Source organism: Nostoc sp. 'Peltigera membranacea cyanobiont' 232 (assembly GCF_002245985.1).
In the GTDB taxonomy this organism is placed as follows: domain Bacteria; phylum Cyanobacteriota; class Cyanobacteriia; order Cyanobacteriales; family Nostocaceae; genus Nostoc.
In genome coordinates, this window is record NZ_NOLK01000001.1 from 57672 (window position 1) to 173014 (window position 115343).

Genomic DNA, 115343 nt, shown 5'->3' on the forward strand with positions numbered 1-115343 from the left:
CTCTATCCAGAGTTTGATGGTACTCTAGGTAAATGACAAATGACATGAGTAATGTTAGCGACCGCGCTGATTTTGATAGCCCTTGGAAAGAAATTATCGAAGCTTATTTTCCTCAAGCAATGCACTTCTTTTTTCCAGAAAGTGCTGCATTAATTGATTGGGAACGTCCTTATGAATTTCTAGATAAAGAATTTCAACAAATAACTCGTGAAGCAGAACAGGGTAAGCGATATGCCGATCAATTAGTCAAAGTTTGGCAAATCCAAGGAGAAGAACTTTGGTTATTAATCCATGTCTAAATTCAGGCACAAAAAGAAGATAACTTTCCTAAGCGGATGTTTACCTACAACTTTCGCATATTTGATCGCTTTGATAAACCAGCAATTAGCCTTGCAATTCTCTGCGATTCAAACCGCGAATGGCGGCCAAATAATTACAGTTACAATTATCCCAATACTCGCTTAACTTTTGAATTTGGCAGTATTAAACTTTTGGATTATGAAAATCGATTTCACGAGTTAGAAAATAGCAATAATCCATTTGCAACTGTCGTTATGGCGCATTTGAAAACGCAGCAGACGCGCTCATCACCCGAAGAACGCAAAATATGGAAATTTAGCTTAATTCGCAGGTTATATGATTTGGGCTTACAAGAACAGGATATTCGCAACCTGTATCGATTTATCGATTGGGTTATGATATTACCAAAGGCATTAGAAAATCAGTTTTGGGAAGAGTTTAAACAATTTGAGCAGGAACGAACTATGAGATATGTAACTACAGGTGAGCGCATCGGCTACGAGCGCGGAAAAAAAGAAGGTAAACAAGAAGGTGAACAACGGCTTATTTTAAGGTTACTACAAAGACGAGTGGGAGAATTATCACCAGAATTGCAAGAGCGTATCCAATCTCTTTCTTTAAATCAATTAGAAACCCTTGGCGAAGCTTTGTTAGATTTTACTGCTATGGAAGATTTACTTCACTGGTTGCAAATAAATTAATTAGCAATGAATCTTTTTACTTTACCCAATCAAAAATTGCGAGTGAGTAACAAAAAGGGCAGGTACAAAACCCGCCCTCAAAGTAATCAATATTTCAACTAAAGTAGCGATCGCAACTTAATTACCAATTTCTGGCGCACTCAAAGAAACCTTGAGTGTTTCGTCTTTTTGCTGTGCTAATGTTGGCACGGAATCACGCAATCTTGCTGTCAATTGTACAGTTGTCGCGTCATACATTTGAGTCAGCAATTTTGGATAGAAACCAATACCAATAATTGGAATTAACAAACAGGCAATGATAAATACTTCACGGGGTTCGGCATCTATCAAAGCTTGGTGAGAAACTAATTCCTTGTTCTCTTCTCCGTAGAAAATTTCGCGCAACATCGACAGCAGATAAATCGGAGTTAAAATTACTCCCACTGCCATCAAAAACACCACAATGACTTTGAAGGTAGAGCTATAAGCATCGCTAGTAGCAAAGCCGACAAATACCATTAATTCTGCCACGAAACCGCTCATCCCTGGCAATGCCAAAGAAGCCATCGAACAGGTGGTGAACATGGCGAAAATCTTCGGCATTCTCTTCGCAACACCGCCCATTTCATCCAACATCAGGGTGTGGGTGCGATCGTAAGTTGCGCCAACCAGGAAGAATAAACTCGCCCCAATTAACCCGTGAGAAACCATTTGCAATACTGCCCCACTCAATCCCAAATCGGTGAAGGAGGCAATACCAATCATCACAAAGCCCATGTGAGAAATTGAGGAGTAGGCAATTTTTCGCTTCAGGTTGCGCTGGGCAAAGGATGTCAAGGCAGCGTAGATGATATTAACTACCCCCAAAACCACTAACACTGGTGCAAAATAAGCGTGGGCATCGGGGAGCATTTGGGCATTCATCCGAACTAAGGCGTAACCGCCCATTTTCAAGAGAATACCTGCCAATAACATGTGGACGGGGGCTGTAGCTTCACCGTGGGCATCAGGTAGCCAGGTGTGCAAGGGAATAATCGGCAACTTGACGGCGTAGGCAATTAGGAAGCCCGCATAGAGGGCAAGTTGGAAATTCAGGGCAAAATCTTTTAAGGCGAGCGATCGCATATCAAACGTCACCGTATCGCCGTAAAATCCCATTGTCAGGGCAGACAGCAAAATAAACAGCGACCCGCCAGCAGTGTATAAAATGAATTTAGTCGCTGCATATTGCCGCCTTTTGCCTCCCCAAATCGACAGCAGAAAGTATATCGGTACTAGTTCCAGTTCCCACACCAGGAAAAATAACAGCATATCCTGGACAGCGAACACGGCAATTTGACCGCCATACATCGCCAAAATCAAGAAGAAAAATAGCTTGGGCTTGAAGGTGACAGGCCAAGCTGCTAAAATCGCCAGCGTGGTAATGAATCCAGTCAAAATAATTAGGGGCATGGATAAGCCATCTGCCCCTACTGACCAATTCAAACCCAATTGTGGTACCCAAGGGTAACTTTCCACCAACTGCAAATCTGGATTGGAGAAATCATACCCAGTATAAAAAGCATAAACAATTAGTGCAAAATCTATCAGCCCCACGATGAGGGAGTACCAGCGCACTGTTTTGCCTTCTTTGTCAGGGATGATGGGAAGAAGTAGCGACGCGGCTATCGGAAACAGAATAATCGTCGTCAGCCACGGAAAATTAGCTATATTCATCACAATTAGTCTGCTATCAAAATCATGTTTGGCAAAAAGTCACTAGTTATTAAGTAACAGCTTTTTGGGGATTTCGTCTTCCTCGTTAGGTTGATTTAATTAAATTGGCAATCCCCCGTTTCTTCTCTTGTCAGTCTCTTTTGACACTAGGGGGTGCAGTATGTGAGTTGCGATACTCCCAGTCAAGTCTAAAATTTAACCTAAATAAAGCCGATAAAATTATAGTTTAGTGGTGCGATGTCTACGACAAGCCGCTCCGCGTCTACGCGTAGCCCAACTATCGCTAAAAATACACGATTCTGTTTGGTGGTTGTTGAAAAAAGCAATTTGGTGCAAAAAAGCATCACAGGAGAAATAACCATAATGATAATCGCACAAATTGAAAGTCATTTTCCCGGCTTTAGAGCATTGGTACTACAGTAGGCGATTTGATTGAGTTTTTTTAGTAAAATAGACAGGGAAAGTTGATAAGGGAAATTCGATTATGTCATCTCCAGCGATCGCTACTGTAATTAAGATGATGGAATCTTTATCTGAAGATGAGCAAGAAAGAGTTGCAGAACATCTCCGAGAGTACCTGGAAGATTTGCAAGATGAATTGAAATGGAATAAATCATTTAAGAAAACTCAACAACAACTGATTGCATCTGCCCAATCTGCTAAAAGAGAGATTTCACAAAGCTTACCTTGAGCGATCGCGTAGTCAAACCCATCGCTAAAGCAGAAACGCCAATAAGAAAACTAAGCTGCATATCTAATAATCTCTAATTCTGCTCCATTATTAATAGCTGACTCTGCTTTTTCTAAAACCTGTTCGGTAACTGCATCACTTAAATAATATTCACCACAGTTATCACAAATTTCTGCCGGAACTTTTTTTAATACAATAATACATTCATCTCTTTCTAATGTCACAGTTACTAAACCAGGTTTAGTTTCTCCATGCTTACAAATTACGCATTTCATCATCTTTGTATCCTAGTTGTAAAACCATCTAACCAAATATTAGTATCAGGAATATAAGCTGTTACTACATATCCTGTATCTGTAGCTTCATCGTAGGAAAATACAACATGAATCGGCTTACCTTCTATAAAATTCAATATTTAGATAACTAGGGTAGGGTGTATCATCAGAATTTTCTTCTATCACTTCTCCATAAGAAATAGCAGTTTTTACTTCTTTTTGACTGATGCGACAATTAATTTAATGGTAGGAATTTTGCAACCTACAGTAAATGATTATGTTGGTGATCTGGCTTGCGGTTCAGCGCGGATGTTGACGCACGTTTTGGATTATGTGCGTTAGCCCTAGCCCCTGATTTTGTTCCTCGTAATAACTTGCGACATCAACCAGTCCTTGCTCTGCCAATGGATGAAATACAATTCTTGTCATTGTAAAGATGCACGAACTCGTTGAAACAATTCTTCAGCCGGAATACCAGTAATTTGATTGGTGTTAATATCTTCATCACGCTTCTGGGCTTCTTCAGCCCAACTAGCCGCAATTTCTTGATCTATTCCACTTTCTTGACCCAATCTTTCCAGTAATCTTGCTAATAAAATCACTTGAGAATCTTTTGGAAGTGCAAGAACTTCGGCTTCAAGCTGTTCAAGGGTCATAGTGAGTACCTTTTATTCTAAGCATTAGCCTGCTTCATCGTTAAGCATCTTAATAATATGTTTTGCAAGTTGCTCCTTAATTTCCCTATGTCTAGGAACAGCTTGAGATATTTTTGTTATTGGATTCTGATACCAATCATGTTTGCCACCATGACGAACGAAGATACAACCCATTTCTTCAAGTTTACTGATTAAGTCTCTTCGTTTCATGAAACTTCAAGTTCTGCAACTCTACGAATATTTTGGATAGTTCCACTTGTTAATTCATTGTAAATATCGAGTAGATTTTCTCTTAACTCCTCTTCAGTTTCACCTTGAGTCCAATAGTCGGGATATTCTTCGAGATAACCTAACCACATATCATCATCTTGCCAGTAAATGTATTTCTTCTTTATCATTCGCCTATTCGCTACTTTTAAAAAACTTAGGGGTGGACGATCGCCCACCCCGATTAAAATCAGGTAACACCAAAGACAATCACTAAGCCCAAAACTGCCCCAAACACAATCAAGGCATAGAATTGAGCGCGACCGTTTTCTAGGTACTTCAGACCTTCACCGCTAACAAGGGTGAAAAAGCCCGTGAGGTTAACAGCACCATCGACAACGCGGAAGTCAACTTCCATAACTTGTCTAGCTAGGCGACGCAAGCCGAGGACAAAAACCCGATGGTAAATGTCATCAAAGTACCACTTGTTGAGAGATAACTCGTAAAGTGGTTGGATTTTAGCAGCGATCGCACCTGGATCAATTTTCCGGCGCAAATACATCAGCGAAGCCAGGGTAATCGCAATCAAAGAAATTCCGACTGAAGCACCCGCCATGATGTAGAATTCCGTCGGATTGAACTCGGAAGCCTTTTCTATAACTTCGGAAAGGGTTTCGCTAGGAGGAAAGATAAACTCTTCAAAATAATTGGCGTAGGGAGTTCCCACCAAACCAATCAAAATCGAAGGCACAGCCAACAGTGCCAACGGTAGCGTCATTGTCCACGGCGATTCATGGGGGGAGTCGCTGTGATGCCCGTGGGAGTCATGGGAATCATGATGCTCGCTAGTTACAGCCAATTCTCCTTTCTTCATCGCCCCAGGCCCAAAATTCGGGGCTGGTTCTGCTGACTCTAATTCCAGGACAATTGTCGCCGCAGCACTCTTGAGTTTTTGCTTGATTTTTTCGTCAGTACCCCGGAATTTGCCTTCAAATGTCATGAAATACATTCTAAACATGTAGAAAGCAGTAATTCCGGCAGTTAGCCAGCCAATCATCCAAAGAAATGGGTTAGCCTCAAAAGCTTTCCCCAGAATTTCATCTTTTGACCAGAAGCCAGCAAAGGGCGGAATACCAGAAATTGCCAAGCAACCAATCAAGAAAGTAATTGAGGTGACGGGCATATACTTCCGCAGTCCGCCCATCAAGCGCATATCTTGAGCTAAGGCGGGGTCATGACCGACGACACCTTCCATACCGTGAATTACTGAACCAGAACCCAAGAACAGCATCGCCTTGAAATAGGCATGGGTCATGAGGTGGAATAGTCCAGCACTGTAGGAACCTATTCCCATCGCCATCACCATATAACCAAGTTGGGAAATGGTGGAATAAGCCAAGCCCTTTTTGATGTCGTTTTGGGTAATGGCAATGGTTGCCCCCAAAAACGCCGTAAACGCCCCAGTAAAGGCAATGACGTTCATTGCAACTGGAACGTGTTCAAATACTGGGTACATCCGGGCAATGAGGAAAACACCCGCCGCCACCATTGTTGCTGCGTGAATCAAGGCAGAAATGGGCGTGGGGCCTTCCATTGCATCTGGTAGCCAGACGTGGAGGGGGAATTGGGCTGATTTTGCCACTGGCCCTAAGAAAACTAAAATCGCCAACAGGACAGCGAGAAAATTGCTGATCGAACCTGATTGCACGAGTTCGGCGAGGCGATCGCCCATGATATTAAAATCAAAGCTTCCTGTCGCCCAGAATAGCCCCAAAATGCCTAGTAACAGACCAAAGTCACCTACGCGGTTAGTTACAAACGCTTTTTGAGCGGCATCGGCTGCTGACTTGCGATCGAACCAAAAGCCGACCAGCAAGTAGGAACACATTCCCACCAATTCCCAGAATATATAAACCTGTACTAGGTTGGGGCTGACCACCAGACCTAACATTGAGGAGCCAAACAAACTGAGATAGGCGTAAAACCTCACGTAACTGGGATCGTGAGCCATGTAGCCATCGGTGTAAACCATGACTAAGCAAGCTACCGTTGTGACAATCACCAGCATTAGGGCTGTCAGGTGGTCGATAGTGTAGCCCATGCTCAGGTGAAAATTACCTGCTGCTGCCCACTCAAAGGTGCGAAGATAAGGCGCGTGTCCTTGAATTTGACTCCAGAGCAAGGCAAACGACAGCACCATAGCTGCTGCCATCATAGAGATAATCACCACAGCGTTCAGCTGCCGGAGGCGGTTTGTCACCTGATTCAACGAGATTAACCCTAGACCGACCAGCATTGCCCCAAAAAGAGGAAACACCGGAATCAGCCAGGCATACTGATAGATTACTTCCATCACTGACGCCTACTTTTAGAATTCTTGATTTAGCGTGTCGAAACTGTTAATAATTGTGACACACACCCTTTAGGATAAAATAACCCACCCAAGACTGATTGGGTGGGGTATTAAGCATGGTTTTAGATTTGGTCATTTGTCATTGGTCATTTGTCATGGGAGCATCTCACCTTTGCAAATATACCAGGCGATTAGAAATCGCGGCTACACAAACGAAGTCCGCCTACGCGGACTCAAAGAATTTGAAACCCACGAAGGTGGGTTTTGTTTGTATAGCCGCGAATTTCATTCGCCAGGGCAGGCGTGTTTTTACACTCATTGAGATGCTCCCTTTGTCATTGGTCATTGGTCATTGGTCATTGGTCACTTGCGCCATGGCTCATTTCCTCTGCCCAATGCCCAATGTCCATCAGGCTGACCGACGTTCTAAGTCGGCTGTTTTTGGACTCTTGTAGATTTTCGGGTAACTGCTGTAGCTTACTTTGATGTCTTCTAAAGCTAGACGTAAATCTTCTCTGCCACGAAACCCTTCCAAGCGATGGCGAACAGTGCCATTTTCAATCAGTAGTAAAGTTGGCAGTGACTTTAGCCTATAAGTAGTAGACAATTTAAAATTTTGATCGGCGTTAACCCCAACTAATTTAATTTCGTCCCCACATTGGGCTTGAAATTGCAACAATAGCGGGTGGATAATCCGACACAACCCACACCAAGGTGCTTCAAAGTTAACTAAAACAGGAATAGGAGATTCTAAAACTTCTTGAGTAAATGTCTGCTCACTAACCGACAACACCATGACGCCTCTTGGATTATAAGGTTTTTATATCAAACTACCTATCAGTACTGAAGTGAAGGATTGGTAAGTCAGTAACTGCCGATAGATGCTTTCAGGAACCAAATCTCAGGACACAGAATAATTGAGTAAAAATTGAGCGCGTTGATGTGTCTCTGACAAAAAAGCCATCGGGACTCTCACGGTGGCTTTTTTGAATGTTAGACTCCTGATTGCTGTATCCGCCTGGGAATTTGACTGAGTCTGCCACTGACTCCCAAGGAAAGACAACGGGCCTTCAACTACCAATAAAAATCTCAAGCTAACTGAACGCACCCCCACTGATAGACGTTTGAACTTATCCTACATTGATTTGGGGCAATTGATAAGCTGAAATTTTAATCTATTTGGGATTTTCTGCTGACACTGGGGATCGCTTAAATTTCCCATTTTATTCTACCAGTTGCTTCCATCAGCAGAGGGTGTGACCACCAAAGCAAAGCGATAAAAATGGCAACTCCCAAATAGGAAGGGCGAATAAATTCCTGCCATAAGATAGATTGACGACCGTCAATAATTGCTTTAAACGGAATAATTGAAGTTCGTTGTTTGGCAATTTCAAAGGCTTCTCCATAGCGATCGCTCAAACGGCGATCCCCGTGCCAAACCCCGAACAAGTGATGCAACACCAATCCAATGGAAGTCACAAGGGTAAAGGTAGTACCCAACCAGAGAGTATGGGCAACACACCAGATTATTTGTCCCACCATCTGAGGATGACGAGTAATCCGAATAATTCCTGTTTCGTAGAGATGAACTTGGGGCTTTTGAATAGCAGCAATTTCTAGTAGATTGAAGGTAGCAGGATATAAAAACAAAAACGAGATCGCTGACAGCAGCCAAACAAATTCTCGCACTCCTGGCACTCCTTGTACCTGCCAAAGTTGCAAACCATCATAGCGGTGCCCAAAAAAGTAAATAATTAAGATCGCAGCCAACGGTAGGCTGACTAATGCAAAGAGAATGCGATAAAGCCTTGGGCCAATATATTTTTCGGACCTTGGACGCAAAGCAGCGCCTCCACTGTGAGCGATCGCAAAAACTATTTGTAACCCCAGTATGACAAAATGACTGGGTGTCAACCAAGAAATCAGCAGCATATAGACGGGTGAAGTAATTTAAAGAAAATTGAATTCAGTACAACCAATACCACAAAGTATTCCAAAGGAGACTTTAGTCAAGATGTTGTGCTACTGTCCTTTTCGAGTCAAGCCTTCAAGTTTAATATGCAACAAATCATGCATGGCTGATTGCTGCCAAACTTTATTTGTTGTGTGCATCCGCTCCTTTAAAAGTTTGTGGGTTGAGCCTTATGTCTGACCTTCCTTTCACTTTAGATCAGTTACGGATTTTAAAAGCGATCGCCCAAGAAGGAAGCTTCAAGCGGGCCGCCGATAGTCTTTACGTTTCCCAACCTGCCGTCAGCTTACAAGTCCAAAATCTCGAACGCCAGCTCGATGTCCCTTTATTCGACCGTGGAGGACGACGCGCTCAATTAACTGAAGCAGGGCATCTACTCCTAAATTACGGTGAAAAAATCCTTAGTCTGTGTCAGGAAACCTGCCGCGCCATTGAGGATTTACAAAATCTCCAAGGTGGTACGTTGATTGTCGGTGCTTCTCAAACCACCGGCACTTATCTGTTACCCAAAATGATCGGTATGTTCCGACAAAAATATCCAGATGTGGCTGTACAATTACACGTCCACTCTACCAGGCGAACTGCTTGGAGTGTCGCTAACGGACAAGTGGATCTGGCGATTATTGGCGGTGAAATTCCTGGCGAACTGTCAGAATCTTTAGAAGTTCTTTCTTACGCTGAAGACGAATTAGCGCTGATTTTACCTGTCTTTCATCCCTTTGCCAAACTTGAAACAATCCAAAAAGAAGACCTATATAAATTACAATTCATTGCCCTAGATTCCCAATCGACTATCCGCAAAGTAATTGACCAAGTGTTAGGACGTTGTGAAATTGATACCAGACGTTTTAAGGTTGAAATGGAACTAAATTCCATTGAAGCAATTAAGAATGCCGTGCAATCTGGTTTAGGGGCTGCTTTTGTTTCAACAAGTGCGATCGCTAAAGAGTTACAAATGGGTGTTCTCCACCGTACCCCTATTGAAGGTGTCGTTGTCAAACGGACACTGTGGCTGATTTTTAATCCCAATCGCTATAGATCCAAGGCCGCAGAAGCTTTTAGTAAAGAAATTTTGCCCCAGTTTGCTAACCCTGGATGGAGTCAAGATGTGTTAACATTTACACAAAAAAGCATAGCGGTCACTACATTGGATATAGCTATGCCCGCCTCCTCCGGCGAAGACTAAAACCTCGTCATTTGTCCTTTGTTTTTTTGTAAATGACTAATGACTAAATAGTTTGTAATCCTCTACGGTAAGGCTGCGCCTAGATAATTCATCATTCTGACCTGATAGCTGTTCGCGCAGCATACCGTAGGAAAGCTAGGGGTTGTATATAAAGGAAAATCATCAATTAATCTAGTTTATCTGTAGGCAAAATTAATTAATTACGAATGATGTAGCTTGTTTCTCGCCTTCTCTACGAGACGCTACGGAAATGGAGGGTATTATCAATTACGAATTATTTTGACTAATGACTAATCACGAAAATGGAAGTTTACTGTACTCGTCCACGTTGCCCACAGCCACGAAACTATTTTGTGGATTTAGATAATATTACGAACCTGAAAACGACGCAGCAAAAGTACTGTACTACCTGTGGGATGCCACTGCTGCTAGATGGTCGATATGTACCTACAAAGTTGCTGGGAAGGGGCGGGTTTGGAGCTGCGTTTTTGGCACGCGATCGGCGAATCCCTGGAATGCGTCAATGCGTCGTTAAGCAGTTTCAACCAGCAGGAAATTTAACCTTAGCTCAACTGCAACAAGCACAGATAATGTTTGAGAGAGAGGCAGATGTTTTAGCACAACTTGGTAACGATCACGAGCAAATCCCCGACTTGTTTGCCTTCTTTCCAGTGATAGTTAATAGTTCACAAGCAGGCCAAGAAGACCAATTTTTTTACTTAGTACAAGAATATATTGATGGGCAAAACTTAGAGGAAGAATTAGCTCAACAGGGTAAATTTTCTGAACAGCAAGTGTTAGAAGTACTGCAAGAAATCCTCAAGGTACTAAGCTTTGTCCACGATCGAAACATTATCCACAGAGATATTAAACCTTCTAACATTATGCGCCGTCGTGATGGTAAACTTTTCTTACTAGATTTTGGCGCAGTTAAGCAAGTGACAAACGTTGCATTAGGGGCTGCTTCTTCTACAGGAATTTATTCTATGGGATTTGCACCGCCTGAGCAGATGGCTGGGGGTCAAGTATTCCCATCTACGGATTTATATGCTTTAGCTGTAACTCTTATCACTTTGTTGACAAATCAGGAAGCTATTCAACTATTTGATGCTTACAGCAACCAGTGGAAATGGCATGAGCAAGTTAGCGTCAATCCTCACCTTGCTGGCATTTTAGATAAGATGCTGCTACCTGCTGCTAATCAGCGCTTCCAGTCGGCGCAGGAAGTTCTAAATGCACTTCATTCACAGCCTCTAGCTGCTACACAGCTTAATTCACCCTCTGTAACCCTCCCACCACAGCCATCTAAAGGTTCTAATCCCGTCGTCTCCAACCGTTCACCAACTCAACCAGCGTTTTCTACAGTGGAATTATTGGGTGGGGCAGCATTTAGTGGATTTCAGGGGTCATTGATAGCGATCGCCCTCTTCAGTCTAGTACAATCACCAATACCTACTTTTATTGTTGGATGTGTGATTTTGGGGATACTGATATTTGCCCAAACCAGGCGGTGGATTGAAAAGTTCGACTTATTAATTATTCCAACAATTACTTTTGCGCTTATTTTTTTTCTCCCCTTTTTACAAGGGGGGCTTGGCATTCAGGGAGTGATTATTTTATCAGTTACAGCAGCTTTAGTTGCCATTTCACTAACAGCCATATTTCGACTTATTTATAAACTATTATCTCTCATCCTTTAAAAAACTCCTGGTGCTAACAGCCACCTATGTCTCAAAAAAACGAAACACTTAGCCTTTTCTTAGCCGTTGTCATCACCATTGGTTTAATCTTTAGTGGTTTATGGTTTTTTATGGAACGGTGGGCGCAACTAAATGGGACTGTTGCTAAATCTTCGGGGACTGGTAACACAGATAACTCCGTAAACAAGTTTGCCAGTAAATGTAACGTGCCCAACCTCCCAGAAGGGACATTCAATTATGGTGGTAGTACAACCTGGGCACCCATCCGTAAAGATGTAGACTCTGTACTAGAAAGCCAGTGTCCCCGGTTTATTTTACGCTACACTCAGCCGCCATCAGGTAAAGCAGGATCTGGAACTGGCCTGCGGATGTTAATAGACAATCAACTAGCTTTTTCTCAATCTTCTCGTTCAGTAAAGGCTGAAGAAAATGCCGAGGCGAAACAAAAAGGATTTAGTTTAAAAGAAATTCCAGTGGCGATTGATGGAATTGCGATCGCAGTTAACCACGATCTCAACATCCCTGGTTTAACTGTGGCTCAACTCAAAGACATCTACACTGGTAAAATTACTAATTGGCAACAGGCGGGTGGCCCAAATTTACCAATTAAAGCTTACTCCCGTAGCAAAGAAGCCGGGGGTACAGTAGAATTCTTTGTCGAAAATGTTCTAAATAAAGAAAATTTTGGTAACAATGTAAGTTATGTTGACACGACAACTGAAGCAGTACGAAAAGTAGCTGCAAATCCTGGGGGAATTTACTATGCTTCTGCCCCAGAAGTGGTACCTCAATGTATTATTAAATCCCTACCACTGGGGCGCACAAGCAGTCAATTGGTGCCTCCTTACCAAGAACCGTTTGTACCTCCATCTCAATGTCCCAACAAACGTAATCAATTGAATAGTCAAGCGTTTCGTAGTGGAGACTATGCAATTACCCGCAACTTATTTGTAATTGTTAAACAGAATGGTCAAACAGATCAGCAAGTAGGCGTTGCTTATGCAAATTGGCTGCTGACACCTGAGAGTCAAGAATTAATCGAAAAGACTGGATTTGTCAGAATTAAATGAACTTAGCCAAATAATTAAATAACAAACATTTTTATTTTATTCAGATTTTTTCATGTCACAGAAGAATGAAACCAAAATTTTAGCCTTAGCTCTGTTGCTGACAGTTGGAATAGTTGGCGGTGGTGCGTGGTGGTTTACTAATGGCTTTGGGGTCAAAATTGGTAATACGATCGCTCCAGGTTCGGAACCAGCTAACAATCTATCTCTACAAGATCGGATTAGTTTTGGGGACAAAACTTTGACTCCAGGTGCTGTTTCTGCTGAAAAAAAAGAAGGAGTACAGGCGATCGCTGCTAAAAGTTACGATAAGGCGATCGCCAATTTCACAGCTGCCCTAAAACTCAACCCTAACGATCCAGAAACACTAATTTTTCTTAACAATGCCCGCATCAGATCCAAAAGCTATACCATCGTTGCTTCTGTACCTTTTGGCACTGACCCCAATATTTCTTTAGAAATTTTACGTGGTATAGCCCAAGCCCAAAATCAAGTTAATAGCTCTGGAGGAGTCAAGGGAGTGCCGTTGAGAGTAGGAATAGCTAACGACGACGACAAGCCAGAAATAGCCAAGCAAATCGCTTCCAGCCTAGTCACTAATTCAGAAGTATTAGGTGTAGTTGGGCCGAATACTAGCGATTCCACCTTAGCCGCAGGTACTATTTATAATTCTGGACAACTTGTAGCAATTTCCCCTACCAGCACATCTGTCAAAATTTCTAACTTTAGCCGCTACGTTTTTCGCACGGTTCCCAGTGATTTTATGGCTGCGAGAAGTTTAGCCAACTATATGGTGAGAACCTTGCAGAAAAAAAATGCTGTGGTTTTCTTTAATTCTCAAAGTAACTATAGCCAGTCTTTAAAGTCGGAGTTTGTTTCATCTGTTTCCTTAGAAGGTGGACAAGTATCCAGCGAATTTGACTTATCCAAGGCAGATTTTAGTGCGGCTAAAAGCGTAGAGCAGGCAACTAAGCAAGGTGCAGAAGTCTTGATGTTGGCCGCTAACACTGAAACCCTCGATAAAGCGCTACAAGTAGTTCAAATTAACCAGAAACGATTAACTCTACTGGCAGGAGATGATGTTTACACCGCCAAAACTTTAGAAATTGGCAGAGAGCAAGCTGTGGGAATGGTATTGGCAGTTTCCTGGCATATTGATGGCGATCGCAAATCAGATTTTCCCGAGAAATCTCGACAGTTATGGGGCGCTGATGTAAGTTGGCGAAGCGCCCTCAGCTATGATGCCACTGTAGCTTTAATTGCTGCATTAAAACTCGATCCCACGAGGTCTGGAGTCCAACAAGCACTAGCGTCTTCTGACTTTTCTGCCACCGGTGCTTCTGGTACAATTCGGTTTCTAGCATCAGGCGATCGCAATGCGCCAGTCCAACTTGTAAAAATTGTTCCTGGTTCTCGCTCTGGCACTGGTTATGACTTTGAACCAGTCCGATAATTAGCAATAAAAATTAAAAATTAACCAATAGTTAACCTAAAAAAGCTCTCAAGATGAGAAATTGAGCTTCATAGGGAAAAATCTTAGTGTCAACTAGCAATTTATGCACTTATAGAGAAGTAACAGATAATTTAAAGGAAATTTATTATACCTCAAACCCTAAATTAATCAGAAGTTAGGATTTTTCATAATTCGCGAACAAAACACCCGTCCTCCCAATACAATCTCAAGTAGCAAGCACCTATCAAGTCAAGTACTTATATTGAATGGACACGCGGGTAACTATGTCCCAAAAACAAAAAAATGAAATACCTATTCTTGTTTTATCCATCCTAATCACGGCCGGGCTAATAGCTGGCGGTTTTTGGTGGTTTAGTAGAAAGTCTGGTGTTGAGCTAAATACAATCAATTCTGGTAGCACCAAAACACCCCAGGCCAAATCAGAACAACCTAATGGCAATACTTTTACCTCAGTAAAAGATGTTCCTACAGGATTATTCAATTACGGAGGCAGTACATCTTGGGCACCGATTCGATTGGTAGTCGATCCAGCAATTCAAGCGGCGCGACCAGAATTACGACTGCGTTATGTAGAACCCAGCAATACATCTCCTGGTTCTGGCACTGGTATCCAGTCACTGATAGACGGTCAACTAGCTTTTGCCCAGTCCTCTCGACCAATTCTAGATCGGGAACTAAGCCGTGCCCAGCAGCGCGGATTCAGTTTGAAACAAATTCCTGTGGCTATTGATGGTTTAGCAGTCGCAGTTAATCCTAACCTCAACATCGTAGGACTGACGTTAGACCAATTAAAGTCAATTTACACAGGTAAAATCAATAATTGGAGCCAGGTGGGTGGCCCCAATATCCCGATTAAGCCCTATTCCCGTCGCATTGCTGATGGCGGTACTGTAGAACTTTTTGTCCAAGACATCTTGGGTGGTCAAGCCTTCGGCTCCAATGTGGAATTTATCTCCACAACCACCCAAGCCTTGCAAAAATTGGCTGCTAGTTCTGGTAGCATCTACTACGCTTCTGCCCCAGAGGTGATTCCTCAATGTTCAATCAAAGCCTTGCCGTTGGGGCGGACGCAAGGACAATATATTCCTCCATACCAAGAACCTTCTGTCCTCCCGTCGGAATGTCCTGGTAAACGGAACAAATTGAACATTGATGCTTTCCAATCAGGAAAATACCCGATTACCCGCAATCTGTTTGTGGTGGTCAAACAGAATAGTCAGACTGAGCAGCAAGCAGGTGTCGCTTATGCCAACTTACTGCTGACTGAGCAGGGACAGGAACTGATTAGTCAAGCTGGGTTTGTCAAAATTCGCTGACAAGAGCGATAGCAATTAGGCAGAGTGGCGGAAATCGCCGCTCTGAACTGTGCTTTAACCAGCTCTATTAATCGATTCTGCTGGCAAGCAAATTAGATTATCCCCTTGGGTGAGGATTAAGCCGCGTTGACGCAGCTTACCCATCAAGCGGGTGACGGTGACACGGGTCGAACCAATCGCGCTACCAATTTGGGCATGAGTAAGGGGAAAGGGCAGACAATAGCCGCGAATCACATCAGGATCGGTGTCGCTCATTGCTGGCTCTCCATATTCCTCAATTAACAATGTGAGAAATCCTAAGAGTCGGTCAATTGTGCGGCGTTGTCCCAAGGCACTCAGCCACAGCAGCTTACGCTGGTGCTGATACCTAAAGGCATCCATAACTTCACGACGGAAGTGAGGCCAATTGTCTAGATCGTGCCAGTACATCCACAGCACCGCAGTTTGGTCAACATGGGCGTAAGCCTGGAGTGTAAATGGCGACTGAGCAACAATTTCAAATGGCTGTCCCGCTCCTACAAAACCCAAGAACGCTTCTTCTGGGGTTCTGTTGATTCTTCGAGACGTTAGCTGACTAGCTGTCGCACTAACTTGGGCGGTTCCTACCATGCGGATCGCACCCCTTTGCACCAAATATAGCAATCCAGGCCGGGCTGGAATACGCTCATCTTTGCTAAAGGTACGGCATCGATAGTGTTCTTGAGCCCAGTCAAGAATTCGTTGCCAAGTTAAAAAAGGCCGTGATGCCTCAGAAAAGGAGGATGGAGATTGCATAGGTAACAAAGAGCGTTCGGCTGAAGACAAAGACGTGATCAAAAGGTGCAAGGAGTGTCTTTGTGTTGGCGAGGCTTAACGCCTAACAGCGCCAGCCAATCCAAAGAATAGAAAGCAAATTACTCTCTACTCTTTTGTTATACTTCCTACTGTACAATGATGGTAGTAAAGTTTACTTACTATTCATCGATTATTCATCAAATTTTATCCTTCTCTCATTTTTCTTCATCTAAATTAAATTTCTACCCCAAGATAGATGACAGAAAATTAATAAATATATCTTACACGATAATTTAAATAATATTACGTGCATTATAGATCACCAGTTATCAAATATACGTCAATAAAACAGCTATTATACAGTTATATAATAAATTTACTAAGCATTGATACTTACAAAGCAGAATTTATATGCATAAAAGATAAAAAAGATTATCTATATAAAGATAGAGATAAGAATAAAATTTTATATATCTCAAGTGTGGCTTTGCGACTGTCAAAATCTCAGAATTGGAAAACTATGGAGCTTGCCAGTGCGATCGCATCTGATTTCTTAAGGACTTGTGGTGACGTTTTTACCATCCAAATAGTTCCTCCTGGTTGGATACATTTTGAATTAACTCACTCTACCTTAGCGACTTGGTTACAAAGTCTTGCAGTCGGGAGTCCAGGAGAAGATGGGCGGCAAGGGAGCAGGGAGCAGGGAGCAAGGAGCAAGGAAGAAGAGTTTTCCCTTCTGCCCCCTGCACTCCGCACCTCTGCCTCTTTTCAATCCCCAATCCCCAATTCATTGTTTGCTGTTCAGCACGCCCATGCACGTTGCTGTTCGCTAGTGTTGCTGGCTCACCGAGAGGGATTGATAAAACTTAGAGAACCAGTTCCAAATACTAGTCCAGCTTTTTGGGATGTTATCTCTCCGAACCCTTTACCTTGGCTAAACTGCGATCAAACACTGCAATTAAATCATCCAGATGAGCGTCGTCTGATTGGCGAGTTAATACAAGTAGTAGACAACATAGAGTGCCCTGATATTAGTGGTTCTGTGAAGTGGGAAAAAGTTGCGCTGAATTTGAGCCAAGCTTTTGAAAATTTTTGGTGTAATTGCCGGGTTTGGGGTGAGGTAAAAATTACATCACCAGAACTAGCCCAAGCCAGACTCGGATTACTTATGGCTACTCAGTCAGTATTAAGACACATGCTAGAGGAAAAATTGGGTGTTTTTGCGTCCTTGGAGTTATAAATCGGTAATGTCGCTTAGGCAATAATAAAAACTTTTATAATAGCTATTGACTCAATGCATCACCTCAGCTACATTAGCAGGTGTGTGAGGAGCGAACCAGCTAGGACACCGAGACGAAACACGGCCAGTCGTTGGTGTCCTTTCTGATTTATATGCTTCAGGCTCGAAAGAGTATCCTCATTACAGCAAAAACTTTTCAATTGCTACTGCTGCTCCGTCTTCCTCTACGCTAGGAGCTACCCACTTAGCGATCGCTTGTACTCCTTCTGGTGCGTTGCCCATAGCTACACCAAGTCCAACAGACTCTAGCATTTCCACATCATTGAAGTTATCACCAATCGCCATAACATTGGCTATCTGTAATCCTAGCAATTCTTCGGCTAGGTAACGTACAGCAGTTCCTTTATTCACAGAGGCGTTAGTTGCTTCAAAAAAGGTAGCAACAGATGTCGTGAGATAAAGTTCAGCAGGTGTGTATTGACGACGCAAATTCCCCAATAACCGATCGATTAAATCTACGTCATCAGACAAAGCGAGAATTTTTGTTGGTTCATTTGTTAAGGTTTGGCGCAAATCACCAACGGGAATTGGAGTAATACCAGAACGTTCTGCATAAATTTGGGTTTCTCTAGTCAACTCACGGACGTATAGTTGATCGTTGATGTAAAAGTGGACAGATAGGAGCGATCGCAACTCAGGCTGTTCAAAATAGTCCAGTAGCTGGTGGGCGATTTCCCTAGAAACAGCCCAATGGCGATGAAGTTTTTGAGCGATCGGGTCTTGAATCCAGGCTCCCTGATAAGCCATTAATGGTAGTGTAGAGGCAATTTCTTGGTGAAAGCGCAAAGCTGAACGATACATTCTACCTGTAGCGATCGCCACTGGAATTCCTCGTGCTTGCGTTGCCACAATAGCTTGCTTTACACCTGCGCTGACGGTGTTAGAATGTCCTGCGATCGTGCCATCTATATCCAAAACTAGTAGTTTAATGTCTTTTGCAGCAGCCTGATGATTAGTAGATGCCAGATATGTGGCAGATGCTTTCTGCATAATTTCCTAGATTTTAAGTTCCAGTAAGAGGTTAACAGGCTCTAGCGACTAGTGGGGAGTAGTAGACAAAATTGGGTTCTCTAGTCAACCCAATATGCCTACCGTGAGGATGTTGAATCACACAATTTTAGCTATGGTATCTTTTGAATATTGTTCAAAATTCTGGCTAATAATCGCCATAAAAAATCCCGATTCTCGAAAAAATCGGGGTTTTTCATTTAAATTAGAGAGCCTGACTGTATAGATAGGATGGGAAAATCCACCTATTCAAAAAAGTCTATGAATTGGAAACCTTCAGCCAGCTTTTTTTCCGTTGTGACAACAAACAAAGCCCAGCAATTAAACCAACTCCAAGTGTGGCAGAGGGTTCAGGTACTGATTGGTAGTCATAAGTTACTTTGATACCTGCTTTAGCATAAGTATCAATATAGGATCTCATGTTGCCCGATCCTGTAACTGCTGAGGTGGCTAGAGCGGAGAACAGGAAGTCTACGTTGCCATTGCCAATAAAAGACTGCAAAAATTGGGTATTAGTGAAAGACTGGGTAGCAGATTGTGTGGCAGTTAAGTTAGAAACAGTCTTTCCAGATGTGCCACCATAATCAGTGGTGCCGTCATATTTAGCAACTTGGTAACTGTAAGAATATTGAGGATTGAGCGCCAATAGAGACTGATTATTTAATCCTAAGCTGAATTGACTAGCAAGATTTACTGTCACCGGAGTTGGCGCTTTACTCCTGTTTTCAAAACCTGCATTTCCAAGTATATTGCCAGTAAATTCTATCGTTACACCCTGGAGTGTGCCTAGAGATGAGTTAAATTGCTGGACGCTTAAAGGTGCATCAATGATATCTGTCAAGTCGTAATTACTAGAACTAGTGTAAGAGAGAGAAGCTGCATTAGCTACTCCAGATGTTGCAACAATCCCTGCCAAAGTTGTAGCAGCAGCGAGAGTGTTCAATAGTTTTGTTGTCATGATGGAAGATGCTTTTCTCAAACGAATCATTACAGGATTACTAAGTTATTTCTAACTCTGAAACTTTGCTTGTCGGATTGATAATTCCACGTAACTTTATGTGAAGTTTTTATGTTCAAGTCCCTTCGGAAAATATCCTTTTTGATTGGTATATATAAAGTTTTGTTAATGCGAAGAGGTTTTGATAGTGGTAGTATTATGTCGAAAGATTAAGCTAGTGTTTGTTAGTTCTTGAGAAGTAAGCTAGGCCAATCTAATTAAACATAAAACACTCAGGAGATAGATTCCCAAGTTTTGGTGAGAAATGGGCGATCTGGTTACTACATGGTTACTATGTTGATACCCACGTACTTAATTAAGGCGGTATTGCTGCCAAAAGTTTAGTTCTACTTGGCTTCCGTACTGAAGCTGCAAATGCGTAGACATCACTTCGTCTAAAATTATATGCAGGAGCAATTGGCACGCAAAAACTGCGCTATTGTTGCCAAAGCCAAGTTGAACTAGCATCTAAAATTGCTAACTATGTGACAAAGCTTCTGGCTAAAATAGGGCTATGTCTGAAACTTTCGCATCTGTAACTGCAACACGCCCCACGTTCATCCTCGTAGATGGACACTCCCTGGCTTATCGTTCATACTTTGCTTTCGCCAAAGGGCGAGATGGAGGACTGCGTACTAAAGCAGGGATTCCGACGAGTATATGTTTTGGTTTTGTGAAGTGCCTGCTTGAGGTAATGGCAACACAACAGCCCAAAGCAATGGCGATCGCTTTTGATTTGGGTGAGGCCACTTTTCGCCATGAAGCTGACGAGACTTATAAAGCCGATCGCAAAGAAACACCGGAAGACTTCATTCCCGATTTAGCAAACCTGCATGAGTTGCTGAATGGCTTCAATCTACCAATTTTCACTGCCCCTGGTTTCGAGGCGGATGACGTTTTGGGAACCTTAGCACAGCGAGTAACTGCTGCTGGGTATAAGGTGAAGATTCTCACAGGCGATCGCGATTTATTTCAACTGATCGACTCTGACAAAGAAATCACTGTTCTGAATTTTAGTCCAGATGCCATAAAACGCTCTACAAATAGCATTACGGAATTTGAAGCAGAACAAGTCAAAGAAAAGATGGGCGTTTTACCTTCACAAATTGTCGATTTCAAAGCTCTTTGTGGTGATAAATCAGATAATATTCCTGGAGTCAAGGGAATTGGGGAAAAGACAGCAGTGCAACTGCTAAATACTTATGGTTCCCTTGATCATATTTATGCTGCGTTAGATGAAATTAAAGGCGCAACTCAGAAAAAACTAGCAACGGGTAAAGAAGATGCCGATAAATCTCGCTATTTGGCAACCATAGTTTTAGATGTTCCTTTAGAAATTAATTTAGAAGATTGCAAATTAAAAGGATTTGATATAAGCGTCTTATCCCCCATTTTAGAAAAATTAGAGTTCAAGTCTTTTTTAGGTAGGATTAATGACCTACAGCAACGTTTTGGTGGACAATTTGAAGAAAAGCAAGAAGCTAAAACAGACGCAATTAATCTTCACACCGAATTGAAGGATGATGAAGATAATGATTTGTGGTTTTTTAGTGCTAGTGATACAGCAGTAGTTGCACTGAAATCTATTTCTCCGATTACACCACGCATCATCAACACTGAAGCCAAACTAACTGAGTTAGTGAAACTTTTGCAAACATTCACTAACCCAGAGATTCCCGTTGCTTGGGATACTGAAACTACCTCTTTAGAACCAAGAGATGCTGAATTAGTAGGAATTGGTTGCTGTTGGGGAACGCAACCAGATGAGGTAGCCTATATTCCTGTAGGGCATAAAACTGGGGAAAATTTGCATAAAGATTTGGTGCTAGAAGCATTACGCCCAATTCTCGAAAGTGCTGATTATCCCAAAGCTTTACAGAATGCCAAATTTGACCGCTTAGTTTTAAAGTGTCAAGGGATTAATTTAGCGGGAGTAGTGTTTGATCCCATGCTGGCAAGTTACATTCTAAATCCAGACTCAAGTCATAATTTGATGGATTTAGGGCAGCGATATTTGGGATTGATAGCAAAAAGTTACTTAGATTTAGTTCCTAAAGGTAAAACCATCGCTGATATAGATATTCCCGCCGTTGCAGATTACTGCGGTATGGATGCTTATTCTACTTTTGGGTTAGTGGCGAAATTGCGTGAGGAACTGGATCAAATTCCAACTTTGTCTAAGCTATTAGTGCAAGTGGAACAGCCGCTAGAAGCAGTTTTAGCTCAAATGGAATACACGGGTGTCCGCATTAATTCAGCTTATTTAAAAGAACTTTCGCAGCATTTAGAAACTGAGTTAGCTAGGTTAAAAGAGGAAGCGACTGAAATAGCTGGGGAAAATTTTAACTTAGGTTCTCCTAAACAATTGAGCCAAATCTTGTTTGAAAAGTTGGGGTTAAGTACCAGACATTCTCGAAAAATTCAAACAGGCTTTTCTACAGACGCAGCAACATTAGAAAGACTCCAAGAAGATGATAACAGTGGTTTTGTTGAGGCGATTATTGAATATCGTACCTTATCTAAATTAAAATCTACTTATGTTGATGCCTTACCTGCATTGGTGCGTCCAGATACGCAGCGAGTTCATACTGATTTTAATCAAGCAGCAACATCAACTGGTAGGTTATCTTCTTCTAATCCGAATTTGCAAAATATCCCCATTCGCACAGCTTTTAGTCGCCAAATTCGGAAGGCATTTTTGCCAGAAGCTGGTTGGTTAATGGTGGCTGCTGATTACTCACAAATTGAATTGCGGATTTTGGCTCATTTGAGTCAAGAGCCGATATTAGTGCAAGCATATCAGCAAAATGAAGATGTTCACACTGTTACCGCGCGGTTAGTTTTTGAAAAAGAAAATATAACCTCAGAAGAACGAGGGATGGCAAAAACTATCAATTTTGGCGTGATTTATGGCATGGGTTCTCTCAGATTTTCGCGCTCAACTGGGATAGATAAGAACATTGCCAACGAGTTCATTAAGCGGTTTAATGAAAGATATCCGAAAGTTTTTGGATATTTAGAGCAAGTCAAAAAAGAAGCGATCGCTCTTGGTTATGTAGAAACTATTCTCGGTCGTCGTCGTTATTTTGACTTTACTAATAACAGTTTACGCAGATTAAAAGGCAGTAATCCAGAAGATATCGATCTGAGTAAATTGAAGAATTTGGGCCCTTATGATGCGGGTTTATTACGTTCAGCAGCTAATGCACCAATTCAAGGCTCTAACGCTGATATTATCAAAATTGCAATGGTAAGACTGCATGAGGTTTTGAAGAACTATCAGGCGCGTTTGTTGTTGCAAGTTCATGATGAATTAGTGTTTGAAATTCCCCCTGATGAGTGGGAAGAATTACAACCACAAATTAAGTCGGTGATGGAAAATGCAGTCGAGTTGAGTGTGCCATTGCTGGTAGAGGCGCGTGTTGGTGAAAATTGGATGGATACAAAGTAAGCGATCGGAAATCGCGGCTACACTAACAAAGTCCGCATATTACACTTGCGCTGCGCTTCTCGCACCACGCGGACTCCAGGAATGTGAAACCCACGGAGGTGGGTTTTGTCTGTATAGCCACGAATTCCATTCGCCTAGGCAAGACTTAACCGCCACGCTTCAGCGCTGCTTCAATCTGCTGTAATTCCTTCTCTAAACGATTTTTGAGTTTTTCGGGTACGGGACGATTTGGGTAAGAACTGTAGTGTCCAGCCAGGGAATTAAGGGCTGTCCGCATAGTTGTAAAGGAGCTAAGTCCAGAAACAGAGTTAACTCGCTGATAGCGAGCCGAAAAGTCATTAATTTTCTGACGCGCTTCTGCTTGAACTGCTGTTTTGTCTGATGAATCTTGTGATAGATTGAGAGCCTGTCTCATCACATTGACCACAGCTAAGGTGTCTTGGCGATAATCCCCAGTTAAGCTATCTGGACTGCCAGAACAGCCCATTAAGCCGATAGCTACAACCAAAACCAGCGCAAGCAAACGCGACCAATAGCGCTTCATATGCATTAATTAAAAGAATACGTAAATCAACGTCTATCGTATCTTGGATTGGTAACTTGGGGATCAATTGAGGGTGAAATTTTCAACGCAGAGGAGCGCGGAGGTAAGCGCAGAGGCACGCAGAGAATTCGCTACGAATCAATGAAATGTTGTACTTAGAGTTATGGGATTAGAGGTTGAGAGAATTTAATTAACTAAGTTTCCCTGCTTTAATTTCTGCAATTTGAGCATTGTAATACATATCATCAGCCACAGAAAACCGACTCCATAACCTGCAATTATATCTGTGGGCCAATGGACTCCTAAATATAGGCGGCTAATACCAATAGCAGCAATTAAAATAACTGTCAAACTGTAAATAAGTTTAGCAAAATGAGGATAGTGAGTTGCTAATTCGTAAGCAATAAAACCATAAAGTACTATAGAACCTAGTGCATGTCCGCTAGGAAAACTAAAAGATTTTTCAGAAATCAAGCGATGCCATAGTTCAGGGCGAGGTTTGGAAAAAAATAACTTTAACCCTGTATTTAAAATGAATCCTCCTAAACAAGCAAGGACGAAAAATTTCGCTTCTTCTCGATAATGTTGCCACCAAAGTAATATTAGATTAACGCTGACAACCATGACTACTGTACTAGGATTACCAACGTTGGTAATGAATAACATGAAATTATCTAAGCTGGGATTGGCAAACTGATGTAGCCATAACAAAAAAGTAGTATCAAATGCAAAAGCTTCTCGTTCTAAAACTTCTTCAGCTATTTTTGCTAAAACAAAAAGTATCAGCAGACAACTAGCAAGTCCAACAATACCAATTGTGGCAATTAAGGCAGCCAAACGAGGATGTATATAACGCAACCAGAAATTAGAAATTTGTCGGAGCATACTTTGATTTTATTCATTATGCTTAAACGTATCACTCAATTAGGTGACGCACTTTTTTCTCCTTTCGCACGGAAAAGAATAGGACAACTGCCAGCAGGATAAAGGCGATCGCAGAAGCATATTCCCTTGGCAGTGATAGACCGCCATTTTTGACTGGTTTTGTCAGAAAATCTCCGAAGGTGGCTCCGAAGGGACGTGTGAAGATGAATGCAAGCCAGAATAGGAGGATATCGCTCAACTTTGTTACGTAGTGAAGGGCAATGACAACACCAATAACGCTAGCTGTCACCAATGCGCCCTGGATATAGCTTAGTCCCAAGTTGCTTGTGAGAAAATCACCAAAGGCTGTTCCCAAACTGTTGGAGAACACCACAGCCAGCCAGTAGGTAGTCTCTGCATCTTTCTTGACAATCGGATAAACGCTCAGATTGCGATCGCGGTAGTACCAGATGCTAAGAACGCTTAAAAGACCAGCTACCAGAATAAGCGATCCCAGTGCATAGCCAAGCCCAAGAGATCGATCCATCAGGTCTGAAACTTCCGTTCCGGCTGTGGTTGTAGCGATAATGGCTGTCCAATAAAGCGCTGGACGATATCTGTCTGATTGAATTTGAAAAAACAGGAGAATAGCCAGAATAGCGAAGGTTATGGCAAAGGCTATGTAATACCCCAGTCCAAGAGACATTGAGATGAAGTCACCGGCTGTTTCGCCGAGTGTCGTAGCGATGATCTTCATAATCCAGAAGAAAATCGTGACTTTTGCAACTTTGTTCATTTTTTTGACGATAAAAAATAGTAAGTCATCGTAGAGAATGCTGACTGTTGTTGCGATCGCTTCGCTCGCCGCAGGCATCGCAAACATAAAAATGCCCAAATCGAGAAGGCGATCGCTAATCAGTTTTGTCGGTCAATCGGTAGTAAGGCTGGCTTCTTCTGCTTAAGACTTAAGTAAATAACTAGACTCACGATTATAGAAAGAAAAAGCATACTGGTTCCGACCGTACCAAAACCGAAGCCTCCATTTGTAGCAGATTGGGATAATAAATCACCCATAGAAGCTCCAAGTGGACGAGTCAAGATGTAAGCTAACCAGAATGCCAAAACTGCATTCATTCGGAAGTAATAATAAGCGATCGCTATAATTGCAATTGAAGCGCCAAATATCAATGCTGATTGTGCATAACCCAGTCTCAAAAACTCTGCTAATAAGTCTCCTGTTGCAGTGCCTAAAGCAAACGTGAATAAAACAGCTATCCAATAAAAACGTTCTCTTTTAGCTGTATTGATTGAGTGCATGGCTAATGTTTTTTCGTTTGAATACCAGAGCGCAAAAACTACTAACAAGGAAACACTAAAAATTACAGTAGTTGTCACCAAGCTAACCCCAAATTCGTCTACTAATCTGTCAGTGATTAGTGTACCAACGATACTTATCAAAACGACCACAAACCAAAAAAATGCGGGAATATAGCGTTTAAGTTTAAACTGCTTCAACAGCGCAATCACTAACACGCCGCTCATAATGTAGGATGTAACGCCTAAACCAAGGTGTAGGTTTGCTGATAAAAAATCTGCTGCGGTTTCACCTACTGTAGTTGCCAGAACCTTAATAATCCAGAAGTAAATTGTGACCTCTGGAACCTTATTTAAAATCTTATTCATAATCTTGTTATTCTTGATTTTTCCGTAGAAGTGAGATTACATCACATTTTAAAGTTAGCTGTATTGTCATAAATTACTGAGTGATTTATTTCAATTTACACAGCAAAAGTCAAGAAATAGTCAAGATTTGATTGAAAAGCAATTTTCTGCTGATATAGTCCATAAAAATAGCTAAAATACCTCATTGAAAATTAATTTCACCATTTGATATAACTCAAACTAATCTTGACTATTTCTTGACTTTTATTACCTAATATAGAAATACAAACCCAGACTTTTAGGAATTTTTCAAGTATGAAAACTTCAACAAAAATTATTTTGTCAGCAGCTTGTATTGGTACTTTGGGATTCGCTGGATTGTCGAGAGTTGTTTTTGCAAAACAACCGCAATCTTTCGTAGCAATTGCACGTCAACATCATAGTACTATCCAAATTGCTGAAGCTAGTGATGGAGATGGTGAAAAAAATGACGATGCAGAAAAACAGCAAGAAGCAGCAAAACTGCAACCGCTAGCTAAAATTACAGCACAACAAGCACAGCAAACTGTTGAAGCATCTGTGGGAGGTAAAGCGAAAAGTGTTAAACTCGAAAATGAAGATGGCAACTTAGTTTATTCGGTAGAAATTGGTCAGCAAGATGTTAAGGTAGATGCTGGTAATGGCAAAGTTATCTATGCTGAGAATGCTAACGAACAAGATGAGAAGAATGAAGCTACTCGTCCCAAGAGTAGTATTCAAGTTAAAGAAACTAATGATGACAAATAAGTAGGGAATTGAATTTATGGAGTTGGTAAACGCACAGTAAAACAACTACCAACTCCTAATTGACTCGTAACACTAATTAATCCACCGTGATTTTGGGCAATAGCTTGAGCGATCGCTAGCCCTAAACCAGAACCACCTGACCAATAAGAACGAGACTGATCTGCTCGCCAAAAACGCTCAAAAACCTTATCGATATGCTCTGGTGCAATTCCGACACCTGTATCTTGTAGGTTGACATAAAGATGGGAACCGACACGACTGGTTTTAATTTCAACTACGCCTCCTGATGGTGTGTAATGGAGTGCATTTTCAACTAAATTAGTAAACAGTCGCGTTAATTGAATTGAATCACCTATTAGTTGAAGATTAGGAATTAATTGAATTTTTAAATCAATTTGTTTAGCTTCAGCTTGAGGTTTATACAGTTGGATTAGGTTCTCTAATATTGACGTTAAATTGAGAGTATCCCTATTTTGATTGGAAACTCTATCAGTGCGTGCTAGCATCAATAAGTCTTCTGTAAGGCGAGTCATCTGGTTAGTAGCGTTGGCGATCGCCTGAAACTTATCTGCATCTTTTGGCCCTATTTCTTCTGGATATTCTAGCGGTAACTCAGCATTAATTTTGATCGCCATTAACGGACTGCGTAGTTCATGGGAAGCATCAGCAGTAAATTGTTTAAGCTTTGCAAAACTCTCTTCAATAGGTTGCATTGCTTGACGGGTTAACAAAATTCCGCCAATACTACTCAGAACCAAAGTTATAATAATGCCACCGCCTAATCCCCAGTCCAGTTTTTCAAGAGTTTCATTAAATTCTTCCAAAGATTGGCTTACCCTTACATACCCAACTAGCTCACCATTATCGCTAGCAATAATTGGTACAGTCACTACTTGGATAGGAACCTTACCCGTCTGAATTTGTACTATTTTGTTTGGTAAAAAAGGTAAGGTTAAAACAGTTTTGCCTTGTTGGGTAATCAAATTTCCTTGAGGATCAAACCACTGTAATGCTTGATGATAAGCAATTAAGTCTTGTGGACGAAAGTCACTTTCAACCGTTAGGCGACCTTTTTCAAATTCTACATTTGTAGCCGCAGCTTTCCCTATGGCTGTGAGCTTATCTGTGATTTGTTCAGTTAGACTGTGACTGAAAGCAAATCGGACTGCGATCGCAAATATTCCCAGCAGCGATGCGAACACCCCTAAGTAAGACAACAATAAACGATATCTGATTCTTTGAAACACATTATCTAATCTTGTAGGATGGGCATCTTGCCCGTCTCTGGCTACGAATTACGAATTACGTTAGCGTAGCGGGGCGTAGCCCATTACGAATTACGAATTACGAATTACGTTAGCGTAGCGGGGCGTAGCGGGGCGTAGCGGGGCGTAGCCCATTACGAATTACGAATTACGAATTACGAATTACGTTAGCGTAGCGGGGCGTAGCGGGGCGTAGCGGGGCGTAGCCCATTACGAATTACGAATTACGAATTACGAATTACGAATTACGAATTACGAATTACGAATTACGAATTACGAATTACGAATTACGAATTACGAATTACGAATTACGAATTACGAATTATTTTACTTTTTTCCTAGACGATAACCTATGCCATAGATATTTTCAATCAGGTCTTCTGAACTTCCAGATGCTCTAAGTTTATTCCGCAAATTTGTAATATGAGTTTTAATACTTCCTTCTCCCAAAGATTTATCAAAGTCCCACAATTTATCAATAATCACCGAACGAGTGACAATTTGATTTTGATGTTTCAAAAAATATTCTAATATCATATATTCTTTGGGAGTTAATGATATGATATTTTTGGCATAAGTAACCTGTTGAGTTGCCGGGTCTAGTTGTAAATCACCGTGAATTAAAATCTGAGGGCGAATTTCTGGAGTTCTTCTAGCTAAAGCCCTGATGCGTGCTGCTAACTCTTTTAATTCAAATGGCTTAACTAAGTAATCATCAGCACCAGCATCGAGTCCGATAATTTTATCGCCTGTTGTATCTCGTGCCGTCAACATTAAAATTAGAACATTAGATGAAGCTGCGCGTAAACGCTTACATAGAGTAATTCCATCTAATTTAGGCAGCATTAAATCTAATAAAATTAGCTCATATAATGCTGATTGCGACCATTCCCAAGCTGTCAAGCCATTGGTTGTTATATCTACAATATGATGTTGTCGTCTTAAAAATTCGGCTAATGGTTTGGCAATGCGATCGTCATCTTCAACTATCAAAATTCTCATTATGCTCAACCTCTAAATTATTAGAGCTTGTTAAAACGAGGAAGGGCTATCTTATCTATTTAAGGGTAATCTGTTATCAAAGTTAATTTTTTAACGAACCGCCATCGCCCAGAAAAGACGCAGAGAGAAGAAAAAATGCTTATTTAAATTTTTTATGATATGTAGCAATTCTAAATCATTTATAAACTTCCTTCATTCGTGCCTTGGCGCTCTTGGCGGCTTGGCGGTTCGATAATTTTTAAATTAATTTATTGAACCGCAGAGGCGCAGAGAACACAGAGAGAAGAGGAATTTTTTATCCACCTTGAAAGGGCAACTCTTAAATCTTAACTTTTTGATAAAGAGTATCACGTTGTTGGTAAGGTCGTTCTAAGGAAGCGATCGCAGTTTTCAAAGTTTCTACTTCCATACATGTACCACCCAAAGCACCTGCCATTGTGGTAATATGCTCCTCCATTAAGGTGCCGCCGATGTCGTTGCAACCCCAAACTAAGGCTTCGGTTGCACCTGCAAGCCCCAGTTTTACCCAACTCTGCTGATGGTTAGGAATCCAATTACCCAAGTAAATCCGCGCCACAGCGCCTAGCAGCAGTGCGTCGCTTAAAACGGGTTGATCGCGTCCGACACGGCGACGTAAGGGTTTGGGCGCTTCTTGGCCAACGAAGGGTAATAAAATAAACTCTGTGATCTTTGCGGGATATCCCCGATCAATGGCAGTTTTTTGGAGCGATCGCAATTTTTCTAAATGCCCGATTTGCTGTTCGTGGCTTTCAATATGCCCGGATAACATGGTGCTGGTGGTATGCAAGCCTAATTTATGAGCGGTGCTGACAATTTCTAGCCAAGTGGCTGTATTAATCTTTTCTGGACACAATATCCGCCTGACTTCATCATCTAATACTTCTGCTGCTGTTCCCGGCATTGAGCCTACACCAGCATCGCGCAAAGCAATAATCACATCAGCATATTCAAGTCCATCAAGTCTGGCGATAAATTCCACTTCCTGCGGAGAAAAAGCGTGGAGATGAATCTGTGGAAATTCCTGTTTGATGGTTTCTACTACCTTGATGTAATAGGGTAAAGATTTACCATTTATCTGCGCTTGTGGATTTAACCCACCCTGCATACAGATTTCCGTCGCCCCCCGTTGCACTGCATCTGTCGCTTTTTCTAAAATTTGCGCCGAATCTAACCAGTATGCACCGGCATCACCTTCATCTCGACGAAATGCACAAAAACTACAGTGCTGCTCACAAATATTGGTAAAGTTAATATTGCGATTAATGATGTATGTAACCGTATCGCCTGCTTGAGTGTGGCGAAGTGTGTCGGATGTAGTACGGATTGCTGCGATCGCTTCTGGCTCAGTTTGTTGTAACAAAACCACTCCCTCTTCGGGAGATAAGTCGTACCCCATCAAGGCCCGCTCAAGAATTTTTTCAACAGAAATTTTCGTTAGCATTATTTTCTCAGTAAATCTTAATTTTACAATCTTGTAAAAAATAAAATTCTACTTAATAAATATACCAAGGTCTGGAGAATCCCATGCTCGAAGATAAGTTTTACCTTTAAAATTAATTTTTTGATATTTACTGCGCTTACTTTTTTTTGTTTCCATCGAAATAATTCCACACGGTTCAAAATCTTTATAATAATCCTCTTTTTCTAAGACTGCCGAAATATTAGTTACATTAATATGTTGAATTTTAACAATTTCTTGATTATTTTGCCGCCAAAGTACCCAGAAAGGATATTCCCAAGGGTCATTTCCCATTGATAACCCAATATTCGAGCATTTTTTTGAATTTAAAAACTCAACTGCTCCTGCATAAGTAGTTTTCAAGTATGGTCTATTAGTGAAATACTGCTCAATTCTACTCACTTGGAATATATTGTTGCTATCAATAATAGGTCTAAACCTGTTAAGAAATACCCAAGGCAATGATGATATCAGCAAAAATGTTACTATGATAATTGCTATTCTTTGCTTTTCCAGTTTAGATAAAACAATCCCTAAGAATGGGGATAATAGTACAAAAAAAGGCAAATGTAGACGACTATTCCAAGCTTGCCATTTGACAAAGTAGCAAAATATAATAAATGTAGATAGTGCTGCAATAAAATAATCAAAAAGGTACCTTTGTTTCCGAATCTCTTTTCGAGTCATAAAAATTGTTATACATGTTATTATCAATACTAGATGTACTAAATTACCAGCACTATTTTCATTACCAGATATTCCAATTGTTGACCAGCCTCCTGGGACAAAAAATGTTTTTGAGAAAGTTATCCGAGGATCGTTTACATCGACACCAATAAATATATGGATAATTTGAATTAATCTATTTGCTATTCCATTCCATAAACCAACTGGTGTACCTATATGTAAAGCAATATTTCTGAGAACATTAGAAAAAAGTATATTAATACCATATACTTCATTGCTATAATTACCTGGTTCCCCAAGTGGCGAAGCGAATAAATTATAATTGCGTAAATAGTGACCAAGATTAAGTAATAAAGATATACTTCCTACTATCAAAGCTGGTTTCCATACTTTCCAACGTAAACGTTTAATCTGGAATAAACTAAACCAAATCAAAAAAGGGAAAATATAAAAATAAGCAGTTCCCTTGCTCAAAATGGCTAGTCCTGTACTGCTACCAATTTTGAATGAGTTCATTAAAATATCACTTGTTTCTCCTTGGATAGCTGATAGCAAGTAGTAAGCAAGACAAACTACCCAAAATGAAAGTACGTAATCATTTTGAGTACTTGAAGCTTGCAAAATTCCCATAGGAATTGTTGCAGTCACAACAGCAGAGAAAACCTGACCTCGTACATCTGCTCCAAGTTTTTTAGCAATTAATGAGACTGCAATAATACAGCCAATCATACTAAACCATTGAACTAAGTCCGCGAAGTAGTCACCACCACTCAAAATTTGAAAATGCAAAATAACGAACTCTGACCAAGGGTTTTGATATAGCTGGGGAGTATAATTTGTTGGATAATGAGCAATGCTATGATTTTGTATCCAATGAGCAACACGACTCATGTGATAGTCCATAGAATCCCAGTTATTTGGTGGTGCGATGATAGCAATTAATCCAACTGTTGCGACAACGAAACCTATACCAAATAATAAATTTATCAGGGATGGAATTTGAATATTTACTTGATCAGACTTATTTTTATCTAAAATCTTAGGGTTTTGGTAATTTAACCGAAAGCACATATATATTAATATGATACATATCGATGCCCAAGTTATTAATACACTGCCAAAGTTAATTAATTGAAAAATATTCAAAGATTCGGTGATTGCAACAATGAGAATTCCCCAGTAAGTAGATGTCAATATTAGAGATTCACGCCAATGGTTACGACTTTTATTAATTAACAAAAAAATAGCAATTAAAGAAATGAGAGGCAAAATTATAGACATAATACCAACTGTTATTTTGAATATTTAACAACTATAATGATTTACTGGTCGAATTTAATCAATGTTTGACAGCTATAGCAATCCGGTTTGATTTCTGAATACTATCTATACATATACCAGACAATAAATACACTTAAAAATTATAAATTTCGCTAGAGTTTTCTGGAACTGATTCTCGCTTGAACTAAATTTAACAATTTACCTAGTAGTTTTGAAGCACTAAAAAATTATTGACAATAATTATTAATTCCTCTAATATCTAAAAGCAATTGCAAATCTTTTGCAACTCATTTTTGGTGCTAACCGTAACTAAATGTCATGCCCCACAACTTTGCTCTAGGTAACGGAAAGCCTTGGAGCCGCCGTCAATTATTGAAACTGGGCCTAGCAGGTGCTGGAATGACTGGTGCTGCCGGACTTTGGCAGGTGCTAAATCTACAAAGTAAGTCGATCGTCAAAGTGCCACCACTCGATAGGTCAGCACCAGACGATGCTACTAACCCGATGAAGATTTTAAGGGATTTTGATTATGGGACGGTAAAGCAGGAAAATGGGCGGACTATCCGGGAATTTCAGTTAACTGCGGGTACTTCCATAATCAAGCTTAATAGTGCTGTCTCTTACAATATCTGGGATTTAAACGGTCGCATACCAGGGCCAACGCTACGGGCAAAACAGGGCGATCGCATTCGGGTACTATTTCTCAATAATGCGGGACATTCTCATTCTTTGCATTTTCATGGCGTTCATCCAGCAGAAATGGATGGTGTTCGCCCAATCAAGAATGGTAGTGCCACTATTTACGAATTTGATGCTGAACCTTATGGCGTACACCTATACCACTGTCATATTGAACCAGTCACCCGTCACATTGCTAAGGGACTGTATGGGATGTTTATCATCGATCCACCGACTCCCCGTCCCCCGGCTGATGAGATTGTACTAGTGATGAGTGGATATGACGTGAATGATGATAGTCATAACGATTATTACGCTTTCAACGGTGTACCCCATCATTACATGCATCATCCCATTCCCATTTACAAAGATCAGTTGATTCGGCTATATGTTCTCAACATCATTGAATACGATCCGGCAGTGACGTTTCATCTCCACGCCAACTTCTTTGATGTCTATCGTTATGGTATGAGTATGACTCCTAGCGAGAAAAGTGATGTGATTACGATGGGTGTAGCAGAAAGGCACATCTTGGAATTCGCTTTTCGCTACCCAGGTAAGTATATGTTTCATCCCCATCAAGATGCGATCGCAGAAAACGGTTGCATGGGTCAATTTGAAGTAATTGCTGACAGCAACTCTCAAAAACCTGTTGAAAAATCTTAACTAGATAACTTGTAATTGATTTCTTAAAATTTTAGAGCAATTAGTTGATAAGATTTGTCATTATATGTCAAAGTAAAGTCTACGACAACGTGTCAAACAAGCTAGCTTCTAGTGATACTTTGAAATGTTTCAATTAATACTTTTTTAGTTGTGTGAGGAGCAAAGATGATAAGACTTCGTTATATATGTTTGACTTTTGCGACTGCGGCAATAATTACCTTGAGTTCGTGTAGTAGTACACCAACAGCAGAAAATCCATCAGCACCAGTTGCTATTACTCCAACCACAGAAGCAGTAAGTAGTAACGGTCATAGCGGTCACGCTAGCAAAGAAAAAATTAATATTAACACTGCTATATTGTCAGAATTAGATAAGCTTGAAGCCAAACTAGGTGTTCCAGCTTTATCTAATAAAATCCAGGCAAATCGTCCTTATGGCAATCCAGAAGATTTAGTTACTAAAAAAGTAATTACTCAAGAGCAGTTCGACCAAATTAAAGACCAGGTTGGTGTTCAAGAAGTAGTACTCACAGGTGAAGCAAAAGATGTTGACTACATGAGTAAGTTGGGCTTAATGAAAGGGCATCTTTTAGTAGCAAAAGAACTGCTAGATCAAAATCAGCCGAAACAGGCAGAGCCTCATATTGGACATCCAGTTGAGGAAATTTATGTGGATGTAGAAGATCAACTTAATGAGCGCAAAGTCAAAGAATTTAAGACAACATTGGTGAGTTTGCAAGATTTAGTGAAATCTAGTCCCAAGGATAGTAAAGTTAAAACTAATTTTGCTTCTTCAATGCAATCAGTTGATTCCGCGATCGCAGCTTTACCAGAAGCTCAACGCTCAAAACCAGGATTTGTACTACAAGTAATTAACGAACTACTAGATTCAGCTAACTCTGAATATGGCGCTGCGATCGCAAATGGTAAAATAACCGCCCCAATTGAGTATCAAGACTCCCGTGGTTTTGTGTTTTACGCCAATGATTTATACAAAGGGATTTCTAGTCAAGTAGCTCAAGCAGATCCCGAAGCGCATAAAGCGATCGATGCTAGTTTCGCTGAACTCATAAAAGTTTGGCCCTCCGCCATCCCACCAGCGAAAGCAGTCAAAATACCTAATGATGTTACCAAGCTGGTGAAAACCATTGAGGAAAACTCTCAAAAAGTGGTTGACAAATCTAATACCAAAGCATAGCGATAACACTTTCTTTTAATGGAAAGCAGATGGTAATAAGTTTAAAATGATGAAATCGTTAGGAGTTACGAATTAAAAATTACGTTAGCGTAGCCCATTACAAATTACGAACTCCTAACTAGTTGCGCTCCATTCGTTACTTGAAATAACAACTGATGCAAGAACTAGACCAGAAAAAGACCATTGACCTGCTGAACGCCATCATGGAATTTGAACTAGCAGGGGTAGTGCGCTATACCCATTATTCTTTGATGGTGACTGGTCCTAACCGTATTCCAATTGTGGCTTTTTTCAAAGCACAGGCAAGCGAATCTTTACTTCATGCCGAACAAGTAGGAGAAATTCTTACCGGTTTAGATGGGCATCCCTCACTGAAAATTGCCCCAATGGAAGAAACTTACCAGCATAAAGTCAAGGATATCTTGGAAGAAAGCTTATCCCACGAAAAAAAGGCATTGGATCTGTATAAAAATCTGCTCGAAACTGTCACCAATGCTAGTATTTATCTTGAAGAATTCGCTCGCGGCATGATTGGTCAAGAAGAGATGCATAATCTCGAACTGAAAAAGATGCTACGCGATTTTGGTTAATAGTCATTGGTCATTAGTCATTGGTCATTAGTCATTGGTCGTTAGTCAAAAACAAATTTAAAAGACGAAAGACAACTGACTCATGACAAAGGACAACTGACTAATGACAAAAGACAAAAGACAAAGGACAAAAGATGAATTTTAGTACTGCTCTACCTACTTTTGTAATCACACTCCGAGAAGGAGTGGAAGCTGCCCTTGTTGTTGGTATTGTGCTAGCTTTGCTGAAAAAAGCTAAACAATCTCGACTTAACTCTTGGGTATATGCTGGTATCGGCGTTGGCATTGTCGTTAGTGCCTTAATAGGTGTGGTATTCAGTTGGCTAATTCAAATACTGGGAGCAGCGAATCCTCAATACACCTCCGTAGTTGAGCCAGCCTTAGAAGGTGTGTTTAGCGTGTTAGCGATCGCAATGCTCAGTTGGATGCTAATCTGGATGACCAAACAAGCCAGATTCATGAAAGCTACAGTTGAAGGGGCAGTAACAGAAGCGCTGACACAAAACTCAAATGCTGGTTGGGGTGTTTTTACTTTAATTTTAGTTGCTGTTGTGCGCGAAGGCTTTGAAACTGTTCTGTTCGTTGCTGCTAATTTTCAACAGGGATTCATGCCAGCATTGGGTGCAATTGGTGGTTTGGTAGCGGCATCTGCCATTGGGGTGCTGCTATTTAAATGGGGTGTCAAAATTAACATCCGCCAGTTTTTCCAGGTAATGGGCGTTTTATTAGTGTTGATTGTCGCTGGATTGGTAGTTTCCGGCTTGAAACATTTTGACGAAGCAGTGGCTAACCTTTCTCTTAGCAGTCGTGCCACAGAAAGCCTTTGTTTCTATTACGAACGCTTTACTAAAGTCCATTCCTGTATTTTGGGGCCAATGGTTGCAAATACTTCCACAATCTTGCCTGACGAACAGTTTCCTGGCATTATTCTCAAATCTTTATTTGGTTATAGAGACAATCTCTATCTTGTGCAAGCAGTGGGATATGTGACCTTTTTACTAACAATTGGAGGACTGTATTTCCGCAGCCTTGGAGGTGCTTCTGCTGAAGGTAAAAAAAATATCCCTTTTGGTCAAAAACCGATTAGTTCTGCAAAAGATTAAAAGCACAATTAGTTGTCCCGGACAAAAAAATCTGGATTAATCCCCTAGTGTTTGAGTTACATATTGCAACTCAAACACTAATTTATTAAACTTGCAAATAATGCTTGAAAAATGAATTGGTTAATGATTTTTTAGCAAAAAAAACTACAAAGATGCTTTGCGGTAGTTTTTTTGATTAAAGTTTTTGATAAGTTTAGCTATCTGCATTTTTAAATCCAGGTATTTATAAGTAATACTCCTTAATAATAAGACGAAGCCATCGCTATTGTCATCACCTCAGCGAAATGTCTCCTTAATTGAATGCGACGTTCTCCCATTATTGAACTAAGTACCCTGTGGTGCAAACAACACTTGCTTAAGCTGCTGACAAGCTTTTTCAATTGCATCTATACTACCCGGATTCACCAAACCAAAATAATCAAATATATAGACTCGGTTATTTTTAGTTGCTTGTAGTTGCTGCCAAAAAGATTCTTTTTTTAGCGAATCTAAAAGTGCTGCTTCTGAATTTCCTTGCGGGGGATTAACCAAAATTATCACCTCTGGATTTGCTTCTAAAACTTTCTCAGCCGAAAGCGTTACATAGCCACCAATTGGACTTTTTCCTTGTAAATCTGCGGCGATATTTTTCGCCTGGAATTTCGCCAACAAATCCCCTGCCCAACTATTTTTATTCGGTGCTAAAATTGGTTGGCGACTAACCAGAGCTAGAGTAGAAAAACCCTGAGTTGGCTTTTCTGGCAAGAAAGTTTTGTAACGATTTAACAAAGGCTGAGGATCGGTGTCAATTGATTTAGCAAGGGTTTTTGTAAGTTCTTCTAGAGATTCCCAGTTATTCACCTTAGTGAGCAAAGTCGGAATTCCTAGCTGCTGAAGTTTTTGAATTGGGATGTTAGAAAAACCTTCTGCACCAATAACTAAATCGGGTTTTAGTGCTACCACTTTTTCTAAATTTGGTGGGTTTTGTCCTTCGCTAACACGGGGAATATCTTTGAATCTTGAGTCATTCTTAAATAATTTACTACCAGTGATGCCGACAATTTTTGTTGAATTAAGTCGAGAGATGATGTCAGCAGAAAGAGAAGAAAGACCAACAACTCTTTTTACAGATCCTTTTGGTAATTGTTGAGAATTTGTGTTTGTTGTCTCAGTAGGGTTTGTGACTTTTATTTGTGGTTGCTGAGTGGTTGCAGTCGTGCAAGCGGCTAAAACCATACTCATCAAAAGTGCTAAAGCAGATAAGAGCCAACGACGATACATATTAAAATTCCTTCTGGGGTAAGAATTGCATAAGAAATATACTCAGCACCACATTCAAAAATCGCAAATGTAGCTTTTAGTAATATAGCTATAAAGTACCAAGCGGGAGCAAGAAGCCTGAGAATGAAAAGATATGGCTAATGACAAGAGCTAAAAATTAGGTTATTCTTGTTTCAAAAAAATATTGCCTTGGCAGATTTTCACTAACTAAGGTAGAGGCTAAATCTACTCAATAGTAAACCAAACTTGCTTTGGATTCAGATGTTTTTTACTGCTCTGTATGGGTTTATGTCTTTATATAAAGAATGCAGCAACACAAACATGGCTTTGGCAGTCTGGAAAAAATAGGTTTTAAAACTCTTACTGCTTAACTATATAATTCGATACACGTTGCCCACAATTATCTGAATTGGGGTCGATGATTATTGTGTCCATCTCCTGGTAGGTATGTCTAACCATCCTTTGAACGTTGCAAGATCGACATTATTTTGGCGGCATCTATTCGCTGTTGTTTTCACTACTAGTTCGTTGCTCCCCAACTTTGGAAACGAACCAGCAAGGGCGCAAGCAACCCAATATTGTCAGTTATCATCATCGGTGGCGCAAGAAAAAGAAAACTTACGTTTATCAGCCCTCAAAGGCAATCAAGATGCCCAAACCCGCTACCAAAACTTACTAAAAAAACAGGCGCAAGAATTACAGGAGTGCCGCACACGAACTTGGCCGCAAATCCAAGCACTCTGGTTGCGTTTATATCCCTGTGACATTCAGCCAGGAATAATCGATCAGATTATGGATCGGATTGTCAACCGTGGCTATAACCAAGTTAATTTGGAAGTATTTTACGACGGACAGGTATTATTGCCAGCAAAAGCTAACCCGACGATTTGGCCTTCTGTAATTCGCACTCCAGGGACAGAAAACATCGATATACTCGCTACAGCAATTAAAAAAGGTCGGCAACGCGGTTTGAAGGTCTACGCCTGGATGTTTACTAACAATTTCGGCTATACTTACGCCCAGCGCCCAGATAGAGAAAGTGCGATCGCTCGCAATGGTAAAGGTCAAACCAGCCTATATGTCGTAGATAATGGCTCTCAAGTATTTATCGACCCCTACAACTCCCAAGCAAAAAGCGACTATTACCAATTAGTAAAAGAAGTTTTGCGCCGTCGTCCAGATGGTTTGCTATTCGACTACGTGCGCTATCCCCGCCAAGCAGGAAGTGATTCCATCGCCACCAAAGTTTCAGATTTATGGCTATTTAGTCCCGCAACCCAAGAAGCTTTATTTAAACGGGCACTGAATTATAAAGGGCTGGACTTAATTCGCCGCTATTTGAGCAAGGGATATGTTACCGCCGGAGATATCGCGGAAATCGATCGACTTTATCCCCAAGAAGGGGAACCCCTCTGGCAAGGACGCATTCCCCCAACAGCACAAAAATCAATTCTATCTGCGACAGACAAACAACCACTCTTGCAATGGGAGTTGTGGCAGCTAGCAGTTGCTCACGCCATGCAAGGAATTCTAGATTTTGTCAACATGGCCAGTTACCCAGCCAAGCAGCAAGGTGTTTCCACGGGAGTAGTGTTTTTCCCTGATGGCAACCAAACTGTAGGACAAGGATATGATTCTCGCTTGCAACCTTGGGATCGGTTTCCCACTACATTAGAGTGGCATCCCATGTCTTATGGCAATTGCGGTAATGTCAGTTGTATTGTGGCGCAAGTGCAACGGGTTTTGAGTATGACAAAACCAGGTACTAAAGTGATTCCAGCTTTAGCGGGCAAGTGGGGGGAATCGGTCAGTAATCGTCCATCCCTAGAAGTACAAATGCAGGCACTTCACCAATTCGCGCCCCAACTGAAGGGAGTTAGCCATTTTGCCTATTCTTGGCAATATCCTGAGAATGATAACGATCGCAAATTTTGTCGCATTCGGTAAGCAACAGAGTGTCAATTTCGCCAATCACCCAATTGCATCGCTAGAAAATAGCGCAGATGGTCTACGAATAATGGCCGCCTTTTGTGGGTGCCATGTCCCATACTGACACCGAATAATGGCAGCCGTCGATTACTGAGTCCATAGCCATCTCGCCACAAAAGTCATGCACTCTGGCAATATCAGCCCCAGTCCTGCGAAATAAGCACAGGAGTAACTAGGACATTGCTCTCCAAGGAATTAATTATCCACAATCTCAAACTAGCTACTTGACACTGTACTGTCTGGACGGTACTATATATTTAGCAGACCGTCCAGACGGTATTTAAATAGTAGATACTTGAATCCAATCTCTATCAATCTTGGATTGAGAATATTATGTTTACCATTGCAGATCCCTTTGCTTATCAAACTGCTTTCAGTTCCCATAGCAATTTGCTGCTGTCTCAAAAATTGCAGGTTCGACGTGCTATAGATTTGCTGGATGAAACTTTACACTGGATGATTACGTCCTAACGATTTTCAAACAGAGCAAGTATACCTAATAAATCCAATCCTAGCCTTACTGCCCCACAGATGAAGCAATGAGAGAAAATATTGACAATCTCGTTGTCAGATAAACTGTGTTCACCGGACAATTTATCTAGTTCCATCATTCAAGCTCTATGACTGCTACCAAAAAAACAAAATCTACATCTGTCACCCGTAATGCGTTGTTAGAAGCTGCGGGGCGAGTGATGGTAGCACATGGTTCAAAGGCATTGACTTTGGAGGCAGTTGCCCGCGAAGCAGGTGTCAGTAAAGGTGGATTACTTTACCATTTTCCCAACAAAGAAGCCTTGATTGCTGGAATGTTGCAACAGCTAATTGATCAAAAGGCAGTATTACTAAAGCATGAATTAGAGCAAGATGATGCACCGAATACACCAGGACATTGGCTAAGAGCCTATATCCGGTCACATGGAAAGTTTGATGGTCACTCTAGTGCAATTCAATTCAGTTTGCTAGCAGCAGTTGCTGAAAATCCAGAATTACTTAAGCCAGCTCAAGAAAACTTTGCTGATTGGCAACGGCAAATTGAAGCAAGTGGACTCGATCCAGCGATCGCAAGTGTGATTTATCTAGCGATCAATGGTCTATCCTTTGTCCACCTCTTTGGTCTTGGAGTCCCGGAGGAGTCTTTGCAAAAGCAGGTAATTGAAACTCTGCTGAAACTGGCGCGAGAGTAATTCGTAATTCGTAATTCGTAATTCGTAATTCGTAATTATAGTGGTTCTCGTTCACGTGAGGTACACCCGTAGGGGCAATTCATGAATTCCCCCTACACCTTGCGATCTAATTTTGTACCGCATCTGAGTGGGAACCGCTATAAGTTAGAGAGACGTGATAAATCGCCGTCTCTACAAAGAATTTATCCATCAATTATTTGTTGACAGAAGTAGTCAATGATTTACCAGATAGCACCACTATCTGGCTCAGTTCAACTTGCAATTTTTTACACAATCAAGGAGATTTTTATGACTGCCGTTTTACAATTCTTACCGACCGATTCACAATTCCTACTCAGTCCTTTTTCTTGGTTCGCTAAAATGCGTCGAGAAGCGCCTGTTTTCTACGACACAGAGCATCAATGTTGGATGGTGTTTCGCTATGACGATGTGGCACGGGTATTAAGCGAATGGAAAACCTTTTCATCTAAAGTGCCGCAACCCCCCGAACAAGAAGATTTCACTCAGTCTTTGGTCTCCACCGATCCGCCTAAACATAAATCACTGCGCTCAATAGTACAGAAGGTATTTACTGAAAATCGAGTTGAAGCATTAGCTCCTCGGATTACCGAACTTACTCACGAGTTGTTGGAGCAAATGAAGCAACACAAACAGGTCGATTTAGTACATGCTTTCGCAATTCCTCTGCCGATAATCGTGATTGCAGAAATTCTCGGTATACCCTTTCAAGACCGCGAAGATTTCAAGCGCTGGTCAGATGGGATCATAGCTAGAGATCAAACTGCTATTAAAGATATGGCTGACTATTTCCGCCAATTACTGAATGAGCGGCGATCGCATCAGGGTAACGACCTGATCAGCGATTTAGTTACGGCTTATGAAGGGGGAGAAAAGTTGACCGCACAGGAACTCGTTGATTTTTGCATGATCCTCTTGGTAGCTGGTAATGAAACTACAACTAACTTAATTACAAATAGCATTTGGTGTCTGCATGAGCATCCCGATGAAAACCAACGATTACGGAATGACTTGTCTCTATTACCGACGGCAATTGAGGAAGTACTTCGTTATCGCTCCCCGATTACTTACTTACAACGATACACCCAAGTAGAAACCCAAATTGGAGACCAGATAATTCCTCAAGGGCAACTTGTGCGGGCGTGGATAAATTCTGCCAATCACGATGAACTTAAGTTTGAGAATGGCGATCGCTTCATCATTGATCGAGAACCTAATAAACATCTTGCCTTTGGTAATGGAATTCATTTCTGTTTGGGCGCACCTTTAGCTCGACTAGAAGCCAAGATTGCGCTGAAAGCTTTGCTGGAAGAATTTCCTAATCTTCGCGTTGACTCAACCCAGACTCTTAAAGCAATTCCAACACTGTTGGTACATGGACTGGAAAGCTTGAGTGTTCTGTTATAGGAATAGTTGAAATGGGCGTAGGGACTGTTTTCAAACTCGAAGATCCCCCCTAACCCCCCTTAAAAAGGGGGGAAAAGAAACTCTAAAAGCCCCCCTTAAAAAGGGGGGTTGGGGGGATCTCCAATAAAATTGCATGGGATGCAGTAACGAATTAATTCTTTTTTTGAGAATTAATTAAACGAATATTCGGTTAATTAAGTAGGAGTAAATAAAATGAAAAATCAAAAATGGAACGCAAAAAATATTCCGAGTCAAAAAGGAAGAGTAGCAATTGTAACGGGTTCGAGTAGCGGCATCGGTTATGAAACAGTGCGGGTTTTAGCTAATAAACAAGCGTCTGTAATCATTGCGGTTCGCAACTTGGACAAAGGAAACAAGGCATTGGCAAAAATTCTTCAACAGAATCAAGATGCCGACGTAAAGGTGATGGAACTTGATTTGGCGAATTTAGCATCAGTTAAAAATTTCGCTGAAAACTTTCAGAAAAATTATTTGCGTCTGGATTTACTGATTAATAATGCGGGTGTGATGATTCCGCCGTATTCAAAAACGACCGACGGTTTTGAATTGCAGTTCGGCACTAATCATCTCGGACATTTTGCTTTGACGGGACAGCTTTTGCAACTTTTGATCGACACCGAAGGCTCACGAATTGTCAATCTTTCGAGCAGCGGACATATTATGGGCAAGATAGATTTCGATGATTTGAATTGGGAAAAGAGAAGTTATGCCAAATGGAAAGCCTACGGCGACAGCAAACTTGCCAACCTTTACTTTACCTACGAACTCGACCGAAAACTAAAAGATAATGGTATCGACATACTTGTAACCGCCTCGCATCCTGGGTGGACGGCAACGGAATTGCAGAGAACTTGGGGCATTATGGAATATCTCAGCAGCATCTTTGCTCAAGATATCACGATGGGCGCATTACCAACTCTGCGGGCGGGAATCGAAGCAGACTTGAAAGGCGCAGAATTTTTCGGCCCCAATGGGTTTATGACGATGCGCGGCTATCCAATAAAAGCCGAAACGAACAAATTATCCAAAGACAAAGCGATCGCCAAAAAACTATGGGTTGTATCGGAAAAACTAACCGGTGTGAAATTTGAATTTAAGAAAAAGATTTCCTAATCTTCGGGTTGACTCAATCCAGACTCTTAAAAGCGGTTATAAACCGCCTCTACACGAGACTTAACCCGCCTGCGCGGGTTAAAAGCCTTGATTTTTAGTTAGTCCGCGCAGGCGGACAAGAGTTTATGTAGCCGCTATTTTTCTTGCAATACGCTTGGGTTAAGCATTTCTTCCTTCTCTACGAGACGCACTCGCGTTTGCGTCCTTAGCAGTTGGTTAAAAAAATTCTGTATTATTTTTCAATTAACTTAAAGCCAAGTCCTCTGGTGTATTACAGTTAAACAGCATTTCGGGTTCTGCTAAAGGCAAAACTTCTACAGGATATTGCCGCAGCCACTGCTGAAACGATCGCCCCCCTTGATTGATAAACTCTAGAAGTTGTGGCAAACAGCGACGGCGATAAAAACCACATAGAGGTTCCCAGCCTTTAGGATGATGAGCTAAAGCTGCGATCGCATTATCCCCCACGCTATCAAGTCTAGTTACCCAATCTTCCAACACTTCAACCCGCAACCTCGGCAAATCGCAAGCTAGCAACAGTACCCATTCTGTCTTTACTTCCGCTAGCCCTTGGGCAAACCCAACTAAAGGCCCGTGGGCTAGAGATTCTCCAGACAAAGGTACTTCTCGGATAAACTGGCAACCAGGTAAAAGCAAATCTTGATAACGTTCTGGCCAGGAAGTGACTACATAAACAACATCAGCACAACTTTGAGCAATTCCACAAACTCGCTGTAACAACGGCATTCCTTGAATAGGAATCAAGGCTTTATCTTGACCCATGCGAGAACTTTTACCGCCTGCTAATACAATGGCGGTTAATTTGCTTCGGCTCATCATTGCCCCATGCCCAATGCCCCATGCCCCATGCCCATCATCCCCGATTCTGACTTTTCTGAACTTGCTGCAATAAATGCTCTACACTTTCTGCTGGTGCAAGACACTTCAAACCTTGGCAAACTAACCCAACGCTTCCCTCTGGTAAATCAGATGTTATGGCAAACACAGACGCTGGTAGAAACTTGGGGATCAGCGAGTTTATTTGCTCAGTGGTGCTGCGAATCAAGGTAGAATTCCGATACCAATCCAAGGCTGTAAATAAGCTGGGACAAGCTTGGGGAGCGCGATGCATCACACTTTGAAAAGCTTTCAAACCAAGTTCTGCTAAATCCAAATAATCTAGATTGTCGGTGAGTAAAGCCAGACGTACAAGGTTAGCGATCGCAATTCCATTCGCTGATGGTGTCGCATTATCCGTGTAACTCCGCTCTCTAACAATTAAATCTTGACTAGAATCACTTGATGTGTTACTATAACCACCTAATTCCACACTCCAGAGAAACTCGTTAAATTCATCTTGGATAGCGATCGCTTTTTCTAGCCATTGCTGATGCTCAGGGTTGGAAGTATGTAAATCTAGCAAAGCTTTAATAAACAAAGCGTAATCTTCAGATTGAGCTAAAACCGTTGGTTCACCTTGATAATTGAGTCGCTGAAAACGCCCATCGACAAACTGATTTTCTAAGATAAAATTCGCCGCTCGTGCTGCTAATTCCAGATATGATGGTTCTTGGAAAACGCCAGCAGCCTTAGCTAGTCCAGAAATCATCAAGCTATTCCAGGCAACAATCATCTTCGTATCTGTCACCGAAGGAATGCGACCTGGCCAATTAGCAGTTTTTGCTTCCTGATTATTACAAGCCGGAGGAAAAGTTTCTAGTGACTCAGAATTAACACCATAGCGAACAATAAACAACTTGCTCAATGCTGCTTCTAGCGTTGCACTCAGTTTGCCAGAATTCCTTCTTTGTAAAACATTACGTCCTTCAAAGTTACCGTTAGGGGTAACAGTAAATTCTTCTTGCAATTCCCTTAATTCTTCAGGTGTTAACAGTTGTTGTAATTCGCTGTAACTCCAAACATAAAAAGCTCCTTCTTCTGGTTCTACAGCCGTGGGTTGGGTGAAGCTATCGGCATCTTGAGAAGCATAGAAGTAACCTTCAGGCGCGGTCATTTCCCGCTTTAGCCATTCTACAGTACCAGCGATCGCTCTTTCAAACGCTGGTTCTTGTACTCCTACACTCCATAAATTTCCGAGATACTCCACAATTTGTCCATTGTCGTAGAGCATCTTTTCAAAATGCGGTACTGTCCAAGTTGGGTCAACAGTATAGCGATGAAAACCACCAGCTACATGGTCATAAATGCCTCCCAGCGCTAAGTCTAGTCCTCGCTGGGTACAAACTTGCTTGCCATCATAGCGAGATTCAAAATTAAATCGAGTTCCCCGCAGCGCTAATTCTGTATAGGGAATCATCGGAAAGCTATTGCCAGATTGATTACGAGTAATTACACCTGTGCTGGTTTCCCAACCTTGGCGGAGTAATTCTCGGTCTTCAAGCTCAGTTATTGTACCGTCTTGCAACACCGCAGACGTGAGCAGAGACTCAACAATTAGGGCTTTGCGTTGCTGTAATTCTGCTTTTTCGGTGTCATAATAACGGCGAAGAGCTTGCAACACCTGCAAAAATCCTGGACGACCATAGCGCGGGTCTACAGGAAAATAAGTACCAGCGTAAAACGGCACTAAATCTTCTGGAGAAAGAAAAATATTTAAAGGCCAACCGCCTTGACCGCTCATCATCTGCAAAGCTTGCATATAGATGCTATCGAGGTCAGGTCTTTCTTCCCTGTCTACTTTGATGGGAAGAAAGTTGGCATTCATGTAGTCAGCGATCGCAATATCAGAAAAAGCTTCGCCTTCCATGACAGTACACCAGTGGCAACTAGAGTAACCAATGGAGAGAAAAATCGGTTTATTTTGCGCCCTTGCAGTTGCAAGTGCTTCGTCACACCAGGGCCACCAATCAATTGGGTTTTCGGCGTGTTTGCGGAGATAGAGGCTCTTAGCTTCAGCAAGGCGATTAGTCACGATCAAATGCAAATAGTTGCTTTCTTTGCTCAGTCTACCTTGTTCCCAGGAGTGTTAGCCTAGACAGCTATATATGCAAGAAATCCTGCAAGGGAGTTACCCCTTGGGTAGAAGGTAGTAGTGCATGTCTTTGATATCGCCAACACCTGTGTAAGTTATGAAATATTTTTACTGAAAAGATCGCAATAGCAAGCTAACAATATTTGGTGGTGCTTCTCGCACAGGTGATGCTGTCTTTGACTGAATTAAAGTATTTGGGCTAAGTCCTGCTATCAGGTGGAGCAAGAAGGTGATGATGGCGGCTTGTATAAGTTTTTCCAGCATGGCACGTCTCTTGTGAGTGGATAGCATTTTAATTAGGACTGGTTATTCTAAATACACCTCGTACTATCGATTTACCGAATCTAACAAAATAACTTGATAATTGCTGAGGAAAATCCTAAAAAAATGTTTAAAATGTTACTGAAAGCTAACACAATTCCCTAAGCAAGTTGGATTTCGGTTATCGGTTTAATGAGTACATCGCCAAAATTGTCCAGCAAATGCTGAGATAAGAGGTTGGCGATAATTGGAGTTTTTTGATTTGTTCTTCCCTACCGGGATATTCTCTTAGACACCTTTTGCTACTAAAAAGTGCCCTTAGAGGTCAAATCTATTGCAAAATCATCTTTTGTACTCTTTTTGGGTAAGGTAAAACGATAGAAGTTTAAGTTATCTGCTTGAAAACAGTAGAGATAAACCCCAGTTTCGTGCTGTCACCGATAAAATGTATTTAAAGTAGCCACAAATACGCTTCCATGATTCCTATCGTTATTGAACAATCGGGTCGAGGTGAACGCGCCTTTGACATCTACTCACGGCTGTTGCGTGAGCGCATCATCTTTTTGGGACAACAAGTTGACAACAACATTGCTAACTTGATTGTTGCCCAACTGCTGTATTTGGATGCTGAAGACCCGGAGAAGGACATTTATATGTACATCAATTCTCCCGGTGGTTCAGTGACGGCTGGTATGGGCATTTTTGACACTATGAAGCACATTCGCCCTGATGTCTGTACAATTTGTACCGGATTGGCGGCGAGTATGGGCGCTTTCCTCCTCAGCGCTGGTGCTAAGGGTAAACGGATGAGTTTACCCCATTCTCGGATTATGATTCATCAACCTCTCGGTGGCGCTCAAGGACAGGCGACTGATATTGAAATTCAGGCGCGGGAAATTTTGTACCATAAGAAGCGGCTAAATGACTATTTAGCTGACCATACAGGTCAACCAATTGAGCGCATTGCTGAAGATACTGAACGTGACTTTTTCATGTCACCAGAGGAAGCCAGAGAATACGGTTTGATTGACCAAGTGATTGACCGTCACGCCGCTGGTAGTCGTCCAGCAGTTGCTGTTGTTTAGTCATTAGTCATTAGTCATTAGTCATTAGCAAAAGACTAATGACTAATCAAAATCCTGCTATTGGGTCAGGCTGAGATTGGAGGTATTGGAGGAATTGGTGTAATTCTTCTTCAGTTAACAAAGTACGCCCTCGCTTCCCATAAGTTTTAATCAAATACTCCCGCCCCTGTTCTGGTGTCCAACCTAAACGCTGTATTTCGATATCGGTCTTAGCCAATACCTGAGATAAATCTTTAGAAGATATTTTAGTAATTACCTTGTCTGATTTTTTTGAGTACGTAGAGCAATCTTGGAACTCTTCATATTCTTCATCAAGATCGCTGGCGTATTCTACTGTAGGTTCAGATTCTAAGTATTTGACGAATTCTAATAATTCTTCTTGGGTAAGCAAATTTGTATTTTGCTTACGAGAAGTTTTGATGACATACTTCTGTTCTTCCTCTTTCATCCAACATAACCGTTGGATTTCAGCATTAATTTGTCCCTGCTGTTCCATCCAACATAACTGTTCGATGTCAAGATTAATTTTGGCAGTCACAACTTCGTCTAATGTTTGAGATTCAAGGTATTGAAGGAAGCCTAGTAATTGTACTTCTGTCAGTAAAAAACGCGATCGCTTCCCATAAGTTTTTTTGAGATGCTCCCGTCCCTGGTCTATTGTCCAGCCTAGTCGCTGCATCTCAACATCTGTTTGAGCTATTACTTCAGCAAAATTTACAGATTCCATAGCTTCATTACTATTTCAATAGCCTACGTTATTAGTCATTAGTACTCACTAATGACTAATAACTAATCAAAATCCCGCTATTGGGTCAGGCTGAGATTGGAGGAATTTGAGGAATCCGTGTAATTCTTCTTCACTTAGCAAAGTACGCCCCCGCTTACCGTAGGTTTTAATCAGATGATCCCGTCCTTGTTCTGGTTGCCAGCCTAAACGCTGAAGTTCGACATCTGTTTTAGCAATGACATCCGATAAATCCACAGGTTCAGCTTTTTTCTTTCTCTTTCCTGTCACTGATGGGGTAGCGATATCCTCTTGAGGGCTGTAACTCCGGGGTGTAAATGGTGTGACATTATTGGCAGAAATTGCTGGAAAGCTTTGATTTTCTACCTGGTTATCAAAGGTTATTTCTAATTTTTCAACCGGAGGATCGAATTCTAGCTCCCGGTCGGCAGTCAGAGGAAAGTTTTGACCTAAATCCTGGCTATAGGTATCGCTTGGTAGGGACGAAGCACTACTGTACTCGTACTGTTCGTTACTGGTTGTTACTACTTCTGGTTTGATATTGCGGACTTTGGAAGGCGGTATAGATATTTCTTTATCGCTAACCGCTGGCCATTGACTACCAACAAAATCCCCATCTTTTGCAGAGGAATAAGTAGATTCACTCAATCCACCTTTGGTATTCAAGGAGGGATTTAGCTGCGCTGGAGAAATTGGATTTGAGGTAAATGCCACTGATTCGGGTTGGGCATTTGTGATACCCAAAACTATCAGCGCCCTAGTTCTAGCTTGGTCTTCTGCTGCTTCTACTGTTTCTGCTGCTGCCATACCGGTCGCACGGGTTACGCCTTCTATTTGCACGCTTGCTCGGACAATATATTTTCCTTGAAAAATTTGCACTAATTCAGAAATCAGACTGCCCTTGGGATACAAGCTCTGGAATTGAGCCAACATAATACTGCTACCAATTTAAATCTTTTGGGGACTTGGGATTGGGGACTAGGGACTGGGAAGGAATTATTTTAATCCTAATCCCTAATACCCAATCCCCAGTCCCTTTTAATGCTTTGTCCCGTGTCCCAATTGTAGCAGTAGCTGTTTTTTGACGAAACTTTTGGCTAGTGCTAACTTATCTGGGTAGTCTTGCCTGCAATGCTATACTGATTACCCAACTCGACATCTAGAACTATTTTCTGGAAATGCGCTCTAAATCTACAATAATGGAGATAAGGTTCGCCCTCACTGCTTATTAAGCTGCTCACCTAATTGTTACCGATTCTACATGTGGGAAAATTGGGTTAACCGGCAGTTCCTCCTAGTTAAAAATCAGATTCTAATGGCGTAAAATTACCTTCACTCTAGACAATCAAACACCTGTAGTTTCCACGCCACTTGACGGCAGCTGCTCCATTTGGGGAGACCCCAAGACCGCACTGCCTCCTCCACTTAGGGAAACCCCAAGACCCTTCGGGTTCGGCAGTCCCCCAGACCCTCGTTCGCTCTTAGCGTCTCCCCTTGGGAGAAGACTCGCTAACGCTACGCTATCGACGGGAACCGCCAAAACGGGGGCTGCCTCACCGCAGTGGCTCCCCTGCATAGCGCTTTTGGGCAGTATGGATTCTCTAAACCCAGCTTCTCAAAAACCCGTCGCGTAATTAACTAGTGGGGCTAAATCTTAAAATTAGGCGTGCAATCTTAAGTTTGGTTAGGTGAAGAGACTTGAACGTAGGTGAATTCTGAGAGCATCGTGCAGTGAGAAGTTCGTAGATGCCCAGAACTGTTTGTGGGTAGGCTTATTTTGCCTGGAACTGCTGGAGTAGTTTCCTACTCTTGCTAGGTTGGGCTTCCTTTACTTGAAACTTAGGAAGCCTTGGTTCTGGGCAATTCGTTTCCAGCTTGTTTCTGTAAGCCGTGAGGGTATACAGGAATGAACCAGATTAAACAAAAAATGATGTTTTGACCAAAGGTCGGTTCACTGCATGGAATTTTCAATCGCTACACTCCTTGCCAATTTCACCGATGATAAATTGGTAGCTCGGAAGGTTTTAGAAAAGAAACTTGGCTGTGAAGATGAAAAAAGTTTACAAAAACTTCACATTGCCTTAGATGTTCTGGAAAAAATCGGTATTTTAGTGAAGGAACGGGGCAAGTATCGCCGCATTTCAGAAGAGGGAATAATCGAGGCAAAACTCCGTTGTTCTAGTAAAGGCTTTTGCTTTGCTATTCAAGATGTGGAAGGAGCCGAGGATATTTACATCCGCGAAAGTCATTTGAGTAATGCTTGGAATGGCGATCGCGTTTTGGTTAGAGTTCTTAAAGAAGGCAGCCGTCGCCGCTCTCCCGAAGGGGAGGTGAAGCTGATTCTAGAACGTTCCAACCACACGTTATTGGCACGAATTAAGCAGGTGGAAACTGGTTTTAGGGCTGTGCCTTTAGATGACCGATTGCTGTTTGAACTCAAGATCCAACCTAACGAGGCAAAGTTGGAAGAAGCGATCGATCACTTGGTTCATGTGGAAGTTTTACGTTACCCGTTGGCACAATATCCTCCCCTTGGTCGAGTAGTGCAAATCCTCGGTAGCGATGCCGAAGCTGCTGCTGATATAGATTTAGTTACGTGCAAACACGACCTTTCCCGGACTTTTCCCGATCATGTTCTCGAAGCCGCCGCCAAGTTACCCAAAAAGCTACTCAAAGCAGACCTGAAAAATCGGCTGGATTTGCGTAATTTATTTACTCTCACCATTGAAGGGGTAAATGGCGACACTAAAGTTATAGAAAACGCTTTTAGTTTAGAAAAAAACTTAGCTGGAAATTGGCTTTTGGGCGTTCATATCACCGATGTTTCTCACTATGTCCAACCTGATGAAGCCCTAGATAGAGAAGCACTCAAACGGGGTAAATCAGTATATCTGGGAGAATTAGTGCTGCCAATTTTGCCCCCAATTGTGACAGAGCGTTGTTCTTTAGTACCTGGAAGCGATCGCTTAACTATCTCTTTTTTAATTACCATCGATCCAAAATCTGGAGAAGTGTTGGAGTGGGAAATTCAACCCAGTGTAATTAATGTAGAGACAGCACTGAGTACCGAAGAAGCCCAAGCAATTCTCACTGGTGTTGCACAAGATAAATCATCACAGGTTTCTCAAATCCTGCAAGACCTGCAAGCCTTGCAAACAGCCGTCAAACAGGTACGATTGACTCGTGGTAGCCTCCAATTGAATCTGCCACCCAGCCAAAACGCTTACTATGATGAAGGGATTCTTGGCGCTGTGGTGGTGAATGACTTACCAGTGCGATCGCTACTCACGGAGTTGGTACTGTTAGTTAATCAACTAGTAGCAACTCACTTAAATGCTCTCGGTGTTCCCGCTATTTGGAGAGTCCAAGGCACACCCGATGTCGAAGATGTTCAGGAAATGCTGAAATTGGCAGTCAATTTAGGCGTTGACCTGACGCTAGATCCAGAAGTTGATATCCAACCTTTAGATTATCAGCATTTGACTACAGCTTTTGCGGAATCTCCCTCTGAGCAAGTTCTTACTTACTTATTGCAAGATACCCTCAAACCGTCGGCGTACAGCACTACTAAAGGATCTCACTTTGGTCTGGCACTACCGCAATATGTCCACTTTAGTGCCCCTTTGCGGCGTTACCCAGATTTGCTGATGCAGAGAGTGTATTACATCCTGCTCGAAAACGGACGCGATCGCCGCAATACCCGTGTCAGAGAGCGGGTTAACCTCCGCCACTCCTCCAGCCACGAGGAAATTAACTGGAACGTTTTACCCCCAGAATTGCAACAAGAACTCCAAAGTGATTTGACTAGGGTAATTGTCCAACTCAACGACCGAGAAAAAGAAGTCCAAGAAGCCGAAGCCGATTTAGCTGGACTGCAAAAAGCCCAACTAATGAAGCAACGCATTGGTCAGGTATTTCAAGGTGTGATTACCGGCGTTCAATCCTATGGTTTCTTTGTGGAAATTGAAGTACCAGCCGCCGAAGTAGAGTCCAGCAGTAATCCTGGTGTGCCTTTGCGGGTAGAAGGATTGGTACACGTCAGTTCTCTCAAAGACGATTGGTATGAATATCGCGCCAGACAACAGGCACTATTTGGGCGCAAAAATCGCGCTTCTTATAGACTAGGCGATCGCGTCGCCGTCCAAGTTAAGAGTGTCGATTACTACCGTCAGCAAATTGATTTGGTAACTGTCGGCAGCGATGGTGTACCCAAAAGTTCCATTGGCAATGGTTCTAATGAAGAACTTTCAGACCTCTACTTACCAAATGATATGGAGCCTGATGACCTAGATCCTTACTCGGAAGATGAGTAAAATCAACTAAACCTCACGTGTCAAATAACACTAAGCCCCTAATTTTAGGCGTATCGGGCGCATCTGGTCTGATTTACGCTGTTCGCGCGATCAAATTTTTGCTAGAAGCGGATTATAGTATTGAATTGGTTGCCTCTAAATCTACTTACATGGTTTGGCAGTCAGAACAGGAAATTCGGATGCCACCAGAACCAACCGGGCAAGAACAATTTTGGCGAGAGCAAGCTGGAGTTGCCCTTTCAGGTAAACTCCGCTGCCATCCTTGGGGTGATGTTGGAGCCGGGATTGCTAGTGGTTCCTTTGCTACTCAGGGGATGATAATTATTCCATGCAGCATGAGCACAGTAGCAAAGCTGGCGGTTGGCTTGAGTTCCGATTTACTAGAACGGGCAGCAGATGTCCAACTTAAAGAAGGGCGAAAGTTGGTCATTGTCCCTCGGGAAACGCCTTTTAGCCTCATCCACCTGCGTAACTTAACCTCTTTAGCTGAAGTTGGAGTGAGAATTGTCCCCGCTATTCCCGCCTGGTATCATAATCCCCAAACCATCGAGGATTTAGTTGATTTTGTCGTTGCCCGTGCTTTAGATCAACTAGATATTGACTGCATCCCGATTCAGAGGTGGGAAGGTCGTCGCTAATGCCTCCAGTGGACTCATCGAAAATTTCACAATAGTCCTAAAAGGGTAATGATAGAGATGGCTGATAGTGTCAGTAGTCAGCGAACAGTAATTAGTGAAGAGTAATCAGGCTGATGACTGACAACTGACCGCTGACAACTAAGCACTGACAACTGACAACTGACAAAATTGCTATGGCTGTAATTCGCTTAATTCTATTGGTGGCAGTACTGGGAGGACTAACGCTGTTGTTAGTCCAAAATTTCTCACCTGCCCTATCGCTAGTATTTTTGGGCGTGCGAACTCAACCATTACCACTAGCGATATGGATTTTGTTCAGTACTGCCACAGGTGCTTTCACATCTATATTGATTGCTACCTTGTTTAACTTATCCAATTATTTTGTGGCAGGACAACGCCAAACACCTGAACGCCGACGCACAACTTCACCGCGTGCAAAGGCAACCCAGAGAGAAGAATTTACATCTCGCCCTGCCAATCCTCCACCAGCTAGTAAGAAAGAAGAGTCTAGCGATGAGGTATTTGATGATTGGGAGACAAATGGCAGTAGAGATGATGATTGGAACTTTGATGAAAAATCAGAGGAAGCGCCTACTCGTAATCCTCAACCTCAACCTGCTACAGACTCTAAGACTTACGAACGTCAATCAGAAGCCAAAAGCAGTTCTCAGTCTGGTTCAGTTTACTCCTATAGCTACCGCGAGCCAAAAAATACACCTGTGGGAAAAACTGAATCCGTTTATGATGCCGATTATCGGGTAATCATCCCCCCTTATCAACCGCCAACTACCAATCAAGCGGATGATGATGATTGGGAATTTTTTGATGATGATGAGGATTTTGAGGATGATGATAAACGATCCCGTCGTTAAGACGTAGCAAGTCTACGTCTCTACTTGATGCCACACCGCTCTCTAGACTCCTGCTTGACCTTACCAGTCATGGCAGCTTCTTGCAAAGTCATGAAAGCATTAAAATCTTCCAAGTCATATCGGGTAGTCAACAGTTGTCGTAGTTGATTTTCAGCTTCCACTGTCAAATAGCCAGTTGCTAAAGCTGTTTGTACAACGTCACGAATTCGATTCATGGTTGACACCTCATTCATCATATATTTATTCATTCAGGCTTATTGGGGTGAAATATGCAGTAGTTTTTGTGTCAAAACTTCTTTATTTACAAATATTTGTCGAGCGATCGCTTCATATCAGTCATTATTTACACCTCTATCGAAACCATTTAATTGAAATAGCTAGTTATAACTAGATTTTTAGACTAATGATGCCGTGCTATTAAAAACACAGTATTGTGTATACTTAAAATTATCCACCAGAGTGAAAATTCGGATTATTTAGATAGACAGGAATTGTTTCGATAAAGTTTCAAACAAGCTATATTAATTTTTTCGTTAAGCATCGCGATTAATATACGGCAATTACCAGGTTACATGAGGATATTTGCTACATCCCTAAAAAAATCATCGTTGATTCTTTATAGTAATTTCACGGAATATTTGTTAAATCTGTATGAATCCGCTTTTATTTCTGAATTAATTTAGCGATCGAAGGCAAGAGGCAACGGAAATAGGCTCTTTTTGTTGTACTGAGTTTTTTGAAAAATCAAATATTAGTTTAATATTGCTTGAGTTATTTTAAAGACATTAACAACAGTAGTTAATCGATCTTAAATAGAAGATAAATTTGTAGAAACTAAAAATAATTGAAAGTTAGAAAAGTTATAGGTAAATTTGATATCCATAAAGGAAAAACTTTAACCATTGTTGAAAATAAATTTATCGGAGGTTTCTTTTGTGGTTATTTAGGGAACTCCAAAAAATAAATTATTCAATTTATCTACTCAACTAGACTTCTTTCTTCCTTGTCTCCCTTGTCTTCCTTGTCCCCCTTGTCCCTCTGCGACGGAATATTTTTTTACTTGAAAATCCCTTATATTCCTGCGGAAATTACTAATGTCAGTATTGGAGAATCAATCAGGTGCATTAGCGCAGCCCAACCCAGGTATCGCTTGAATACGCACGGATGAGTCGTTGAGTTTATAATTGGAAACTGTGACTCAGAACTCAGAACTAATAATTGGAGCGAAGACAACTGGTGAGGAGCTTATTACAAGGAGTCAACCTATACTTAATTGGGATGATGGGCGTTGGTAAGACAACAGTAGGGCCCTTACTGGCAAAGCATCTGGGTTATGGGTTTGTAGATATCGATGGTGTCATTGCTAAAGCAACCAGTAAATCTGTCAGTCAGTTATTTGCAGAAGTTGGTGAAGCAGGGTTTCGCCAGGTAGAAAGTGATGTGCTTTCACAAGTTTGTGCTTTTACAAAATTGACCATAGCAACCGGTGGGGGAATTGTCCTGCGGCGAGAAAATTGGGGTTACTTACACCACGGTTTGATAGTGTGGCTAGATGTGCCAGTTGAACTACTTTACAGCCGTTTAGCTGAGGATACCACCAGACCACTCTTGCAAGATTCTGACCTCAAGGGGAAATTGCGATCGCTCCTCGAACAACGAACACCACTTTACTCTCAAGCCGATTTGCACATCACCGTGCAAGAGGGAGAAACACCCGAAGACATTGCCAACAGAATAATTGAGGTAATTCCTAGCGTACTGAAAAAACCTGTTTCTCATTTCATTAATGGGGAAGATTAAATATCTTCATAAATTAATTATTTTTTATCTGAAACCCTTGTAGAGACTATAGATTTGCCACTTAACAGTTCCCGTAAAAAGAGATAATAAAGGCTTTTATAAATCGCAAAAAGCAAAAATATTAACCAAACTTACCTCTCGTCTATCGTCTCTTGCCTCTTGGCTTATTGTTACAGGTTACAAAGTCTTCTACACTGACTGAAATAGCTTTTAACTCTCAACGGCGGCTCCTCATGACGGTCAACGATTCTGAATACATCAGGCAAACTGAAGCCACTCGTGTACGTGTATTAAGCGAAGCACTACCTTATATTCAACAATTCGCCGGTCGCACTGTTGTTGTTAAATATGGTGGCGCAGCAATGAAAGATAGCACACTCAAAGACAAAGTGATCCGCGACATTGTATTCTTATCCTGCGTCGGCTTGCGGCCAATCGTAGTACACGGCGGTGGCCCAGAAATTAACAGTTGGTTAGATAAGCTGGGCATCGAACCACAGTTTAAAAATGGTCTGCGAGTCACTGATGCCGCCACAATGGATGTGGTGGAAATGGTTTTAGTTGGTCGAGTTAACAAAGAAATTGTCGCCTTGATTAACCAAGCTGGTGGATTAGCTGTAGGGCTTTGCGGTAAAGACGGTAATCTATTTACAGCCCGTCCTCAAGGTCAAGAAGGCATCGGTTTTGTGGGAGAAGTCAGCAATGTTAACATCAAGATTTTAGAAACCCTCGCTAGCAATGGCTATATTCCAGTAGTGTCCAGCGTCGCCGCAGACGAGACAGGGCAAGCTTATAACATTAATGCCGATACCGTAGCGGGAGAAATCGCTGCTGCACTAGGAGCAGAAAAGTTAATTTTATTGACCGACACTAGTGGAATTTTAAAAGATTACAAAGACCAATCTACTTTGATCCCGAAAGTAGATATCCGCGAAGCCCGCGAGTTGATTGCTAATGGTATAGTCAGCGGTGGGATGATTCCTAAAGTCAGTTGTTGTGTGCGATCGCTTGCTCAAGGAGTCCGTGCAGCACATATAATTGATGGTCGCATTCCCCACGCCCTGTTACTAGAAATCTTTACTGATGTTGGGATTGGGACGATGATTCTCGGTTCGCAGTTCACATCATAGAAGTTAAGAGTGAGGAGTTTTCCGTTTTCCTGCTCCACACTCCCGACTCTACCAAGGATAAGTAATAATAACCCGCGAAGGTGCGGAGCAACTTGTTGTCGTCAGACATCGCCCGCCGTTAAATGGTGTACGATGCCATGAATTATTGATAATCACCGGATTAACTAGAGTTGATTCCCTAATTGCTGGATTAATCGGCGGGGAATTTCTCATGTTCTGCCTTATCCGGGGATAGGAATAATTAGGGTAATTAGTGCGTTGTGGTATTAGTCCGATTGTTGGATCTACAGGCATAGGTGTAGGAATCGGACTACCATAAATGAAGGAACCGACAGCAGGCAATCGCCTAACTCCATAAGCACCATCAATCACCATCGCCCGCTGGGCGGAGGCTGGAGCAATGCTTACGCCCATGACTGCTAAAGTCATACCTGCTAGGAGCCAATTCAGTTGCGAATGCTTGATTTTCAACATAATTTTGCTCACCTATATTTGATACCGGAATTTTTAATCAGAAAATAGTTGCAGCTACATAGTTAAAATTTTAGAAGTTTATCCAATTTCAGATTGTCAGTCTTTGAAAAGATTCCAAAAAGATTGCTGGTGTTGGCAAAATTAAAACAGTGCTAATTTTTGTATAAGACGTGAGTGCAGAAAGTTTAGAAATTGCTAAAACCTTCTACCAGACAGGGAAAATTGCCTTTGAAAATGGGCGATACCGCGAAGCCGTAGAAAATTTAGAAAAGGCCAGCGCCCTGTTAGCTCGAAATTCTCGCCTTGGTGGTGAAGTAGAAATTTCTTTGGTGACAGCTTATGAAGCGGCTGGACGCACGGATGATGCGATCGCTCTTTGCGAAAGACTCAAACGCCATCCATATCTTGAAAACAGCAAACAAGCGCGACAAATGCTTTACATCTTAAAAGCACCAAAGCTGAAAAGACCCAGTGAATGGATGACCCAAATCCCCGATTTGGGCAAACTACCTGATAATGAACTCAAAATTTCTGTACCTGCTAAACCTACTAAATCTTCTGTGCAGCAGAAGCCTAAACCTACGAAGCCAGAATTTGTTGACCTCAGTCAGGTCAATACCAGAGATAATCGCTTTATCTGGGTGGCGCTAATTGCCATTGGTTTAACCATCTCGTACTTGGTTTGGTTGAATTTTTCAGGAACCCCTGGCTGATACCATGTTGACTTTTGGGAAAATTTATGGTTTCAACTTCTTCAATTTTCGGAAAGATTTTCTTGTGGTTCATCAGACCATTTAGTTTTGTATTCACACTGAATGGTCGAAATCGGATAAAGCACGTCTTTCCCAGGCGAAATCCTATTCTGTGGCTAGTGCTGTTAACATCACTGTTACTGACTGGCTGTGTTAAGTACGATGTGGGGCTGAACTTTGATAATTCAAATAGTGGCGAACTAGTACAGCATATTAAGTTAGGAGAACGGCTAACCAGTTTTAGTGGCGATTCTGTATACGAATGGTTAAACAGTATAGAACGCCGCGCCCGTCAATTAGAAGGTAAAACGCAGCGAGTTTCCCAAGAAGAAATCGTCGTTACAATTCCTTTTAGTAGTGGTACGGAATTGCAAGAGAAGTTCAACGAATTTTTTAACCCCCGCGCAAATCAAACTTCTGAGTCTGTGCAGAGCAAATCTGACTCAGAACTGCCGAAAATTGAATCAAACGTCCTTTTGGAACAGAATTATTTTTTACTTTTAGTCCGAAATCGATTGATTTATGATTTGGATTTGCGATCGCTGTCTCTAATTGCCAGCAAAGGTAATGTTCTGGCTAATGCTGGTTCAATTCTCGACTTGGAATTTAGCTTGAAGACTCCTTGGGGAGCCAAAAATATTCAACTAACTGAAACAGCCATTGAACCAGAAAAAAATGGCAATCAACTGCTGTGGAAACTCCAGCCTGGTCAACTCAACCACATAGAAGCAGTTTTTTGGCTTCCCAGTCCTCTTGGTATTGGTGCGTTGTTAATTATCCTGTTTGTCTGGGGAGGATTGTACTTGAGATACAATTTCATGCCAGATCCCAGAATTCAGTTTCCTCCCAGAACAGCAGCTATCCAAGAACAGTAGACTATTCATCTGTTCAATATTGCCAGTTAAGTCGATGTATTCTCCATCGGCTTTTTTAGATCAACTTTGTGCAATTGGCTATACAGTGTTAGCACATTTAGAAAAATTAGCGATCGCAAGTGGCGGAACTGCTTCATGAGTTAGTAGTCTGTCAAGTTTAAATTGATGGGTAAGAAAGTTAGTTGTAAGGACTGAAGTCCTTATTTTATAAGCACTAAAGTGCTTACTACAAACTTTTCATTACTAGCTTGACAGACTACTAGTTCAATTATTCCCACCACCAACTTATAAGTAATATCTGATACAGTGAACTTGTAACCATCAGCCATCTAACTTCCATCCATCAGCACAATTAATCACGGGATCGCTTGCTGTATTCTTCACAGTTTGTTACAAAAGTACAAAGAACTTCTAGAGACTAAAAACCACATGTTCGGCGGACTTACTGGTTTACAAGATCCTAAAGGCACTGATTGGGGAGAGCGGATGCTCAACACAGTCGCCAGCCAAACGATTCGCCACCTGTTTAGCATGAGCGAGTCAGTAGAAGTCTTTGTGCGCTGCTACCCCTCCAGCAAACTGTTGCAAGGCAGTATTGATAGCTTCAAAATGAGCGGTCGTGGTTTGGTGATTCGGAAAGATTTCGCGGTAGAGGAGATGTCTTTTGAAACCGATGCGGTGGCCATTGACTTCGGCTCGGTTTTAAGTGGCAAACTCAGTCTTAAGCAACCCACTCAAGCGATCGCTCAAGTAATTTTATCAGAAGCAGGCATCAACCAAGCTTTTAGCGCGGAACTGGTTAAAAAGCGCCTGCTAAACCTCTCCGTACCATCCCTGACAGCATTATCTGGCGGTGAACCAGTTTCCTTTACGGAGGTTCAGGTGCAGCTATTACCAGAAAATCGGTTGCAGCTCGTAGCAAAAGCAGATTTAAATAATGGCGAACTTGTACCCCTGAGCATGATCCTAACTATAGGCATTGAAAGACGACGGCGAGTTTCTTTCAAAGATCCAAAAATCGAACTTGAGCAAGTACCAGAAGGACAACGGGAAATTTCCCAAACCTTGAGTGTCGCGCTGGTAGAAATTTTAGATAATATGGTTGATTTGGATCGTTTTGACCTTGATGGAGTGAAAATGCGACTCAACCGATTAGAAACTGAAGGTCAAAAACTTATTTTCAGTGGATATGCTGAGATCGAACGTATTCCAAATAGCGCTTGATCGGAAAAAAACGCAAAAGTTCAAAGTAAAGTTTTCCTGAACAGCTTTGCATGAAGCTTTATACAAATTAAATACCGCCCAGAATCATCTAGGCGGTAATTTAAATCTTTAAGTTTTGAAGGGAGTTAGGAGTTATTGATTATAGGTTGTAATTAATTTTTACTTATCACTCCTAACTCCTGTAGAGACGCGATTAATCCCGTCTCTACTTTCTACCTTCCCACGCCTACATATTGGAATCCAGCGCGGATGAGTGTTTCGGGGTCGAGGAAGTTACGACCATCGATGATAACGGGGTGAGCCATCAATTTTGCCATCTTCACATAGTCAAGAGTGCTGAACTGCTGCCATTCGGTGACAAGTACTAAAGCATCGCAGCCATCAGCTAGTCTTTCGGCATCAGTTTCTACTAGTACACCAGAAAGCCCATGACGCATACCTGTTTGAGAAATAATGGGGTCGTAAGCTTTAACTTTGGCTCCCAGTCTATTTAGCTGCTCAATTAAAATCAGGGCTGGAGCATCGCGCAAGTCGTCGGTATCTGGCTTGAAGGTCAGTCCGAGTAGTCCAACTGTTTTGCCTTTGAGAATTTTCAGAACCTGTTGGAGTTTCTCTAGAGCAATCAAGCGTTGACGTTCGTTGACACTGACGGCAGATTTTAGTAATTGGGCTTCATAACCATAGTCATCAGCAGTATGAATCAGAGCCGAGACATCTTTGGGAAAGCAGGAACCACCCCAACCGATACCAGCTTGTAAAAACTTGTTACCAATGCGGGAGTCTAGACCGATACCTTTGGCCACTTGGGTGACATCAGCACCGACGCGATCGCAAATATTAGCAACTTCGTTAATAAAACTAATCTTGGTGGCTAAAAAGGCATTCGCGGCGTATTTAATCATCTCCGCCGAACTCAGGTCTGTTGCCAGAATTGGCACTGGGGGTAAAGATTGATCGACAGCGTACTTGCGTTCCACAATTGGGGCATACAGTTGTTGCATCAAGGCTACTGCTCTTTGACTATTGCCCCCTAGTACAATGCGATCGGGGTTGAAGGTGTCGTGAACTGCCGAACCTTCGCGCAAAAATTCTGGATTGCTTACTACATCAAACTCGGCTACAAACTCAGGTAATTTTTCATCACTCGGCATTCCACCTGCGGGTACAAGTGCTTTCTGCCGCTCTGCAACACCATCTAGAACAAGCATCCGCACCCAGTCACCTGAGCCAATGGGGACTGTAGATTTATTTACTATCACCTTATAACCACCGTTGAGATTTTCTCCAATCCCACGGGCTACAGCTTCGACGTAACGAGTATCACTTTCACCAGTGGGTAAAGGTGGCGTTCCCACAGCAATAAACAGGATTTCTCCGTGGGAAACTCCAGCAGCAAGATCGCTTGTAAAATGAATCTTCTCGGTTTGAATGGCAGACTGCATAATTTCTGAGAGTCCCGGCTCAAAAATTGGGGACTGTCCAGACTTCATTAACTTAACTTTTTCTTCGTTGTTGTCTACGCAAATTACATCATGCCCAATATGAGCCAAGCAAGCACCTGTAACTAAACCAACGTAACCAGTACCAATAACGCAAACACGCATTCTTTAACTCCCTAACTTTTTTGGGTGTAGTCTTCAAAAATAAGTTGCCAATATGACACTTAACACACTGTTAGTAAACTCAGCCACTAAGCATACCAGCTACTGAGCGGGTGAGTTTGCATGAAAATTCAGCGCGATGTTAGGCGCTACTTAGTTGGTTGAATTATTGCCATCGCCTTGAATGCGATCGCGGAAATCTTCTATTGTCAGTTTTAACCCCTCTTGCAGAGGAATGGTAGGTTCCCAATTTAACCAAGTTTTTGCCTTGGTGATATCAGGCTGGCGACGGCGGGGATCGTCCGAAGGTAATGCCTCGAATTTAATCTTTGCATCCGGGTCGATCATATTTTGCACAGCTTGGGCCAATTGTAAAATCGTGTATTCACCAGGATTACCCAAATTTACTGGGCCAATATAGTCGCTATTCATCAGGCGGATGAATCCTTCTACCAAATCGGAAACGTAGCAAAAACTACGAGTTTGCGAACCATCCCCGTACACGGTTAAAGGATTACCCCGCAAGGCTTGAACTATAAAGTTGCTCACCACCCGACCATCGTTTTCTAACATTCTTGGGCCGTAGGTGTTAAATATCCGAACAACTCGAATATCAACTTTATTTTGTCTGTAGTAATCAAATGCTAAAGTCTCAGCAATTCTTTTACCTTCGTCGTAGCATGAACGGATCCCAATGGGATTGACGCTACCCCTATACTCTTCAGGTTGGGGATGAACTTCAGGATCTCCGTATACTTCACTAGTTGAAGCCAAGAAAAATCTAGCTTTTACACGTTTAGCCAGCCCTAACATATTCAGGGTTCCCATGACGTTAGTTTTAACGGTTTTAACTGGGTTGTACTGGTAATGGACTGGTGAAGCTGGACAAGCCAAATGATAAATTTGATCCACCTCTAACCGAATTGGTTCGGTAATATCGTGACGAATCAGTTCAAAGTACGGATGACCTAACCATTTAAGGATGTTACGTTTATGACCAGTGTAAAAGTTATCCAAGCATATTAATTCATGCCCCTCGGTCATTAATCGGTCGATGAGATGGGAACCAATAAACCCAGCACCGCCCGTCACCAAAATTCTCATAGTTTCCCAGTTACTTACAAATATTTTCAGTAGCTATTGCACTTACTTTTAGATTACCCAGCTTGGGGACAAAAATACAGAACTGAAAAAAGAACGAGTTTAATCAAAAAGTATTGTTGAATTTATCTATTTTTCTCCATTTATAACTTTGTGATGTTTTTACCCGCTTCTTTAACAATTTAACTAGCAAAATAACAAACTTACTCTCAATATTGTCAGTCTTCGACTCAAAGTTCATCAAATCTTCAATAACATAAAATGTTTTTATGGTTACTGGTGTTCTCATCTGGAAGCAGCAGAGAATCGACTGTAGGGATATCTGTATATTCCTACAGTCGATTCATTTGTTACAAAGCTTTTTGTAAATGCGGATTGCCAGCCCCAGTTCACTCAGATAGACTAAAATCTGCCCCATATCATACAGCAGATGTAATGCTAGTAACCGTGTTAGAGATCGCTATGTTTTTGCTTTGAGTGCGCTGCGGTTCTCCAAGTATGACAATGGAGCAGGTGAGTTGTCTGGCTAACTGGGTTGTAACATCGCTAACAGCTAACCCTCCAGGACTAGTACGATTACGGATAAAAGGTAAAACGACTAAATCATATAATCGTGCAGCCTGCAAAATTGCTTGGGCAACATTTTCATGAGCGATAATTTGAATTTCTGGAGCATTAGCCAAAGCTAAATTAGATACCATTAAGGAGAGATGCGATCGCCTCCAGGCAATTTTACTGGAACTGGTGCGGCGATCGCACACATTTAGCACAGTAATGTGACTCTGATTTGCCTCTGCCAGCATTTGGGCAAATTGTACAGGCTGTAATGTCGGTGCTGTTAAATTTTCTACTGGTACTAAGATGCGCTGAATTTTTTTCGGTGATTCTACTAGACGTGTCACTGCGACTGGACAATGGGATGCCCAAAGCACACCATCAATCACATTCCCAAATAAACGCGCTCGTAATCCAGTCCGTTTTCCCCAACCCATGACAATTAAATTAGCCTTTTGTTCGCGGGCAGCCCGGCTAATTCCTTGAGCAAAGGCATCATCAATTCGCAGCATTGGTTCTGCGGCCACGCCTAATACTCGACTGTGTGCCGTGGCTTTGGTCAATAACTGCTCACTGCGTTGTAGAGACGCTTCTAACTGTGGTGCATCCATCTGAGCAGCAGCAGTAGCGATCGCAAGCGGTATAATTTTCCCCTGAGATTGACGCGCTAATAAGACCGCCATTTCAATCAAATGCTGTTCGGTATGAGGATTATAGACAGGTACGACTATAGTAAAAGCACTACCTATCTCTGGTGCATTCTGGTCAGGTAGAGATGGTGCTGAATCTTCGCCTGGTAAGGAATTCAAACCAACAGCGATTCGACTGGTCATCAACGGCCCCAAGGTTGATGTGACAACCATTAAGACAATAACACTGTGTAATACTTCTAGTGGCAGCAATCCAGCCTGATATCCCACTAAGGTAGCTGCTAAAGTTGTACCAACCTGGGGAAGTGATAGCGACCAAATGGTTAGCGTTTCTTGCCACTTGTAGCGGTAAACTAGTTTTGTCAACAAAGCTGCAATCAATTTACTGACAATCAAACCGACTATCATCAACAGCGTTAACTTGAGTGTGTCTAGGTTGTTAGCAAAGGTGGGTAAATCGATCAGTAAGCCAAGGTCAACAAAGAAAATGGGAATAAACAGCACACTGCCAATAAATACCACCTTTTCTTTGACTGGGCCTTCACCCACCGCTTCATTTACTGCCAAACCCGCTAAAAAAGCACCAACAATTTTTTCTATCCCAATTAATTGAGCGCCCACTGCTGCCAGAAACACAGAAAGCAACACAAATAAAAACTTGTTTCCTTCGTCATCTCCAGACCGCTTGAAAAACTCCTTACCTGCCCAATCAAAACCTGTCACAACAGCAACAGAGTAAATAATTAACCAACCCGACAAGGTAAGTAGTTTAGCAAAGCTGAATGCTCCAGCATGAGCAACACCTACACAAACGGCTAAGATTAGCACTGAGCCAACATCTGTAAAAATCTTAGCTCCAATAGTCACAGTAACAGCTTCGTTGTTTACCACTCCCAAACGGCTGATTATCGGATATGCCAAAAGGGTATAGGAAGCGAATAAGGAGCCAATTAAGATGGAAGTATTCCAGCTATAGTCTAAAATCAGCCCAACTAAGGTTCCCATTACTAGGGGGACACTAAAAGTCAGGCTAGCAAATCCAAAGGCACGACTTTTTTGCCGACGAAACTTTTCTAGATCGACTTCTAGTCCTGCGACAAACAGCAAATAAATTAACCCAATGTCTGATAGCAGGTTAATCATCGGCGAGTCAGATTGAAATAAATTCCAGCCGGAAGGCCCAAGTACTAGCCCTGAGAAAACCAAACCCACTAATCCTGGTAATCTTAGCTGCTCAAACATGATGGGTATAACTAAAATAACCACCAGCAAAATAGCAAAAGGAACAATTGGTTCCTTGCCAAGAACTTGGGAAGTTGGTTCCAGAACAAGAACTTGTGAGATGAGTTCCATAGGTAGGAATTGAAGGAGCTATGGTAAAATTGCGATTACCTTGGGGGCGATCGCCTGATGATATAAATCAATGCAGAAGCCACCTGACGAAAAATCAATAAAAATATTAATAACTTACCCTAACTAGGCAATTGTCCAAGAACTAACTACCTACGGATGGATTTGACTTAAAATAAACCGCAAGCGATCGTAGTCATCTTTAAGTAGCACGCTTAGATTACGTGCAGCTTTAATGAGCCATTCTCGGTCAGCTTTGCGTAACTGGTATACATCTCGAATGGCAGCTGCGGTTAAAGACTCGACTGGCGCACCGTTAATACAAAGTAGTGTCCGCAAAAAATCTAGTTCTTCAGTAAATTTAACGATCGCTTCTGGTTCACACCGATAAACAGCTTGATGAATTTGCGGGGGACGGGGTGGTAGATATTGATATATTCTTTGGTTATAACCTCGATTCTGGGAAGACTCCTCAAATCCCACGATCGCAGATCGAAATTCTGTTCTCAGCATGGCAAATATCTGTGGTTGTTCCTCGCGTAAGTCTTGCAATGACAACCCCAAAGCCCTAGCTCTGTGGACTGAATCTATGGGCGCAGTTGTAGCATAATATACTATTCCATAAACTTGATTGCCAGATTCTTCATCCACAGAACAAACCCAACTACCAAAGGGTGGCATGGAGGGAAAGCTCAAATCTTCTGGCTCTAAACACTGAGCTAAAAATTCTGTACTAGTAGTCTCAATCACCTCCGCAATGTGGTTGGGATGGCGATCGCCAGTGGCAAACTGTGGTAAAGGGAGGCGCATGGTAATTTAGTCATTAATCATTGGTGAGCCAGCCACTGCGGTCTTCTCCCAAAGGGAGAGGCTAGCGCCAAGGGGGTTTCCCCCATGAGTGACTGGCGTTAGCGAGGCACGAGCGTCACCCGTAAGGGTCATTAGTCATTATTTTTTGCCAAAGGACAAAGGACAAAGGACAAAGGACAAATGACTAATCTTATTTGGCTTTTTTCCGTCCGGCTATGGTCTCTACGAGTTCTAATTCACTCAGGCGAAAGGTAACTAATTTATCCCAGTTACCACCTTCAAATAATACGGCTACTTTGCCATCAGTCAGTCGTTGCACGAGTCCTTCGTAGCGATAGTAGGTATCTGCGGGATTTTTGACGCGAACAGTTGCTCCAGGCAGAATCATGTTTTTAGCCTCGCTTGTTTCCTTTTAATAGCTTAATACTTCTTAATAGTCATTTGTCATTAGCAATTGGACTTTGGACAAATGACTAATGACGAATCAATAATACTTCTGCTTTTGGCGAAAATTTGCTACCGATTCTACGATTCCCAAGGAAATGAAGTTAGTCAGCATAGCAGAACGCCCATAACTCATCCAGGGTAGGGGAATTCCGGCCACAGGCGCTAAACCTACAGTCATGCCAACGTTCACAATCACTTGAAACACGATCATGGATAAAACGCCAATAGCCAACAAAGAACCAAAGTTGTCTTTGGCGGTTTGGGCGACATGCAGTAGACGGAGGCAAATTAAGCCGAAGACAAACAGCACTAACAAACAACCAACAAAACCGAATTCTTCCCCCACTGCGGAGAAAATAAAGTCTGTATGCTGTTCAGGTACGAAATTTAGTTGTGTCATTGGCCCCTTGAACAAACCCCATCCCCAAATTTCACCAGCACCAATGGCAATACGAGATTGGATTAAGTGATATCCAGCACCAAGTGGATCGTGATCGGGATCCATGAATACAGTTAGCCGATCTTTTTGGTATGGTTTTAAAATATGGTTCCAAGCGAAGACTCCTAATTCGCCACCGAATATATTGAGAGTCCATGCACTGATAGCACCAAAACCAAATCTCCGCCAGGGCAGAGTTTGCCAGCCCACAATAGCCATCGCAGCAGACCAAATTAGCCCTAATGGGCCAAAAGATAGTTCTTTGAATAAAACTATCGGCTCTGAGAAAGGCCAAGATATACTAAACAAAATGGCAGCAACCACAGGAGAAATCATCAGAATTAACCAGCCTGGGTTAGCATTTGCCCAGTAAAGCATTCCTAAGACGATCGCACCAAAGACCAGTGATGTTGCTAAATCTGGCTGCAAAAATACTAATCCCCAAGGGATGGCAGTGATTGCCAGAACGCGGAAAACACCTTCGAGGCTAGAAGCAGTCTGCCTGTGTAGCAAAGCCGCTAAGGTGATAATCATGCCGATTTTGGCAAATTCTGAGGGTTGTACGTTAAAGCCGGCGATACTAATCCACCTTTGTGCCCCTTTAGCACTAGTACCAGCAATCATCACAGCAATTAAGCTGAAATTCGTTAGTGAGTATGTTAACCAGTGCCACTGCATCAAGAGTTCGTAACGGATGCGAGATAAAAATAGGGCTATAAGCACGCCGATACCAGCTACCATCCAGTGCCACCACCAGTCCGTTACTGGCTGCTTCAGTTCTGTACTGAGAATCATGGTGCCACCAAAGATACTGATAGCAACTGGCAAACAAAATAGGAGCCAATCTACATGCTGCCAGGGCTTAACCCAAGACTTCCAGCGAATTTTGGGGAGCGATCGTTTTAACAACATTGTGTCAATTTAGACGTTAGCTTTAATTGTTGGGATTGGGCATTGGGCATTGGGAATTGGGAATTGGGAAAAAATCAACAGTTATCCTTCCCCTACTTCCCCACTCCCTAATACCCAATCCTTAGTATTCCCAAGCTATAGCCCAGGAAGTAGATAGAAATTAAAATTTATAATTATGTTAGGGCAGCAACTGATACTTTACCAGCAATGGTAAGAGCGATCGCGGTTAATGCTTTTGCCGAAGCTGAATCTGGATCGCCAACAACTATCGGCACACCACTGTCACCACCAACTCGTGTGGAAATTTCTAGTGGTACGCACCCCAACAGTGGCACTCCTAATTCGGTGGCTGTTTTAGAGCCACCACCAGAACCAAAGATGTCATATTGCTTATCAGGTTGGTCGGGGGGGATAAAATAGCTCATATTTTCCACAATTCCCAATACCGGGACATTCATCTGCTGGAACATCCGCAATCCCTTGCGAGAATCTAACAGGGCTACATTTTGCGGTGTGGTGACAATTACCGCCCCTGCCATTGGCACTGCTTGAGTCAAAGTTAACTGAGCATCTCCGGTTCCCGGTGGCATATCTACAATTAAATAATCTAATTCTCCCCATTGCACTTGATAAAGAAACTGGCGAATTACACCATTGAGCATAGGCCCCCGCCAAATTACTGGTTGATCTCGGTCAATCAAAAAGCCCATTGATACTAATTTGACACCGTGATTAAAAGCAGGTTCTAGGATATCACCTGTTTCAGTGGAACGCACAGTAATTTGAGCATCAGCCAGACCCAGCATGGTGGGGTCATTGGGGCCGTAAATATCAGCATCTAACAAACCGACTTTCGCCCCAGTTTGAGCTAGAGCCACTGCAACATTTACCGCCACCGTACTTTTACCAACACCACCTTTACCACTGGAAACAGCAATAATATTTTTGACACCAGAAATACCAGTGCGGTCTGGCAAACTTTTTTGTTGCGGTGTTTCTGCGGTTACTTCTATACTGACATCTGTAACACCTGGTAGCTTTTTGACAGCTTTCTGACAGTCTTCAACGATAAATTCACGTAAAGGACAAGCAGGAGTGGTCAACACCAAAGTGAAACTAACCTTACCATCGTCAATTTTGACGTTACGAATCATATTCAGTTCCACCAGACTTTTGCGGAGTTCTGGATCTTCCACTGGTCGCAAAATTTCTAAGACAGAGCGAGAATCGAGGACATCGTACATAAAAATTCAAAATTCAAAATGAATAAATACACTTGTGGCGAACTTAGTTATCAACTGGATACTTTCTTAAGTAAGGTCAGCTTAGTGGTTTCACTGTCAATGCCGTAATAAAATTTAGTAAATGGCATTATTACCTATATAGAATCTTAACTTTCTTTGGGCATTGGGAATTGGGCATTGGGAATTCGACACTTGTACTGAGCATTGGCATAGCGTCTCGTCGAGAAGTTGTTGGCGCAGTATCTTGTAGAGAACTATTGGACATGGGTTAATTCTCCTTGTCCCTCTTGTCTCCCTTATCCCCCTTGCCTAAAAATCAAAACAACTGTCATTAATGGATTTTTTCTTACTAGATACCGTTGGCAATGCCGTCTTTTCGACTGCCTCGATTAAAGACCGTGCTACGCGGTCTACATAAGGACGGGATAAAGACCAAATTAAGGGTGATAACCATCCGCGTAGTGTTACAGAATAAGACAAACAAGTACCACAAACCGTTGATTCTACTTGATAAGTTATCCGTTCCTCTATCCCAGGAATCGCTAGCACTCGGATACTCAGCATCTCTTTAGGATTGACGCGCTCCACAAAGATACGGATAGGAATCGGTGAAAAGCGCGTTACTGCGTGAAAAATCAATCCTGGTTTGGGTACTAATCCGTAGGGTACGTTAGTACTCTTAAGTAGTGGATGCCAAGAAACATCTGTTAAGTCAGCGACTTTTTGCCACAATTCATCTACAGAAGCAGAACTTATCTCTCGATACGTCCGCACCAGAGAAGCGCAAAACCGACGACGTTTGCGGTGGATGAATTTGGATAACCAATCTTGCATTTTCCTAATCCTCCCCCTCTCTAGACACTTTCTGGTAACTCTGGTATTGTGGGCAACTACGCTCAGTTCTTGGAATGCCAAATGAGCGAAATAGTAAAAATTAACAAAAAAAACTCAGTCAATATACAAGCCTATACGCATTTGAGGGAAAATAACTCTAGTGATGCCTATCAATCGTATAAATGCTTAACCAGTAAGAAAAAAGCGGGTTGGGCAAATAGAGCTTGATTGTTGGCGCGTGTTTCCCCCAAATTTTAAGATAAGAAATTTGTGGCTTTCTGGAAATTGTAATTTAGGTTTGGGAATCTATGTTGACCAACTCGCAAACACCAACTCTAGCAGCAGAATCATCCAAGTCCTTGCCAGCACCTGACGCTCAGACTAGAGTCAGTCAGTTTATGAAACAACTGCAAGACGAAATTACCGAATCTTTGGCAAAACTAGATGGTGTGGCTAAGTTTCATGAAGATAGTTGGGAACGTCCTGAAGGGGGTGGAGGGCGATCGCGCGTGCTGCGAGAAGGTGCAATATTTGAACAAGCAGGTGTGAATTTTTCTGAAGTTTGGGGTTCCCATTTGCCAGCCTCAATTTTAGCCCAACGCCCTGAAGCCGCAGGACATGGCTTTTATGCCACGGGAACTTCAATGGTGTTACACCCACATAATCCTTACGTGCCGACAGTTCATTTAAATTATCGCTACTTTGAAGCGGGGCCAGTTTGGTGGTTTGGTGGTGGTCTTGACTTGACACCTTATTACCCTTTTGCTGAAGATGCGGCACATCTACACAAAACATTAAAACAGGCTTGTGACAAACACCACCCAGACTATTACTCGGTGTTTAAGCGCTGGTGCGATGAATATTTCTACCTCAAGCATCGTGATGAGACACGAGGTGTAGGTGGTCTATTTTTTGATTACCAAGATGGCCAAGGTGCTTTATATCGCGGGCCAAATCCCAATGGAGACGCGGCTATGCATAGCAATCAGGTGGGAACCCCAGAAACCCGTAATTGGGAAGATTTGTTTGCCTTTGTCCAAGACTGTGGCAGAGCATTTTTACCAGCATACGTACCCATTGTAGAACGGCGACATGGGATAGAGTATGGCGATCGCCAACGGAATTTTCAACTCTACCGCCGGGGACGGTATGTAGAATTTAACTTGGTTTATGACAGAGGTACTATTTTTGGTCTGCAAACCAACGGACGTACCGAATCAATTCTCATGTCCCTACCACCCTTAGTGCGCTGGGAATATGGCTATCAACCGGAACCCAATACCCCTGAAGCCGAGTTGTATGAAACCTTCCTCAAGCCTCAAGATTGGATCAACTGGACACCCAGTTAATAGTGCTGAGTTAGGAGTTAGGAGTTAGGAGTTCTTCCCTATCTCCCCCACTCCCCACTCCCCCATTTTTAATTGCTACTCAGTACTGTTTTAGTGAGTTAAACTACTAAAGTTAAGCACTTAGCAGAAAAAGGTGACAATTTTAGCTATGGCTTGTTAATCTCAAGTGACAGCATTAGACAATTCTGTGTAACTAGCTAATCTTAAAAGGAATGCCACGGGGAGGGCTTTAGTGATTCAGATAGACCAAAAAACTTATACAACCCAAGACGGAAATACCGTTATTGTCCTGACACCAGCAGGTCGCCTAGACATTACCACCGCTTGGCAATTTCGCCTGAAATTACAAGAGTGTATTTCTAAACTCAGCCGCCATGTAGTTGTAAATCTGGCTCAGGTAAATTTTATTGATAGTTCTGGTCTAACGTCTTTGGTAGCGGGGATGCGCGATGCTGATAAAGTCAAGGGCAGTTTCCGCATTTGCAATGTACATCCAGAAGCCAAACTCGTGTTTGAAGTGACGATGATGGATACTGTCTTTGAAATCTTTGAAACAGAAGAGGAAGCTCTAGAAGGCGTACCTCGTAGCATCGCTAGCTAAAAAAGGGTTAGGAGTTAAGAGTGAGGAGTTAATTGAAACTTCATAACTCGTAACTTATGAAGCATAAGTTTATCTTATTTTATACTGATTTCGCTTGGTGTAGCGATAAGGGCCCATAATCGCTCCCCAAGTTGCTTTTCCAGTTGCTGGATCGATTCCTTTGTCATAGCTGTGAAATTCCGCCGCAGTAGCTTCAAAACCCAAGGAAACATAGGCGCTATTGCCAAGATAGGTAAAGCTGCAACGACTCTCTGGTTTTGGGGTAGCGGTAAACTTATAGCGATCGCCAGCTAGTGTTTCCTGAGCTACTGTTAGGATACAACCTGGTAGTAAATCTAATTGTTCGGATGTCAGTGTGTTTAAGAGAGCAGGGTTATTGCCTGCACCTCTTAATGCATCTGGATTTTGAGGCATGTAATATTGTACTTCCAGAGATGTGTGAGAGTTGCTACCCTGACGCAACCGCATAATTCTCTGGCGGTAAGGTTTATCTAGGTTAATCGCGTTAGCTTGTTCGGCAAACAGGGTGATGCTATCTTCTGTGAACAAATTCACTGGTCTTTGCCACATTCGGAGATGGACATACCAAACTGGTTCCCCTATGGCTTGTTCCTGATTATCAAATTCACCTGCTAGGTACTCACCTAAAGCAATTAACTGTGGCGAGAAGTTCATAAATGCGATAAATAAATCATTATAGATAAAAATTTTTGGCTAGTTTTTTTAGAGGAAAGGGTCTTATCCCCTATGGCTACTAGCTTATAAAATACTTTTGATTTGTTTATATTGTAAATGAAACCCTCACCAGTCAAAAGCTAAACTTGGCAAAGTAGCCTTTAAGCGTGAAAATAAAGATACGTCGCCCTTAACATTTTCTTTGTGAATAACGTCCGTACTGTCTCTGATACAAAACGAACTTTTTACAATCTTCACACCCGTCCGATTAACACTATTTATCGTCGGGTGGTAGAAGAATTGATGGTAGAAATGCATCTACTTTCAGTAAATATCGATTTTAGCTACAATCCAATTTATGCCTTGGGCGTCGTCACGACTTTTGACCGCTTCATGCAAGGCTATCAACCAGAACGAGATCAAGAATCGATTTTTAATGCCCTATGTCGGGCTATAGAACAAGATCCGCAACACTATCGACAGGATGCGGAAAGATTGCAAGCTGTAGCTAAAGGTTTGCCAGTTAAAGATTTAATTGGGTGGCTAGGCCAAACTACTTACTTAGATCGAGATGCTGACTTGCAAACACAACTGCAAGCGATCGCCAATAATCCTAACTTTAAATACAGCCGTTTGTTCGCAATTGGTGTATTTTCGTTATTGGAACAGTCAGATCCTGAATTAGTCAAAGATGAAAAGCAACTCACCGAGGCGTTAAAAGCGATCGCGGCTGGCTTGCACGTATCTGATGATAAACTCAACAAGGATTTGGAGTTATACCGTTCTAACCTAGACAAGATGGCGCAAGCCCTAGTGGTGATGGCAGATATGCTCTCAGCCGATCGCAAAAAACGCGAACAACGTAAACAACAATCAGCTACCCCCGTTGCTCCCCCAAGTTCCAACGAATAGTTAGGAGTGAGGAGTTAGGAGCGATCAGTTCTTAATAACTCCTAACTATTAACTCCTCGCTATTAATTTTAAACACCCAATAATTTGTAGATTAAGCTGTTAATTATAGTCAGCGTAAATGCCCCAATAACAGCACTCCAAATCCCATAACGTAAGCGAAAGCCCTCTACTAACCAAGCAGCAATACTAAAACAAACTACGGCAATCATAAATGTGAAAATGCTTGATAGTAAGTCCAATGTGAGTAAATTGGGGACTGCAAAAATGAGGCTTAAAATCGGTCTGACTATTGCCGTCACGATACCAAGCACTGCGGCAGAAAGGAAGGCTTTACCAGGAGTATCAATTTCAACTCCTAAAGGTAATTTACTAATTATCAACAGGCTGATAGCTGTTACTAGCCAAACAATTAAAAGCGTAACGATATTCATGCCACAATCCCTGAAACGTGAATGGCAATTGGTGATAAATTACTTCAGTTTATCGGTGTAAAAATCTTTAAAGCTCAACCAATTATTTGTAAATTAGCAGAAGTTTGATCGCTAACCGAATTTTGTTTTAGATATCTTTAGGATTGAGAAAAAGCTTCAGAGGGAATAAGGAAGAAGCAGGAGAGCAAGGAAACAGGGGGCAGAAGGGAAAAAAGTAATTTTTAATTCTTCCCCTTGCACCCAGCAAGAACTGCTCCTCTGCCTTTTGTGCCCAATCCCCCATACTTCCTATTTCATCTTTTCAGAGGAGGTTGGGTTTGTTTGGGTGCTACAGGCACTTTGGATGCTGGTGGGTTGGAAATACCAGGATTGATAGGACTGATACCTTGTCCAGTTGGAGGCTGACTTAGGCCAGGTAAGGGTACAGAATTAGGTGCTAAAGGAAATTTAGGGCTAAGATTGCCTTCAGGATTGATGCCTGGAACTGTTCCTGTACCAGGATTGATTGGGAAAGAGGGAATATTAGGCTGGTTGAGTGAGTTTGTGGGTAGTTGAGATGGGCCAGGAATAATTCCCAAAGAAACGCGATCGCCTCCTACTTGCCGTAACAAATCCAATGTCTCAATCACATCATTATAAGTTGCTGTTCGCGAAGCATTCAGCACCACAATAGCACTGGGGTTTGCTTGGAGATACTGTTTTAACCTCGCTCCCAAATCGTCGCGTTTTACAGGCTGTTTTTCTATGTAAGTATTGCCGACGGCATCGATAGTTACAATCAAACTTCCACCCTGTGATGTTATTCCAGATACTGTACTAGGGCTGGCTTTGGGCAAATCAACATTTATTTCCTGTTGCCGCGTAAATTGTAATGCCGCTAATAAAAAAAATATCAGTATACAAAAAACAACATCAATTAAAGGAATGATTTGGATTTGGACTTCTTCAATTGGGGTATGTAGATTAACTTTCATTTTCTCAATTTAAACGTCTGGTTTTCGGGTTGAATTCTTGCTGGACTAATTAGCTGCATTAGGTGGTTCAGGAGGTTCAGGCAACCTAGTCTTTCCTGGCTTACGGGGTGGAGTAAAATTTTCCCGCACAATTGCTGATGTACTATTACTAAAATCAGGGGGGGATTGGCGGTAGAGTAATTCCATTTCATTCCCTGCCTTCCGAAAAACTTTGATTTGGTTAACTACAAAACTTTGAAATAGGCGATAGAATACCAAACTAATAATGGCAACTATTAGCCCTGTTGCCGTACTAATTAAGGATTCACCAATACCAGTAGTTACCCCAGCTGTCGATTCAGTTCCCAAATCGCCAATCCGAATTGCGCGAAGAGAATGGATTAGACCCAAAACAGTACCCAATAATCCCAGCAGGGGCGCGAGGGCAATCACGGCTTCTAAAAGCTTTTCACCCCGCCGCATTCCAGCCAATTCATCTTCTGCTGTAGCCTCAAGTGCTAATCGAAAGGTTTCCACATCAGTTTTTGGAAAACGTAAGGGGGCATAGAGAAAACGTCCGACAGGTTGATGACTTGCTTGTTTGGCAATGTCCGCAGCTGCTTGCCAATTATCCTGAGCAGCATCCAGAATGCGATCGACTATTTGCTTTTCCTGAGTCAAAATTCGCAGCCAGAACCACAGACGCTCAAAAATCACACTAAAAGCCAGAACCGATAGGACAAGCAAAGGCCACATCGCTGGCCCGCCCTTATAAAATAAATCTAAAATATCCACTGTTTAAGTTTCCTCCCTCCATAACTAGAGCAAATGTGCTAAAGCATTTTAATTCTAGAGATTAATGCAAAATGAGGGACTTCCAAAATATAAATTTATCGAAAAGCTAAAAAGACACTGTAAGCATGGCGTATTTGACTCAGACTGGTTGACAAACCTAGTGCTGGGTAGGCAATTGTAGGTAGGTAATATTGCCATGAACAAAGTTCATCGGGTTGTTGATTTTATATGCCACACCTGCCACCAGTTGACCCAGACTAGACATTTTTTCACTTTGAACCATTTGTGCTTGAGTGTGCTGCAATTCACTCAAAGCGCTTTTGAGTTCGGCGGTGCGTTCTTCTACCCTGTTTTCTAACGCTGTAAAGGATTCCCCTATAAAATAAACAATCAACATCTATACAATTTATTTGTTGTTAGGGAATTACTACTACAGCACAGCAAAAATAAAATTTACAGTCCGAATCAATGAAACCCTTGCAATCCTATACTCTTGTGGATAATTACAGAGTAGGTATTTGGTGGAAAATTACGAGTAGCGTCATCCAGACTAACTAGGACGGTTATTCCCACCGGGAGTTTTTAGGATAATTTGTCAAAATTAAAGATAACTGGAGGTTAAAAATATGAAATTTTCAATCCAATCACTTTACACCTGGTATCGCAATGTGCTTCGTAACCCGAAGTACCGTTGGTGGGTAATTTTAGGAACGCTAGTCTATTTGGTCAGTCCAATTGATATTCTCCCAGATTTTATACCCGTTGCGGGACAGATTGATGATGTTTTCCTTTTGACTCTGCTAGTTAGTGAAGTGTCTGGACTGGTGATTGAAGGCTGGAAAGCTCGTAAGGGCGATCTAGGCACTGAAGCACCTAATACTACTGAAGCTTCTACTACCACTGCAAGCACTATTGATGTTGATGCCGTTTCAGTTAAATAGCTTTAACAAAACCCCTGCTTTTTGAATCTGAGGTAGGGGATATTTTTTTATACTTAAAAAGGGGGACTTAGAAGTATTTATAACTTTTGATAGTGACAAGGAGACTTTTAAAACATCCTCTGAAGCTAGAAGATTGTGCGATCGCTGTAATTCAGAAAAGCGATATCATAACAATTAAACCGCTCCAAACAGTAATATCTACATACAAGAATGGAAAGATTGCTAAACATCCACATTGAGAAATTACCTGAAGGCGTTTATTTAGCAATATCTGATGAGCTTCAAGGTTTAGTAGCTCAAGGACGGACTGTTGCTGAAACTTTAGAAATTGCCCGTGATGTAGCGAGTAAGTTATTAGAAGCACAATCTCAGAATCAAAAACTAAATTATTTGCAGCCAATAGCTGAACAATTTAACTATCCTTTAATTGTAGGTCAGTAGTTAATTCATGGGACGGCTAGCTGGGTTTAGCTACAGACAAATTATCAAAATCTTAAAAACCTTTGGCTTTGTTTTTCATCGTCAAGCCGCAGGGAGTCATGAAATCTAGTTTAATTCTGAAAGTAACCCTATTTTATTTACTTGTATCACAGCGTTCTGCTATATCTAACATCATATTTGTGAGGCTATTAAAAATAGTTTTTTGTTCTCCATCTTCAATTGATTGTAGATATATTTCTGAAATAAATGCAAAATATTTATCTTTACAAGTAACAATTATATATGACTTAGGGTCATGATAAAAAATAGGAACCCAATCTGATTTCCAAATATCAGCATTAACAATTTCTACTTGTAATTCATTTTCTTCTTTATTTAGTTCTGGAATAATAAATCCATTTGTCATATCAACCATTTCAGCTAATTCTTCATTTAAATCTTTATCCCACTCATAATCAAATTCAGGATCATCACACAACCCTATTAGCTGGTTGTATTCATCAATTGCATCTTCTAGGGAAAGAAAAGTGTATCCATGAAAAAACTGCGCTATTTTTTCTCCTTTACATCTACGCATACCATTCCGCCATTGGTAAAGTTCATAAACTTCTCTTGGCAAGGTAAAGGGCAAGTTTTTAACTTTTTCTTCAATTTCTTCATAAGCTAATCCTGGTTGCAGAGAAAAAGCATAAGAGGGTTTGTTTTGCTGGAACCAATTTATAATTCTGTCTAAAGCATCTGTTAACAGTGACATAGATGCAGAGATTTTTACTTTTATAAACAGTTGCCTCTAGCTTAACTTTGCTTATGTTTTTTAGGTGAAGAGAATATAACTAGCAAGAAGCTAAGAATGCGAATGAGAGGAACAATTAAGAATGTAAAGATTAAAAATGTGCGATCGCGTGGTTTATCAGGATGTATAATTTCTTGTTTAAGAACTCCATTGATGTATCGGCGCTCTATTTTAGTCATGACACACTTATATTGATACTCTACTTCAAATTTTTCATTTCTCTCGTGGTCATTCAACCAATTTTCATCACGTATATAACTATAAAAACCTTCCATCTTATAGCTAGATGTCATCCTACGCAAAACTTTACCTTGAAAGTAACTGCTTAATTCCTTTGTATTTCCTTTCGCATCAATAATTCGAGTTTCTAAAATTATATTGTCTGGATGATACTTAGTCATAACCTGAGAGCCATCAGAATTATTAATTACTTCAAACCTCGCTTCTCCAATATAATTTAATTCCGGTTCATACTTTCGTAGGATTGTTTTTGCTAGTTTATTGTCTTGTTCCAAACGACCGCTTTCATCTATGTAATAAGCATTTGTTTCATAGCACTCTGCTATACACTGTATCATATTAGTTAAATTGGTATACCGGATATCATCACTAAGATAAGTATTAAGTACAGGCGAACTGTCTGTATTCTTTTCAGCACCTATAACAGCAAAACCTTCCTTTTCAAAATCAAAGATAGGAAACCATCCAAATGGCAATGATAAACCAAAATTTTCTGATACTACTTTCTCTACCTGTAATGCTTCTTCTAATGGAAGAAATCGGTAATAATAGAAAAACTCACTATCCTCATCAATCATGCCATTCCGCCATTGGTAACGTTCATAAACTTCTCTTGGCAAGCGAAAGGGCAAGTTTTTAACTTTTTCTTCAATTTCTTCATAAGCCAATCCTGGTTGCAGAGAATAAGCATAAGAAGGTTTGTTTTGCTGCAACCAATTTAGAATTCTGTCTAAAGCATCTGTTAACTGTGACATAGATGCAAAGATTTTTACTTTTATAAACAGTTGCCTCTAAATTAACTTCTTTTTCTACTTAGGGTACAAATAAAATAAAAATAACCGCTTCATAAAACAGCAGCTTTCACAATTTGATTAAGCTTATTACTGCTGCTCTAACCAAGCTACCAAATCAGCAATTTCGGAAAAATCAAGCAGTTCCTCTCCCAAATCCTCTAACTGTTCAGCGGATAAATTCCGAACCTGCTCAACTAATGATCCATCAATATCACCAAAACGCCGTTTAAGTAGACGACTAATCAATTTAAACGCTTCCTTTTGAACGATATCTTGATAAATTACAGACTCTTTCATAATATCCTCCCGTAAAAATTGACGAACCAAATCCTTCTCAAACCGCAAACCCGCCAGAATTTCTACACAACCCGCAATATTTTGTCGCTCCTCCATATCTGGAATTGTAGCGACTTGTTCAGCCACTTGTGCCAGTAGATTTTGTGGCAAGTCAGTTCGCGTCAAACTTGCTAAAGGTAACAGCGCCGGATTAACTAAAAATAGTGTTGAATCTTGCTCCCAAAGACGAACAACCTGATATTGGTGAATCGTCGTATTGTCCCGATATTCTTCGGTAAAAGCAATTTCGTTAGTAGTTTCTTGCAAAAAGATTAGCACTTGCACTACAGCACAACGGTATTGACGCTTCAACCTCACAGAATAATCGAGCATTCGGAAATTAAGCGCCGGATTAGATTTCGCCAAAGTTTGAAATTCAATGTGCAAAATTTGGTTAGCTGCTTGCAAAAATGTCACAGAATCCGCACGAATTGGTTCAAGCGTGAGTTCCGTTTTTAAGACTTCAATTTGTTGCACCTCTACCCCAAGTAACCAACGCACAAAATCAGCAGGGTACTATTCAGCTAAATATTTACAAGCGTTGTCGTAACTCACCCTTTTCCTCTTCTTTTGACACAAAAAAACAGCCACCTCCACAAGGGAAGCAGCTGTTTTTCAACTTATGTAACTACAAAGTATTAGTAATCGAAGTCTCCGCCGCCAGCACCAGCGCCAGCAGGAGCGCCATCTTTAGGTTCAGGCTTGTCAACTATAATACATTCGGTTGTCAACACCATGCCAGCAATGGAAGCAGCGTTTTGCAGAGCAGAACGAGTCACTTTAGCAGGGTCAACAATACCAGCAGCTAACAAGTCAACAAATTCGTTGGTTGCAGCGTTGTAGCCAACGTTGAATTCTTTCTCTTTGACGCGTTCAGCGATTACAGCACCATTCTGACCGGCGTTTTCAGCAATTCGCTTCAGAGGTGCAGGTAAGGCGCGAACGACAATCAAAGCACCAATCAACTCTTCATCCTTAAGATTTTCCTTCGCCCAAACTTCCAATTCAGGAGCAAGGTGAGCCAGAGTTGTACCACCGCCAGGAACAATACCTTCTTCCACAGCAGCTTTAGTGGCGTTGATTGCGTCTTCTAGGCGCAATTTCTTGTCTTTCATTTCGGTTTCGGTCGCTGCACCTACTTTCACTACAGCGACACCACCAGAGAGTTTAGCAAGACGCTCTTGTAGTTTCTCTTTGTCGTAAGAAGATTCGGTTTCGTCGATTTGACGACGAATCTGTTCGACACGAGCCTTAACCGCAGCTTCGTTACCTTCGGCAACAATTGTGGTGCTGTCTTTGGTAATGGTGACGCGGCGAGCCTTACCCAGGCTATCCAGCTTGGTGTTATCTAGCTTCAAACCAGCATCTTCGGTGATTAGTTGACCACCAGTTAAAACAGCGATGTCTTCTAGTAGTGCTTTGCGGCGATCGCCAAAGCCAGGAGCTTTAACAGCAGCCACGTTGAGTACACCGCGTAAACGGTTTACTACCAAGGTTGCTAAAGCTTCTTTTTCAATATCTTCGGCGATAATTACCAAAGGACGACCAGCACGAGCTACTTGCTCTAACACTGGTACCAAGTCTTGTACCAAAGCGATTTTCTTATCGGTCAGCAGTAGGAAAGGTTCATCAAAAACCGCTTCCATCCGTTCAGCATCGGTGGCGAAATAGGGAGAGATGTAGCCTTTGTCAAAGCGCATCCCTTCGGTGATTTCCAACTCGGTAAACATAGATTTCCCTTCTTCTAGGGAAATTACGCCTTCCTTGCCCACCTTGTCCATTGCTTGGGCAATCATCTGACCAACTTCTTCGTCATTACCAGCCGAGATCGCACCAACTTGGGCAATGGCTTTGGAATCTTCTACCGGACGGGCGTGTTCTTTGATTTTCTCTACCAGGAAGGCAGTAGCTTTATCAATCCCGCGCTTCAGTGAAATCGCGTTAGCACCTGCTGCAACGTTCCGCAAGCCTTCTTTAACGATCGCATGTGCTAAAACGGTAGCAGTGGTGGTGCCATCGCCAGCAGCATCGTTGGTCTTAGAAGCAGCTTGACGAATCAAAGCTACGCCAGTGTTTTCAATATGGTCTTCTAATTCGATTTCTTTAGCGATCGTTACACCGTCATTAACAATTTGCGGTGCGCCAAATTTCTTTTCTAGAACTACGTTACGACCTTTGGGGCCAAGGGTAACAGCTACAGCCTCAGCTAAAATGTCAATGCCTCGTTCTAAGGCGCGACGGGCGTTTTCGTTGTAGATAATGCGCTTTGCCATATTATTTGTCCTTTGTCATTTGTCTTTTGTCTTTTGTTTTTTGTCTTTTGTCTTTTGTCATTGGCTAATGACTAATGACCAGTGACTAATGACAATTAGATAACTACTGCTAAAATATCTTTTTCAGAAAGCAGTACATATTCTTCGGTGCCGAGCTTGATATCAGTGCCAGCGTACTTGGAGTACAGCACTTTATCGCCGACTTTAATTTCCAATTCCTGACGGCTACCGTCGTCGTTACGCTTGCCAGGGCCAAGGGCAACTACTTCCCCTACCTGGGGCTTTTCCTTGGCAGTATCGGGCAAATACAGACCACCTGCGGTCTTTTCCTCTGAGGCGTTCACTTTTACGAAAACGCGATCGCTCAAAGGTTTAACTGTAGAAACGCTTAAAGATAAGGCTGCCATAATTATTTTCTCCAGAGATTAGCACTCTCAACCCCTGAGTGCTAATCTACCGAAAATTGGCATCCAATGGCAAGAATTCCTTTAGTACGGGTTCCCGAACTAGGAGAGCGTTGGTGTACTTAAGTATAAATGCCTAATTATTTTTACTCTGCGGGTTCTGTCCTGTAAGTTACGTATATTTTTATATGGTCAAAGGGAGTCGGGAGTTGGGAGTAGTGAAGAGTTTTCCCAATTATCAATGCCCAAGACCTCATTCCCTTCTCAGTCAACTTTATTTGCAAACCTTGCAAATTGTTATAGAACTGTAATCAGGGAGCCGCTTGATGAGTAACAATACAGTGATCCAGCCCAGCCACCAAATCCCCAAATCCACTAAATCTCTAGAAGATAAGCCCCTGAGTAATTGTGTAGAAAGTTTAGGACTTGCAAAGATTCAGCGACACATTTTTATTTGCGCTGACCAGACAATTGCTAATTGCCGCTCAAAACGAGCTAGTCTGGAATCCAGGGAATACTTAAAAGAGCGACTTAAAGAGTTAAAACTTGATGAGCCGCAACAGAATTATCCCTTATGCGTCTATGGAACTAAAGCCAACTGCTTGCGTGTTTGTTGTTCTGGACTCATAATAGTGGTTTACCCTGATGGTGTCTGGTATCGCCAAGCAAAATTGGAAGTTATTGAGCGGATCGTTCAAGAACACTTAATAGGCAATAAGGTGGTAGAAGAATATGCATTTTTAAACCATCCTTTGCCAGAAACTTCCCTAGTTTCTTGTGAACACCTCATCGAGGCTTGGCAACCGAAGGATATGGTAGAGCAGTAAGCTTTAAGAAAGTGCGGGTTGGTTTTGAGGTAGGGTCATCTTTAAGCCAATACTTACTTGTGAGTTAGAAGGATTATTATTTAATCAGTGTTTTTTCGCCCGCCACTTTCAATGCGATATATAATAGCGCATTATAGATACTACTGCTATACGTATCCTTGCTGGACTTTTGCTATCGAGCTACTAGTCTCTTGAAAGTGCTCGGCATTTTTGAGGTTTCGAGACAGCAAAGGCAAGTTAAGTAGGAAAAAGGACAATATCTCGAAATAACCCACCATAGAGGATAAATATTCAAGACTTTGATGGACCGAAGCGCGACAAGTGCCACTGCTATGAAAGAGCCCAGCATGAAAGATCACAAACGACTTCTATTGATTGATGATGACCCTAACCTCATCTTGCTGGTGAAGGATTACTTAGAATTCCGGGGATACGAAGTCATCACCGCCGAAAATGGACGTGAAGCTCTGGAAATTTTAGAGCAAGATGTTCCAGACATGATTATCTGCGACGTGATGATGCCGGAAATGGACGGATATACTTTTGTGGAACAAGTCCGGCAAAACGAACGCACCAGTTGGATTCCGGTTCTTTTCCTTTCAGCTAAGGGACAAAGTGCAGACCGAGTTAAGGGTCTGAATAAAGGTGCTGATGTTTATATGGTCAAACCCTTTGAACCAGAAGAACTCGTAGCACAAGTTGAATCCTCACTGAAACAAACTATCCGTTGGAAAGAGCACCAAGCTAAAGGAGGCGAAAACGGTTCCCGTATCCAGGTTCCCTTCGATGTGCAATTAACCCCAACCGAACTGAAAGTAGTCCAGTTTGTCGCTAGGGGTTTAGCTAACCGAGAAATTGCTGAAGAACTAAATGTTAGTCAGCGCACGGTTGAAAGCCATGTGTCCAATATGTTGGGCAAAACTAATCTCCACAACCGCACTGAACTAGCGCGGTGGGCGATTGAAAATCAAATGGCTTAAACAAAGTTAAGAGTTAAAAGTTAGGAGTTATGAACTATGAATTTTTTAACTTCTAACTCCTAACTCCTAACTAAGATTTACCACCCATCTTCTTCAGGGCTGGATTGGTGCAAAACTTCTAAATCTAGTTCATCCAAGTAAGTTAGGGCACTTTCAATCTGGGAAATAGTTCCCCGCAGTTCCAGGTCGAAACAGCTGCATTCTGGCACATTTACGCTTATTTGAGCCGCAGCAATAATTACTGTGACACCATAGTGAGAAGTCAGTCGTGAAATGACTGGTTCTTCATGTAAGTCTTTAGGAATGCGAACTTGGATGCAAGTTTGGGTGCGTCTATTATCTAAAATATCTGTATTAGATTTGACTTCTTTATTTGGAATTGCCATTCTAGCTTTCTACTCGACTTCTGGGATGAGAGTTTTGCTTTGCACAATTCTTTTAACACTAACGTCACTTATCCCATGCACGCAAGCTGTAGCAAATGATTCATAGTTCATCATTAGATTCGATGATATAAATTATGGATTGCGATCGCGTATAAGAATTATAGATTTATTAACTTATAATTTTTGGTGGAAGTCATTAGTACCAATGACTAATAAGTTCGCTTTCTCCACGGCAATTCAAGAAAACCGATGAGTTAAGTGTTGCTTTTATGATTAACGGGTAACGCTATTGGAATTTCAATTGCAAATTCCGTTCCATAACCAAGTTCAGACTTTAGCTGGATATTGCCATCATGTTTCTCAATAATTTGATGGCTAATTGCTAAACCTAATCCCGTTCCTTTGTTGATAGGTTTGGTTGTAAAAAAAGGATCGAATATCTTACTTTGGATCTCGGAATCTATTCCATTACCATTATCTCTGAATGTGATTATGACTGTTTCCAATTCAGTTACTTCAGTCTTAATCACAATTTGCTTTTGGTGATGATTATCTAACTCTAGTAAAGCATCAATGCCATTACTAAGAATATTCATGAATACTTGGTTTAGTTGGGCTGGATAACATTGAACCAATGGTAGATTTCCATATTTTTTAATAATTTCAATTTTAGGATGTAGGCGATGATTTAAAAGTAATAAAGTACTTTCAATACCGTCATGAATATTAACAGCTTTTTTATCTGATTGATCGAGTCGAGAAAAGTTTCTGAGGGACAGCACAATGTCACGAATCCGATCGGTTCCTATCTTCATAGATGAAAGAATTTTTGGTAAATCATCGATGATAAAATCCAAGTTAAAATCACCATACTCATCTTCCAATGTAGGTAAGGATTCAGGATATTTTGCTTGATATAGTTCGATTAAATTTAAAAAACAATTTACATGGTTATTAAGATGATTAAAATTGCCATGAATAAAATTAACAGGATTATTAATTTCGTGGGCTAAACCTGCAACCATCCTACCCAAGCTAGACATTTTCTCAGTTTGAACCAATTGAACTTGGGTAGTTTGTAATTCTCGTAAGGTATGTTCTAACTGTTGTGCTTGAAGTTGGGCAGTAGCAGTTGCGGTAGTGAGTGCTTTGAGATTATTGTATGCCTTAGAATGATAACGGATGCGGGCAATTAACTCAACTGCATCGGGTAGCTTGATTAGGTAGTCATTTGCACCCTCAGCAAAGGCATCGGCTTTCAACTTTGCTTCTTCTTTACTAGATAGCATGACGATCGGAATATCACGAGTTACTGGATGAGAGCGAAACCAACGCAGTAGCATTAATCCATCGATATCTGGCATGATCATATCCAAGAAGATCGTCGTTGGTTCTATGGCGATCGCATCTTGAATAGCTTTTGCTGGATTACTTGTGTAGTGAAGGGAAATATCTGTTTCTGTCGCAATCATCCGACGAAAGGCTTCGCTGATAATTACCTGATCGTCAATTAGCAAAAGTCTGACTGCGGATATTTTGGAATCTGGAATAAATGGCACATTTTGTGGGGTTTGTGGTTCACTCCACTTTGGTGATGATATTCCTGTCTTTGGAGATATTTGTGAGAGTGCTGTTTCTTGCAGGTTCATTTAGCACCTCTAAGTGGTGTTTGTTTAAAAAGTGACAAACTAATAGATGAAATTAATTAATTTATGATGTCGCGATTGTATCATAGTATAGCAGTATGGATGGTAATTTGAAATACTTCGTAAAGGTATTTTAATAATTAGTCCAATTTGGATCGACTGATTATTCTAAGATATTCAAGGTGAATCCTAAGGAAATTAGATAGTATAATCAAGTAATTAGACATTAAGTATTTATCCGTAAATGTGCTAGGATAAAAACTTGATACAGGCTGGTGCGATCGCCTCAACTGGCAAAACCTCGACCGCAGCTTTTAATTCCACTGCTACTTTCGGCATACCATAGACAACGCAAGTTTTGCGGTCTTGGGCAATAGTGTGCCAACCTGCTTCACGCAATCGTTTTAAGCCTTGAGCGCCATCTCGACCCATCCCTGTCAGCAACGCCCCAACTCCCTTTCCAGTCCAATGTTTAGCCACACTCCTGAAGAAAACATCCACCGATGGACGGTAGGAAAAATCTAGTGGTTCTTTGTCATAGTCAAGGGTGAGATCGGGACGCATCACCAAATGAAGATTTGTGCCAGCAAGCAGAACTTTACCAGGTTGTAGTGATGCGCCTGCGATCGCAATTTGTACAGGCATAGAAATTTGCTCATTTAACCAGGTGGCAAAACCTTGAACAAATTGGGCATCTATATGTTGAACAACAACCACAGCCGCCGGAAAGTCTTGGGGAAATTGGGAGAGAATAGTTCTCAATGCTTGGGGACCACCAGTGGAAGATCCCATCACAATTAGGGGTGGGAGTGATTTTGAGTGATGGACAGGTGGCGATCGCCGATGTGAGGATTTACCAATTAAGCGGGCGATCGTGGCAATTTTTATTAATAGCCCATCATCACCGAATGCTGGCGTGTTGATGGCATCTAAGGCTCCATAGCCCATTGCTTCCAAAACCTGGGCTGCATAGCGATTGACGCTAGCAGTAACCATGACAATAGCGCAGGGAGATTGGCTCATAATGCGCCGTGTCGCTTCTACTCCATCCATGCTGGACATCAGCACATCCATCAAAATCAAGTCGGGAGTATCAGCCGCACACTTGCTCACAGCTTCCGCACCATTGTAGGCAATCCACGCCAGCTTGCAATCTGGTATTTTTGCTATAACCCGCCGCAATACCTCTACAGCCATAAACATATCGTTAGCGATCGCAATTCTCACAGGTTATGGCATCTCTCCAAAATAACGCTATGCATGAACCTATCTTTCTTAATTACGAATTACGTAGCTTGCTTCTCGCCTTCTCTACGTGATGCTACGCGAATGGCAAGTATTACGAATTCTTATCAAGCTTCTCCAATTAAGTCAATCACCGCCTTTAATAGAGTGTCATCATGAAAGCTGCTCTTCGTGAGGTAGTAGTCTGCACCTGCTTCTAACCCTTGCAATCGGTCTTCTTCTCGGTCTTTGTAAGAAACGATAATCACAGGTATTTGCTTCAATTTGGCATGAGTTTTTATCTGGCTGGTGAGTTCAAAGCCGTTCATCCGGGGCATATCAATATCTGTCACCACTAAGTCATAATCGCCGCTACGGACTGCATTCCAACCATCAATACCATTAACTGCAACTTCAGCTTTGTAACCATTATTTTCCAAGAGTTTGCGCTCCATTTCGCGCACGGTGATTGAATCATCCACTACTAAGACTCGCTTGTAAATTTTGGTAACTGCTTGATGAGTAGACTGATTTACTTGAGAGAGTTGTCCGCTAGAAAACACCTTCGCAATCGAACGTACCAAATCTTCGACATCGACAATTAACACTGGCGAACCATCATCCATGAGGGCAGCGGCGCTAATATTGGCGACTTTACCAAGGCGGGGATCTAAAGGTCGAACAACCAAACTGCACTCACCGAGAAACCGATCTACAACTAATCCATAACGGTTGAGGCGATCGCTAATTACAATCACTGATAGCGATTCTATATTAACCGCAGGCGAGGCTAACTCTAAAACTTGACTTGCCATAATCAACTCCACAGGTTGATTATTCATCACGAAAAATGGGCGATTTTCCGATACAGCAATCTTAGACCTGGATAATATCAACACCTGTTCAATACGTGTCAGCCCAAAAGCATAGGGTTCGCCGGCAATTTCCACCAACAGGGTGCGAATCACAGATAGCGTCAACGGTAACTGCAAGTGAAAGGTCATGCCCCTTCCCAACACAGAAATTGCCCGCAGCGTTCCGCCAACTTCCCGCACTGTGCTATAGGCGATATCCAGCCCCACACCTCTACCCGAAATTTCGGTGACAGTCTGAGTTGTGGAAAAACCAGGTAAAAATAAGAATTCCATCAACTCAACTTCGGTAAGTTGGGCAGCCATTTCTGGGTTTGTCAGTTGTTTGGCGATGACTACTTGGCGCAAAAACTCGATATCGATTCCCCGTCCATCATCTGCAACAGTGATAAACAGCATTCCGGCGCGATGGGTAACTTCAATCCGAATAATTCCTTCTTCTGGCTTTCCGGCTGCTAGACGTTCCTGGGGCGGTTCAATGCCATGATCGATCGCATTTCGCAGGATATGAGTCAATGGGGCTTCTAGGCGTTCTAGAATATCTCGATCTACCAGAGTAGACTTACCAAAGATTTCCAGTTTCACCCGTTTACCCAATTGTCTTGCTAAGTCGCGTACCATTCGCGGAAATCCCTGTCCCCCATCCGCAAAGGAACACATTCGGGTAGCAATAACTTCTTGATATAGGCGTTGGGCAAGGTTAGCAGAACGCTGAGAAAATTTTTCTAGTTCGTTGTGACGATCGCTCATCATCTGGTAACATTCGTTAGCTTTTTGATGAGTTGCACTCAAGGTTTCCTTAATTTGCCGATCCAGATGATAGTTGCCCAATAAATCCTGTAACTTCTCCAGAAGGTTGGACAATTCCCCCTGATTGTTTCTCAGCTTCAGCAAAGAGTTAGCAAATGGTTCTAAAGAGTTCGCCTCAACTAAAGACTCTCCAGCTAAACCCATCAAGCGATTGAGATTTTCAGTACTCATTCGCACCGCCCGATTTTGGGTGATGCCCAGTTCTTCTAATGGGGATGGGGAAATAAGGGTTGTGTGTTGGTTGTCTTCTAACTGCGCTGTTGTTACTAGGGGATGAATTTCTGTAGAGGTTGCCTCTAGAGTTAGGATATTAGCGATCGCACTCACTAACGATTGAATGCCGATATTTTCTAACATCTGCAAATTTGGGTTAGCTGTAAACGTTTCAGCTATACGCAGGAGCATATCTACCCCTTGCAACAATACATCAATGCGATCGGCAGTTAAGGTAACTTTCCCTTCTTGAGCCGCAACAAAGCAATCTTCCATCGCATGAGCAAGGTTGACAACCGGATCGATTTGGACAATTCGCGCAGCGCCTTTGATGCAATGGGCTGCCCGCATTAAAGCTGCCAGTTCTGGTTGGGGATCGGGCTTAGTTTCCAGTGCCAACAGGCAATCATTCAATACCACAACTTGGGCTTTTACTTCCATGTTGAATAAATCAAGCAAGGAAAGATTGCTGACATCAAATTCTTCTAACATTACTGCACCTTCCTAGAACACCGATTCATTAATCCTGAAAGAACCTCTCCCCCAACCCCTCTCCTACGAGGCTACGGTGTACACACAAGTATCTTGATCTGCACCTTTGATGCATCGCCCTGCACGTTTGTTGTATCGACTCCAACCTTTGTTGTATCGACTCGCACGTTTGTTGCATCGCCCTGCACGTTTGTTGTATCGACTTGCACGTTTGTTGCATCGCCCTGCACGTTTGTTGTATCGACTCGCACTTTTGTTGCATCGACCTACAAAAATTAACCTACCCTACATTCCGCAGCAACTTTAAAAGACTTGTGTGTACACCGTAGCCTACGAGGAGAGGGGAGTTTAGCTCCCCCTTCCCTACAAGGGAAGGGGGTTGGGGGGTTAGGTTTTTGATTACAGCACCTTCCTAGCTAAGGTGGTGAATAACAATTCATCATCTAAATAGCTGACACTGTGCGTTAGCGTAGCTGTCCGTTCGCGTAGCGTTCCGCAGGAAAGGAATCGCTCCATTTGTGACACGCCAGGTTGCCAGTGAAATAATCCTTTTGTATAAGTTTGAGTCAGACTCTTGGGCGGATCTTGTAACTCATCCCGCTGAAATCGGTGTACTCCATAAAGTTCATCTACACCAAACACCCAAGTGTTACCTGCTTTTTCCAGCACCACCATGCGCGAATACACCACTGGACTGAGCGTTTGTACTGCTGTATCGGCAGTTTCGAGATTCAACAAATCGCTCAAAGAGATACACAGTCGCAATTCGCCTCGGATACTTACTAATCCCCGCAAGATTTGGTTGCTGCGATGCGGTATGGTATGAACCACGCTGGGAGGAGAAATTTCTTTGAAGATTTGGGCAGAAAGTGCCAGCCATTCCCGTTGCAGACGAAAAATCACAACCGTGATTTGAGTTGTGCGTAAAGCATGGGATATCTGAGAATTTTCATTAGTTCTAGATTTAGCCAGTAACTCAGTCCACTGATGGCGATAATCTCCAGGTATAGGGCGCTCTAGCAAATGCCGTCCAGCAGTAGAGTAAACGGGACAATTGCGGCAATGGGTATAGGTGGTTAATTGGGGACAGGAGCGATCGCCCTCAATGCCGATAAAATTCCAACAACGTTCAATATTTAATGGCGTAGCGATCGGGTTCATAAGGGTTGCTCAAGAGAGTTGGTGAATTAGAGGTATAGCGTCTTCTGTTTTCACCTGAAAGCGGGCAATCTCTTGACGCAATCCCTGCGCCACTTGGTTAAGTTGGGCTATGGCATGATTAATTTCCCGCAAGGAATCCGCACTTTGCACGGAGGTACTGCTTAACTGCACCATCGCCTCACTAATTTGTTGCGCTCCCACAGATTGGGTTTCCATACCCTGGTTGACAAACTCAAATCGCGGATTAAGGTCTTGCACTTGCTGGATAATTTGCCCAACCTGTGTATTGATGTTGCCAACATCTTCTATACTCCGCCCTACTTCTGCGGCAAACTTGTCCATCTCCATCACACCTGTAGAGACTGACGATTGCATCTGTTTAACCATCTGCTCAATATCGAGGGTAGCAACGGCGGTTTGATCTGCTAATCGGCGAATTTCTCTAGCAACGACAGCAAAGCCCAAGCCATACTCGCCAGCTTTTTCGGCTTCGATCGCCGCATTTAACGATAGCAGATTCGTTTGGTCTGCCACCTTGGTAATTGTGACAACAATAGTATTAATGTTGTTTGCCTTTTCGCTAATTACTCCCAATCGAGCTGCGATCGCATTAGTGGCTTCTGCTAACTGGCGCATAGTGGTTTCCATCCGCACTATGTCTTTTTGACTATCATTCGCTGCTGTCGTCGTGATTTGGGAAATAGTCGCAACTTGTTCCATTGCACTTACTAATTCCCTAGAGGTAGCGGAAATTTCTTTAGTAGCGGCAGCTACCTCATTAGTAGAAGCTACCTGCTCGGTGAGCGTTGCTTCTAATTGTTTACCCGAAGCTGCTATTTGAGTAGCTGAGGTAGTTACTTGAATACCTGAATGCTGTACTTGACGAATCAAAGTGTTGAGACTCTGAGTCATGGTTTGGAAAGCAGTTAAAAGTCTATTCATTTCATCTTTGCTGTTGGAATCAGCCGTGACCTGAGTTGTTAAGTTCCCCGTGGAAATTTGCTCTGCAACCCTAACAACACCAAGAATTTGAAATGCAATTTGTCGAGCGATTACAAACCCAAAAATAATCGCAGTTATCGGGCCAATAGCAATTCCTATAGAAATCCAGAAAATGCTACGGGCCACATTCTGTTCGACTTCTTTTTGTGTATCTGATATGTAACTTTCATTAAGTTTTAAAAGTTTTTCTGCTTGGGTGTCAGTTATTTTAAATAACGGTTCTTCCTTATTTGTTCCCTCAGAATCCATGCGATTACGTAACTCTAACGATGCTTGAATAGCGGCAAAATCTGATGATTTATCTTTTCCTTGACGCATTAATTCAATTTGTTTTTTCCAAGGATTGCGAACACCAAGTTGAGTGAACTGTTGTTCAATATCTAACAATTTCTCATGAGCTTGCTTCCAGGCATCCAGTTGTTCTTTAAGTAAGGCATACTCTTTTTTTTCTTGCTCGCTTAATGGCGTTGCTTCGTACTGTTTAATCCCTTCATTAATCTGTTTCCAAGCATCCTGGATTTGAATTATTGCACCTTGTCTTTCAGTAACAGTGACTTCAGGATCAAATAGTAACCGTTCTGCCGATTGGATTTGTGTCTGACCTTCGTTAATCTTCCATATCCCGGACACACTGGGGATGTTATCCGTCGCCAGTATATTAATGTACTGATTTAACTCGTTGGTGGTGAACCATCCCAGCAAGGCCATTATGAGTACGATCAGTCCCATGAATAAAAATGAACCGATCAACCGTGTTTGTAAGGTCATGTTCTTGAACATTTGGATATCCTACTGTTCCTCTGCTGCTGTAAAACGCATTCAGTTCTTAAAATTCCCAAATCACAAACAAGATGAACAGCCTGTATTTTAATTTTGAAAAAAATTATTAAGTAGCTAGCCTTAGTTTAGAGACTAGCTTTTCCTTCTGATGTGAAAGTGTTGAGTGCTGAGTAAGAAGTTTGAGTATCTGAGGTGGATGAACGGAGTTCAAAGGTGGATGAACAGAGTTCAAAGGTGAATGAACGGAGTTCAAAGGTGGATGAACGGAGTTCAAAGGTGAATGAACGGAGTTCAAAGGTGGATGAACGGAGTTCAAAGGTGAATGAACGGAGTTCAAAGGTGGATGAATGGAGTTCAAAGGTGGATGAATTTCAATACTGCTCGGTTAAGAATATAGCGGTTCTCAGTTGAGTCCAATACAGACCTAACCCCCAGCCCCTTCCCTTGTAGGGAAGGGGAGTAAGACTCAAAGCCTCTCTCCTAAAAGGAGAGAGGTCAAAGTCTATTGCATACAAACGAGAACCGCTATATGTAGGTTGGGTTTCATTCCTCAACCCAACCTACACATTTCTGAAATAACGTATCTTCGTTTGTCACCTTGAAAGGGCTAGTCCTAAAAACGTAATTACGAATTACGAATTACGAATTATTTAATCGGTGAATTCGTTGCCAGAGAAGATTAGCACTATCCGCATTTCCTTGATGTTCTTTGAGTAATGCCAGATGAGTCAGCGCCTCTTGGTGACTCGGTTGTAAATAAATTGCTTTTTGAAAAGATTGTGCTGCCCGCTCATTTTGTGCCATCGCTTGCTGCACCTGACCTAGTAAAAGATATGCTTCAGTACTCACCTGATTTTGGTTGAGATAGTCGTTGCATAATTTAACCGCCTCATCCAATCGACCTTCATCGGCTAAAGCTCTAGCTGTTTCTAACAAATTTACTTTTAGTTCTATTGGCAATATCGGATTCTGAGGAGCAACATTTAACCTCTCTTGGGCGACAAACTTAGAATTATTTTTTTTCGGCAGCTGTCGCTTGTTGAGAACATCTATATTTTTGCCTGTGAAGCCTTGTCTCTGAAGATTTGGATGATGATTTTTGCGAAGATTTTCGCCCCCTGTGGACTTTCGATGAGCAACTACTGAATCTTGACGAACTGAGATCAATTGAGTTTTAAACAATAACCAAGCTTCAGCGTGTCCCACAAATAGTAAGCCTTCTGGCCTTAGCAACCTTTCTAGAACTTGAATGGTGCGCTCTTTTGTTGTCACATCGAAGTAAATCAACAGGTTACGGCAAAAGACTACATCATAAAGCGGCGTGTCAGCTAGAAAAGCCGGATCTGCCAAGTTGCCATTAATAAAATTCACCATGCATCTTACCTGTTCGCACAGGTGATATCCTGTCTCACTTGCCTGAAAATAGCACTCTTGAAACGATTGGCTATTGCCGCGAAACGAGTATTGACTGTAGATTGCTCGTTGGGCTTTTAGTAGGCACTTGTTGCTAACATCAACAGCATCGATGTGAATGTTTGTCGAATTTAATCCTGCTTCCAAAAGAGCGATCGCAATGGAATATGGTTCTTCACCCGTTGCACACGGTACACTTAAAACCCGCAATACACCTTGGGGATTTTTTGGCAACCACTCAGATAATACGTAATGCTTCAGAAAGGCAAATGACTCTGGTTCTCGAAAAAACCAAGTTTCTGGAACAATTACAGTGTCAATCAGTGCTTCCCATTCCTGAGTAGATACCTGTAACTTCCCCAAGTAGTGAGCAATATCCGTTATACCGCAATCTGCCATGCGTTGATAAATTGCACTAGCGATCGCATCAGCACCAATAGAATTTGCATCCAAACCAATCTTGCTTTTTAGTAAAGCTTCAATAACAGATTGTGCCATTTATAGAGTCTTCAGACCAATCTAAAATCTAGTATTGTGATGACTTTCTGGCAAGAGATTGACTTGCTGCGCTTCTGACAACAAGTACTCAATGTGAAGACACTGAATCATCCCTTGGTCATCAACAATCATTTTGCCCAAATATGGCGCTGTATCTATCTGGATATTGGGATTAACAAATTCAGACTTAGACTGGTGTAATGTTTCTACAACTTGTTCTGTCATCAAACCCAAAATATAAGGAGCCTTAAGTTCTGCATTATTACTCCCCCAATAGTTGACTAGTATAATCCTAGTACTCAGGTACTCACTGGAGGGTTTACCACGCATCAACTGACATAAATCGATTACTGGTACAATGCGTCCCCGATAGTTAAAAACACCAGCGATATGCTCAGGTTGGTGGGGCAAACTTTTGAGTACAACAAGTGGTATTACTTCTACAACCTGTCGGCTTTCTATGGCATATCGCTCATTCCCGATGTTGAGAAGTAACATTAACATTAATTTACATCTTCCGTACTAACTTTTGTATTACTTGTTTAACATAAAATAAAATCGTAGCAATAGGTTGGGTTAACCAAAGGAAACCCAATACCAACAAATTTAATTTTTTTCAAAAATACTCGATACCTTTACTTGAAGGCTGCCATGTATGACAATATCTGTAAATTCATTGCCGAAAACTTCAAAGATGACTTGGCAACTTGGTTGCTAGGTTGACCGATTAAATTAACAGAACTTAGCCCTACTGAATTATCAAGCGAACCAATTCGCGCCGATTCATTAATTTTATTGCAATCTGATGATTTAGTTCTACATACCGAATTTCAAACCGGCCCTGACGAAGATATCCCCTTTCGGATGTTAGATTATCGAGTTAGGGTTTATCGCCGCTTTCCTAACAAAGAGATGCGTCAAATAGTAATCTATTTGAGAAAAACCAGTTCAGAATTAGTCAGTGAAAACAGTTTTAGATTAAACAACACTTACCATCAGTTTGAGGTAATACGTCTGTGGGAACAACCAACAGAAAGGTTTATGAGTATTCCAGGTCTATTACCCTTTGCCGTGCTAAGTCAGACAAACGATCCTACAATGGTATTAACCCAAGTAGCCAAAGCAGTTGAAGCGATTAGCGATCGCCAGCTACAAAGAAATATAGCTGCTGCCAGTGGCATTTTAGCAGGTCTGGTATTAAAGAAAGATGTAATTAAGAAGATTTTCAGGAGTGAGATTATGCGCGAATCAGTCATTTATCAAGAAATCCTAGAAGAAGGCGAAGCCAAAGGTAAAGCAGAAGGCGAAGCCAAAGGTAAAGCAGAAACAACAAGAAAGTTGGCTTTAAATTTGTTACGAATTGGAATGAGTTTAGAACAAATTGCTCAAGTTACTGAATTATCTATTGAGCAGGTTCAAGTTTTACAAGAGGAGATTCAAAAATATTAATTTTAACTAATCGCTTTATAAAATACCAAATACGCAACTATACAAGCAAAACCCGCGAATGCGGGTTTTGGAGTTTTTATGAGTCAGCGCAGACGGACTTGGTTTTTGTAGACGCGATTTTTAATCAAACTAAAACTCAGCACTTTGCGGTGTACGCGGAAACGGAATCACATCACGAATATTTCCCATACCCGTCATAAATTGCACGAGTCGTTCAAAACCCAACCCAAAACCAGCGTGAGGAACAGTACCATAACGACGCAAATCAAGATACCACCACAAGTCTTCTGGGTTTAATCCTTGCGCTAATACACGGCGTTCTAATACTTCTAAACGTTCTTCGCGCTGGGAACCGCCGACAATTTCGCCAATTTTCGGTGCGAGAATATCCATTGCGCGGACGGTTTTTTCATCGTCGTTCAAGCGCATATAAAATGCTTTGATTTGCGCTGGGTAATCTGTAACAATTACTGGCTTTTTAAACTGTTGTTCAGCTAGGTAGCGTTCGTGTTCTGATTGTAAATCTAAACCCCAACTCACAGGATATTCAAATTTAACATCAGCTTTTTCTAAAAGTGCGATCGCTTCTGTATAAGTTAAGCGTTCAAATTGATTATTAATAATATTTTCGGCTGTCGCCAACACAGACTTATCAATGCGTTCATTGAAAAATTCCATATCTTCCGGGCAAGTTTCCAACACATATTTAAAAATGTGTTTGAGAAACGCCTCAGCTAAATCCATATCGCCTTCTAGATCGCAAAAAGCCATTTCTGGCTCAACCATCCAAAATTCTGCTAGGTGGCGCGAGGTGTTAGAATTTTCTGCACGGAAGGTAGGGCCGAAGGTGTAGACGTTAGAAAACGCCATCGCCATAACTTCCGCTTCCAACTGGCCGCTAACTGTTAAATATGTGGGTTTAGCAAAAAAGTCTTGGCTGTAATCTACTGCTTGGTTTTCTGTGCGGGGAATATTCTTTAAATCTAAACTGGTAACGCTAAAAAGTTCACCCGCGCCTTCGCAATCGCTAGCGGTAATGATGGGTGTGTGTACCCACAAAAACCCTCTTTCTTGGAAAAATTGGTGAATTGCTGTCGAACAAGCATTTCTGACGCGGAAAACTGCACCAAAAGAATTGGTACGCGATCGCAAATGTCCAATAGTTCGCAGAAACTCAAAGGAATGGCGTTTCTTTTGCAGGGGATATGTATCGGGATCGGCTTCGCCGTAAACTTTCACTGTCTCGGCTTTCAACTCAATGCGCTGTCCTTTACCCAGGGAAGCCACTAGTACCCCTGTAGCCTCGACAGCAGCACCCGTATTCAATTTTTTCAATATAGCTTCATAATCTGGCAAATCCTGATTAATGACGACTTGCAAATTAGCTAGTGATGAGCCGTCATTGACTTCAATAAAAGCAAACCCTTTGGACTCGCGTTTCGTCCGCACCCAGCCTTGTACTTGGAGGGACTCATCAGGTTGGCCACTTCGCAATATTTCTGCAATCCGTCGATTTACCATATTTATCCAGCATAAGACTTTAATATCCAGCCTATGATAACGCCCATTCCACCAAAGCGGACGACTTGCCAGAAAGGTTTTTTCAGGCTACGCCAAGAAAATAACTGGCTTTCTAAGTTTACTTCTAGCATTTCCAACTGTCGTTGAATTTGCCGTAACTCTGCTTTGATTTCTGGTGTCTGAGACTTATTGTGCTTTAGTCGATCCCTATGCTGTTGCCATTGTGCCTGTTGCTGGCGATCGCGTTGCACTCGATCGTAACGTTCTTTTAAGGATAGGAGCGATCGCTCTACTTCCTCTAGTTCTTGTTCAAAATCTGGTTCGGGATTTTCTGCTGATGGCTGTGATTGTTTAGGCGGCTTCATTTACAAGTAGTACAGTAGAAGTAAATGCAAATGCGCCAATAGTTATGTCCCAATCTACCCAGCTGCCGAAAACCAGTCAACTGAATGAACTTAGTACTCTGGAACTAGCTCAAGCCCTCATGGAAAGACTGAGCATTTCCCCTAACGATTGGCATCGCCTCAAGTCTAACCGCAATTCCCGCGCTAATGAACAAGTGGCAGCAGCTATTGTGTATCTTTTAAAGAATCAACCACAAGAAGCTCAAGCTAGATTAGAACAGGCAATTGGTTGGTTAGATCGCTCCATTTCTGCCCCTCCGTGTCCGACTCACGGAAAAAGTTAATGGATCGAGAAGCTTTAGAGAAACGTAATCGTTCTGAGGCTTTGATTTTGCTAGCAGAACGATTACTTCAAGAGTTAGAGCGAGGTTTCAATCCACAGTTTGCTTTTAATCATCGCCAGCGCATCAAAACCCTAATTCGGGAACTATCTGAGTCTCTAGCGCAAGACGATGACCAGAAAAATGACGAATCTTATAACAATCTTAAGTTTGTATTACAACTAGATCATTTGGATCAACACGAGGATGAACCCTGGGAGTCAGACGATGATATTTCTGGAGGTTCTACTGCAATTCCAAATCCACGAAAACCAAGTCCAAAACCAGGAACAAATGACTCAGAAGAGTTACCGCCAATAGACAATACTTTTTATTGAATCTTAAAATGAGGAGTTAAGACTTTAAAACTTCTAACTCCTCACTCCTGATTAAGTTACAGTCGCAGAGATAATCCTCGGCGGTTTTCCATTTGTTTACAAAGCCTCAATTCTGTGCCTTTGCGGTTCCACTCCACCTGATCAAAAATATGATGGAGAAGACATAAACCACGACCACTTTCTGATTCATCTGGTGGTAAATAGTCTGTTGGTTCTTCTTCATTAGTAGAAGAGGGAGTAAAACCGCTCCCCTGGTCTGATATTATCCACCAATATTGATTATCTATTAAGGAAAAACGCACTACAACTGTTTTACTTGGATCGAGATTATTGCCATGTTTAGCTGCGTTTACTAGGGCTTCTTGAAGTCCTAGCCGCAGTTCTGCTTGTAATTTAGCTGGAATTTCTGCCAACAGTAAATCTAATATTGGACAAAGGTAGAGGGTTGAGGCAAAACTAATAGTGCCCCAATAACGTGCAACTGGACGGAGTGAAATTGTAATCACAAGAGAAACCCCATAGCTTTCAGTTAGCTAGACATCAGTTTGCTATTACAGGCACCCTGATAAAACTTGAGGTGGTCATGCTGCTTTCAAACTTGCGTCTTTAAAACTAAATTTTGAAAATGCTAGGGAGCATTAGCCCTATAGTATGAATTGGGATTGTTATATAACAACGGCTCGAATAGTTTTGATAATGAATTTAGCAACTTAAAAAGATGCTAGTAATTTGACAGAGTATTGCGATGCTCTAATTAATTGCCGATTTGTCATTTACACAATCCAATCCATATTTCTAAGAACCTATGCAACTTGAATTTATTTAAACAAAACAAACATTTTATTTTCAGCTTAATTCAATTTTAGCATCTTTAGTATGCACTAGACTAAAAATTTCAAATTTCAGTTTTTGTAAAGGAATTACTATCCTTGTGCAAATCTGATAGTACAAGAAAGGCGGCAGCTTCAACATGAGCCGTTTGAGGAAAAAAATCAGCAGGTTGTACCCGTGTGATAGTATATTGCCCATCTTGACAAAGCAATTTCAGGTCGCGGGCGAGGGTAGCTACTTTACAGCTGACGTAAACTATCCGAGATGGTTTCAATTGCCGTAAAGTGTCGATGACTGCCCGATCGCAACCCTTACGTGGCGGATCGAGTATTACTACTTCTGGTATTGTGCCCATTTTTGGAAGCAATTTCTCTACTGCCCCGACTTGGAATGTCACATTATCAATTCCGTTGCGGTGGGCATTCAAAATAGCTTGTTCTACTGCTGCTGGTTGCACTTCTAATCCTGTAGCCTGACGTACTTTTTTGGCGAGGGGTAAAGTTAAAGTCCCAATACCACAGTAGGCATCAACTAGCAACTCATGCCCTTGAAGATTGAGTTCTGATTGAATTATCTGCAATAGTGCTTCTGCTGTTTCTGTATACACTTGGAAAAATGTATCTGGGCGCACTTGAAATTCCAGTCCAGCAAAATTTTCACGCAGGTGTGGGACTCCAGCGATGCAACGGGTTTCTAATCCGAATATAGCATTTGTGCGATCGCCATTGCGATTGAGTGACACTCCCACTAACTGCGGATAACGCTTTAACCATTCCTGGGCTTGGGTTTCAATTCCCGATAAATTCCAGTCTTTTACCACCAAAGTCAGCAACATTTCCCCAGTGTGTCGGCCAATGCGTAAACCAAGATGGCGAATTTTTCCTTGATGGCGCTGTTCGTCATAGATTTGCCAACCTTGTTGTTGAATATCCTGCTTGACTTCGGCAAGTAAGGGATTTAATCGCGCATCTTGGACTGGACATTGATTTAAGTTAATTAATTGGTGACTACCTTTTTGGTAGTAACCAGCTTGTACCTGTCCTGTTGCCGATGTACCCAGAGGATATGTAGATTTATTACGATAACCTAAAGCTGAAGGGGCGGCGAGTACCGGATCTACCGGTGGTTGGACAAAACCGCCAATGCGCTCTATTGCTTGGATAACTTGATTTTGCTTGGCTACTAGCTGGTAATCATAACTAATATGCTGCCACTGGCAACCACCGCATTTATCCGCCACAATACAACTAGGTCGGATACGGTGGGAGGATGGCTCTAATAGCTGCTGGAGCTTCCCGTGGGCGTATTTTGGTTTAACATGAACCAAGCGGATAATGGCGCGATCGCCTGGTACAGTATCTGGCACAAACACAACACGCTCATCAGCCCGTCCCACACCATCGCCTGTATCACTCAGATTTGCGATCGTCACTTCAATTAATTCGCCCTGTTGCCAAATTATTTTAGTCATTAGTTATGAATCAAGAGTCAAAAGTCAAGAGTCAAGAGTCAAAAGTTATTAATTCTCCTTCTACTCCCTTATCTCCATCATCTCTCTTCACTTGTGTACCTCAGACTCGCTAAACTAACAGATAATATTTCAGGTGATTTCAATCATCATGACTGTAATTAGCCAAGTTATTCTCAAAGCCGACGACGAACTGCGTTATCCCAGCAGTGGCGAACTGAAAAATATCAAAGAATTTTTGCAAACCGGCGTACAACGGACGCGGATTGCGGCTACCTTAGCCGAAAACGAAAAAAAGATAGTTCAGGAAGCAACCAAACAACTTTGGCAAAAGCGTCCTGACTTTATCTCCCCCGGAGGTAATGCTTACGGAGAACGCCAGCGCACTCTATGTATCCGTGACTTTGGCTGGTACTTACGTCTAATTACTTATGGTGTACTTGCCGGCGACAAAGGGCCAATTGAAAAAATTGGTTTGATTGGTGTGCGGGAAATGTACAATTCATTGGGTGTTCCCGTGCCTGGAATGGTAGAAGCGATCGGTTCCCTCAAAACAGCCTCCCTTGGCTTATTGAGTGCGGAAGACGCTGCTGAAGCATCACCCTACTTTGATTACATCATTCAAGCGATGTCTTAATACAAAGTGTGTGCTGGTTCTAGGAGTATACTTTCGGTCTACTAGAGTGAGTGTAAGATATTAGCACTCCAAAGGCATAAGATACCCAATTTTATTGTACTCCCCACATTTGGTAGTGGCTGTGGCAAAATCTCTGTCAAGTTACCAACCAGTTGTGGGGAAATTTTATTAGGTATAGTGATGGAACGAACATTTCTCAAAGGATAAAGGATATACGGATATTAAAAAACCGACAGTCCTTGATTAAGGCTGTCGGCAATTAAGTGTGTTCCCTATTAATGACTCGGCTAGAGTTCAGTTGTCATTAATTATGCCTAGTTAGCGATCGCTGGGAGACGATCCTAATCATAGATATGTGTGATTCTCGTCACTCGATTGTTACAACAAAACTGCATGTACCCGAATAATCTCTGAGTTTAAGTAGATATTTGCAATATATGATGCTATAAATAAAACTTAGCTTACTTAGTCAAGTTATCTTTAAGCATCGTGTGTCAATATACAGGAAAGTAGAAGTGCGTAGCTTGCCGCCGTAGGCATCGCACTTTGCAACATAAATAAAGTTAGTTAGCATCCCAAAATACTTTTAACGCCATTCACCAACACAGTTACTAATTCAAGTGATGCGGTAGTTGCAGTAATTGTATTAAACATTGCTGCTACTGCTGCTGATATCGCTTCTATACTAGCTCCTGCTATAAGCATTGTTATTACTGTACTTGCAATAGAAACAATCCCAGTAGCAGCTATACCCGAACCAACTGAAATTCCACTAACCACCAACTATAAAAATAATAATACTCTATTCTAATGGATTAGGACTGTGACAAGCTTAAATAAAGAGGATTAAGTAGGTTGGCTCAAATAAACCTAACTATGTAACGAAATATAAAATTACCTAAACTCTTGCGATTGCTTCACTTCGCTTCGCTCCGTTCGCAATAACATAGTGATAAATTTTCACACCCACTTAACTTATAGGAAAATTCGTTTTGCTTACTCAAATAATTATCAAACTTCAATTTTGGCTAGGAAATTACGTATTTTTGCAGTTGCCTTCATTGAGTAAATCACAATGACGCGATAAGTTAGAGTTACCAGCAGAACTGATTTACAACGTCTTGCAACAAACCTAGCTTGAGGTAATGATGGCAACAGAACAAAAGCACAGCACTTATTTATCAGAAGCCGAAAGCCGTTTGCGTCAACTTCCTCCTGAAAAGTTGCGATTAGCAGTTGCGTTTCTGGCTTATTTGCAAGAAACAGAAGAAAAGGAAGTTACTGAAAAAGTATTATTAAATATTCCTGATTTTGCCCAATCTTTCCGCGAGATTGAGCAAAAAGAAGACAAATTAGAAAATACTCCCTCAAATCAGATTGCCTCAGATGAAGAAGTATGGCAGGCTTACTTAGCTTCTAAACAGAAATGGCAGGAGGTTTACCGTCGCCTTGCAGACTCCTAGATTTCTTTCTATTTCTCAAGTCCTAGACATTCACCAAGATGAGATAAACAGCTTTGGTGGAACATCTGGTGTCAGAGACGAAGGTTTACTAGTCTGGAACTGTACTTACAGGGCAAGTAAATCGATAGAATAATGCTCTGTCCCCCCAGAGTGCATTACTTCCATGACTGCAACCTCAAAACCAGCCTTTTCCACCCAAGAAATCGCGGCTGTTGGTCTTAAACCAGAAGAATACGCAGAAATTGTCCGTCGGTTAGGTCGTCATCCCAACAAAGCTGAATTGGGAATGTTTGGGGTGATGTGGTCAGAGCATTGCTGTTACAAGAATTCTCGACCTTTACTCAAACAATTTCCCACTGAGGGGCCCCGCATCCTCGTGGGGCCTGGAGAAAATGCTGGTGTTGTAGATTTGGGTGACGGACTCCAACTAGCTTTTAAGATTGAATCCCACAACCACCCCTCAGCTGTAGAACCGTTTCAAGGTGCAGCAACGGGAGTAGGCGGTATTCTCAGAGATATTTTTACGATGGGTGCGCGTCCCATTGCTCTATTAAATTCCCTACGCTTCGGTTCCCTAGAAGATACCAAAACCCAAAGGCTGTTCCAAGGGGTAGTGGCAGGAATTGCCCATTATGGAAATTGCGTTGGCGTACCAACAGTAGGCGGCGAAGTTTACTTTGACCCAGCTTATTCTGGTAATCCCCTGGTGAATGTCATGGCACTAGGATTAATGGAAACATCAGAAATCGTTAAATCTGGGGCATCTGGTTTAGGCAACCCCGTGCTTTATGTGGGTTCCACTACAGGACGCGATGGTATGGGAGGCGCAAGTTTTGCCAGTGCAGAATTAAGTGACCAATCAATAGATAATCGCCCTGCTGTGCAAGTAGGGGATCCATTTTTGGAAAAGTCGTTAATTGAAGCTTGTCTGGAGGCGTTTAAAACAGGTGCAGTTGTCGCCGCCCAAGATATGGGAGCAGCCGGTATCACCTGTTCTACCTCAGAAATGGCGGCAAAAGGCGGTGTGGGAATTGAACTAGATTTAGACAAGATTCCCGCAAGAGAAATGGGGATGGTTCCTTATGAATATCTGCTTTCTGAATCTCAAGAACGAATGTTGTTCGTTGCCCACAAGGGGCGCGAGCAAGAATTAATTGATATTTTTCACCGTTGGGGACTTCAAGCCGTTGTCGCTGGTACTGTCATCGCTGAACCCATTGTGCGGATTCTTTTTCAGGGTGGAATAGCAGCAGAAATTCCCGCCGAGGCTTTGGCGGAAAATACCCCATTATATAACCGGGAATTGCTGGCTCAAGCGCCAGAATATGCTCGTCAAGCTTGGGAATGGAATCCTGATTCCCTACCTGCTTGCACAACTGCTGGAATAGAACTCCAAGTAGGGTTGGAAAGTTGGAATGAGATTCTGTTAACTTTGCTAGATACACCCACGATCGCATCTAAAAACTGGGTATATCGTCAGTACGATCATCAGGTACAGAATAATACAGTCATACTCCCAGGTGGTGCAGATGCGGCTGTTATCCGGTTGCGCCCCCTTGAAGAAATTCCCAATCTAAAATCTAAAATCCCAAATCTAAAATTAGGCGTGGCGGCAACAGTAGATTGCAATCCTCGTTATGTTTATCTTGACCCCTACGAAGGAGCTAAAGCAGTAGTGGCCGAAGCTGCACGCAATCTTAGCTGTGTGGGGGCAGAACCTCTGGCGGTAACAGATAACCTAAATTTTGGCTCTCCAGAAAAACCGATTGGTTATTGGCAATTGGCAGAAGCTTGTCGCGGTTTGGCGGAAGGTTGTCGGGAATTAGCAACACCAGTTACAGGCGGTAATGTCTCTTTGTATAACGAAACTCTTGATGCTCAAGGCATCCCACAACCCATTTATCCCACTCCTGTTGTGGGGATGGTGGGCTTGATTCCCGATATCACTAAAATTTGTGGTCAAGGTTGGCAAGCATCCGGCGATGTGATTTATCTTCTGGGATTGCCTCTGGCATCCAAAATCAGTTTGGGAGCATCTGAGTATTTAGCCACTATCCACGGGACTATTGCCGGAAAACCGCCACGGGTAGATTTTGACTTGGAACGCCGCGTCCAGAAAGTTTGTCGGGAAGGAATTCGTAACGGTTGGATACGTTCAGCCCATGACTCTGCTGAAGGGGGAGTAGCGATCGCAATAGCAGAATGTTGCATCGCTGGCAACCTTGGTGCCGAAATCAATTTAGAAATAACACCAACGCAGTTGAACCGGGTGGATGAGGTGCTGTTTGCCGAAGGTGGTGCCAGAATTATAGTTTCTGTAACATCGGCACAGCAAGGAATGTGGGAATCATACTTACAGGAACATCTCAGTCAACAGTGGCAAATACTAGGTACAGTTGGCAATTTTGAGACGGGTTTGGGGGTTTTCACCACTGATAATCAGGTCTTAATCAAAGTTAATATCGAAGATATGAGCGATCGCTATTTCCATGCGATCGCTAGGCGGCTCACCACCCACACCACTATTTCTGAGTCCTGAGTATTTAAACTTCACTCAGAAATCAGCACTAATCACTCAGAACTATTAGCGTCTCTGGGCATAATTACGGTACTGTTTTAATAGATGGTTAAAGATTTATTAAGAAATCAATAAGCATCTATACACATAATCCCAGTGACTAACTAATTCGTAATTCGTAATTCGTAATTCGTAATTGAAGCATACAAGCTCCTTGATTGGTCAATGAAAACACAAAAGCTCGTAGCATAACGATTTCAAGCCTTGTAAGGATTTAGCATTGCTAAATCCTTACAGTGATGGGCTAACAATTACGAATTACGTATTATCAATTACGAATTATTTTGACTTGACCCCCCCACCAGGAGCAAAGCTAGCATGACCTCTATTCATTCTGTCACTTCGGATGAATGCCCCGACCCTACCAACAACCCAATTAATAGTCATGAAAATCAGCCTGACAAGCCAGAAGAAGCTTGTGGTGTTTTTGGCATCTACGCACCAGGAGAAAATGTTGCTAAACTGACCTACTTTGGATTGTACGCCCTCCAGCATCGGGGTCAAGAATCAGCTGGGATTGCCACTTTTGAGGGAACACAAGTCCATCTCCACAAAGATATGGGCTTAGTGTCTCAAGTCTTCAATGAATCCGTTTTGGATCAATTACCTGGTAGCCTTGCTGTTGGCCACACTCGTTATTCCACCACAGGTTCTAGCCGCAAAGTTAATGCCCAACCCGCAGTTCTGGAAACTCGCTTAGGTTCATTAGCCTTAGCACATAATGGTAATTTAGTCAATACCGTACAACTGCGTCAAGAGTTGATTGAGAAAAAATACAACTTAATCACCACAACAGACTCAGAAATGATTGCTTTTGCGATCGCAGAAGCCGTCAACGCTGGTGCAGATTGGCTAGAAGGTTCAATTCAGGCATTTCACCGTTGCCAAGGAGCCTTTAGTTTAGTTATTGGCACTCCTAACGGAGTTATGGGTGTCCGTGACACCAATGGTATTCGTCCCCTGGTAATTGGGACTTTAGCGGGTAATCCAGTTCGTTACGTTTTGGCATCCGAGACTTGTGGTTTAGACATCATTGGAGCCGAATACCTGCGAGATGTAGAACCAGGCGAATTAGTTTGGATTACTGAAGAAGGTTTGGCTTCCTATCATTGGAGTCAACAGCCTCAAAGGAAATTGTGTATTTTTGAGATGATTTACTTTGCCCGCCCTGATAGCATTATGCATAACGAGAGTTTGTACAGCTATCGGATGCGGTTAGGACATCAACTAGCTAAAGAATCTTGTGTCGATGCCGATATAGTCTTTGGTGTTCCTGATTCTGGTATCCCTGCTGCGATCGGATTTTCCCAGGCTTCTGGTGTAGCTTACGCTGAAGGACTGATTAAAAATCGCTATGTTGGACGAACTTTTATTCAGCCGACACAAACCATGCGCGAGTCAGGTATCCGCATGAAACTTAACCCGCTTAAAGATGTGTTGGCGGGTAAACGAGTAATTATTGTTGATGACTCAATTGTTCGCGGTACTACCAGCCGTAAACTAGTCAAAACCTTGCGTGAAGCGGGTGCAGTGGAAGTACACATGCGAATCTCCTCTCCGCCAGTAACTCACCCCTGCTTCTACGGCATCGATACCGATTCTCAGGATCAGCTGATTGCTGCTACCAAGTCAGTAGCGGAAATTGCCAAGCAACTGGAAGTAGATAGCCTCGCCTATCTGAGTTGGGAAGGAATGTTAGAAGCGACACGAGAAGACACCAATAGTTTCTGCTCTGCCTGCTTTACTGGAGATTATCCCGTAGCGATTCCTGAGCTAGTGAAGCGTTCTAAGTTGAGTTTAGAAAAGGTAGTGGTGTAGACGCTGGGAGCATTAGGGAGATGAGGGAGTTAGGAGGAGAAAGGCGTGAATAATTCCTAACTCCTAACTAATGCCCCATTTCTACTCAGGCTAAAATAAGTAAATCCCCTAATAAAGATGGTTTATGAACCAGCCGATATCTGAAAGAGTGCGCTGGACTACCGCCGATTTAGAGTTGTTTCCAGATAACGGGAATCGCTATGAAATTATTGACGGAGAATTGTTTGTGACCAGAGCGCCTCACTGGAATCATCAAAAAACTTGTGTCAGAATTAGTACTTCCTTGGATACTTGGTCACAGACTACTGGTTTGGGAGAAGTTGTGACTGCTCCAGGCATAATTTTTGGGGATAATGATAATGTAATTCCTGATGTTGTCTGGGCTAGCAATGAGAGGTTGCCCTTGCTTTTAGACGAGGCGGGGCATTTGAGTGGTGCGCCAGAACTGGTAATAGAGGTACTGTCTGCTGGGATTGAAAACGAAAAGCGGGATAGGGAATTTAAACTAAAGCTTTACTCAGCAAGAGGTGTTAGGGAATATTGGATTGTGGATTGGCGCAACCAACAGGTGGAAGTTTATCGACGCGAACAAGCGAGTTTAAAGTTAGTTGCTACGTTGTTCAATGGCGATGAGTTGAACTCACCCATATTGCCTGATTTTACTTGTGCGATCGCATCCTTATTTACTTAACACAAGTTCGCAGAATTGCCGTAATTTCTTAGTATTCGCAATTTTTAATAAATTGATCGCACATCCCCCTCTAGGTTAGAATTTAATCTGGCAGATGATCGGTAGAGGTTGGGGTATATCTTCTGTTTAAGTTTAAAATTTAAAATCCTCCTAATTCGCTTGTGCAGAATTTGGAGGAGTAATTAATCTATAAGGTTTGCTCGAATATCTTTTAAAGTCATCATTAGCGTTAATGGTTCTATTGGCGATGGTTGAAACCCGTATTTTAAATAAAATCTTTTGGCTTCTTCATCCTTAGCGTGAACCAAAACACATCTAATACCCACCATTTGGGATACTGTTAAAGTACGAATAATAGCATCTTTCAATAAACCAGACCCTATACCCCGTCCTTCCCATTTGGTATCTACAGCAAGTCTCCCGATAAGCATACATGGTATAGGGTCTGGTGCGTTCCGTTTAGCTTTGCTAACAGCCATTAAATGAGTTACAGAAGCAGTTGCTAAACAGTAATAGCCTATTACTTGATTTTCAATAGTTACTACAAAAGTTCTAGCCGTATCCCCCTCATTTTTTAAAGCTTTCTCCTTCAGCCAATTATTCAAAGCTTCTGATTTAGATTCAAATTCTAATACATCATGCTTAAGAGTAAGTGGCTGAGGAGGATTAATAATTTTTGTTTGTTTCGTCATTAATCCCAAGGAGATTTAGTCGTTAATAATTTATGAATTTCTTCGTTTGTTTTAGGTGGTGAGTCCAAAATAGCAAGGAATTTTTGATATCTTTCCTCGTCTAACGCAAAGAAGGTCTTGTCACAGATGACTTTCTCTGCTTCTCGACAGGCAGCTTCTAACATAAAGTCAGAACGGTTCTTGCCAAGAATCGATGCAGCATTATCAATTAAATCCCGTTGTTGTTCTTGAACTCTAATATTAATTACTTGGTTACGACCAAGGTTATCCATTTTAGAACGGGCAAGCATTGGGTATCTTCCATGTGTGTATCTCATTTAGCGTTGCTGAATTAAGTTTTAAGCTTTATTCAGCAATACTTAATATCTAATATAGAACATTGTGTATACAACGTCAACACAAAATTTTGGGTTTAATCAGTTGTGTAATTACCGATACTTGCCATAGACAAGAGGACTTTTCAAACATCCTCTTAAACAAATTAGTAAGCCATGTCTGACGACAAGCCGAAGGAGCATCTACGCTAATCCATAAATTTAACTATGCTGCAAAAACTCAACCTTGGGCAATAACGGGTCAGTCACAATACCCACACCGCTAAAACCCCAGCGTTTGAGCAAGTTACCCAACTGTGTACGCGCAATAGATTCTACAGTAAAGCGATTTGCCACTTCTGCCGCATGGGTATTGAGATAGCTAAGGGCATCAAAGTTTTCTTGAAACAGCAATAAATAACCCGATGTTTCGGCGTCAGGACGAGCTATGAGATAATTTCCGTCAGTTTTTGAGCGCACCAAATAATAGACTTCGGACAGCATGGAGATGGGGATGGGGAGAGTGGGATAAAACCAATGACAAATGACAAATGACAAATGACTAATTGAGATTTTCTAGGCGAATGCGCGGATCGGCAGCTTTTAACATTAAATCGGCGATTAAATTACCAGCAATCAGTAACACTGCACCCATTACCAAGCTTGCCATTAATAAATATAAATCTTGAGCTTGTAAAGCCTGTAAAGTCAACCTTCCTAAACCGGGCCAGTTGAAGAAAAATTCGGCAATGAAAGCACCGTTTAATAAACCAGCTAATTCAAAACCCAACAAGGTAATCAAGGGATTTATCGCATTGCGGAGAGCGTGAACGTAGATCACACGATTTTCTGGCAATCCTTTGGCGCGAGCCGTTTGGATATAATCTTGACGCAGCACATCCAATAATTCGCCGCGAGTGATGCGTTGTAAACCAGCAAAACTGGTAATTGAGAGGGCGATGGTGGGTAAAATCATGTGCCAGCCGACATCTAAGATTCTGCCAAACCATGTCAGTTCAGAGTGATTGATGCTAGTCATGCTACCCACGGGGAATAAGGGCGAGGTGATTTGAGCTAAAACCAGTAGTGCTAAGGCAGTGATGAAACTGGGAAAGCCTTGTCCGGCGTAGCTAATAACCTGTAAAATCCGGTCTGAAAGCTTATTTTGGTTAACAGCAGCAAAAATTCCGAGAGGGATAGCGATCGCCCATGTGACAATCAAAGATGCGATCGCTAATAGCAAAGTCGCTGGTACTCTTTCCCACAAAAGTGATGCCACTGAACGTTGATAAATAAAACTCGTGCCAAAATCCCCTTTTGTCAAGATTCGCCATATCCATAGCCAAAACTGCTCTGGCCAAGACTTATCCAGACCAAACTGCCGCTTTATTTCCTCAATTCTTTCTGGAGATATCTTCGGGTTTTGCCGCAGCGTATCTACATAATCCCCTGGAGCGAGTTGAATAATGAAAAACGACAACGCTGATGCCAAAAACAAAGTCAGTAGTGCCTGCAATACCCGCTTTGCCACATAAATAAAAGTTTCGCTCGTGACTAGCCTGATTAGCCAATCCCGACCTGTCTCCAAGGAAATTCTCGTAGATGTCATTTGTTCTTTGTCCTTTGTCCTTTGTCCTTTGTCATTTGTCTTTTGTTTGCTAATGACCAATGACCAATGACCAATGACCAATGACAAATAACTAATGACAAATAACTAATATTCGATTAGAGAGATAATCGGCACATCCGGCAGATATTTACGCCCTTCTAAATCCCGTAGCTCGATAATAAACCCAAATCCTACTAATTCGCAGCCAATCTTCTGTACTAACTTTGCTGTTACGCTCGCAGTTCCACCAGTGGCAATCAAATCGTCCACAATCAAAACTCGGCTACCGTGATGTAAAGCATCTTGATGAATTTCCAGGCAGTCAGTACCATATTCTAGATCGTATTCAATTGAGTGAACTGCTGCTGGTAACTTACCTCTTTTGCGGACGGGAATAAAACCAGCCCCTAATTGATAAGCCAGAGGTGAGCCAAAAATAAATCCCCTTGACTCTATACCAATTACATAATCTGGCTTTATTTCAGCTTCATTGCATTTTTGTGTTAAAAAGTCAACAGTATACCGCAATCCCTCTGGATCGCGCAGTAATGTAGTAATATCCCGAAATAAAATTCCGGGTTTGGGAAAATCTGGGATGTCACGAACGAGAGACTTTAAATCCATAAGAAGCGCGATGGGGAAAGGGGAATGGGGATTAGAAAAAGTCAGGAGTGGAGAGTGAGGAGTTATGAATTTAAATTCATAGCTATCCCAGTCCCCAGTCCCCAGTCCCTAATCCCTAATTTTCAGATACCTGAAAAATCGTACACTATAATGTCATACGCTGGGGTCGGGGCTGAAGCTTCACCCTTTATTGACGATAATTAGAATCTAAACCAAGCTAGAAAAGGTATTGCACTAAGAAATGAGGTGAATTTATTTATGTTTTTAAAAGTTTGATTTCAATATAGGGAAAACTGTGAGTAGAAAGAGTTAAGTAATGTATATATCAGGTAGTCATGCTACTGCTACAAGTCTAACGTTCAAGTCTTGGCTATCGATATTAAATTTGTTTTATCTAGTCTGTTGGAACCGCACAAGGTATTTTATAGAATGAATGTCTCAGCAAGTTTAACGCCGTTCAACAGTCCAACTCAAGATTCACTGCCGACGATTCTGGACACTTTGCCAGATCCTGCGATCGCTTCCAAAACGTGTCCTCGGAGAACGCGGTTGCAAATTGACCTGATTTTATTGGCAATTGAAGCTTTAGAGCTTGGTGGTTCGGAAGCAATCTTGAGTTTTGCTCAAGAGTTGGATCTAAAAGGAATTGTTAAAGACAGAGTAAATTTATGGCGGATGCGTAGCTCTAACCCGCTACGGAGAGCGCATATCCGCCGTCCCTTAACTATCATGGAAGCAAAAGCTCTAGTAGTTATTGCTTGCTATATAGCGCGGCGTTTAACTGTTGTCATCCGCCAGTTATTAATGATATGTCAACAAATGGAAGAAAAGCAGATTCCATTAGAACAGAATTTGCGCCTATCTAATTACCTAGAGCGGTTTAGAGCGCATTTTAAGAGCCGGATGAATGCTCGGCGCTCAGGTTTACTAGCATTAACTTCTGATGAAAAATTAGATGAGCTTGCTATAAATTTGTTAGGACAATTACTATTTTGTACTGGTACAGCTGGAATGCAGAGGTTCTGGATTAGTCTTTTTGACGGTGAAGTGGAATGAATATTCAACGTAAGTACAGTCTACCTAATTGTACACTACTTTTAGAAGGGTTAAGTGATGTCACTAGGGCTGCACACTTCCAGGAAATGCGCCCGGAATTATCAATATTGGTAAATGCAGAATGCTATTTATCTGGTTATAATCAGCCCCTAACTGGAGGGCGGGAATTTTTTGAAAGTTTGGTGAGGGCTGTTAGTGGCTATGCCCAAGAATTTTTAAGTAGTGTACCAAACCCCCAAGCACACAACCAGGAATCGGAGCTAGTAGAGTTTCGGAAAGTTGACAGCAATCGACACAGGCTAATTATACATTCTGAAGGCGCTCCAGAGGGGTTTGAGTCTCACTCTAATAATTCCAAACGTCCACCTATTGAAATAGATTTGAATACAGTACAGTTGTTTGATTTAGTGGAAGCAGTGGATCAGTTTTTTGCTGATAGCCAAACTTTACCTGAACTTTCCCTAGAACTACAACCAGTTACCAGACGCTATGGCGGTGCTAGTCAAGCTTTGATTAGACAGGCTGTTCCTGCTGCTGTGGGTGTGTCAAGTTTAGCAGTAGCAGCGATCGCCTTTAACTTGATTCCACCTCCCCAAATACGTCCACCACAACCCCAACCAGAAAAGCAAAGTAGCTCTACAACAAACAATATCACTCCCCCAGCATCAGCGGCCGCAACGCCTATCGCGGTTGCAACACCCACACCAACGTCCACGGCTAATACAAAGCCGGCAGTTCAAGATTTAGAAGCACTTTTAAATACAGTTCCAGAAATTACCGATCCATCCCAACTGCGGGCATTGAATCGTCAAGTGTACAACCAAATTCATCCAGCTTGGACTAATCGTTCAGGATTGAAGGAAGAATTAATTTATCGTCTAGGTGTAGCTGCGGATGGTGCGATCGTTGGTTATAAAGCGGTAAATAAAGAGGCGAATCTGGGAGTGAGTCAAACTCCTCTGCCTAATGTACTTTATAATCCAGCTAGCCGCCCTCCCATTTCCAAGGAACCTATTGCCCAATTCCGAGTAGTATTTACTACAAGAGGTGTGCTAGAAGTGAGTCCTTGGCGGGGATATGCTAGAACACCAGAGGTAGTGGGTGCAAAAATTACTGACTCTAATATAGTCAAAAGTTTAAACCAAAAACTTTATAATACAGTTCGCCAAACTTGGAGTGGTACTCACACCTTTACACGAGATTTGAAATATCGAGTGGCAGTCAATAAAGATGGTGTAATTGCCGATTATGAACCACTTAACCAAGTCGCCTTTGACTATTTCCGAGAAACACCCCTTCCGAAGATGTTTAACGATGTCTACGGCTCCAATGTAGCACCTCCTAATGATAAAGAACCTCTCGCCCACTTCCAAGTGATATTTAAACCTAACAGCACGCTGGAAGTTACCCCTTGGCAGGGATATCAGTAATTGGGAATGGGGAATGGGGAAAGAATTAAGTTCCCATTCCCTATTCCATCTGGATTTTAGATAAGCATTAAGCTTGGGTAACAGTTCATCAAGAATTGGCTTAAATCTGCTGACATGTTCGTTTGTCAAAAATTGCACTTTATTTAATCCGCATTCCTAAGCGTGGACTTCAACTATAAGACTCGGAATTCATTCCAAGGTGGGATGGAAGCACAGTGCGAGATTTAAAATATATCGCTGCGGCAATACTTGTCTGTACACCGTAGCCTTTTAGAAGAGAGCAGAGTCTATTGTATACAAACGAAAAGCGCTAAAAGTAGCTTTTCCAAGAGGGGTAAAGCTACTTTTATTACCTTTTATTCTTTTCCCAACTTCTGGAAAAAGTCGATTTTGCTCTCCATCAATTTCTGAGTCAAATACTTATTGCAAACAAAATAAATGTACATCATCCAACTAGCTGGTATCAGTGAAATTGCGTCTATGTCTTTGGGAGGATTTTCCCGAAATTTAGCTGATAAACAGCTAAAAAAAGCAGACATTATTTAAAAACGAAGGCTGGCTTGAATTTAAGCGTTGTAACTCCCGTTCTTTGGCGATAACATAGAAATAAGTTTATTTCAAACTTCTCAAACCGCCTTTGGCGTGAGTTTTTTTATGGAGATCCAATTAATCAACATCGGCTTTGGTAACATTGTGTCTGCTAACCGAGTAGTTGCCATTGTCAGTCCAGAGTCTGCCCCAATTAAGCGGATTATTACTGATGCACGGGACAGAGGTCAACTGATTGATGCAACTTACGGTCGTCGGACTAGGGCCGTAATTATCACCGATTCC

At 41.9% G+C, this 115343-nt stretch carries 110 protein-coding genes and 3 pseudogenes (2 of these 113 cut by a window edge); 49 read left to right on the forward strand and 64 right to left on the reverse strand.

What is annotated here, in order from left to right; translation table 11 throughout:
* Together CDG79_RS00215 and CDG79_RS00220 are read left to right on the forward strand one after the other, a co-directional pair.
* Positions 1-17: the 3' portion of an ATP-binding protein gene (locus tag CDG79_RS00215; RefSeq protein WP_094339614.1), read on the forward strand. The gene continues 2584 nt to the left of window position 1, outside the view; 17 of the gene's 2601 nt are visible here — the last part of the coding sequence; its start codon lies off the left edge, out of view; it ends in the stop codon at positions 15-17.
* A 27-nt stretch (positions 18-44) separates the two neighbouring features.
* Positions 45-1001: pseudogene (locus CDG79_RS00220) on the forward strand (DUF4351 domain-containing protein).
* Positions 1002-1118: 117 nt separating this feature from the next.
* Here the strand turns inward: CDG79_RS00220 and CDG79_RS00225 are convergent.
* Positions 1119-2696, reverse strand: a complete 1578-nt coding sequence (locus tag CDG79_RS00225) for an NAD(P)H-quinone oxidoreductase subunit 4 (RefSeq protein WP_094339615.1) — start codon at positions 2694-2696, stop codon at positions 1119-1121.
* Between the two features lie 484 nt (positions 2697-3180).
* Here CDG79_RS00225 and CDG79_RS00230 point away from each other — a divergent pair, with 484 nt between their 5' ends.
* Entirely contained in the window at positions 3181-3387 is a 207-nt protein-coding gene (locus tag CDG79_RS00230; protein ID WP_094339616.1) for a hypothetical protein, read from the forward strand.
* Between the two features lie 50 nt (positions 3388-3437).
* Here CDG79_RS00230 and CDG79_RS00235 read toward each other — a convergent pair whose 3' ends face one another.
* From CDG79_RS00235 to CDG79_RS00270, 8 genes are all read right to left on the reverse strand, one after another.
* Positions 3438-3665, reverse strand: coding sequence for a type II toxin-antitoxin system MqsA family antitoxin (locus tag CDG79_RS00235; RefSeq protein WP_223277960.1), 228 nt, complete (start codon positions 3663-3665; stop codon positions 3438-3440).
* A 114-nt stretch (positions 3666-3779) separates the two neighbouring features.
* Positions 3780-3848 (reverse strand): hypothetical protein, encoded by a 69-nt coding sequence (locus CDG79_RS45330; RefSeq protein ID WP_442945210.1) that lies wholly within the window; start codon positions 3846-3848, stop codon positions 3780-3782.
* A gap of 239 nt (positions 3849-4087) precedes the next feature.
* Positions 4088-4318, reverse strand: a complete 231-nt coding sequence (locus tag CDG79_RS00245; protein ID WP_094339618.1) for an addiction module protein — start codon at positions 4316-4318, stop codon at positions 4088-4090.
* Between the two features lie 24 nt (positions 4319-4342).
* The gene (locus tag CDG79_RS00250; protein ID WP_094329073.1) at positions 4343-4528 is read right to left on the reverse strand and encodes a type II toxin-antitoxin system HicA family toxin; all 186 of its coding nucleotides are present in this window, start codon (positions 4526-4528) and stop codon (positions 4343-4345) included.
* Positions 4525-4716: a type II toxin-antitoxin system HicB family antitoxin gene (locus tag CDG79_RS00255; protein WP_094339619.1), complete on the reverse strand. Its 192-nt coding sequence runs from the start codon at positions 4714-4716 to the stop codon at positions 4525-4527. The genes CDG79_RS00250 and CDG79_RS00255 overlap by 4 nt, the downstream gene beginning before the upstream one ends.
* A gap of 59 nt (positions 4717-4775) precedes the next feature.
* Entirely contained in the window at positions 4776-6878 is a 2103-nt protein-coding gene (locus CDG79_RS00260; protein ID WP_094339620.1) for an NAD(P)H-quinone oxidoreductase subunit 5, read from the reverse strand.
* A 409-nt stretch (positions 6879-7287) separates the two neighbouring features.
* Positions 7288-7674 carry a thioredoxin family protein gene (locus CDG79_RS00265; protein ID WP_094329070.1) on the reverse strand — a complete coding sequence of 129 codons (387 nt, stop codon included), beginning with the start codon at positions 7672-7674 and terminating at the stop codon, positions 7288-7290.
* 413 nt (positions 7675-8087) lie between these two features.
* Positions 8088-8810 carry an NnrU family protein gene (locus CDG79_RS00270; RefSeq protein ID WP_094339621.1) on the reverse strand — a complete coding sequence of 241 codons (723 nt, stop codon included), beginning with the start codon at positions 8808-8810 and terminating at the stop codon, positions 8088-8090.
* Between the two features lie 212 nt (positions 8811-9022).
* Between CDG79_RS00270 and CDG79_RS00275 the strand changes: the two genes are divergently transcribed.
* The 5 genes from CDG79_RS00275 to CDG79_RS00295 all read left to right on the forward strand — a co-directional run bounded on the left by CDG79_RS00275 (position 9023) and on the right by CDG79_RS00295 (position 15593).
* Complete coding sequence (locus tag CDG79_RS00275; protein WP_094339622.1) at positions 9023-10036, forward strand: LysR family transcriptional regulator; 1014 nt, start codon at positions 9023-9025, stop codon at positions 10034-10036.
* A gap of 302 nt (positions 10037-10338) precedes the next feature.
* Positions 10339-11736 (forward strand): protein kinase domain-containing protein, encoded by a 1398-nt coding sequence (locus CDG79_RS00280; protein WP_094339623.1) that lies wholly within the window; start codon positions 10339-10341, stop codon positions 11734-11736.
* Positions 11737-11762: 26 nt separating this feature from the next.
* Positions 11763-12806 carry a PstS family phosphate ABC transporter substrate-binding protein gene (locus CDG79_RS00285; RefSeq protein ID WP_094339624.1) on the forward strand — a complete coding sequence of 348 codons (1044 nt, stop codon included), beginning with the start codon at positions 11763-11765 and terminating at the stop codon, positions 12804-12806.
* A 52-nt stretch (positions 12807-12858) separates the two neighbouring features.
* Positions 12859-14256: an ABC transporter substrate-binding protein gene (locus tag CDG79_RS00290; protein ID WP_094339625.1), complete on the forward strand. Its 1398-nt coding sequence runs from the start codon at positions 12859-12861 to the stop codon at positions 14254-14256.
* 284 nt (positions 14257-14540) lie between these two features.
* Positions 14541-15593 (forward strand): PstS family phosphate ABC transporter substrate-binding protein, encoded by a 1053-nt coding sequence (locus tag CDG79_RS00295; RefSeq protein WP_094339626.1) that lies wholly within the window; start codon positions 14541-14543, stop codon positions 15591-15593.
* Positions 15594-15647: 54 nt separating this feature from the next.
* Here CDG79_RS00295 and CDG79_RS00300 read toward each other — a convergent pair whose 3' ends face one another.
* Positions 15648-16367, reverse strand: coding sequence for a Crp/Fnr family transcriptional regulator (locus CDG79_RS00300; protein WP_012412419.1), 720 nt, complete (start codon positions 16365-16367; stop codon positions 15648-15650).
* Between the two features lie 520 nt (positions 16368-16887).
* Here CDG79_RS00300 and CDG79_RS00305 point away from each other — a divergent pair.
* Entirely contained in the window at positions 16888-17607 is a 720-nt protein-coding gene (locus tag CDG79_RS00305; protein ID WP_317616564.1) for a DALR anticodon-binding domain-containing protein, read from the forward strand.
* A 180-nt stretch (positions 17608-17787) separates the two neighbouring features.
* On the opposite strand, the gene CDG79_RS00310 is transcribed toward CDG79_RS00305, so the two are convergent.
* A complete protein-coding gene (locus CDG79_RS00310) occupies positions 17788-18657 on the reverse strand; it encodes a Cof-type HAD-IIB family hydrolase (protein WP_094339628.1) in 870 nt (289 codons plus the stop codon).
* Between the two features lie 277 nt (positions 18658-18934).
* Positions 18935-19633, reverse strand: coding sequence for a choice-of-anchor E domain-containing protein (locus tag CDG79_RS00315; protein WP_094339629.1), 699 nt, complete (start codon positions 19631-19633; stop codon positions 18935-18937).
* A gap of 553 nt (positions 19634-20186) precedes the next feature.
* On the opposite strand from CDG79_RS00315, the gene polA reads away from it, so the two are divergent.
* Positions 20187-23123: a DNA polymerase I gene (polA, locus tag CDG79_RS00320; protein ID WP_094339630.1), complete on the forward strand. Its 2937-nt coding sequence runs from the start codon at positions 20187-20189 to the stop codon at positions 23121-23123.
* Between the two features lie 145 nt (positions 23124-23268).
* On the opposite strand, the gene psb27 is transcribed toward polA, so the two are convergent.
* The 4 genes from psb27 to CDG79_RS00340 form a co-directional block, all read right to left on the reverse strand.
* Complete coding sequence (gene psb27, locus CDG79_RS00325) at positions 23269-23673, reverse strand: photosystem II protein Psb27 (protein ID WP_181154303.1); 405 nt, start codon at positions 23671-23673, stop codon at positions 23269-23271.
* Between the two features lie 180 nt (positions 23674-23853).
* Positions 23854-24552: a phosphatase PAP2 family protein gene (locus tag CDG79_RS00330; RefSeq protein WP_094339631.1), complete on the reverse strand. Its 699-nt coding sequence runs from the start codon at positions 24550-24552 to the stop codon at positions 23854-23856.
* 31 nt (positions 24553-24583) lie between these two features.
* A complete protein-coding gene (locus CDG79_RS00335) occupies positions 24584-25414 on the reverse strand; it encodes a COG4705 family protein (RefSeq protein ID WP_223277961.1) in 831 nt (276 codons plus the stop codon).
* Between the two features lie 32 nt (positions 25415-25446).
* Positions 25447-26214 carry a COG4705 family protein gene (locus tag CDG79_RS00340; RefSeq protein ID WP_094339632.1) on the reverse strand — a complete coding sequence of 256 codons (768 nt, stop codon included), beginning with the start codon at positions 26212-26214 and terminating at the stop codon, positions 25447-25449.
* A 294-nt stretch (positions 26215-26508) separates the two neighbouring features.
* Between CDG79_RS00340 and CDG79_RS00345 the strand changes: the two genes are divergently transcribed.
* A complete protein-coding gene (locus tag CDG79_RS00345) occupies positions 26509-26979 on the forward strand; it encodes a PepSY domain-containing protein (protein WP_094339633.1) in 471 nt (156 codons plus the stop codon).
* A 14-nt stretch (positions 26980-26993) separates the two neighbouring features.
* Here CDG79_RS00345 and CDG79_RS00350 read toward each other — a convergent pair whose 3' ends face one another.
* From CDG79_RS00350 to CDG79_RS00365, 4 genes are all read right to left on the reverse strand, one after another.
* Positions 26994-28226: a HAMP domain-containing sensor histidine kinase gene (locus CDG79_RS00350; RefSeq protein ID WP_094339634.1), complete on the reverse strand. Its 1233-nt coding sequence runs from the start codon at positions 28224-28226 to the stop codon at positions 26994-26996.
* Between the two features lie 345 nt (positions 28227-28571).
* Positions 28572-29246 carry a response regulator transcription factor gene (locus CDG79_RS00355; RefSeq protein WP_094339635.1) on the reverse strand — a complete coding sequence of 225 codons (675 nt, stop codon included), beginning with the start codon at positions 29244-29246 and terminating at the stop codon, positions 28572-28574.
* Between the two features lie 319 nt (positions 29247-29565).
* Complete coding sequence (gene cofH / locus CDG79_RS00360) at positions 29566-30708, reverse strand: 7,8-didemethyl-8-hydroxy-5-deazariboflavin synthase subunit CofH (RefSeq protein ID WP_094339636.1); 1143 nt, start codon at positions 30706-30708, stop codon at positions 29566-29568.
* A gap of 48 nt (positions 30709-30756) precedes the next feature.
* Positions 30757-32694, reverse strand: a complete 1938-nt coding sequence (locus tag CDG79_RS00365; protein WP_094339637.1) for an ArnT family glycosyltransferase — start codon at positions 32692-32694, stop codon at positions 30757-30759.
* A 318-nt stretch (positions 32695-33012) separates the two neighbouring features.
* Here CDG79_RS00365 and CDG79_RS00370 point away from each other — a divergent pair, with 318 nt between their 5' ends.
* The 4 genes from CDG79_RS00370 (at position 33013) to CDG79_RS00385 (ending at position 36928) form a co-directional block, all read left to right on the forward strand.
* Complete coding sequence (locus CDG79_RS00370) at positions 33013-34038, forward strand: multicopper oxidase domain-containing protein (RefSeq protein ID WP_094339638.1); 1026 nt, start codon at positions 33013-33015, stop codon at positions 34036-34038.
* Between the two features lie 165 nt (positions 34039-34203).
* Positions 34204-35235, forward strand: a complete 1032-nt coding sequence (locus tag CDG79_RS00375) for a ComEA family DNA-binding protein (RefSeq protein WP_094339639.1) — start codon at positions 34204-34206, stop codon at positions 35233-35235.
* Between the two features lie 155 nt (positions 35236-35390).
* A complete protein-coding gene (locus CDG79_RS00380) occupies positions 35391-35825 on the forward strand; it encodes a ferritin-like domain-containing protein (RefSeq protein WP_094339640.1) in 435 nt (144 codons plus the stop codon).
* 134 nt (positions 35826-35959) lie between these two features.
* On the forward strand, positions 35960-36928 hold the full coding sequence (locus CDG79_RS00385) for an FTR1 family iron permease (protein WP_094339641.1): 969 nt from the start codon (positions 35960-35962) through the stop codon (positions 36926-36928).
* Positions 36929-37252: 324 nt separating this feature from the next.
* Here the strand turns inward: CDG79_RS00385 and CDG79_RS00390 are convergent, their stop codons facing one another.
* Complete coding sequence (locus tag CDG79_RS00390; RefSeq protein ID WP_094339642.1) at positions 37253-38188, reverse strand: ABC transporter substrate-binding protein; 936 nt, start codon at positions 38186-38188, stop codon at positions 37253-37255.
* Positions 38189-38635: 447 nt separating this feature from the next.
* Between CDG79_RS00390 and CDG79_RS00395 the strand changes: the two genes are divergently transcribed.
* The 5 genes from CDG79_RS00395 (at position 38636) to CDG79_RS00410 (ending at position 43920) form a co-directional block, all read left to right on the forward strand.
* On the forward strand, positions 38636-40135 hold the full coding sequence (locus tag CDG79_RS00395; RefSeq protein WP_094339643.1) for a family 10 glycosylhydrolase: 1500 nt from the start codon (positions 38636-38638) through the stop codon (positions 40133-40135).
* A gap of 375 nt (positions 40136-40510) precedes the next feature.
* Entirely contained in the window at positions 40511-40648 is a 138-nt protein-coding gene (locus CDG79_RS42025) for a hypothetical protein (RefSeq protein ID WP_189524837.1), read from the forward strand.
* A gap of 149 nt (positions 40649-40797) precedes the next feature.
* On the forward strand, positions 40798-41361 hold the full coding sequence (locus CDG79_RS00400) for a TetR/AcrR family transcriptional regulator (protein ID WP_094339644.1): 564 nt from the start codon (positions 40798-40800) through the stop codon (positions 41359-41361).
* A 288-nt stretch (positions 41362-41649) separates the two neighbouring features.
* Positions 41650-42786, forward strand: a complete 1137-nt coding sequence (locus CDG79_RS00405; protein ID WP_094339740.1) for a cytochrome P450 — start codon at positions 41650-41652, stop codon at positions 42784-42786.
* 213 nt (positions 42787-42999) lie between these two features.
* On the forward strand, positions 43000-43920 hold the full coding sequence (locus tag CDG79_RS00410; RefSeq protein WP_094339645.1) for an SDR family NAD(P)-dependent oxidoreductase: 921 nt from the start codon (positions 43000-43002) through the stop codon (positions 43918-43920).
* A gap of 243 nt (positions 43921-44163) precedes the next feature.
* Here the strand turns inward: CDG79_RS00410 and CDG79_RS00415 are convergent, their stop codons facing one another.
* The 3 genes from CDG79_RS00415 to CDG79_RS40615 form a co-directional block, all read right to left on the reverse strand.
* Positions 44164-44757 carry a molybdenum cofactor guanylyltransferase gene (locus CDG79_RS00415; protein ID WP_094339646.1) on the reverse strand — a complete coding sequence of 198 codons (594 nt, stop codon included), beginning with the start codon at positions 44755-44757 and terminating at the stop codon, positions 44164-44166.
* A gap of 37 nt (positions 44758-44794) precedes the next feature.
* A complete protein-coding gene (locus CDG79_RS00420) occupies positions 44795-46852 on the reverse strand; it encodes a thioredoxin domain-containing protein (protein ID WP_094339647.1) in 2058 nt (685 codons plus the stop codon).
* A 168-nt stretch (positions 46853-47020) separates the two neighbouring features.
* Positions 47021-47176 carry a hypothetical protein gene (locus CDG79_RS40615; RefSeq protein ID WP_181154304.1) on the reverse strand — a complete coding sequence of 52 codons (156 nt, stop codon included), beginning with the start codon at positions 47174-47176 and terminating at the stop codon, positions 47021-47023.
* 473 nt (positions 47177-47649) lie between these two features.
* Between CDG79_RS40615 and clpP the strand changes: the two genes are divergently transcribed.
* Positions 47650-48258: an ATP-dependent Clp endopeptidase proteolytic subunit ClpP gene (clpP, locus tag CDG79_RS00425; RefSeq protein WP_094329041.1), complete on the forward strand. Its 609-nt coding sequence runs from the start codon at positions 47650-47652 to the stop codon at positions 48256-48258.
* A 46-nt stretch (positions 48259-48304) separates the two neighbouring features.
* Here the strand turns inward: clpP and CDG79_RS43300 are convergent, their stop codons facing one another.
* Complete coding sequence (locus CDG79_RS43300) at positions 48305-48985, reverse strand: hypothetical protein (protein WP_223277962.1); 681 nt, start codon at positions 48983-48985, stop codon at positions 48305-48307.
* A gap of 66 nt (positions 48986-49051) precedes the next feature.
* Positions 49052-49936 carry a hypothetical protein gene (locus CDG79_RS00435; protein ID WP_094339648.1) on the reverse strand — a complete coding sequence of 295 codons (885 nt, stop codon included), beginning with the start codon at positions 49934-49936 and terminating at the stop codon, positions 49052-49054.
* Between the two features lie 1025 nt (positions 49937-50961).
* On the opposite strand from CDG79_RS00435, the gene CDG79_RS00445 reads away from it, so the two are divergent.
* The 3 genes from CDG79_RS00445 (at position 50962) to CDG79_RS00455 (ending at position 54826) form a co-directional block, all read left to right on the forward strand.
* Positions 50962-53316, forward strand: coding sequence for a ribonuclease R family protein (locus tag CDG79_RS00445; protein ID WP_094339650.1), 2355 nt, complete (start codon positions 50962-50964; stop codon positions 53314-53316).
* Positions 53317-53333: 17 nt separating this feature from the next.
* Positions 53334-53954 (forward strand): flavin prenyltransferase UbiX, encoded by a 621-nt coding sequence (locus CDG79_RS00450; RefSeq protein ID WP_094329036.1) that lies wholly within the window; start codon positions 53334-53336, stop codon positions 53952-53954.
* Between the two features lie 173 nt (positions 53955-54127).
* A complete protein-coding gene (locus CDG79_RS00455; RefSeq protein ID WP_094339651.1) occupies positions 54128-54826 on the forward strand; it encodes a hypothetical protein in 699 nt (232 codons plus the stop codon).
* Between the two features lie 20 nt (positions 54827-54846).
* Here CDG79_RS00455 and CDG79_RS00460 read toward each other — a convergent pair whose 3' ends face one another.
* Complete coding sequence (locus CDG79_RS00460) at positions 54847-55041, reverse strand: hypothetical protein (protein ID WP_094329034.1); 195 nt, start codon at positions 55039-55041, stop codon at positions 54847-54849.
* 1021 nt (positions 55042-56062) lie between these two features.
* Between CDG79_RS00460 and CDG79_RS00465 the strand changes: the two genes are divergently transcribed.
* Complete coding sequence (locus CDG79_RS00465) at positions 56063-56626, forward strand: shikimate kinase (RefSeq protein ID WP_094339741.1); 564 nt, start codon at positions 56063-56065, stop codon at positions 56624-56626.
* Positions 56627-56859: 233 nt separating this feature from the next.
* Positions 56860-57756, forward strand: a complete 897-nt coding sequence (gene argB, locus CDG79_RS00470) for an acetylglutamate kinase (RefSeq protein ID WP_094339652.1) — start codon at positions 56860-56862, stop codon at positions 57754-57756.
* 48 nt (positions 57757-57804) lie between these two features.
* Here the strand turns inward: argB and CDG79_RS00475 are convergent, their stop codons facing one another.
* Positions 57805-58230, reverse strand: coding sequence for a hypothetical protein (locus CDG79_RS00475; protein WP_094339653.1), 426 nt, complete (start codon positions 58228-58230; stop codon positions 57805-57807).
* A 170-nt stretch (positions 58231-58400) separates the two neighbouring features.
* Here CDG79_RS00475 and CDG79_RS00480 point away from each other — a divergent pair, with 170 nt between their 5' ends.
* The 3 genes from CDG79_RS00480 (at position 58401) to CDG79_RS00490 (ending at position 61081) form a co-directional block, all read left to right on the forward strand.
* Positions 58401-58943 carry a tetratricopeptide repeat protein gene (locus CDG79_RS00480; protein WP_094339654.1) on the forward strand — a complete coding sequence of 181 codons (543 nt, stop codon included), beginning with the start codon at positions 58401-58403 and terminating at the stop codon, positions 58941-58943.
* A 26-nt stretch (positions 58944-58969) separates the two neighbouring features.
* Positions 58970-59857: a DUF3153 domain-containing protein gene (locus CDG79_RS00485; protein WP_094339655.1), complete on the forward strand. Its 888-nt coding sequence runs from the start codon at positions 58970-58972 to the stop codon at positions 59855-59857.
* Between the two features lie 429 nt (positions 59858-60286).
* Positions 60287-61081 carry an LmeA family phospholipid-binding protein gene (locus CDG79_RS00490; protein ID WP_189524841.1) on the forward strand — a complete coding sequence of 265 codons (795 nt, stop codon included), beginning with the start codon at positions 60287-60289 and terminating at the stop codon, positions 61079-61081.
* 212 nt (positions 61082-61293) lie between these two features.
* Here CDG79_RS00490 and CDG79_RS00495 read toward each other — a convergent pair whose 3' ends face one another.
* The 8 genes from CDG79_RS00495 to CDG79_RS00535 all read right to left on the reverse strand — a co-directional run bounded on the left by CDG79_RS00495 (position 61294) and on the right by CDG79_RS00535 (position 71024).
* Positions 61294-62685: a UDP-glucose dehydrogenase family protein gene (locus CDG79_RS00495; protein WP_094339657.1), complete on the reverse strand. Its 1392-nt coding sequence runs from the start codon at positions 62683-62685 to the stop codon at positions 61294-61296.
* A 150-nt stretch (positions 62686-62835) separates the two neighbouring features.
* The gene (locus CDG79_RS00500) at positions 62836-63786 is read right to left on the reverse strand and encodes a UDP-glucuronic acid decarboxylase family protein (RefSeq protein ID WP_094339658.1); all 951 of its coding nucleotides are present in this window, start codon (positions 63784-63786) and stop codon (positions 62836-62838) included.
* A 416-nt stretch (positions 63787-64202) separates the two neighbouring features.
* Positions 64203-66341: a cation:proton antiporter domain-containing protein gene (locus tag CDG79_RS00510; protein WP_094339660.1), complete on the reverse strand. Its 2139-nt coding sequence runs from the start codon at positions 66339-66341 to the stop codon at positions 64203-64205.
* 150 nt (positions 66342-66491) lie between these two features.
* Entirely contained in the window at positions 66492-67148 is a 657-nt protein-coding gene (locus CDG79_RS00515) for an HAS-barrel domain-containing protein (RefSeq protein ID WP_094339661.1), read from the reverse strand.
* A gap of 190 nt (positions 67149-67338) precedes the next feature.
* Positions 67339-67536 (reverse strand): NAD(P)H dehydrogenase subunit NdhS, encoded by a 198-nt coding sequence (locus tag CDG79_RS00520; protein ID WP_012411449.1) that lies wholly within the window; start codon positions 67534-67536, stop codon positions 67339-67341.
* A gap of 96 nt (positions 67537-67632) precedes the next feature.
* Positions 67633-68946, reverse strand: coding sequence for a rod shape-determining protein RodA (rodA, locus tag CDG79_RS00525; RefSeq protein ID WP_094339662.1), 1314 nt, complete (start codon positions 68944-68946; stop codon positions 67633-67635).
* Between the two features lie 173 nt (positions 68947-69119).
* On the reverse strand, positions 69120-70190 hold the full coding sequence (locus tag CDG79_RS00530) for an Mrp/NBP35 family ATP-binding protein (RefSeq protein WP_094339663.1): 1071 nt from the start codon (positions 70188-70190) through the stop codon (positions 69120-69122).
* Positions 70191-70499: 309 nt separating this feature from the next.
* Entirely contained in the window at positions 70500-71024 is a 525-nt protein-coding gene (locus tag CDG79_RS00535; RefSeq protein WP_094339664.1) for a polyketide cyclase / dehydrase and lipid transport, read from the reverse strand.
* A 308-nt stretch (positions 71025-71332) separates the two neighbouring features.
* Here CDG79_RS00535 and hemF point away from each other — a divergent pair, with 308 nt between their 5' ends.
* Together hemF and CDG79_RS00545 are read left to right on the forward strand one after the other, a co-directional pair.
* The gene (hemF, locus tag CDG79_RS00540) at positions 71333-72373 is read left to right on the forward strand and encodes an oxygen-dependent coproporphyrinogen oxidase (RefSeq protein WP_094339665.1); all 1041 of its coding nucleotides are present in this window, start codon (positions 71333-71335) and stop codon (positions 72371-72373) included.
* Between the two features lie 232 nt (positions 72374-72605).
* A complete protein-coding gene (locus CDG79_RS00545) occupies positions 72606-72974 on the forward strand; it encodes an STAS domain-containing protein (RefSeq protein WP_094328250.1) in 369 nt (122 codons plus the stop codon).
* Positions 72975-73043: 69 nt separating this feature from the next.
* Here the strand turns inward: CDG79_RS00545 and CDG79_RS00550 are convergent, their stop codons facing one another.
* Complete coding sequence (locus tag CDG79_RS00550; RefSeq protein WP_094339666.1) at positions 73044-73649, reverse strand: chromophore lyase CpcT/CpeT; 606 nt, start codon at positions 73647-73649, stop codon at positions 73044-73046.
* 204 nt (positions 73650-73853) lie between these two features.
* On the opposite strand from CDG79_RS00550, the gene psb29 reads away from it, so the two are divergent.
* Complete coding sequence (psb29, locus tag CDG79_RS00555; RefSeq protein WP_094339667.1) at positions 73854-74561, forward strand: photosystem II biogenesis protein Psp29; 708 nt, start codon at positions 73854-73856, stop codon at positions 74559-74561.
* Positions 74562-74629: 68 nt separating this feature from the next.
* Here psb29 and CDG79_RS00560 read toward each other — a convergent pair whose 3' ends face one another.
* The 4 genes and pseudogenes from CDG79_RS00560 to CDG79_RS00575 form a co-directional block, all read right to left on the reverse strand.
* Positions 74630-74992 carry a phage holin family protein gene (locus tag CDG79_RS00560; RefSeq protein WP_094339668.1) on the reverse strand — a complete coding sequence of 121 codons (363 nt, stop codon included), beginning with the start codon at positions 74990-74992 and terminating at the stop codon, positions 74630-74632.
* 293 nt (positions 74993-75285) lie between these two features.
* Positions 75286-75966, reverse strand: coding sequence for an ExbD/TolR family protein (locus CDG79_RS00565; RefSeq protein WP_094339669.1), 681 nt, complete (start codon positions 75964-75966; stop codon positions 75286-75288).
* A 45-nt stretch (positions 75967-76011) separates the two neighbouring features.
* On the reverse strand, positions 76012-76740 hold the full coding sequence (locus tag CDG79_RS00570) for a MotA/TolQ/ExbB proton channel family protein (protein ID WP_094339670.1): 729 nt from the start codon (positions 76738-76740) through the stop codon (positions 76012-76014).
* Between the two features lie 163 nt (positions 76741-76903).
* A pseudogene (locus CDG79_RS00575) lies at positions 76904-77113 on the reverse strand (MASE1 domain-containing protein); the annotation flags it as partial.
* A 253-nt stretch (positions 77114-77366) separates the two neighbouring features.
* Here CDG79_RS00575 and CDG79_RS00580 point away from each other — a divergent pair.
* Together CDG79_RS00580 and CDG79_RS00585 are read left to right on the forward strand one after the other, a co-directional pair.
* Entirely contained in the window at positions 77367-77681 is a 315-nt protein-coding gene (locus CDG79_RS00580; RefSeq protein WP_094339671.1) for a YkvA family protein, read from the forward strand.
* Positions 77682-77891: 210 nt separating this feature from the next.
* Positions 77892-78122 (forward strand): type II toxin-antitoxin system HicB family antitoxin, encoded by a 231-nt coding sequence (locus tag CDG79_RS00585; protein WP_094339672.1) that lies wholly within the window; start codon positions 77892-77894, stop codon positions 78120-78122.
* A 133-nt stretch (positions 78123-78255) separates the two neighbouring features.
* Here the strand turns inward: CDG79_RS00585 and CDG79_RS00595 are convergent, their stop codons facing one another.
* The 5 genes from CDG79_RS00595 to groES all read right to left on the reverse strand — a co-directional run bounded on the left by CDG79_RS00595 (position 78256) and on the right by groES (position 82965).
* Positions 78256-78876, reverse strand: coding sequence for an SMI1/KNR4 family protein (locus CDG79_RS00595; RefSeq protein WP_094339673.1), 621 nt, complete (start codon positions 78874-78876; stop codon positions 78256-78258).
* 41 nt (positions 78877-78917) lie between these two features.
* Complete coding sequence (locus tag CDG79_RS00600) at positions 78918-79910, reverse strand: hypothetical protein (RefSeq protein ID WP_094339674.1); 993 nt, start codon at positions 79908-79910, stop codon at positions 78918-78920.
* Positions 79911-80036: 126 nt separating this feature from the next.
* Complete coding sequence (locus tag CDG79_RS00605) at positions 80037-80786, reverse strand: DUF4351 domain-containing protein (RefSeq protein ID WP_094339675.1); 750 nt, start codon at positions 80784-80786, stop codon at positions 80037-80039.
* Between the two features lie 137 nt (positions 80787-80923).
* Entirely contained in the window at positions 80924-82558 is a 1635-nt protein-coding gene (groL, locus tag CDG79_RS00610; RefSeq protein ID WP_094339676.1) for a chaperonin GroEL, read from the reverse strand.
* A gap of 95 nt (positions 82559-82653) precedes the next feature.
* Positions 82654-82965, reverse strand: coding sequence for a co-chaperone GroES (gene groES / locus CDG79_RS00615; RefSeq protein ID WP_069071443.1), 312 nt, complete (start codon positions 82963-82965; stop codon positions 82654-82656).
* 323 nt (positions 82966-83288) lie between these two features.
* Between groES and CDG79_RS00620 the strand changes: the two genes are divergently transcribed.
* Positions 83289-83789 (forward strand): (2Fe-2S) ferredoxin domain-containing protein, encoded by a 501-nt coding sequence (locus CDG79_RS00620; RefSeq protein ID WP_094339677.1) that lies wholly within the window; start codon positions 83289-83291, stop codon positions 83787-83789.
* 302 nt (positions 83790-84091) lie between these two features.
* Positions 84092-84769, forward strand: coding sequence for a response regulator transcription factor (locus CDG79_RS00625; RefSeq protein ID WP_012407592.1), 678 nt, complete (start codon positions 84092-84094; stop codon positions 84767-84769).
* Positions 84770-84846: 77 nt separating this feature from the next.
* Here the strand turns inward: CDG79_RS00625 and CDG79_RS00630 are convergent, their stop codons facing one another.
* From CDG79_RS00630 to CDG79_RS00645, 4 genes are all read right to left on the reverse strand, one after another.
* Positions 84847-85155, reverse strand: a complete 309-nt coding sequence (locus tag CDG79_RS00630) for an NIL domain-containing protein (RefSeq protein ID WP_094339678.1) — start codon at positions 85153-85155, stop codon at positions 84847-84849.
* A 254-nt stretch (positions 85156-85409) separates the two neighbouring features.
* Positions 85410-86804: an ATP-binding protein gene (locus tag CDG79_RS00635; RefSeq protein ID WP_094339679.1), complete on the reverse strand. Its 1395-nt coding sequence runs from the start codon at positions 86802-86804 to the stop codon at positions 85410-85412.
* 246 nt (positions 86805-87050) lie between these two features.
* Positions 87051-88028, reverse strand: coding sequence for a chemotaxis response regulator protein-glutamate methylesterase (locus tag CDG79_RS00640; RefSeq protein ID WP_094339680.1), 978 nt, complete (start codon positions 88026-88028; stop codon positions 87051-87053).
* A gap of 125 nt (positions 88029-88153) precedes the next feature.
* Positions 88154-90412 carry a hybrid sensor histidine kinase/response regulator gene (locus tag CDG79_RS00645; RefSeq protein WP_094339681.1) on the reverse strand — a complete coding sequence of 753 codons (2259 nt, stop codon included), beginning with the start codon at positions 90410-90412 and terminating at the stop codon, positions 88154-88156.
* 109 nt (positions 90413-90521) lie between these two features.
* On the opposite strand from CDG79_RS00645, the gene CDG79_RS40620 reads away from it, so the two are divergent.
* Positions 90522-90719 carry a hypothetical protein gene (locus CDG79_RS40620; RefSeq protein WP_143855386.1) on the forward strand — a complete coding sequence of 66 codons (198 nt, stop codon included), beginning with the start codon at positions 90522-90524 and terminating at the stop codon, positions 90717-90719.
* Positions 90720-90811: 92 nt separating this feature from the next.
* On the opposite strand, the gene CDG79_RS00655 is transcribed toward CDG79_RS40620, so the two are convergent.
* Entirely contained in the window at positions 90812-91573 is a 762-nt protein-coding gene (locus tag CDG79_RS00655) for a chemotaxis protein CheW (protein WP_094339683.1), read from the reverse strand.
* A 9-nt stretch (positions 91574-91582) separates the two neighbouring features.
* A complete protein-coding gene (locus CDG79_RS00660; protein WP_094339684.1) occupies positions 91583-93355 on the reverse strand; it encodes a methyl-accepting chemotaxis protein in 1773 nt (590 codons plus the stop codon).
* Between the two features lie 192 nt (positions 93356-93547).
* Here CDG79_RS00660 and CDG79_RS40625 point away from each other — a divergent pair, with 192 nt between their 5' ends.
* Positions 93548-93766 carry a hypothetical protein gene (locus tag CDG79_RS40625; RefSeq protein ID WP_143855387.1) on the forward strand — a complete coding sequence of 73 codons (219 nt, stop codon included), beginning with the start codon at positions 93548-93550 and terminating at the stop codon, positions 93764-93766.
* A gap of 228 nt (positions 93767-93994) precedes the next feature.
* Here CDG79_RS40625 and CDG79_RS00665 read toward each other — a convergent pair whose 3' ends face one another.
* Positions 93995-95266, reverse strand: a complete 1272-nt coding sequence (locus CDG79_RS00665) for a CheR family methyltransferase (RefSeq protein WP_094339685.1) — start codon at positions 95264-95266, stop codon at positions 93995-93997.
* 21 nt (positions 95267-95287) lie between these two features.
* Positions 95288-95770, reverse strand: a complete 483-nt coding sequence (locus tag CDG79_RS00670; RefSeq protein WP_094339686.1) for a chemotaxis protein CheW — start codon at positions 95768-95770, stop codon at positions 95288-95290.
* Positions 95771-95917: 147 nt separating this feature from the next.
* On the opposite strand from CDG79_RS00670, the pseudogene CDG79_RS00675 reads away from it, so the two are divergent.
* Positions 95918-96715 (forward strand): annotated as a pseudogene (locus CDG79_RS00675) (Rpn family recombination-promoting nuclease/putative transposase).
* Between the two features lie 129 nt (positions 96716-96844).
* Here the strand turns inward: CDG79_RS00675 and asnS are convergent.
* Positions 96845-98236, reverse strand: coding sequence for an asparagine--tRNA ligase (gene asnS / locus CDG79_RS00680; RefSeq protein ID WP_094339687.1), 1392 nt, complete (start codon positions 98234-98236; stop codon positions 96845-96847).
* A 2-nt stretch (positions 98237-98238) separates the two neighbouring features.
* On the reverse strand, positions 98239-98601 hold the full coding sequence (locus tag CDG79_RS00685; protein ID WP_094339688.1) for a hypothetical protein: 363 nt from the start codon (positions 98599-98601) through the stop codon (positions 98239-98241).
* A gap of 44 nt (positions 98602-98645) precedes the next feature.
* On the opposite strand from CDG79_RS00685, the gene CDG79_RS00690 reads away from it, so the two are divergent.
* Positions 98646-98924, forward strand: a complete 279-nt coding sequence (locus tag CDG79_RS00690) for a DUF6439 family protein (RefSeq protein ID WP_094328229.1) — start codon at positions 98646-98648, stop codon at positions 98922-98924.
* Complete coding sequence (locus tag CDG79_RS00695; RefSeq protein WP_094339689.1) at positions 98924-99298, forward strand: hypothetical protein; 375 nt, start codon at positions 98924-98926, stop codon at positions 99296-99298. Before CDG79_RS00690 ends, CDG79_RS00695 begins: the two co-directional genes overlap by 1 nt.
* A 56-nt stretch (positions 99299-99354) precedes the next feature.
* Here the strand turns inward: CDG79_RS00695 and CDG79_RS00700 are convergent, their stop codons facing one another.
* Entirely contained in the window at positions 99355-99804 is a 450-nt protein-coding gene (locus tag CDG79_RS00700) for an ATP-binding protein (RefSeq protein ID WP_094339690.1), read from the reverse strand.
* 389 nt (positions 99805-100193) lie between these two features.
* Positions 100194-101600 (reverse strand): 23S rRNA (uracil(1939)-C(5))-methyltransferase RlmD, encoded by a 1407-nt coding sequence (rlmD, locus tag CDG79_RS00705; protein ID WP_094339691.1) that lies wholly within the window; start codon positions 101598-101600, stop codon positions 100194-100196.
* A gap of 148 nt (positions 101601-101748) precedes the next feature.
* On the opposite strand from rlmD, the gene CDG79_RS00710 reads away from it, so the two are divergent.
* Entirely contained in the window at positions 101749-102234 is a 486-nt protein-coding gene (locus CDG79_RS00710) for an allophycocyanin subunit alpha-B (protein WP_094339692.1), read from the forward strand.
* Positions 102235-102801: 567 nt separating this feature from the next.
* Here CDG79_RS00710 and CDG79_RS42030 read toward each other — a convergent pair.
* Positions 102802-102939 carry a hypothetical protein gene (locus CDG79_RS42030; protein ID WP_189524838.1) on the reverse strand — a complete coding sequence of 46 codons (138 nt, stop codon included), beginning with the start codon at positions 102937-102939 and terminating at the stop codon, positions 102802-102804.
* Positions 102940-103379: 440 nt separating this feature from the next.
* Between CDG79_RS42030 and CDG79_RS42035 the strand changes: the two genes are divergently transcribed.
* From CDG79_RS42035 to CDG79_RS00735, 4 genes are all read left to right on the forward strand, one after another.
* Positions 103380-103697, forward strand: a complete 318-nt coding sequence (locus CDG79_RS42035) for a hypothetical protein (RefSeq protein WP_189524839.1) — start codon at positions 103380-103382, stop codon at positions 103695-103697.
* Between the two features lie 163 nt (positions 103698-103860).
* The gene (gene purL, locus CDG79_RS00725) at positions 103861-106236 is read left to right on the forward strand and encodes a phosphoribosylformylglycinamidine synthase subunit PurL (protein WP_094339695.1); all 2376 of its coding nucleotides are present in this window, start codon (positions 103861-103863) and stop codon (positions 106234-106236) included.
* A 357-nt stretch (positions 106237-106593) separates the two neighbouring features.
* Complete coding sequence (gene purF / locus CDG79_RS00730) at positions 106594-108093, forward strand: amidophosphoribosyltransferase (protein WP_094339696.1); 1500 nt, start codon at positions 106594-106596, stop codon at positions 108091-108093.
* Between the two features lie 124 nt (positions 108094-108217).
* Positions 108218-108784 carry a Uma2 family endonuclease gene (locus CDG79_RS00735; RefSeq protein ID WP_094339697.1) on the forward strand — a complete coding sequence of 189 codons (567 nt, stop codon included), beginning with the start codon at positions 108218-108220 and terminating at the stop codon, positions 108782-108784.
* A 182-nt stretch (positions 108785-108966) separates the two neighbouring features.
* Here CDG79_RS00735 and CDG79_RS00740 read toward each other — a convergent pair whose 3' ends face one another.
* The 5 genes from CDG79_RS00740 to CDG79_RS00760 form a co-directional block, all read right to left on the reverse strand.
* On the reverse strand, positions 108967-109476 hold the full coding sequence (locus CDG79_RS00740) for a GNAT family N-acetyltransferase (RefSeq protein WP_189524840.1): 510 nt from the start codon (positions 109474-109476) through the stop codon (positions 108967-108969).
* Positions 109476-109793: a type II toxin-antitoxin system TacA family antitoxin gene (locus CDG79_RS00745; protein WP_223277963.1), complete on the reverse strand. Its 318-nt coding sequence runs from the start codon at positions 109791-109793 to the stop codon at positions 109476-109478. The genes CDG79_RS00740 and CDG79_RS00745 overlap by 1 nt, the downstream gene beginning before the upstream one ends.
* 219 nt (positions 109794-110012) lie before the next feature.
* Positions 110013-110294 (reverse strand): hypothetical protein, encoded by a 282-nt coding sequence (locus tag CDG79_RS00750; protein WP_094339700.1) that lies wholly within the window; start codon positions 110292-110294, stop codon positions 110013-110015.
* 58 nt (positions 110295-110352) lie between these two features.
* Positions 110353-111399 (reverse strand): ABC transporter permease, encoded by a 1047-nt coding sequence (locus CDG79_RS00755; protein ID WP_094339742.1) that lies wholly within the window; start codon positions 111397-111399, stop codon positions 110353-110355.
* 105 nt (positions 111400-111504) lie between these two features.
* Positions 111505-112023: an adenine phosphoribosyltransferase gene (locus tag CDG79_RS00760; protein ID WP_094339701.1), complete on the reverse strand. Its 519-nt coding sequence runs from the start codon at positions 112021-112023 to the stop codon at positions 111505-111507.
* A 429-nt stretch (positions 112024-112452) separates the two neighbouring features.
* On the opposite strand from CDG79_RS00760, the gene CDG79_RS00770 reads away from it, so the two are divergent.
* From CDG79_RS00770 to remA, 3 genes are all read left to right on the forward strand, one after another.
* Complete coding sequence (locus CDG79_RS00770; RefSeq protein ID WP_094339703.1) at positions 112453-113079, forward strand: DUF3038 domain-containing protein; 627 nt, start codon at positions 112453-112455, stop codon at positions 113077-113079.
* Positions 113076-114509, forward strand: coding sequence for a DUF4335 domain-containing protein (locus CDG79_RS00775; protein ID WP_094339704.1), 1434 nt, complete (start codon positions 113076-113078; stop codon positions 114507-114509). Before CDG79_RS00770 ends, CDG79_RS00775 begins: the two co-directional genes overlap by 4 nt.
* A 654-nt stretch (positions 114510-115163) precedes the next feature.
* A protein-coding gene (gene remA, locus CDG79_RS00780) for an extracellular matrix/biofilm regulator RemA (protein ID WP_012410221.1) crosses the window boundary here: on the forward strand, positions 115164-115343 show its 5' portion. It continues 87 nt past the right edge of the window; only the first 180 of its 267 coding nucleotides appear in the window; it begins with the start codon at positions 115164-115166; its stop codon lies off the right edge, out of view.

What these genes read in the sequence shown, in the direction of transcription:
- CDG79_RS00225 (WP_094339615.1), bottom strand. Translation starts at nt 2,696, where the DNA reads ATGAATATAGCTAATTTTCCGTGGCTGACGACGATTATTCTGTTTCCG.
- CDG79_RS00230 (WP_094339616.1), top strand. Translation starts at nt 3,181, where the DNA reads ATGTCATCTCCAGCGATCGCTACTGTAATTAAGATGATGGAATCTTTA.
- CDG79_RS00235 (WP_223277960.1), bottom strand. Translation starts at nt 3,665, where the DNA reads ATGATGAAATGCGTAATTTGTAAGCATGGAGAAACTAAACCTGGTTTA.
- CDG79_RS00245 (WP_094339618.1), bottom strand. Translation starts at nt 4,318, where the DNA reads ATGACCCTTGAACAGCTTGAAGCCGAAGTTCTTGCACTTCCAAAAGAT.
- CDG79_RS00250 (WP_094329073.1), bottom strand. Translation starts at nt 4,528, where the DNA reads ATGAAACGAAGAGACTTAATCAGTAAACTTGAAGAAATGGGTTGTATC.
- CDG79_RS00255 (WP_094339619.1), bottom strand. Translation starts at nt 4,716, where the DNA reads ATGATAAAGAAGAAATACATTTACTGGCAAGATGATGATATGTGGTTA.
- CDG79_RS00260 (WP_094339620.1), bottom strand. Translation starts at nt 6,878, where the DNA reads ATGGAAGTAATCTATCAGTATGCCTGGCTGATTCCGGTGTTTCCTCTT.
- CDG79_RS00265 (WP_094329070.1), bottom strand. Translation starts at nt 7,674, where the DNA reads ATGGTGTTGTCGGTTAGTGAGCAGACATTTACTCAAGAAGTTTTAGAA.
- CDG79_RS00270 (WP_094339621.1), bottom strand. Translation starts at nt 8,810, where the DNA reads ATGCTGCTGATTTCTTGGTTGACACCCAGTCATTTTGTCATACTGGGG.
- CDG79_RS00275 (WP_094339622.1), top strand. Translation starts at nt 9,023, where the DNA reads ATGTCTGACCTTCCTTTCACTTTAGATCAGTTACGGATTTTAAAAGCG.
- CDG79_RS00280 (WP_094339623.1), top strand. Translation starts at nt 10,339, where the DNA reads ATGGAAGTTTACTGTACTCGTCCACGTTGCCCACAGCCACGAAACTAT.
- CDG79_RS00285 (WP_094339624.1), top strand. Translation starts at nt 11,763, where the DNA reads ATGTCTCAAAAAAACGAAACACTTAGCCTTTTCTTAGCCGTTGTCATC.
- CDG79_RS00290 (WP_094339625.1), top strand. Translation starts at nt 12,859, where the DNA reads ATGTCACAGAAGAATGAAACCAAAATTTTAGCCTTAGCTCTGTTGCTG.
- CDG79_RS00295 (WP_094339626.1), top strand. Translation starts at nt 14,541, where the DNA reads ATGTCCCAAAAACAAAAAAATGAAATACCTATTCTTGTTTTATCCATC.
- CDG79_RS00300 (WP_012412419.1), bottom strand. Translation starts at nt 16,367, where the DNA reads ATGCAATCTCCATCCTCCTTTTCTGAGGCATCACGGCCTTTTTTAACT.
- CDG79_RS00305 (WP_317616564.1), top strand. Translation starts at nt 16,888, where the DNA reads ATGGAGCTTGCCAGTGCGATCGCATCTGATTTCTTAAGGACTTGTGGT.
- CDG79_RS00310 (WP_094339628.1), bottom strand. Translation starts at nt 18,657, where the DNA reads ATGCAGAAAGCATCTGCCACATATCTGGCATCTACTAATCATCAGGCT.
- CDG79_RS00315 (WP_094339629.1), bottom strand. Translation starts at nt 19,633, where the DNA reads ATGACAACAAAACTATTGAACACTCTCGCTGCTGCTACAACTTTGGCA.
- polA (WP_094339630.1), top strand. Translation starts at nt 20,187, where the DNA reads ATGTCTGAAACTTTCGCATCTGTAACTGCAACACGCCCCACGTTCATC.
- psb27 (WP_181154303.1), bottom strand. Translation starts at nt 23,673, where the DNA reads ATGCATATGAAGCGCTATTGGTCGCGTTTGCTTGCGCTGGTTTTGGTT.
- CDG79_RS00330 (WP_094339631.1), bottom strand. Translation starts at nt 24,552, where the DNA reads ATGCTCCGACAAATTTCTAATTTCTGGTTGCGTTATATACATCCTCGT.
- CDG79_RS00335 (WP_223277961.1), bottom strand. Translation starts at nt 25,414, where the DNA reads ATGTTTGCGATGCCTGCGGCGAGCGAAGCGATCGCAACAACAGTCAGC.
- CDG79_RS00340 (WP_094339632.1), bottom strand. Translation starts at nt 26,214, where the DNA reads ATGAATAAGATTTTAAATAAGGTTCCAGAGGTCACAATTTACTTCTGG.
- CDG79_RS00345 (WP_094339633.1), top strand. Translation starts at nt 26,509, where the DNA reads ATGAAAACTTCAACAAAAATTATTTTGTCAGCAGCTTGTATTGGTACT.
- CDG79_RS00355 (WP_094339635.1), bottom strand. Translation starts at nt 29,246, where the DNA reads ATGAGAATTTTGATAGTTGAAGATGACGATCGCATTGCCAAACCATTA.
- cofH (WP_094339636.1), bottom strand. Translation starts at nt 30,708, where the DNA reads ATGCTAACGAAAATTTCTGTTGAAAAAATTCTTGAGCGGGCCTTGATG.
- CDG79_RS00365 (WP_094339637.1), bottom strand. Translation starts at nt 32,694, where the DNA reads ATGTCTATAATTTTGCCTCTCATTTCTTTAATTGCTATTTTTTTGTTA.
- CDG79_RS00370 (WP_094339638.1), top strand. Translation starts at nt 33,013, where the DNA reads ATGCCCCACAACTTTGCTCTAGGTAACGGAAAGCCTTGGAGCCGCCGT.
- CDG79_RS00375 (WP_094339639.1), top strand. Translation starts at nt 34,204, where the DNA reads ATGATAAGACTTCGTTATATATGTTTGACTTTTGCGACTGCGGCAATA.
- CDG79_RS00380 (WP_094339640.1), top strand. Translation starts at nt 35,391, where the DNA reads ATGCAAGAACTAGACCAGAAAAAGACCATTGACCTGCTGAACGCCATC.
- CDG79_RS00385 (WP_094339641.1), top strand. Translation starts at nt 35,960, where the DNA reads ATGAATTTTAGTACTGCTCTACCTACTTTTGTAATCACACTCCGAGAA.
- CDG79_RS00390 (WP_094339642.1), bottom strand. Translation starts at nt 38,188, where the DNA reads ATGTATCGTCGTTGGCTCTTATCTGCTTTAGCACTTTTGATGAGTATG.
- CDG79_RS00395 (WP_094339643.1), top strand. Translation starts at nt 38,636, where the DNA reads ATGTCTAACCATCCTTTGAACGTTGCAAGATCGACATTATTTTGGCGG.
- CDG79_RS42025 (WP_189524837.1), top strand. Translation starts at nt 40,511, where the DNA reads ATGTTTACCATTGCAGATCCCTTTGCTTATCAAACTGCTTTCAGTTCC.
- CDG79_RS00400 (WP_094339644.1), top strand. Translation starts at nt 40,798, where the DNA reads ATGACTGCTACCAAAAAAACAAAATCTACATCTGTCACCCGTAATGCG.
- CDG79_RS00405 (WP_094339740.1), top strand. Translation starts at nt 41,650, where the DNA reads ATGACTGCCGTTTTACAATTCTTACCGACCGATTCACAATTCCTACTC.
- CDG79_RS00410 (WP_094339645.1), top strand. Translation starts at nt 43,000, where the DNA reads ATGAAAAATCAAAAATGGAACGCAAAAAATATTCCGAGTCAAAAAGGA.
- CDG79_RS00415 (WP_094339646.1), bottom strand. Translation starts at nt 44,757, where the DNA reads ATGAGCCGAAGCAAATTAACCGCCATTGTATTAGCAGGCGGTAAAAGT.
- CDG79_RS40615 (WP_181154304.1), bottom strand. Translation starts at nt 47,176, where the DNA reads ATGCTGGAAAAACTTATACAAGCCGCCATCATCACCTTCTTGCTCCAC.
- clpP (WP_094329041.1), top strand. Translation starts at nt 47,650, where the DNA reads ATGATTCCTATCGTTATTGAACAATCGGGTCGAGGTGAACGCGCCTTT.
- CDG79_RS43300 (WP_223277962.1), bottom strand. Translation starts at nt 48,985, where the DNA reads ATGGAATCTGTAAATTTTGCTGAAGTAATAGCTCAAACAGATGTTGAG.
- CDG79_RS00435 (WP_094339648.1), bottom strand. Translation starts at nt 49,936, where the DNA reads ATGTTGGCTCAATTCCAGAGCTTGTATCCCAAGGGCAGTCTGATTTCT.
- CDG79_RS00445 (WP_094339650.1), top strand. Translation starts at nt 50,962, where the DNA reads ATGGAATTTTCAATCGCTACACTCCTTGCCAATTTCACCGATGATAAA.
- CDG79_RS00455 (WP_094339651.1), top strand. Translation starts at nt 54,128, where the DNA reads ATGGCTGTAATTCGCTTAATTCTATTGGTGGCAGTACTGGGAGGACTA.
- CDG79_RS00460 (WP_094329034.1), bottom strand. Translation starts at nt 55,041, where the DNA reads ATGAATCGAATTCGTGACGTTGTACAAACAGCTTTAGCAACTGGCTAT.
- argB (WP_094339652.1), top strand. Translation starts at nt 56,860, where the DNA reads ATGACGGTCAACGATTCTGAATACATCAGGCAAACTGAAGCCACTCGT.
- CDG79_RS00475 (WP_094339653.1), bottom strand. Translation starts at nt 58,230, where the DNA reads ATGTTGAAAATCAAGCATTCGCAACTGAATTGGCTCCTAGCAGGTATG.
- CDG79_RS00485 (WP_094339655.1), top strand. Translation starts at nt 58,970, where the DNA reads ATGGTTTCAACTTCTTCAATTTTCGGAAAGATTTTCTTGTGGTTCATC.
- CDG79_RS00490 (WP_189524841.1), top strand. Translation starts at nt 60,287, where the DNA reads ATGTTCGGCGGACTTACTGGTTTACAAGATCCTAAAGGCACTGATTGG.
- CDG79_RS00495 (WP_094339657.1), bottom strand. Translation starts at nt 62,685, where the DNA reads ATGCGTGTTTGCGTTATTGGTACTGGTTACGTTGGTTTAGTTACAGGT.
- CDG79_RS00500 (WP_094339658.1), bottom strand. Translation starts at nt 63,786, where the DNA reads ATGAGAATTTTGGTGACGGGCGGTGCTGGGTTTATTGGTTCCCATCTC.
- CDG79_RS00510 (WP_094339660.1), bottom strand. Translation starts at nt 66,341, where the DNA reads ATGGAACTCATCTCACAAGTTCTTGTTCTGGAACCAACTTCCCAAGTT.
- CDG79_RS00515 (WP_094339661.1), bottom strand. Translation starts at nt 67,148, where the DNA reads ATGCGCCTCCCTTTACCACAGTTTGCCACTGGCGATCGCCATCCCAAC.
- CDG79_RS00520 (WP_012411449.1), bottom strand. Translation starts at nt 67,536, where the DNA reads ATGATTCTGCCTGGAGCAACTGTTCGCGTCAAAAATCCCGCAGATACC.
- rodA (WP_094339662.1), bottom strand. Translation starts at nt 68,946, where the DNA reads ATGTTGTTAAAACGATCGCTCCCCAAAATTCGCTGGAAGTCTTGGGTT.
- CDG79_RS00530 (WP_094339663.1), bottom strand. Translation starts at nt 70,190, where the DNA reads ATGTACGATGTCCTCGATTCTCGCTCTGTCTTAGAAATTTTGCGACCA.
- CDG79_RS00535 (WP_094339664.1), bottom strand. Translation starts at nt 71,024, where the DNA reads ATGCAAGATTGGTTATCCAAATTCATCCACCGCAAACGTCGTCGGTTT.
- hemF (WP_094339665.1), top strand. Translation starts at nt 71,333, where the DNA reads ATGTTGACCAACTCGCAAACACCAACTCTAGCAGCAGAATCATCCAAG.
- CDG79_RS00550 (WP_094339666.1), bottom strand. Translation starts at nt 73,649, where the DNA reads ATGAACTTCTCGCCACAGTTAATTGCTTTAGGTGAGTACCTAGCAGGT.
- CDG79_RS00560 (WP_094339668.1), bottom strand. Translation starts at nt 74,992, where the DNA reads ATGAATATCGTTACGCTTTTAATTGTTTGGCTAGTAACAGCTATCAGC.
- CDG79_RS00565 (WP_094339669.1), bottom strand. Translation starts at nt 75,966, where the DNA reads ATGAAAGTTAATCTACATACCCCAATTGAAGAAGTCCAAATCCAAATC.
- CDG79_RS00580 (WP_094339671.1), top strand. Translation starts at nt 77,367, where the DNA reads ATGAAATTTTCAATCCAATCACTTTACACCTGGTATCGCAATGTGCTT.
- CDG79_RS00585 (WP_094339672.1), top strand. Translation starts at nt 77,892, where the DNA reads ATGGAAAGATTGCTAAACATCCACATTGAGAAATTACCTGAAGGCGTT.
- CDG79_RS00595 (WP_094339673.1), bottom strand. Translation starts at nt 78,876, where the DNA reads ATGTCACTGTTAACAGATGCTTTAGACAGAATTATAAATTGGTTCCAG.
- CDG79_RS00600 (WP_094339674.1), bottom strand. Translation starts at nt 79,910, where the DNA reads ATGTCACAGTTAACAGATGCTTTAGACAGAATTCTAAATTGGTTGCAG.
- groL (WP_094339676.1), bottom strand. Translation starts at nt 82,558, where the DNA reads ATGGCAAAGCGCATTATCTACAACGAAAACGCCCGTCGCGCCTTAGAA.
- groES (WP_069071443.1), bottom strand. Translation starts at nt 82,965, where the DNA reads ATGGCAGCCTTATCTTTAAGCGTTTCTACAGTTAAACCTTTGAGCGAT.
- CDG79_RS00620 (WP_094339677.1), top strand. Translation starts at nt 83,289, where the DNA reads ATGAGTAACAATACAGTGATCCAGCCCAGCCACCAAATCCCCAAATCC.
- CDG79_RS00625 (WP_012407592.1), top strand. Translation starts at nt 84,092, where the DNA reads ATGGACCGAAGCGCGACAAGTGCCACTGCTATGAAAGAGCCCAGCATG.
- CDG79_RS00630 (WP_094339678.1), bottom strand. Translation starts at nt 85,155, where the DNA reads ATGGCAATTCCAAATAAAGAAGTCAAATCTAATACAGATATTTTAGAT.
- CDG79_RS00635 (WP_094339679.1), bottom strand. Translation starts at nt 86,804, where the DNA reads ATGAACCTGCAAGAAACAGCACTCTCACAAATATCTCCAAAGACAGGA.
- CDG79_RS00645 (WP_094339681.1), bottom strand. Translation starts at nt 90,412, where the DNA reads ATGTTAGAAGAATTTGATGTCAGCAATCTTTCCTTGCTTGATTTATTC.
- CDG79_RS40620 (WP_143855386.1), top strand. Translation starts at nt 90,522, where the DNA reads ATGCATCGCCCTGCACGTTTGTTGTATCGACTCCAACCTTTGTTGTAT.
- CDG79_RS00655 (WP_094339683.1), bottom strand. Translation starts at nt 91,573, where the DNA reads ATGAACCCGATCGCTACGCCATTAAATATTGAACGTTGTTGGAATTTT.
- CDG79_RS00660 (WP_094339684.1), bottom strand. Translation starts at nt 93,355, where the DNA reads ATGTTCAAGAACATGACCTTACAAACACGGTTGATCGGTTCATTTTTA.
- CDG79_RS00665 (WP_094339685.1), bottom strand. Translation starts at nt 95,266, where the DNA reads ATGGCACAATCTGTTATTGAAGCTTTACTAAAAAGCAAGATTGGTTTG.
- CDG79_RS00670 (WP_094339686.1), bottom strand. Translation starts at nt 95,770, where the DNA reads ATGTTAATGTTACTTCTCAACATCGGGAATGAGCGATATGCCATAGAA.
- asnS (WP_094339687.1), bottom strand. Translation starts at nt 98,236, where the DNA reads ATGGTAAATCGACGGATTGCAGAAATATTGCGAAGTGGCCAACCTGAT.
- CDG79_RS00685 (WP_094339688.1), bottom strand. Translation starts at nt 98,601, where the DNA reads ATGAAGCCGCCTAAACAATCACAGCCATCAGCAGAAAATCCCGAACCA.
- CDG79_RS00690 (WP_094328229.1), top strand. Translation starts at nt 98,646, where the DNA reads ATGTCCCAATCTACCCAGCTGCCGAAAACCAGTCAACTGAATGAACTT.
- CDG79_RS00695 (WP_094339689.1), top strand. Translation starts at nt 98,924, where the DNA reads ATGGATCGAGAAGCTTTAGAGAAACGTAATCGTTCTGAGGCTTTGATT.
- rlmD (WP_094339691.1), bottom strand. Translation starts at nt 101,600, where the DNA reads ATGACTAAAATAATTTGGCAACAGGGCGAATTAATTGAAGTGACGATC.
- CDG79_RS00710 (WP_094339692.1), top strand. Translation starts at nt 101,749, where the DNA reads ATGACTGTAATTAGCCAAGTTATTCTCAAAGCCGACGACGAACTGCGT.
- CDG79_RS42030 (WP_189524838.1), bottom strand. Translation starts at nt 102,939, where the DNA reads ATGCTTATAGCAGGAGCTAGTATAGAAGCGATATCAGCAGCAGTAGCA.
- CDG79_RS42035 (WP_189524839.1), top strand. Translation starts at nt 103,380, where the DNA reads ATGATGGCAACAGAACAAAAGCACAGCACTTATTTATCAGAAGCCGAA.
- purL (WP_094339695.1), top strand. Translation starts at nt 103,861, where the DNA reads ATGACTGCAACCTCAAAACCAGCCTTTTCCACCCAAGAAATCGCGGCT.
- purF (WP_094339696.1), top strand. Translation starts at nt 106,594, where the DNA reads ATGACCTCTATTCATTCTGTCACTTCGGATGAATGCCCCGACCCTACC.
- CDG79_RS00735 (WP_094339697.1), top strand. Translation starts at nt 108,218, where the DNA reads ATGAACCAGCCGATATCTGAAAGAGTGCGCTGGACTACCGCCGATTTA.
- CDG79_RS00740 (WP_189524840.1), bottom strand. Translation starts at nt 109,476, where the DNA reads ATGACGAAACAAACAAAAATTATTAATCCTCCTCAGCCACTTACTCTT.
- CDG79_RS00745 (WP_223277963.1), bottom strand. Translation starts at nt 109,793, where the DNA reads ATGAGATACACACATGGAAGATACCCAATGCTTGCCCGTTCTAAAATG.
- CDG79_RS00750 (WP_094339700.1), bottom strand. Translation starts at nt 110,294, where the DNA reads ATGCTGTCCGAAGTCTATTATTTGGTGCGCTCAAAAACTGACGGAAAT.
- CDG79_RS00755 (WP_094339742.1), bottom strand. Translation starts at nt 111,399, where the DNA reads ATGACATCTACGAGAATTTCCTTGGAGACAGGTCGGGATTGGCTAATC.
- CDG79_RS00760 (WP_094339701.1), bottom strand. Translation starts at nt 112,023, where the DNA reads ATGGATTTAAAGTCTCTCGTTCGTGACATCCCAGATTTTCCCAAACCC.
- CDG79_RS00770 (WP_094339703.1), top strand. Translation starts at nt 112,453, where the DNA reads ATGAATGTCTCAGCAAGTTTAACGCCGTTCAACAGTCCAACTCAAGAT.
- CDG79_RS00775 (WP_094339704.1), top strand. Translation starts at nt 113,076, where the DNA reads ATGAATATTCAACGTAAGTACAGTCTACCTAATTGTACACTACTTTTA.